Raw genomic sequence first — 115,343 nt, 5'->3', positions numbered from 1 at the left:
GGATCTCATCGATCAAGCCTGATACGTGTACAAAGTGTTCTTCGTTTGAACCATCTTCTTTGATGAATCCGAATCCTTTCGATTCATTGAAGAATTTTACTGTTCCTTTACTCATGATAATAATTAATTGAAAATAATAAAGTGTGAAGGTACGCTTAAATAAATGGATACTACCGAATTCTTTGATTTATTTTTAAAATTCTCCGGTAATCGTCCTTTTTGAGGCGTAAAATGCATGTTAGGACGGTGAATCTACACCAATTCAGCCGTAGTTGGATCAATTATCCCTGAAATCTGACTGATTTTATGTGCAGGAATTCCGGAATGCTCCGAATGCTTACGGATCATTTCGGCATTTGGTGCAATGTAAACACAGTAAACCTTGTTATCGGTCACAAAGCTTTGGACCCACTGAACAGAAGGCCCGAGATGTTGCAGTGTATTACAGGATGTTTGCGAAACGGCGCGCATTTCCTCCGCTGAGAGGCTACCGACATTGGGTATATCACGCTCAATTAAAAACTTTGGCATTGCTGGTATTTTTTTGTTCTTTAAAGAGGCTATCGTACTTATAATATAACCGGTATGACCGGTGTAACGGAAGCAAAGAAAGATAATAAAAATTGTCGAATTTTATTTCACTTTCGTTGCCTCCAGGGACGCAATATTTTTTCGCATAACCTCAAGAAAATCTCCTGAATCCGGCAACGCGGCACACGGACTGATTACAATACTGCGCACGCCTATGGAATTAAGGAATTCGACGTTTTCCGCCAGTGGTGTCCCTTCCCAAATCATAATATCAAATGGACCCTCTTCCTCAGCCAGGTGGGCAAAATCATGTTTCATTTCATCTGTAAGTGATTCATCAGGCTCCCAGTGCACACTCGGACCGCCCAGGTTATAGGCATTCGTAAAATACTGATATACGGGGTGGGAAAATACTACCTTAAGTTCAGTATCTGCAGCAGTTTTAAATTCCTGATGCAGCTGGTTTAGGTCATTGCGCAACGATTCGAAATTTGATTCAATCTCCGCAGCATGTTCAGGGGCAATCCTTATCAGCGCATCCCTGATCGAAGCCGCCTGTGCTGTTGCAAGTTCCATATCCATCCAGGTTGTGAAGGCAGTTTTGCTATGGGCATGTTCACCTTCCTCCCCGTGGCTGTGAACAACAGATTCATCCGTGGTAATAAATTTATCGACAATTGATTCTGATGTATTCACAAGGGTCGATGTGGACAATGACACCGATATTAACCATTGCTCATAGGAGGCGCCATTGATGAAGATCAAATCCGCCGATTGCATTTGATTAACCGTATCGGGAATTATTTCCCAATACGCCGGATCGGAGGTATTGGTAAAAGGAAAGCGCACTTCCACGTTGGAGGGGGCAACCCTGCTTGTGAAATAATACAGCGGATAGTTCGACGTGTAAACAGTGAATGATGCAGGTTCTGCATCTGTGGTTTCCGCATCCTTCTTCGACTCACAGGAAAAAACGCAAAGTGCCGACAGGATTAGTGCGAAGCTGATTTTACCTAAGTTATTCATATCCATTTTTCAATAATCTCATTACTAAAAGTACTCACGAACAGGGTAATTATCCAGGCGGTACCAATACTCAGGGTTAAAACGATGACGATTTCCAGGCCAAGAACCTGTTGTATCCATCGACCCGAGCCGCCCATCTTGCGGATAGTGTTAAGTTCATTTTTCCGAAGTCTGACAGAAAGTATGAACACCAGTGTTGCAATGCATAGTGTTGCGATGCCAATGAAGACCCCGGCTTTGAAGACCAAATCCCGAATTGTGAAAACCGTAGCCACCAGTTCATTCACGACATCTGCAGGTACAATCATTTGAATATTGTCGGTCCGTGACTCATATCGCCCGCGCAACTGAATGCGTTCCCTGTCATTGCGTGGCTCAACAATGATAGCATGTATCGGGTAATTAGCCTCCTGGCCATGGAAATGGAATGATGTCCTGTTTTCTTCTGTGATCTCGGTGTAGGAAAGAACCGCCGGACCGGCGATGATCAGGCTATCGGTTTTCAGGAGCATTTGATTTTCTGAATTTTCGACATTCTCATGCCCGTGTGCCAGTCCTTCAATAACCCAGGTTGTCTTGATGTCGGTAAATACCGCTTCGTCATCGGGTGAATTTACCGGGTTAAGAACCCCTGCGACCTTCATTTTTAACGGAAAACTCCCGGCTACGTCGAAAGCGCCAGCCGGACTTGAAATGACTGCGTCGCCAACACCTGCCTGAAGTGCCTCGGCGGCCTTCGCCCCCAGGATACATTCGCCCAGCATAACGAAGTTCCGGCCTTCACTGAAGGTCATGTTTCGAAACGTCACATATTCTGGAGAAGTACCCACAATCGGTTGTTCACCAGCCCTGAATTTCAGATGCATCGGATAAACCTTGCCATCAACCTCAAACCGTAAACTGTCAAATTCACGGTATTGCATGGGGCGGTATGCCGCCTCCTTGAAATACAGGGCACTTAGTGTCAGCTCCGTCTGACTTCCCAAAGTGCCCACCAAAAGGGGAGTGGATTCAGCACGTCCGGTCAACCGGCCAGCGCCCTCATTTACAAGTTTGTTTAACCCTAGTGGTATGAAAAGTATTAGCCCGATCGATAACACAAGTACAAGGGTTTTGTACTTATGAAACCGGATGTATCGCCACGCTATGTATACTACAGTTTTGATAGGCTGTAATCATTTATGTTTACAATGCGACTGAATTTTGACAGGATCTCATGATCATGAGTGACCATGACCAGGGGTTTCTTATTTTGAATGCTGTAGTTCAGGAGTGTATTCAATACAATGTCCCTGTTTGCAGGGTCGAGATTGCCTGTTGGTTCATCGCAAAGCAATACGTCTGGCTGGGTGACCAGTGCCCGGCAGGCAGCAACACGTTGCCGTTCTCCCTGTGATAATTGACCCGGAAGCCGTTGTTTTTTCGTGCTCAGACCCACACTGTCTGCGAGTTCCCCGGCCAACTTCCGCGAAGTTTCCGATAGCCGAAGTACCGGGTTCACCATGAATGGGAGCAGGATATTGTCAAGTACAGAAAGATATTCAAGTAATTCGAACTCCTGGAAGACCAGTCCGATTCTGACTATCCTGAAGTCCTGTCGGTCCTCCTTGCCATAACGTGTAAGATCGATGTTATCGATTTCTATGGAGCCTTCTGCCGGCTCCAGAATACCGGCAATCAAATGCAGCAGCGTTGTTTTCCCTGTGCCGCTGGAACCGATAACAGCCACCTGCTCGTGATCGTAAACCGTTAAGTCGGGTATCTTCAGTTCAAAATACTGGTCAGGATACCGAAATAATATGTTCTGGCATTTGATCATGACGCCGACGCAGGTACAATCGACCTGTCTTCAGATTTTAATTCAATATTTGAAATCTTCCATTGATTTTCCACCTGGTGCATTTGAATGGTTCCCAGGTATTTATTTCTTCTGAAGTGAATGTGCTGAAGATGTTTTACACGGGCGATGACCACCCACTCCGCATCGTATTCATAGGAATTAATCGATCTCTGATGGATATTTTCTATGCTTAGAACTTCAACATTACGGATCCGGACCTCAGCACCCAGACGAACTCCTGCGTTCAATCGTCGTCTGCTGTCCAGGTATACCTCGTCGATCAGCTCTTCATCCACACTGGCCGACAGTTGTTCGAATAACTGATCTTCATCTGAAATATTAAATGACTCATACGTATTACTGAGGATGCCTTGCAGGATCTGGCGGGCACTACCTGAATCGGTTAACCCGCTATCGCTAATAGGATTTTGCATACGTAAATTTAGAAAAGGAAGGCATACCAGTGCCATAGCAATAAGTATGACTGAGGTAAGCGGTGTACGCTGGGCCATATTCATTTTCTCATGGATCCGTCTTTTGCGCGGCCAGAAATACAGGGCTGCAATGATTAATAAGATACTTACGAAAGGCACCGGTATTTTTCCCATGGCGATCAATTCACGGAGGTCTTCCGAATATGAATCCCGAATAAATAATATGAAAAGTCCGCTTGCTGCTGCCGTCAGCAATATCCCGGATATTCCTGAACCCTGCTTTACGTTGCCGGATGCGGTGAACAGTGTAACAGTCAAGATGAACACAGCGGTACTGTAAAGCCAGTATGCAATCCCGTGGCCGATCGCATAGGACTGGTTTAATTCAGTAAAGTATCCTGTAGCCCAGCCTCCCCCGATACCGATCAGCAATACCATCAATGTCCAGATTAGCGGGCGTATGGTAGTTTTATACAGTACCAGCGTGATAAGTATAAACACGATTCCCATAATGGCGGGAATCACAATGATGGGAAGATTTACAAAAAGTCCCCAAACCAGTCCGGCAATGGATGAACTGCTGAAGAGCAACAGGGTCCGCTCAGCCGATCGATCCGACAGGTTCACCATCAATCCTAATAGAATGGGTAAAATGAGACTGTAAAGTATCATCTTGGGGAGCAATGCAGGTGCAATAAGGAACAGGCTTGATTCGTAGATGAGCCATCCCACAGATCCTATGCCTACAGCATAGACCAGCCAGCGTTCTTTATCAAGAAGAAAGTATCTGAATAAATGCAGGCCTTCCCGAATGAGTAGATATGCAAGAATCAGACCTGCGAAAATTCCAACCCATCTGAAAAGAACCGTTAGCATCATCTCACTTTCTGTGAGCCCAAGGGATGATCCTAAAACGGGCATTGATGCGCCCATGATCATTCCGATGGAAACGATGGCAAACCAGTGTGTGATTACAGATGGCAGAGCCCGGTTGTGCAGGTAGTGTATGGAGCAAAGTGCCGCAAGGATCAATGGAATTAACAAACCCATATAGCCCGGTATAATCAGGAGTTGATCTGTGGCCAGAAAATTTCCAACAGCAATTGCAGTTGATAACAGGAACAAATTCAGCCAGTTGAAGCTCCGGGCCTTCATCATGAAAAGAATCAGCAAGAGAAAATACAATCCGCCTGTTGAAAGAAGTATGTTCAGTCCATCCCTGATCGCGGGGCCTGCAATGTTGAAAAATGACGGTGGTTCAGGCACAAGATAAAAGGCGTTTACCGGGCTCAGGGAGGTCTCATAAACCCTTCCATTTATCATGCTTATTTTTAAAATGATGCTGATCTGGCTTCCCTGGAGCCCTTCAATGCCTATCTTTTTGCCATGAAGGGATTCAGTGCAGCGGATGGTCCATCGTTCCCATTTAATGAAGGCGTCACCGCCAATTTTTCTGTCGGTTATCAGTTGGCATAATTCAGGAAGGATCGCTTCTGCTTTCAGAACCTTACCCTGAACCACGGGCAGTACGTAGTAGACTTCATAAACACCCGGTGAGATTTCCGTTATTTCAAGACGGGCCGGATATACAATGTCTGCCGATGCCGTTTTTGGTATCAGAAATAAAATTATGCTGAATAAGCAGCTGAAAACCAGATGTTTATTCATCATCTTTCATCACTTCTTTGGCAGTTCCTTCATAGACGATGTCATATTGTCTGATCAGTTCAGTGAAAAACTGTTCCCTGGCCGCTTCCTTCTCTTCATATTCAATTTCACGCATTATTTCATTACGCACAAGATCGATAGGAGCGGGTGCTTCCGCTGTTACCTCCTGTACTTTCACCAGATGCAGCCCGTAAGCAGAAGCAATGGGGCCTGTCCATTCGCCGGGATTAATGGTAAACACTTCTTCGGCGAAATTCTCACCAAATATTTTCAACAGATCATTTGCTGCATAATCCTTGTATTCGGAATTGAGCATGGTAGGATCACCAAGCTCGTGGATATCTTGAATTTCCTCCTGACTTATGCGGGTGAGGACTTCATTTACATGACTTTCTAGCGCCGGGTGTTTATCCGGACTGAAATAAAGCTGTGCGAAACTAATTCGAGCCGGAAGCACAAACTGGTCCTTTCGCAAGGCATAATAGGCCTGTATGCTCTCTTCAGTTATTTTATCGCCTGAACCTTGTGTTTCTGCGAGCATATTCATCTGAACAATCAATGCTTGCCGAACCATCGCGTTGTTATAGTCAAGATTCCGGTTGATGGCTTCCTGGTACAGAATTTCATCCTGCACATACCCGTTTAGTGCACCGCGCAGTTCTTCCCGGGTAGGGGGACGTTGCCAGGTTTTTTGCCACATAACCAGCAAGTGAGCGACGTCGTCATCTGCAATTAAAACCTGCTTATCCTTTGATGAAGGAAGTTTGGGTCCAACAGTCACAATGAGAACGATGGCCAGTAGCGCACCAAAAGCAAGGATGTGGAAGATCGGCGAAGAAAAAAGTTGTTTCATGCAGACCTTAAATTACAAAAGTTGATTACCAATGCAATTTAATTCAAGCTCAAACATGAGGTGGTTTACCTGGGATCATACCAGATAGGTGAGGACCATGCCCGTTCCTGTTGTACCAATGGGACATCTTCGGGAAATTCTGTAAGTCCGTACTTTACAATATCATATAATTGCCAGGTGGGGGACGGGATTTCCAGTACCCTGACGTAGTAGAATGCCGGGACAGAAGGGTCAAAATCAGGATCTTCCCATATCGTTTTTAGTTCGGCAGCACCAATTTCATTCGTATAGGTGGCATCTTCAATCCGAACGGTATTACCAACAGGGGGTATGTTTCCGCCGGCATCTGTTTGGCGATCCCCGGACCATGCGACATTGTAGATCTTTTCATAGGATTTTCCATCTTTAACCCAACCTTTGATCACCTGGATCCGGTCAAGATTCGCCCATTCAGGGTCTTTCATGGCATGGATGAGAAATTTAGGGGCAATCTGACTGGCCTGAAGATCACCGCCCATCGGCAAACCATTATCGTACGCATAACGGATATAATTATCCCGATTCATATCACTTTCTGTAAATTGATACCCGGCAAAAACCCGCAGTTTAATCCGCGTACCAGTAGTGCCGTAGGCTTCCTTGCTTGCCAGGCCATCCCAGATCGATTCACGTGTATTGGATTCCGCCCAGACAGCGGTATGACCGCCGGCCAGATAGCCATAGCCGTATCGCGTTGCTCCATTCAATTCCTTTACATTTTCCATCAATCGTTTTGGGGATTTTTCTGAGCTGACGTGCTTACCCCACCAGTTATCATCATCCACGCTGGGAATGCCCGTATGCGTATCGGTAGCTCCAACAAAACCGAATTTATAAGGATTAATACCCAGTTCCTTCTCCAACTGCAAGCCGTCAATCAATGCCTTTCGGGCATATTGATATTTGCGTTGTTCCGGAGTTTCCAAAATATCCAGGGTAAGATTTCCATTATCCCATCCGGCGATACCAAAATTCGCAAATTCGTCCGTAGGTGACAGCATCGGATGGGTTTCACCTGTTCCCTTGATCTGGGTAATTTCATACATTGGCTCCCATTTCTGCCTTTTTTGCGCGTATTCAGCAGTTATAGGATTGCCCGAGGCATCAAGTGTATTGAACATTAAACCTCCGGAAATATTCCCGTTATGTGGAATCGCAAAAACCCGGCCACCGGTCTTTTCCTCGTAGGAAGAAAGAAATTCCCAGAGTTTTTCAGGATCCTCACTTTGCAGGGCGGAGAATGGAAGTATTTGATTCACTTTTTCCTTATCGTCCCTGAAGAAGATATTCCGGTGTAAGTTGTTTCCGGTGGGGACAGATGTCCACTCGTAACCAATGATGGTTGTGAATTTTCCGGGTTGATTGTATCTGTCGATCAGGGATGTAAAGTTCTGCCATGCCGACCTGAGAATTGGAATGGCGGTTTCGGGATTGGTAACAGGTTCCGGAAGTTTATTATTGGCCAGTGCATACGGAATTTCAACTGCCAGCTGTTTCGCTTCCTCCTCGCCGCCCTGAAGCAGGTTGAACCATCTTTTTGCCGTGGAATCAGCCATAAGAATATCATTGCCGGCTGCTATCTCATCGAATACTCCGAACCCCTCTGCATGATCGGTGATTACAAGAAAATCATAGGGTCTTCTGATTTGAAAGTCCTGCCCAGTACTTGTTTTCATCGGTTCCCCCATCGCCATGCGCAATGCTTGTTCAGCAGTAATCCGGGTACCGCCACCAAATGCGTCACCTGATAAAGTGGTATGGTAGTGCGTATCCCCGAAATAAACGTCTTTATCGGGATTGTTCACGACCTCAGGCAAAGGAGAGGTTGCCGTGTTTTGTTCTGTATTGTTTTGTTTGGTTGAAGTTTCGCAGCTTGTGAAGACTATAATGGCCAGCAGACCAGGCAAAAATTTGAAAGTCATGGATTTAAAGTTTAGCTAAATCTAACCGTTCAGATCGGTTATTGAAAATCAGAGTAATCCTGTACCCTTTCTAATTTGCCTGTTTTTATAATTTCAAACAAAAGGATCAGTTATTGATCTTTTTTTCGAGTTTGCCTTTTAACAACAGGTTGTATTCCTCGCAGGTGAGCAGGCCATGTTCGTCACTGTACGGACATTCCCTGTAGTTCTGACCAAAAGATGTTTTGGTAATGATCACGCCACGTCCCTGACATACCGGGCAGATCACCATGCCTGTTGGTCCGCAATCGATATCATAGTCGGCGGCCAGTATGGCTTCGGTCGCTTTGGCTTCTTGCTGCCGCATGAGGCGTACAGCGGCATTTGATTTATTCAGAAGATCGGTGGCTTCTTCGAAATACCTTCCCTGGGTTCCCTTAAGCTGGATATACTTGTTCAGCCAATCTATGCTTTGCTCATATTTTTCCAGATAGAACGAATTCTTTCCGAAATAAAAAGTCATCTCGGTAGGTACCACCTGCGCATTTTTAAGTACATCCTTAAATATCACATTGGCGCCTTCGAAATCCCCGGCATCCATTTTTTCAACGCCGTTTTCAATCAGCCTGTCCAGAGCGGTCTGATACTGGGCCTGGCGCTGGGCAATATCTTCCCGGATTTTTTCCTGTTCCGTTTGGGCGGAAAGAGTGAAGGAGGTCAGCAGAACACCGATAAACAAAATCAACCTATACATAATCTTCTTTATTCAAATCCAGCCATTCCATGGTTGCATTGCAGAAAATATCTTCAACCACACCCTGATCTAAATTCATATCTTCAATAAACTTGCCAATTTCCAGATCCCCCAGGGGAAACGGATAATCAGTACCTAATGTGATGCGTTTTGAACCTTGCAGGTCAAGCACATACTGGAGCATTTTCGGATCATGTGTGATACAATCTACCCAGAATTTGCCCAAATAGCTGCTGGGTGGAACGTTGTTGTCGATTGCCACCAGGTCAGGCCGGCAATTGAATCCATGCTCGACCCTTCCGAGGGTTGATAAAAACGAACCGCCGGCATGCGCAAAGTTAACACGGAGATCCGGCAATCGTTCAAGGGTCCCGGAGAAGATCAGGGAGCAAATAGCCCGTGATGTTTCAGCAGGCATTCCCACAAGCCAGGGCAGCCAGTATTTTGTCATATGCTGCATGCCCATCATTTCCCAGGGATGGACCAGTACGGCCATATTCAGCTGCTCGCAGGCTTCAAAAAACCTGAAGAAGCGCGGTTCACTGAGATTTTCATTATTGATGTTGGACCCGATTTGTACGCCGGGCAATCCCAGTTCCTTGCACCGCTGGAGCTCCTGTATGGCTAAATCCGTGTCCTGCATGGGTACAGTGCCCAGTCCAATGTAATTCCTGGGATAATCGCTGCACAATTGTGCGATATCATCGTTCAGGAACCGGGATAAATCAAGGCAATCATCCGGTTTGGCCCAATAGGAGAACATAACCGGAATGGTGCATACCACCTGTACCTGGGTGTTAAATGCGGCATATTCCTGAATTCTGACTTCAGCATCCCAGCAGTTCTCCTCGATTTCACGAAAGAACTGATTTCCCTTCATCATTTTGGCAAAGCCATCCCTGTGGTGCTGAAGATAGATGAAATCTCCATACCCGAATTTCTCGGTCCAGTTGGGCATCTCTTTCGGGATGATATGGGTGTGCATGTCAATCTTTAGCATGGAATGAAGGGTATTGCCTGAAACAAAAGTATCAAATGCGGAAGAATATTACCTAACCCTGTTTCTTTTTTGGATTCTCCGGGACAGGATCATACCCGTGAGTACCCCAGGGATGACAACGGGCAATCCGCTTCAAGCCCAGCCAGGTACCCTTTACCGGTCCCCATTCGTTGATGGCCTCAATGGTATAGTTCGAACAAGAAGGGGAGTGCCGGCAGTTGGAGCCCAAAAGCGGACTTATCGCATACTGGTATATGCGGATGGGGAAGATTAATATGGACTTTAGTATAGTCAGTAGTCAGTAGTCAGTAGTCAGTGGTCAGTAGTGACGGTTGATAGTTTGAGAGTATGTAGTTGTCGGTTTATTTTCGGTTTTTTTATATAACTCAATTTTGCATTTAAGCGTTCCCAGTCATGTTATGATTTCATAGTAAGTGATACACCAAAAACTATTAACCCGCTACTATTCACTACTATTCACTACACTACTGACTACTGACTACTGACTACTGACTACTGACTACTGACTATGTACTACATAAGTGCTAATCAATAGAGTATTCTGTTCCGTCTTTTCCATCCTTCAGTGTGATGCCGATTCTCTTCAGATCATCCCGGATCTGATCAGCCAGGGCATAATTTTTCTGGCGCTTGGCATCAGTGCGCAGATTGATCAGCACATCCAGGGTTCCGTCAAGCAGGTGACTGTTGCTTTCCTGTTCCGACTTCAGCCCGAGAACATCTGTGATGATACCGGTGTAATGGGTGATGAGCCGTTCGAACGTCGGCTTACTCAATGCGCCCGTTTTTTTGTTTCCCGTCTTCAGGTTATTAATAACGGAAGTCAGATCAAACAAAGAAGCCAGCGCTTTGGCCGTATTAAAGTCATCACTAAGGTTTTTGAAAATCGCATCGATCTGTGCGTTTACCTCGGTATCAAAGGCAGTGTCGACTGCACCCGGTGTATATTCAAGCTGACGGGCCGTTTTAAATCCTTCCATGAGTCTCTTATACCCTCTCTCAGCAGCGCCCAATGCCTCATTGCTGAAATCCAGGGTACTTGAGTAATGGGACTGCAGCATGAAAAAGCGGACGACCATCGGCGGATAGCCACGATCCAGGAGTGGGTGATTACCGGTAAACAATTCATGTGGCAGAAATGAGTTGCCAAGTGACTTGCTCATTTTCTGACCTTCCACCGTAAGCATATTGGTGTGGAGCCAGTATTTGGCCGGGTCATGACCCTTGCATCCAACGGATTGAGCGATTTCGCATTCATGGTGAGGAAATACGAGATCCATTCCGCCTCCGTGAATATCGAAAGTCTCGCCAAGATATTTGGTGCTCATCACTGAACATTCCAGGTGCCATCCCGGGAAGCCATCACCCCAGGGAGACGGCCAGCGCATAATATGAGCAGGGGAGGCATTTTTCCAAATCGCGAAGTCTATCTTGTTACGCTTTTCATCCTGACTGTCCAGCATACGTCCGCTGTCCATGAGTTCCTCGATTTTACGATTGGAGAGTTTGCCGTAATCGTGCGACTCATTGTATTTGGTAACATCGAAATAAACCGAGCCATTTACTTCATAGGCAAGTCCCTTTTCAAGAAGGGTTTTTACCCATTCGATCTGTTCAATGATATGCCCGGTAGCAGTAGGTTCTATGTCGGGGGGGAGCAGGTTGAACTCTTCCAAAACGGAATGAAACCCGTTGGTATATTGCTGCACCACCTGCATGGGCTCGAGCTCTTCAAGGCGGGCTTTCTTCGCGATCTTGTCTTCCCCCTCGTCTGCATCGTTCTCCAGGTGCCCGACATCCGTAATGTTCCGTACGTACCGAACTTTATATCCGAGGTAACGGAAATAGCGGTTGATGACATCAAAACTTAAAAACGTGCGGACGTTCCCCAGGTGTACATCGTTGTATACTGTCGGTCCGCAAACATACATTCCCACATGGCCTTCATGCTGCGGCTCGAATTTTTCTTTGGTTCGGGTTAGGGTGTTGTACAGTTCTATGGGAAATTCCTCGCGTAACGACATGCTTTTTCAATTTCAAAACACGAAGTTAAAATATATCGATGAATAATGAATAGTGAAAGAAGATTCCTCTTCCAACTATTCATTATTCCGATGCCTGATTATTGCCTGCTCAGCTCCATTCCCATGAAGGGATACCACTGTTCTCCGTTAGGGGAGTAGGTGCCGGTTTCCTTCCAGGTGGTATCTGTCAATTCAATTGTATATCGAACGGTTCCACCATTTGGGACATCAAATTGCCAGTAAAACCCCGAATCGGTGAATGTTACATCCGCGGCAGTAAAACGACCATCACTCGTCCACGCATGAATTTGCGTTTTACTGCTGGAAGGATCCTGAAACAGGATTCCTACGGCTTCAAATCCTACTTGCCCTGAATTTTTATCGGTCCCTGTTCCATGGAACATGAGGAGTTTTCCATCCAGCAGTACTGTCACCTCTTCGGTCTGTTTAAATTCCACACGGTCGCCCTGTGGCATTTGCTGGTAGCCTTCACCCACCCAGGTGCTCTCGGTTTTTAAAAGGTCCTCCATAGTTTTCTGTGCATGGATATGATGAAATCCGAAAACAAGAGGAATGATAAAGATTGCTAGATTTTTCATAATAAACTGGTTTATATTATAAACTTAATGGTTAAAAAAAAGACTATGGTTTCAGGTATTTCTCCAGGTCTTTCACGTATTGTCTGAAAGCCTGAATACCTGCTTTGGTAATACGGCATGTGGTAACCGGCTTCTTGCCACGGAAGGATTTATCCACCTGGATGTACCCGGCGGTTGACAGCTTGTCCAGCTGTACACTCAAATTTCCGGCTGTGGCGTTGGTTTGTTCCTTCAGGTACACAAATTCAGCTGATTCCACATTCATGAGAATGGACATTACTGCCAGTCGAAGCTGGGAGTGCAACAGGGGATCCAGATCATTAAACGCGGTCATGATTCCTTTTTGAATTTTAGGAGATAGCCCGGGATGAGATAACCAACTGCGATGGCGAGGGCGGAAACCAACAGGCTGTTTTGCGGCGATACATATAACGCCAGTGCAGCGAAGATCCATAGCGAGCTTCCCCCATAGATAACGGGCTTATAACGGGTGATACAACCGGTAATGAATGTAGCCATACCCGCAAGTATAAGGATTAAAGCAGGAATATAGACGGCGAATTTTCCCGAAAATATGATCACGATGATCGAAAAGGCGAAACCCACCCAGGTCCACATGATCAGGCGGTCGGTAAAATTGACGACCCTTGCACGTGATTCCTGTCTTCTTCCGTACCACATACTGATCAGCCATCCCGGAATACTGATCAGCCAGATAATGTAGGGGTGTGGATAATCAGTATACATTGCAATAAGATAATGGCCGAGGTTACCCAGTACGGCGATCCAGCCCCAAAGAATGAAGTAAAACCCACCGCTGCGCATATTGCCGCGGGTCTGACTGATCATCCGTTGTATGATCGCCAAGCTTTCCTCCGATGATTGAATGGTGTCTGATGTTTTCATTGTATAAAGTAGTTTATATTATAAACCAAAGTAAGATATTAATTTTCAGAATTCCAAATGTGCCCTCAAAAATGTATTTTTGAGGTATACAACGAACACATGTTTACAGGAATAATTGAAGCAACCGGAACAGTAAAAGCCATAGAGACATCAGGCTCCAACCGGCATTTCGATATCGAAAGTCCGATTTCATCTGAACTTAAAGTGGACCAGAGTGTCTCTCATAACGGTGTCTGCCTTACCGTAACGGCGGTAGGGGAGAATAATCACCGTGTAACTGCGGTGGAAGAGACACTTCGAAAGTCATCCCTGGGTCATTTAAAGCCCGGAGCAGCTGTTAACCTCGAGCGATGCATGAAAAGCGACGGACGATTCGACGGCCATATTGTTCAGGGACATGTGGACTCAGTGGGCGAGGTAACTCGGCGGGAGGAGCGTGACGGAAGCTGGCTGTTTACTTTCCGTTTCCCGGCTGAATTCAGCAAGTTCATGGTGGAGAAAGGATCTGTAACCATCAATGGCATTAGCCTTACCTGTTTTAATGTCGGCAGAACGGAATTCACCGTTACCATCATTCCTTATACCTATGAACATACGACAATGAAAAATCTGAATCCCGGAGATCTGGTAAACCTGGAGTTTGATGTCGTAGGCAAGTATGTGCAGCGAATACTTACCCTAAGCGGTCGACTTTAACCATTTGTTGTTTGCCAGCATTGCAAGACGGTAACACAAACTTCCTGCTACGATTCCGATGGCACCCCCTGCAATAACATCAGCTGGATAGTGAACACCCAGATAAATGCGGCTGTAGGCGATGAGCGCCGCCATCACAAAGAGATAGCCTGAGTATCGTACCGAATTTCTTAACAGCAAGTACAGATATGTGGCAACAGCAAACGCGTTGGCAGCATGGGAAGATGCAAAACCGAATTTACCACCCCTGTATCCGTTTACAATATGCACAAGTCCCTCCTCAAAGGATGGATCCCGTGATGGTCTGAAACGCTCAAAGAAAGGTTTCATCAGTCCGGATGTAACCTGATCCGCCAGGGTGATGGCCAGAGCCAATCCTGTAAGCCAGAGGACAGTCCTCCATCCGAAATTTTTGATGAGCAACCACATGAAAAGCAGGTATACCGGCAACCAGGTAAGTGTCTGCGAGATATAATACATCACCGGGTCAAGCCAGGCAGTATGCAGACCATTCAGTATAAAAAATAGATCCTTATCCAGTTCTGCGAGTTGTTCCATTACTCAGACAGCCAGTTGATATCTTTTTTAAGCAACTGGAGCGTCTTATGCTCCCTGCTTCCACTTTCCGGTACAGCATTGTATTCCCAACCGGCAAGTGGAGGAAGACTCATCAGGATCGATTCTGTACGCCCGTTGGTCTCCAGTCCGAATTTTGTTCCCCGATCCCACACCAGGTTGAACTCAACATACCGTCCTCTGCGTAGCCGTTGCCAGTTGACCTCTTTCTCACCGTATTCAATTTCATGGTTCTTCTTCATGAAATGCGCATAGAGTGGTGCAAAGAGATCCCCAAGTGCAATGGTGAAATCGTGGATATGCGTTTTATTGCCATCCAGGCGATCAAAAAATATCCCGCCGATTCCTCGTGTTTCTTCACGATGCTTCAGGTAGAAATAATCATCAGCCCACTTTTTGAATTTTGGATAATAGCCCGAATCATAACGGTCACAAACGTCTTTCAGTGACTGATGGAAGTACCTGGCATCTTCCCGGTTTACATAATGCGGGGTCAGGTCAATTCCACCACCAAACCACCAGTGGCCCGACGTCATTTCAAAATAGCGCACATTCATGTGGATAATCGGTACCATTGGATTTTTGGGATGAAGTACAATGGAAACCCCGGTAGCAAAGAAGTCGGCCTTCGGTAAATCCATAGACCGTAAAATGTTATCCGGTGTTTCCCCGTAAACCTCTGAAAAGTTCACACCTCCTTTTTCAATGATCCTTCCGTTGCGTATCACGCGTGAAATGCCGCCACCACCGCCAGGGCGTTCCCAGGTATCGGTTTCAAAAGAACCCTGACCATCAGCACTTTCCAGTCCGCCAATAATTCTTTTCTGCAGGTCGCGATAGCTTTCGGCAATATTTTCTTTGGTGAGCATCTGGCAAAACTAGTCAAATCCGATCGAATACCCGAGTATAAAGAAGTCGTTAAATTCTAATTCCCAAGGAGGGCAAAAAGCATCAAATTCAGTAACTTCGCAAACGATTGAAACAGAAAAAGACTATGTCGACAACGAAAGCAGCGGTACCGGGAAAAGCATCAACCACCAAAAAAAACAGTTTCCCTGCTGATATACCTGAAGACATATTGCTGAAGGCTTATCAGCTGATGTGCACGGCAAGGCGGATGTCTGATCTTTATGATGAGCATCGCGACATTTGCAGCAAATATGTGCACAGCACATCACGCGGGCATGAAGCGATCCAGCTGGCCATCGGTTTGCAGCTGACAGGCAGGGATTATGCCTCCCTGTACTATCGTGATGAATCAATATTGCTGGGAATCGGTATGCAGCCCTACGAACTCATGCTTCAGCTCCTGGCACGCAAGGATGACCCGTTCTCGGGTGGGCGGACCTATTATGCGCATCCTTCCCTTGACAGGGACGGTTTCCCCAAAATTCCGCATCAGAGCAGTGCTACAGGTATGCAGGGCATCCCGGCCACAGGTATGGCACAGGGCCTCCAGTACCTGGAAGACATGGAACTGATAGAGAAAGAGAAGGGCCTGGTATTCTGTTCCTTTGGGGATGGCTCTATCACCGAGGGAGAAGTAAGTGAAGCCTTCCAGATGGCCGTCCTGAAAAACATGCCCATCCTCTATGTGGTGCAGGACAATGATTGGGGGATTTCTGCTACGGGAAAAGAGATGCGTGCAATGAATGCCTATGAATTTGCAGCAGGGTTTAAGGGTATGAAGCGTTATCAGGTAGACGGCGCTGATTTCATGGCGTCCTACCGTACGATCAAAGAGGCGATGAATTATGTGCGCGACCGAAAGGGTCCGGCAATTGTTCATGCCACCTGTCCTTTGCTGGGGCATCATACTTCCGGGGTTCGTAAGGAATGGTATCGGGGGGATGACGACCTTAAGGCCCATGAAGCCCAGGATCCGATTCCAGTTTATGAGAAAGCATTGCGCCAGATGGGGGTCAGCACAGCCCGTCTCAAGAAATTGCGGGAGGCTGCCGAGAAGGTGGTGGAATCCGATTATCAATATGCTGTAGATGCCCCCGAGCCGGATCCGTCTGAATTTGATACACATATCTTCGCGCCTACCCCTATTGTAGAAGAGAAAGGCAACCGGCACCCTGAGGGTGGGGAGAAGGTGGTGATGGTTGATGCCGCCCTGCATGCAGTCGATGAAATATTAAAAAAGCATCCTGAAGCCTTGTTATATGGCCAGGACGTAGGAGGAACGTTGGGCGGTGTATTCCGTGAGGCGGCCACACTGGCCCAGAAATATGGAGACACACGCGTGTTCAACACACCTATTCAGGAAGCATATATCGTAGGTTCCACGGCGGGAATGTCTGCGGTAGGCACCAAGCCGATCGTCGAGATTCAGTTCGCCGATTACATCTGGCCGGGCATTAACCAATTGGTGGAGGAACTTTCGAAAAGCTGCTATCTGTCGATGGGTAAATTTCCTGTTCAATCCCTCATCCGTGTACCAACCGGTGCCTATGGCGGGGGCGGACCGTACCACAGCGGCAGCGTGGAATCCGCGTTACTGGCCATCCGCGGCATTAAGGTCGTTTATCCGTCGAATGCCGCCGATATGAAGGGATTATTCAAAGCAGCCTTTTACGATCCGAATCCGGTAGTAATGCTGGAGCACAAGGGCCTGTACTGGTCAAAGGTTCCCGGAACGGCGGAAGCAAAAACGATAGAACCTGATTCAGATTACGTTATTCCGCTCGGAAAGGGCAGAATGCATCTTGAAGCAGCTGAAGGTTCACAGAGCCGCGTACTGGTCGTGACGTATGGTATGGGCGTGTACTGGGCCACTGCAGCAGCGAAGAACTTTGAGGGCAGAATATCTGTTTTGGACCTTCGTACGCTCCATCCGGTTGATTGGGATCTGATTGCCGAAAAAGTAAGTACCCATAATCGTGTCCTGGTGCTTACCGAAGAACAGAAAATGAATTCTTTTGCTGAATCACTGGCAGGCCAGATCGGACAGGAATGTTTTGAACATCTGGATGCACCTGTTCGTGTAATGGGTTCAGCAAGCCTGCCTGCCGTGCCGTTGAATGTTCACCTGGAAAGTCAGATGTTACCCAATGCTGAAAAAGTTGCGTCTGAGCTGGAATGGCTGCTTTCGTATTGATCAGAACGGGTATCCAATACCAATATTGAATATGACCGTTTCAGATGCTGAGCGGGTGAAGGGGGCGTCGTAAAAGCCCCTCGATAAAATAAACCTTTTACCGGGCGCACGGGCGGGATCAAATACCTTGATACCTGCATCCAGCCGCAGGACGAGAAAGGAGAAATCAAAACGAAGGCCCACCCCGGAACCCACAGCGATCTGACGGTAGAACCGGTTCAGCTTAAAAACCGCATCGTCCCGTGTATCTTTGAAGTTCCAGATATTTCCGAAGTCAAAGAAGAAGGCATAGTCGATGAATCCGATCAGGTTCTTACGGAATTCTACACTGCCTTCCATCAGAATCGTTCCCGGCTGCTCAAAACTGTAATCCACTTCCGGTGTAATGAGCCCTTCGCTATTGGTGATGGTTGAATCAATTCTTACAAATGACCCCGGGCCGAGTCGTCTTGGCCTCCAGGCCCTGATGCCGTTGCTGCCTCCTGCGAAGAAGTATTTTTCATAGGGGAGGATGTCATTATTCTGACCGTAACTTTTGGCAAAGCCAATATTGAACCGGAAGGCAATGGTCGTATTTTTATTGAGCGGTTTATTATTCCTGTAATCAAAATTCGCCTTGATCCATTGATAAAATTCCAGGTTTTCACGTTCCAGGAAATTCGTATTTACAAAATTCAATGTCGTTCCGCCGCTTTCCACGAATAGCCGGTAGAAAGATGAATTCACATAATTGAGTCCGTAGCTGTTCTTATTCCAGGTAGCACTCAGGATCATCGAAGAAACGAAAGAAGGATTAAACGTATTGATCAGGTTATTTCCTTCCGTACGCAATGAATCCAGCAGTTCCTCAAAGGAATCGGTGAGTGTTGAGCGAATGATACTCGCATCGGTCAGGGTGAACTGGTAGAATGTGTTTTTTTCACTTTGCCAGGTATAAACTGCTGCGAAATTCGTATTCTTTCGAATATATTCAGGACGATCAGTATAACTGTAACCTACGGTTAACCTGGTTTTCGGGTTCACTTTACCCATGCGTTCCTTGACTTCGGCGCTCACGGGCATAATGAATTGCGGGAATGTAAGGCTGGCATTGATCCCTCCTTCAACGCTGGTATATACATCCTGTACCTGGGTTGCCGGAAGCACTCCTTCGTATCCGATCCGCCCCGAGATTTCAAAAATTTCCAGTCCGCCAAAGACATTACGTTTCTTCAGGGACAAATTAACAAATGGCCCGGGAAAGCCCTGTGTCACGTTCATTCCGATCTCGGAAGTAAGCTGATACAGCTTCAACGGACTCGTATAAATATTGGCCACCAGCTTACCGCCAGTGGAATCGTAGTTGATATTGATAAACCGGAATATATCGAGGTTTGCCAATTGGCGTTGTGTCCTGAACGTGTTGGAACGGTTGTAGAGTTCATTTTGGGCGATGAATATCCGTCGGTTCAGGACCTTTGTGTTATATCGGTTCTTGACGAAAATATAATTGATATTCTTGTATTCCTCGGGGGTTGTGGTATTCATTGGAATTACCCCCTGATTTCTATTGGTGATAAAATTTACGGAGTCAACCCGGAACTGCCGGTGACGGTCACGGTTCAGGGGTTTGTTGATCTTTGTGCGAATGGCGACATGCTGCGGTTCCCCATAGGCAGTGTCGACCTCAAATTCAACATACTGGCGGGAAAAGGAGAAATAGCCATTGTTTTTCATCATTTCATCGATGCGCTGACGCTCATCGGTGAGCTTAGACTGGTTATAATTCTCTCCCTTCACCAGCAGGCTTTCTTCATTATTAGCACGCATCAAAGATGTGATTACCGGATCATCGGTCTCCAGCATCAGTGTGTCAATGATATAAGCCGGCCCCTGATTCACCTGGAATTTTACACGTACTTTTCGTCCGCTTACGCGTAAAGCCGTATCTACACGGGCCTGAAAATATCCTTTCGACTGCAGGTATTGCTCAATCCTGTCGGCAGTAGCAGCGGTTTTTGATGTGTCGAAAACGGCGAGCGGTTCACCCCACCGCATGAGCGTATTGCCTTCCTGAATGTTCAGGTCAATCTTGTCGGTTTTCCTTCTCTTTCGGCGTTCGTATTTGTCAACCTTTTTCTTCTTACCCTCAGCCCGGGCTATTTTGCGATTATATTTTTCCTGAATTTCCTCCTTTTTTGCCTCATACTTTGCGATATCATAGCGGTTCAGACCGTAATAATAAAGTCCTACATAGGGTGCAAATGGAATCAGAGGTACCTTTCGGTTGGTCTTTTGGACATAGAGCTGGGAAATGTCTTCGGTATCAATATCCTTGGTGGTTTTGGAAACCTGTTGCTTGACCAATAATTTTTCTCCTTCTTTGAGATGGCGTGTACCCAGACATCCTGTCGTCAGGAGCAGGAGGGTAAAAAATGCTAGATGTCTGAATTTCCTCAAAAGATGACGAATGGTAAAACTCTCAAAGGCCCACACGAAGTTCATTAAATCACTCCAATTAAAAAAATACAGGCAATTGGAGCAAACTTTTCTTGTAGAAGGTGAAAAAAGTGTCCTGGAAGTGATTGATTCCGACTTTGAAATAACCGAGATCATTGCTACTTCAAAATTCAGAAGCCTTCATGGTCATCTCCTGGAGAGCCTTTCTGTACTGGAATCTGAGGATCTTTCAGCGATCGGAACCCTTAAGAGCAATGACGCCGCAATTGCCCTGGTTCGAATGAAACCTGAGCAACCGTTTGCGGTGACCTCCGGCCTTACCTTACTTTCGGATGGCATCAATGATCCGGGAAACTTCGGAACCATCCTCAGGGTGGCCGACTGGTATGGAATTAATCGGATTTGTGCTTCGCCTGATACCTGTGAGCTGTACAATCCGAAGGTGATCAGCTCCTCGAAAGGTTCCTTTACCCGGGTGGAGGTATCTTACGCGGAACTTGATACTGTCATCGCAACCGCTGGCTTGCCTGTATATGCGGCCGATATGTCGGGCCGGAATGTCCATTCTTTCAAATTCCCTGAAGACTGTTTACTGGTGATGGGCAATGAGTCGCACGGTATTTCCGCATCGCTGGAAGCATTGATTACCGAACGACTGACCATTCCTTCCTTTGGGGGTGCTGAATCACTGAATGTAGGTGTTGCCACAGCCATTATGCTGGACAATTACCGAAGACTGCACCACTAGTCGACCAATTCTCTCAGATCCACCGGCACAACCCTGGAAACACCCTGCTCAATCATGGTGATTCCATAGATCACGTCGGTACTGGACATGGTGCGTTTGTTATGGGTTACGATGATGAACTGACTGTCCTTTGAAAACGTCTTGATAATGTTATTGAACTTATCAATATTGGCATCATCAAGAGGGGCATCCACCTCGTCGAAAATACAGAAGGGCGCGGGCTTCAGCAGATAGATCGAAAACAGGAGGGAGGTTGCCGTGAGCGTTTTTTCTCCACCGGATAATTGGTTGATGGTCAGCGGCCTTTTGCCTTTTGGTTTCGCCATGATCTCGATTTTTGATTCAAGCGGATTATCCGGATCGGATAGTTTCAGATCACAGTCATCTTCCTCGGTAAAGAGGCTCCTGAATACTTTGACGAAATTTTCCTTGATCTTTTCATACGCATCCAGAAACGTCTCCTTAGCCACGGCATCAATTTCATCGATGGTGAGAAGGAGGGATTCCTTGGCCTTGATAAGGTCATCCCGTTGTACAGTAATGAAATCATTTCGCTCCTTGATCTCCTGGTATGCCTCCATGGCCATGGGGTTGATGGGCCCCATTCGATCCAGACGGTCCTTAATACGTTGAACAGTGTTGGCGAGGTTTTCTACGGCGGAAGGATCCGGTTGTTCGTCCGGAATATCTTCCATCAGCGAATGCATTTCGATGTTGAACTCAACCGAAAGTCTCTCCTTCACCGCCGAGAGCTCCAGCTTCGTATCGTTGAGTTTGTTTTGTAATTCAATCAGGAGTGTATCAAGCTGTTCCCGGCTTCGCTGAATCTCCCTTTCTTCCTTATCGATCCGGTCGATGAGTCCGCGTGCCGCATAGTAATCCTTTTCTGCTTCATTTACGCCGGTCTCAATCGCTTCCTTTTCTTCGTACATCGCGATCAGCTCATCATCGGTGGCTTCCGACCGGTCGATCAGCTGACGGATTTCTTCCTCCGTTTGCTTAAGTTCTGAAACGTTCTTATCGATGCGTGCGCGTGTCGACTCGAATGTCTCTTCCTTGTATTCCATTTCCTGGATAAGGCTCTTCAGCCGGTTTTCCTGCTGATGGAAATAAATATTTTGTTCATTGAATGCGGCGGATCGCTCATTTAGCCGCTGGTCTTCTTCCGAGAACTCAGCTTCCATCCCGGCAAGTTTTTCTTCAATCTTGACTAACTCCCTGCTGGTTTCATCTGCTTTGGGACGATGATCATCAAGTTCCTCCCGGATCTCTTCAATTTTCGCCTGGATATCTTCTTTTCTCAGATCTGCGGCCGAAAGCATTTGAGCAAACTGCTCTCTTTTGGTATTGATGGAGATATATTCCTCATTGATATGACGAATTTCTTCCTGCATCTCTTCGAGCTCCGACTGGTGGGTATCCCCCCGAAGTTTTTCCAGCTCCTTCTGATTTTGAGACAAGCTTTGCTGAACACTGCTTAGCTTTTTATTCAGGGATTTGATTTCCTTATCAAGCTTCTCAAGGTTTTTCGCTCTTCCGATTCGCTTTCCTTCAAACAGCCCTACTGAGCCACCGGAAATACTGAATCGTCTGCGGGTGACCTTACCGTTCTTTGTGATAAATATGCTGTCATCAGCCGGGATTGAGGTATGATCCCCCTCATATATGTACACGCGGTCCAGAATGTAGGACATCAGCGCCCGGTACTTGTCATCATATTCGATGATTTCGGTGGCAGGAAATGCGCTGTCATAGAGTTGGGTGTCACTCGGTTTGAATCCGTCAAAAGAATCAAGAATAAAAAAGTGTGCCTTCCCTTTTGCCGCATCGCTCAGGATATTGATAGCCTCGTAGGCGTCTGCTTCCTTCTCTACGATGTAGTAATTGAGATATGGTTCCAGGTAATTCTCGATGGTAACCCGGTATTCATCATCACAGGTTAGGATATCCGACAGGAGTGGTGCATTTTTTTTCCATCCGGCCTTTTTCTTGAGAAACTTTATTGCCTCGGGGAATCCTTCCAGGTTTTCAACCAATGATTTGGTGAGGTTATACTCGTTCTGACGGGCATCCAGTGTACGGTTGGTTTGTGCCAGCTCCTCCCGGATCATTTCGATGGTCTTCTGCGTATTCTGGATGCGGCTTTGCAATGCGGATTCCTGGTTCTTTATTTTCTCAAACCGCTGTCGTTTTACCGCCAATTCCTCGGCCAGTGCCTGCGCTTTCTTTTCAAATTCCAGCAGGCTGGCATTTTGCTCACTGGTATTGGAAGCTGTTCGCTCCAATTCCTGCTTTAGCGAACTCAGTTGTAATTCTTTTAGCTCCACGGATTTGCGCAGCTGATATACTTCTTCCTGTGCGTTCTTCTGAACCCGGCGCAATGTTTCCGTCTCTTCCTGCAGCAGGCGTGTTTTCTTTTTCTGTGTTTCGTATTCCGCCTGGAGCTCTTCTTTTTTGACTGTTAGTTCCTGCATCCTGTCTTCGGCCGCCACACGTTCCTGGCGCAGGCTTTCAATGCTGAAGGATGCGCGCTCACTGCTCTTCTTATCCTGCTCTATCTGTTCCTTGAGGTTATCTGACTTGTCATTCAGATACCGCAGGCGTTCATTTTTGATCTTCTTCTCGCTCTCATACTGACGGGTCTTGTGCACATGGTCATTCAGCGCTTTTTGCCGGCTGGCCAGTGTCTTTTCCATGTGAATCAGATCTGTCTTCGCTTTTTCCAGCAGGGCTTCCTTTTCCTTGATCTGCTTGTTGAGGCCGATCTTTTTATCGTTCTCAACTTCGATCTGTTTCTGGAGACCTTTGTACTGCTCAGAAAAACGGCCGATCCGCAGACGTGCCAGTGCCAGGCTGGATGCCTTGTACTCTTCCTTTAACTCATAGTACTTTTCTGTCTGCTTTGCCTGCCTTTCGAGCGATTTCATATTCTTTTCGATCTCGAAAAGCAGGTCTTCAACGCGTTCAAGATCTGCATCGGTATCTTCAAGCTTGCGGAGTGTCTCCTTCTTGCGCTTTTTGAATTTAGAAATGCCCGCTGCCTCCTCGAACAATTCACGGCGGCTGTTGTCCTTATCGTTCAGGAGATCATCCACCATCTTTAATTCTATAATGGCGTAGCTGTTGGAAGCAATACCCGTATCCATGAACAGGCTGGTGATGTCCTTCAGCCGGCAAGTGATGCCATTGAGCAGGTATTCACTGTCTCCGGAGCGATAATATCGTCTGGTGACTGTTAGCTGCGAGTATTCAGTAGGGAGGAGGTTCTTGGTATTATTAAAGGTTAGGCTCACTTCTGCCATTTGCGAAGCCTTTCTTTTCTTGGTTCCGTTAAAGATCACATTCTCCATCTTGTCGGAACGAAGAGTTTTGCTGCTCTGCTCACCCAGCACCCAACGGATGGAATCGACGATATTCGATTTTCCGCACCCGTTAGGTCCTACAATACCTGTAATACCTTTGTCGAAATTGATCGTGACCTTATCACCGAAACTCTTGAATCCCTTGATCTCCAGCTTTGAAAGCTCCATACGCGCGTGAAGTGTTTATTAGAATTTGCCCCACTTTTGGCAAGGAAACAAATTTATTACTTTCTCTTAATAATGCACCGTGGCTGGCGTTAAAATGATCGGTCAGCCGGCAGATTACATCAAGTTTTTTTACTCACCTGATTTAATCTTAAGTGGATAAATCCATTACGGCAGAAATAAACGGAATCCACACCCAGCCGAAAGCCACAATAGCGATGATGAGGGCAATTATTGATGGAACGGACCGGAAACGTGTTCTAATGCTTCTGCGAAGCAATACCAGCATCCAGACGGGAGCCATCATCAACATCATTACAGTTAGCGGGCTGAATACAAAATAAGTGTCGTGCAGTTGTATGTCTGTATCACCGTGAAGGCGGAAACCCAGGTAAACCAGCAGGGTCAGAAATGCCAGAAGCAGCATATTATCACGGAAGCCGTTGTCCTTAATCATTTCTGTTAATTTTACGTCCGAGTATCAGCAGATCGATCACATGAGAAAAAATAACCAGCGGCACCACTGTTGCCGGGAGCAACACGTAGGGAAAGAGTGTAACCGCTTTATTTGGCTGCTCGAAAGCGAATTGCTGAAAGGGAACCTCCGTTGAAAGCACACCATTCACCAGAATGAACAATACCAGTCCCAGGCAAACAACGTTCCAAAGAAACAGCCCAAGATCACTGATTCGGTCGCGGAAATAAAGCAGGGCTACAAACGGCGCAGATATACCTGCAATAATGTCGAAATTCCGGCCAGCAAAAGTCATCAGCTGAGGCACCATTTCATAAGAATACAAATAGAAGAGGACAATCTCTACCGGGAGTCTGACGGAATGTACCCAGGTGCTTCGTACAATATTATGCTGGGATTCGATCCTTCTGAGGCGCTTACCGGTGCTTCCATATATAATCAGAATGAATGGGGGCAACAGGATGGCAAGGAGAGGAGGAGGCATTCTTTTGAGATCACCGTAAAAACCGAGGATCGCCAGAACACATTGCAGTACCGACCATACCAGGATCAAAAGTATCGTAGTTCGAAGGCCGGGATTGGCCCGATAGAAGAGTCCAACCGTTGTCAAACAAATTAAAATAAAAAACAGGTCTAGCCACAGGGGAGTCATACTTCCTGAATTTATCATTTTTAATCCTATATTTGAAAAGGATGGACCGCGAAATAATCATTTACATCATATTTCTGGTGATCGCCCTGCTGGGACGGCTGATGGGTGGTAAAAAAGGACAGAAAAAACCTGCCGCATCCGGCGGACAGCCATCACGACGACCTCAACAGCCTGTGAAATCCTTTGAAGAGCTCCTGCAGGAGTTTACCAGTGGAAGGGAACCATCACCGGAGCCTACCTTTGATGATGAATGGGAGGAAGATGAATTAGTTGACGAGCGCGAAGTAAGGAGGGCCGGCAGGCCCCTTCAGCGTGAAACTGAAAATCCCTTTACTTTCGAGCGTCAGGACAAACTTCGAAGCCTGGATGAAATGGTCAATATCGAAGGAGTAAAAACAAAGTCAACCGTTACCCTTCAGGAAGAGGAAGAAGAGGAGGCTGCCATGGATGAACCAGGCATCAGGGAGATGCTGAAGAACCCGGAAGATGCCCGCAAAGCCATCATCCTTGCCGAAATTCTTCAGCGGAAATATCACTAATAGGGGTTTTTTCTTACATATCTAAATCAGGCCCTTTCGGATTTCCCTTAGAAAATAGTTTGAATAAATTAAATTTAAAACCATATTTACGATATGTTCGGTAGTCTGTAAACTATCGAATCAATATCATTTTTTTAACTATTTTTTGAATAGGCAGATTTTTTATGTCAGTATCCAGCATATTAAAATTATCCATTTTGCTGCTGTTCATAGCGACAGTACCTGCGCTCAGCCAGTCCAAACAGGAAAAGGAAAAATTTTCAAGCAAGTGTTTTGGCGGAAAGATTGAAGCGACCATACGGCACGCATCTCCCGGTCAGAATAACGGGGAAATTGTACTTGATTTACCGCCGGGTGCAGGAAAAGTTCAGATTGTGTGGATTACCGTAGACAAACCCGTAAAGGGAAACAGGGAATTCAAGGGTCTGAAAGCAGGATATTACAGTGTTCATATTACTGATGAAAAAAGATGCCAATCCATCATCGATAATATTCAAATAAAGGAAATTGAATAGTATGAAAGGATATTTTTTACGCTATCCGCAAGTATTGCGATTATTTATAGCCCTATCATTTCTGCTCGCACCGTTGTATTCGGTGCAGGCGCAATGTCCTGTAAATGATATTACGGTAAACCTGACGGATGTTACCTGTAATGGCTTTGATGATGGAACACTTGAAATTGTTCTTAACAATCCGAACGGATACACCGGGCTGTACAATTATATTATAGTCGGAATTCCATTGAGCGGTGATGCAGTGATTCAGAACCAGGTTGCTAATACGCCCAGTATCACATTCACCAATTTGCCGGCGGCCGACTATTCAATTTTTATAACCTTTCCATCTGATCCGAGCTGTACGGGTTTCAGTAATTCCGGCCCTTTTCAAATATTTCAGCCAACCCCGCTTGTAGCAGGACTGGACAACGTAACTCCCGCATGTTCACCCGGAACAGGAGCCATCGACATTTCAGTTTCAGGCGGAAATGGCAATTATTCATACGCGTGGTCTGGCCCTACAAATCCCGGGAATGTTCAGGATCCTGTTAACCTTGATGCTGGGGATTACAGTGTGACAATAACAGATGATAAAGGTTGTACTATTGATATCATCGATATTTTTGTGCCAATTATTACTGCTGCTGATGCCGGTCCGGATCAGGTGGTTTGTGATAATAGTGCTGTCCTGGCAGGTAATGTATACCGGAATCCAGGTGAAATAGGCAGCTGGAGTGTGGTATCAGGAACGGGAACATTTGCAGATCCCAATGATCCGAATTCAGCCGTTAGCGGCTTATCGGAAGGCGATAATATTTTTGAATGGTTCATCACCGACGATGGTGGAATTTGCCCCGGAACAACGGATCAGGTGACCATTACCTGGAATAACCTTCAACTGGTATCTCCCGGAGACATTTTACTGAATTGTAATGCAGTAGCGGATGGTGCCGGAACATTTACGGTAACCGGCGGAAATGGTCCGTTCAATTTTACTGTCGATCAGAATACTGCAGGCGCAACGATTACGCCGAATGCGGCATCACTGGATTTTTCAGCGGCAGGTCCGGGTGTAATAGAAATTAGCGTAACCGATGCGGACGGCTGTGCGCAGTCCCAGCTAATCAATATCACCGAGCCCCCGGCGATTGTTATAGATACTTTTTCCTCAACCGATGCAACCTGTAATGCCGGAAATGACGGTACAATTACCGTTGCAGCTTCAGGGGGGACCGGTGCAATTGTCTATACCCTGCAGCCCGGTGGAATCTCCAATGGCACCGGGGTATTTACTGGTCTTGCCGCAGGGGATTACACGGTAGATGTATCAGATGCCAATGCCTGTGGTCCGTTCGCCACTCCTACGATCACCATCACTGAACCAACAGCCATCACGATTGATAATGTGGCTTCAACGAATGTTACCTGCAACAGCGGAGCAGATGGCTCCATAACTGTGGTGGCTTCCGGGGGTACAGCTCCGTTAAGCTATACATTGCAGCCATTAAATATTACCAATGCTACGGGTATATTTCCAGGTCTTGCCGCTGGCGTATACACAGTAGAAGTGGATGATGCAACGGCCTGCGGACCGGTTACGACAGCTGCAATCAACATTACTGAGCCTGCATTGCCGGTTATTGATAATATTACAGCAACCGACGTTACCTGTGCTACTTCAACGGACGGTACAATCAGCGTTGCCGTTAGCGGTGGAGTAACACCCTATACATTCACATTGAATCCGGGTGCTGTTTCAAACAATACCGGGGTTTTCAATAACCTTGCTCCAGGAACCTATAACATCGATATTACGGAGGCAAATGGTTGTGGTCCGATCAATACTGGTGACATCATAATTTCTGCGCCTCCTGCAATTGTAATTGACAATACCAGCTTTACAGACCCTCTTTGTAACGCCGCTGCTGATGGAAACATTACGGTTGCCGCATCGGGCGGTACGGGTACAATTACCTACACGATACAACCTGCCGGGGTTTCGAATACGACGGGTGTATTCGATAACCTCGTGGCAGGTGATTACACAGTTGAGATAACGGATGATAACGGATGCGGACCTGAGGTAACAGGGACCATAACACTTACTGATCCGGCAGCTATTGTCATTGATAATGTAGTCACAGTGGATGCTACCTGTGGCGGCGGAAATGACGGAAGCATAGCTGTTACAGCTTCAGGTGGTACTGGCGCACTTACCTATACCCTCCAGCCCGGTGCAATTTCGAATGCGACGGGAATATTTGCAGGTCTTGTTTCAGGTACCTACACGGTTGAAATTACGGATGCTAATGCTTGCGGTCCGGTAACAACGGCAGATTTGATCATTGGAGAACCTTCCATTAACCTTCCTGTAACGAATCCTACGATTTGTGATCCTGCACTTTCAGATGTGATAATCACTGTTAGCGGAACTACAGCAGGCCTGACCTATGAATTACAGACCCAGTCAGGAGCTTCTCTTACGCCTCCGGTTACCGCTGTGAGTACAGGTGGAGACCTTGATCTTGTTATCCTTCAGGCAAACGCCCCCGCAGTAACTACCACCTACCGTGTTGTAGCCCAGATAGTAGGGTGTGGTGAGATAATCAACGCAAATGAACCGGTGGTAACGGTTAGTCCACAGCCGGACATTTCACTTGCAGTATCCGATGCTGCATCCTGTAACCCTTCTTCCGATCCGGTTACGATCACCATTTCAGGTTCGGAAAACGGCGTCACGTACGAACTTCAGGATCTGGGAGGAAACCCGCTCACTCCACCGGTAACAGTGGCCGGAAACGGAGGGAATGTAGATCTTATTATTCCTTCTGCACAGGCACCAGCTGTTAATACAACATATCAAATTGCTGCTTTGAATGGAGCAGGGTGTTCGGCAATTCTTACCGATCAGCCCACCGTTAGTGTTTCAGATGCACCAACCGCAATATTCCAGGGTGATATAACAGCTTGTGAAGGTTCACCGGCCGACCTTGGTGTTGACCTAACTGGAGTTGGGCCATGGGATCTCACTTACAGCGATGGTGTAGCTGAGACAACAGTTAATGTTGCTGCATCTCCGTTTATTTTCCAGGTGAATCCAGGGACAACTACTACCTACGATCTTGTCCGCGTTACTGACCTGGGTACAGGATGTACAACCGATCCACTCGGAAGCAGCGCTACTGTAACGGTGCAGCCGATCGTTGGAGACCAGGTGAGTTTTGGCTCTGGAGACTGGATTGGATATGTATATGAAGACGGTCCGACAGGTCCTCCATATCCCGGCCGTGTAGACTTTGATCCCGCGAAATACAAGGGATTCATTAATCAGCCTGAAAATTTTGACTTAAATCTGGGGAATAATCTTACACCCCTTAGCGGACCTGATTTATGCGGGGTGTATGATGATAATTTCAGCATTCGTTTTAAGCTGAGAAAGAATTTTGCGCCAGGAACGTACCAGATCACAGTAGGAGGGGACGATGGTTTCAGACTGTCCCTCGACGGCGGTGCTACTTTTATTATTGATGAATTTATTCTACAAACCTATACTACCCGAACGATCAATATCTGTTTGGATGGATCGACTGATCTTGTGTTAGAATATTTCGAGAATGATGGCGAGGCAAGGGTTTCTTTTAATGCATCTCTGATTTCACCTGCGAATGACGTATCTGTAACTATCGCTGCAGACCAGCTGCCCGCGTGTATTGGTACACCCACTACATTTACTGCAACACCGGTAGATGCAGGAACCAACCCAACTTATCAGTGGCAGGTGAATGGCGTAAGTGTTCCGGGTGCGACTTCACCTAACTTTACGACAACACTGCTGAATGACGGTGATATCGTAAGAGCCATCGTGACGGCAGATCCGACGATTACCTGTGTGATCAACAATCCGGCCACTTCAAACGAGATTACTTATAATTCAACCAATGCATTAACCGCGGATGTTACGATAAGTGCCGATCAGAACCCTGTTTGTATCGGAACAGATGTCACTTTCACGGCGGTAACAACGAATGCAGGGGCACTTCCAACATATCAGTGGCAGGTTAACGGAGTAGATGTGCCAGGTGAAACATCAGAAACCTTCACAACATCGTCTTTGAATGACGGTGATCTGGTGCGTGTTACGATCGGTACAGATCCTGCACTTACCTGTGTGACCAATATTACAGCTCAGTCGAATGAGATAGCCATTAATATTGTGAGTGATCTCACAGCAACAGCAAGCATAATAAGCTCAGCGAACCCCGCATGTATAGGTGAAGATGTTATCTTCCAGTCAACTGTTACGGATGCAGGTGCGAACCCTACGTATCAATGGCAGGTAAATGGTGTTGATGTTGCAGGTGCAATAGCTCCCACGTTTACTTCAAACTCACTCAATGACGGAGATATCGTGCGCCTGGTTGTTTCGGCAGACCCATTAGCTACCTGTGTGAATAACAGTCCCGTAACATCAAATGAGATAACCCAGCAGGTTCAGGCTGGTACACCAATGACTGTCAATGTAACGGCAGATAATACCAGTATCTGTGCCGGCGAAGATGTCACCTTCGATGCTGCGGTTACTGATGGAGGAGCGAATCCTACCTATCAATGGCAATTAAATGGTCTGGATATTTCTGCTGCCACCAGTTCTACATATGTAGCAACCGGCTTGCTGAACGGAGACCAGATTACGGTAGTAGTGACTGCCGATCCTTCTGCAGGTTGCGTTCCCAACAGTCCGTTTACCTCAGCCCCTGTAACCATTCTGGTACAGGATGCGGTTACTCCTGTAGCAGATATTACTGTTGATCAGAACCCTGTGTGTATTGGTGATCTGGCAACATTTACTGTTAACATTTCAGACGCTGGTGCTTCTCCTGCTATTCAATGGCAGGTGAATGGTACTGATGCAGCGGGTGAGACAGGTACAACATTCACTTCCGCCGGTTTGAATGACGGTGATGTGATCAGAGCGGTTGTAACAGCAGATCCTGCGTTAACATGTGCAACTGTTACAACAGTAATCAGTAATGAAATTACCCTTTCTACGGTTTCAGATCTTACTGCTTCGGTATCGATCGATGCTGATCAGGATCCTGTTTGTGTCGGCGATGCTGTAACATTCACTGCTACAGCGCAGAATGCCGGTGCTAATCCAACATTCCAGTGGCAGGTGAATGGTGCTGATGTGGCAGGTGAGACGAATATCACATTCACTTCATCCACACTGGCCGACGGGGATAATGTTACAGTTGTTCTTACAGCAGATCCTGCAGCAACATGTGTGAATAATCCTGTGATTACTTCGTCACCGTATACCATCAATGTTGTTAATTCGCTAAATCCTTCTGTTTCGGTTGTCGCTAACAATACAACCATCTGCTCAGGTAACCCTGTTCAGTTTACCGCTTCGGTAACAGAAGCTGGATTGAACCCGACTTACCAATGGCAGATTAACGGAGCTCCGGTTGCAGGTGCCAATTCAGATGTCTTTACTACGAATACATTGGCGGATGGAGACCAGGTGAATGTTATAGTGAATCCTGATCCTGCAGCATCCTGTGCGCCTGCAGGTCCGGTTTCTTCGAATGTTGTAAATATTTCTGTTCGTCCGCCAACCGACCCGGCTTGTACCGGTGGAGCAGGTTGTGGAGCATTCATAGTACAGGTGACACCTGTAAGGCCTCCGTGTAATCTTCCTGATGAAGGATCCCTGAGTTTCCTCATAACGGGAGGATCTGGAAGCTATACTGTGGTGTTGTCTGGAAGCAACGGATTTAACCAGGGTGAAATTGGAGCATCCGGTATTCCGGTCCTTTTCGAAGATCTTTCGGCAGATGATTACCAGTATACCATTACAGATACCAATGGCAATACCTGTACACTGCCATTCACACTTGAGAATGAGACAATTCTCGAGGCAGCTGTAATTGACGTTGTTGACAGTGAATGTTTTAATGAACCAGACGGACAGGCAACAATAGAGATTCTTAGCGGTGGAAATGCACCATACGAATATTCACTGGATGGAGTCCTCTGGAATCAGGCGCTTACTTCGGTATTTACCGTTACCAATTTATCAGCGGCGGATTCACCAATTGGTATTCTGATCCGTGATGATGCCTCGGATGTTTGTCCGGAAGAGGTATTTGTAACCATCAATAATTTGTACCCGGAAATTGTAACGCCAGTGGCGTCAACACCGGTAACTTCTTGTGACGGCAATGAAGGCACTATTACAGTTACCTTCCCGCCGATGGGTGGTAATTCGCCTAATAACCTTTGGCAGATCTCCGTCGTGCCTGGAAATGGTCCGGCAGGAGACTTTAAGCCATTCACTGCCGAGGAGTTAGTGACTGATCTTACCGCTGGAGCTTATTCGGTGTTCATTCAGGATGAGGGCGGATGTATCAAGCGTATACCTGTCACTGTAGGTTCGCCTAACCAGGTGGATCTTGTGGCCAATGTAATCCAGGCAGATTGTTCAAATGACGGCCGAAGCGGAGGTTTACAGATTCAGGTAAATAATACGATTGATGTACCAGGTCCTTACCGACTAACCATTGAGGCCCTGGATGGAGCACAGGCGGGCCAGGTAATTTACGAGGATCTGACCTACAATGGCGGTTATATTGAATTTGATACGCTGATCTCCGCCGCATATTTGGTGGTTGTGATTCCAACAAATCCAAATTTCTGCCCGGTTGAACTGGAAAGAACGATCAGCGGAGGACCGCAGCCTGTATTCTTTGATTTTGCGCTGACCTGTTCAGGCGGTACGAATTTGAAACAGCTGTTGCTCACCGATATTCAGGGTGATCCGAATACCGCCTATACGTTACGTGTATTTGATAATCTGTCATCGCAGCTGGTAGAGGAAATTACCTTTAATCTGAATATTGGAAACCAATATTTGATCGAGAATTATTTCTTCCTGACAACCAACAAGGAATATAAATTGAGACTTGTTCAAAGTCCGGCAATATGTGCGGGTCAGGAAATCCGCTATGATCATCCCGAGAACCTGCTGATCCCGGCACCATTGATGGCGCAGATCGGAGTAACGACAAAATCGCTTCCCGACAGGGCAACAGGTACCATGCAGATAATCAATTTTATAGGTGGGTATCAGCCGGTTGATAATGACTTCCCTTACCTGATTGCCATAGAGCTTGATTCAGCGGCAGTGCCGGGACAATCGTTCTCTACTGATTTTGATACTGTACGTCTCAATAGCAATCTTGATTTTGAGAAGCTTTATGAGGATATACCTGCCGGGCGTTATCGCGTATTTGTTGCGGATCAGCAGGGCTGTTCCATTGAATTGGTGGCCCGGGTGCCGTTGGATACAGACATCTTTATTCCGAATATTTTTACGCCGAACGGAGATGGTGATAACCAGACATTCTTCATCCGAAATAAGCCGGATAATGATGTGAAGCTGATTATTACGAACCGTTGGGGTAAACGTGTTTTCAGTTCAGACAATTACCAGAATAACTGGGACGGTGGTGATCTGCCGGATGGTGTTTATTTCTACCATATCATGGTAGATGGAGAAGAGTATAAGGGTTGGGTTGAGATTTTACGGAATATAGCCCCTTAAATTTTCGATCCCGGGCTTAAAGGCTCATCAAAAATTCCATCGTATCCACATTATCAGCATAATCCCATAATTCGGGCAGCTGTGCTTTACCAAAAGGCACAGCTCCCGTAATTAAACGGGTCTTTTCAGCCTCTACGATACACTGGATCTTATCACGCTGCTGACCCAGCATTTCTTCGAGTTCCCGGGGTGTTGCATAGGTTTCAAAGAACAGAACCCCAACCGGTGAGACCAGCTGTGAGGTCGACTGCAACAGCAGAAAGCCGTTATCCAGATGCGGTTCGCCGTTTACCAGCAATACAGACTTATTGAAGTCGTAGTTGTTATTGTATTTATGCTGGTGAATTACATTGGCATATTGCTGAATCCCTTCAAAGAAGGGTGTAAAATCAAATTTTTCGGGGACATAAAGCTTTGATACATTTCTGCAACCCAGTCCGAAATATGTAAATATATCCGACCCCAGTCGCTTAAAGTCTTCAGCATCTTCCGATCCTGTGAGAACGGCAACAGACGTTCTGTTTTTCCGGATTATGTTAGGATATTTCCCGAAGTAATATTCAAAGTACCTGGCTGAATTATCACTCCCAGTGGCAATGATCGCGTCCACATCGTTCAGTCTTTCCTGAAGGATAATCCTTTCACCAATTTTCGGACTTACTTCGGATATCTGGCCGATCATGAACTGCATGAGCACATTGTCCTTTGAACTCATTTTAACGACTGCATAATTACCACTCGCAAGAACGCATAACAAGTCGTGAAAGCCGACCAGCGGAATATTGCCAGCCAGGATGAGCCCGATCCTGGATGGTTTGCTTACGGTATCATATCCGGAGAGCCACTGGGTGAGAGAAGGTTCATTCAACATGGAGGTAATGCCTGTAAAAGCAAATTCCACATTCTCCCTGGTAAACCATGGGTTTTCATTGGAGGCCCTCAGGGCAAGGGTATCCATTTCTTCTTCTGATAAATCTTTCAGTTTATGCTGAAGATTCGATATTGCCTGAATGAATTCCTTCTGAAAAATGTTAATTCCCATAGAAAGCGTAACCAATGGATGGTTTATTTTGTTTGAGACCACGAAGATACTTTCTATTTTTGTAACAGTTAAATTTAGATAAGACTTAAGTAGCTGACATATGGCAATAATGATAACAGATGAATGCATCAATTGTGGTGCATGCGAACCGGAATGTCCGAATACCGCCATTTATGAAGGTGGCATGGAATGGACATGGGGTGGTGGAACAGACCTGGACAATGTTGAAATGGAAGACGGAACACTGGTGGCGGCTGATGCGCCTCAGGACCCCGTATCAGATGAATTCTACTACATTGTTCCAAGTAAGTGTACAGAATGCATAGGCTTCCACGAAGAGCCGCAGTGTGCCGCGGTTTGTCCGGTGGATTGCTGTATTCCTGATCCTGATTATGAGGAGACGGAAGAAGAGTTACTGGCAAAAAAGGAGTGGATGCACCTCTAACGCATTTTAGAGCGCTTCACCAGGTACGAATAAAGGACGTCATTGAAATCATTGTGAATATCCATCGGGATAAAATCAATTTTCAACTGTCCGCATTTTAATTTCAATTCTTTATAGAAACGGTCTATCTGTTCACGATAGGCCGTTTTTACATCTGCCGGGTTCAGTTTCATTTTCTCACCCGATTCAAGATCAATAAATTCATAGGGCCGGTCATCAAAGGCAAATTCAAATTCTGTTTTCTTATCGGTGATATGAAATAACAGTACTTCATGCTGGTTGTGCTTGAGATGCTGCAGGCCCTTGAAAATTTCATTTGTATCCTGGCTGTCGAACATGTCACTGAAAAGTATAATCAGGGATCTTCTGGGGTTCATTTCAGCGATTTCATGCAGAATGGTGGCTACAGAAGTTTTTGATTCAACCTTTTCATCATCCGCCAGCTGCTGAAGCTGTATAAACAGCTTATTAAGATGTGTCGAGGTAGAACGAATTTGCGAAGTATATTCTATTTTATCGGAAAATGTAGCCAGACCTACAGCATCGCGCTGTCGCTGGAGCATGAATGCAAGCGCCGCGGCACTCAACAGACTGTACATTAGCTTACCGCGCGTTTCGCTGGGATAATACATGGAGGATGAAACATCAATGACAAGCTGGCATCGCAGGTTCGTTTCTTCTTCATATCGCTTGGTATAAAGCCGTTCGGTCTTGGCATATACTTTCCAGTCGATATGTCGCGTACTTTCTCCGGTATTATACAGCTTATGTTCTGCAAACTCCACGGAAAAGCCGTGATAGGGTGATTTATGCAGGCCGGTAATGAATCCATCGACGAGCTGACGCGCGAGGAAGTCTATATTCCCAAGTTCTTTGATCCTGTCGAGTGGAAGTTTCATGTACGGATGTTACGCGAATGTTATTAAATTGATCTACCCTGAATATTACTGAAATTTATGGATAAATCGCAAAATGCTGTTTGCATCGAATACTTTTATTATACTATATTAGGACTTGATTTGTTCAAAAAATACGATAGTATAAACTAAATAACCTGGATTGTGGAAGAGAACAATACGAATGAAAGAGAAGAAATATTTTCGGAAAGGGTGCGTGCCGGTAAACGGACTTATTTCTTTGATGTTAAGGCGACACGTTCTAATGACTATTATTTAACTATTACCGAAAGCAAGCGCAGATACAAGGATGATGGCTTTACGTATGAGAAGCATAAAATTTTCCTGTACAAGGAAGATTTCAACAAGTTCGTAGAGGCACTGCATAATACTGTAAATCATGTGAAGGATGAACTGTTGCCGGAGGTGGACTTTTCACAGTATGATCGCCTGAGTGATGAGGACGGTGATTATGAGAGCAATAATTCCAATGGCAGCGGGCTCGATAGTGAGCTCAAATGGGATTGATTATACTCATTGTTAACAGAGGTGCCTCGGAGAGATTCGGGGCTTTTTTTTATTAAGAAGATGTGATGAGGAGAAAGCCAATTCTATACCTGGCTGTACTGGTGCTGGCATTGCTTTTCCTGGGCTGGCTCTTTACGGATATATTTATTTATATCCTTATTTCAGTAGTCCTGGCAGCGATATTGCGCCCCCTTACCAACCTAATAACGCGAATTCATGTCTTCAAGCAGCGTATCCCGCGATTTCTGGCGGTGATCATGTCCTTCGCGGCACTTATACTTTTCATTTCAGCATTTGTTGTGCTGTTTATACCCCTGATCTCCGAACAAATCCAGGTGATTGGAAGAATTAATTACGAAGAGCTTTATGAGCGCGCCACGGTTCCCCTGCAGGACCTTGAGGATTTCATGATTGTTAATAACCTCACCGGGGACGAACCTGGTTTTCTGGTGGATGTGCTGAGACAGAAACTTATCAGCTTTATCTCTACGATACGCATCAGCAACATTCTGAATGAGTTACTTTCATTCACGGGTAATTTCTTTGTGGGTGTCCTTGCAGTTTCATTTATCACATTTTTCTTCCTTTATGAGATGGGATATTTGCGTAAACAGCTGATCTCCCTGATCCCCAATAAATATTTTGAAGTGACGATCGCGGCCTTTAACAAGATTGAGAGGTTGCTGTCCAATTACCTCGTCGGACTGCTGATTCAAATGTTTTCTGTTTTTAGCATCGCAGCCATCGGTCTGTCCATCCTCGGGATTAAATATGCACTTACCATCGCGTTGTTTGCGGCCGTGGCAAACCTGATTCCTTATCTGGGTCCGATTTTGGGGGCTACTTTTGGAATCATTGTGGGGGTTTCCACCGGGGCCAATATTGTTACCCAACAGGATTTTCTTTTGCTGGTGATTAAGATCGCCTCGGTCTTTGCAATCGTTCAGCTAATTGATAATATCGTATTGCAGCCGCTCATTTTCTCAAAAAGTGTGAAAGCGCATCCTTTGGAAATTTTTATAATTATATTTGCAGGCGCTTCGCTGGCCGGGATCCCGGGAATGATTGTTGCAATACCCGTTTACACGGTTTTGCGAGTGTCGTTGGGTGAATTATACACCGGCTACCGAAGTTATAAGGTATTTCGAACACAAAGCTTGCAACCATGGCACTCAAATGCGGGATCGTTGGACTTCCGAACGTAGGAAAATCCACACTTTTTAATGCGATTTCTAATAATAAAGCTGAAGCGGCAAATTTTCCGTTTTGTACAATTGAACCGAATGTAGGAGTTATAACGGTTCCGGATGAACGTCTTAATATTCTGAAGGACCTTGTTAGTCCACAGCGGGTAATGCCCACCACCATTGAATTTGTGGATATTGCCGGCCTGGTAAAGGGTGCCAGCAAGGGGGAGGGTCTTGGTAATCAATTCCTTGCCAATATCAGGGAAGTGGATGCGATAGCGCATGTGGTACGTTGTTTCAACGATGATAATATTGTGCATGTTGATGGCAAGGTAGATCCGATTACCGATAAAGAGGTAATAGATACCGAGCTTCAGTTGAAGGATCTGGAATCTGTTGACAAGAAGATTCAGCGTCTCGAAAAGGTTGCAAAGAGTGGTGATGCGGCAGCGAAAAAAGACCTCGCCGTACTCCAAAAATTCAAGGCTCATCTGGAATCCGGGAAAAATGCCCGGTCACTGGTGGTTACCGAAGAGGAGAAAAAGTCCATATATGACATACACCTTCTAACAGTGAAGCCTGTAATTTATGTGGCGAATGTGGAAGAAGGTGCTTTGCCGGAAGGCAATGAGCACAGTGATCGCCTGCGGGAAGCGGTAAAGGATGAGGAAGCAGAGGTGATTGTGATATCAGCATCCATTGAGGCACAAATTGCTGAACTGGAAGATCCTGACGAGCGGAGTTTGTTTTTAGAAGAGTATGGGTTGAAAGAATCCGGACTGAATAAGCTGATCAAGGCGGCATATCATATATTGAACCTTATCACATATTTTACCGCCGGCGAGAAGGAAGTTCGTGCCTGGACCATCAAGAGAGGATGGAAGGCCCCTCAGGCAGCTGGAGTGATCCATACCGATTTTGAAAAGGGCTTCATCCGTGCAGAGGTTATCAAATTGGATGACTACGAAAAATACAGGACTGAAAATGCCTGTAAAGAGGCGGGGAAGATGGCAGTGGAAGGAAAAGATTATATCGTTAAAGACGGGGATATCATGCATTTTCGCTTTAACGTTTAAAATTGAAACATTTTATTACATGAATTTTTACATTTAAGCTTTTAATACTATTTTTAGAAGCTATAATAGCATTTTTTAATCGCTTGGAAGATCCAACGATTTTTGAATAGACCATGAAATTCGTAAGGCATTGAGGCTATACTCTACTATATCCTGTGCCCTGATTTTTTAAAAAAACGAAGACAAATTGAGAGTCAGGATCATTTTTCTACTTAAGAACAGAGGAAGTCATATTCCCTTTCATCATCAATATTTGCTAGCTCAGATGATTAAGGGAGTCCTTATGAAGGGCAGCGACGAGAAGTATATAAACTATTCGTTTTATAATTTTTCGGGGTTGAAGGGACAGACGAAGATCAGCCGTAAGGGGCTGCATTATTATTCATCACGCGTTACGTTGGTGCTTTCTTCACCCAGCAAGGACTTTATCGATTACTTTCTGGCGAACCTTTTCGATTTTCCCAAAGTGGAGCTTGGTGCCCTGGCACTTCAGCCGGAATTTGTTGAATTGGAGGAAGCTGTTGAAATGGGCGAATATGGAAAGTTTATTTGTATTTCCCCGCTTGTTCTCATGAACTCAAGTTTCAACGACAGTACCGCAAAACGCTTTATTCCGCCGGAAACGGATTCGTTTTCCGACCTGCTGTACGAATCCACGATTCAGCGTATGGCCAGTACAGGAGACTTTACCGACGAGCAGATCGCCAGCTTCTATAAATTTCAGCTGATCCCCGATAAAAATTATATCGCCCGGTTAACGGCTCAGCAAAAGAAGTATGCGCGGATTTATCCGGTCTTTGATCAGGATGTGAAATATGAAGTGAGGGGCTATACCTTTCCGTTCACATTATACGCGGCTCCCGAAGTATTGGATTTCGTCTTTAACTGCGGGTTGGGTCAATTCACCCACAAAGGTTTCGGGATGCTGGATGTAGCTAATTCTGATCCCAACAGCCGTGTGCTGAAATACGAATTTAACGCAACCGTTCATTAAGTGTAATGTGGCGATAGCCAACAAGCTGGTCGCCACGCATTTCTAACGGTGTGTAGTACACGAGGATTTCATATTCATTTTCAGTTTCAAAATGATTGCCTTCCAGGTAATTCATCGGGAGTGTGTCATTTTTGATGATATACTGATAATCATACCAGCCTTGTTTTAATATTTGCCTGCCTGTATATATGCCGCGCGACCTGTCGTACTGCATTTTATTCTCAGGGATATAATGATAGTTGTTCATCCTGCCAACCACATAGACGTCTCCCGGCAACGGATCACTTTCCAGGGTAAATACGGTTTCCACATAATCAGATTCTACCACTCCATTGCCTGTATCCATATTTGAGACAATGAAATTGCCATTCAGATCATTGAGCAGCGAATAAACTTCGAATATACGGGGCTTGTCCTTTCCTAAAACAACCTGGGTCGGTCGCTTTGAAAGATCTGTATAAGCAACATTTTGCCCTGGAGATCTCAGGGACCGCATGTCAAAAAAGCGAAATTCATTACCACCGGTGAAGTAATCCTTCTCGGCGAAAAACCGATATTCCAGCATCTTGTCAATTTCTCTAAAAAAAGTAGGCTTGGTGACACGGATAACATTATCCCAGCGCTGATTCTGTCGCAGTACAATCGTTATTTGCTCCATCGGATTTTGGATTGGGAAATCCTGATAGTTGATGGCAAAGTCAAGCTGTTGATTCATCCGGCTCAATGATGTTATATTATTAAGACCGGTGCTCAAAAGGACATTCACCCGGTTCTCAAACACCATGAAACGCTTTGTAAGGATGATATCCTTTGGGTTATTCTCCCGGTAGGCGACAAGGAGATAATTTCCCGGAATTTTTACACGTGGAACCTGAAACCTGTAATGAATGTATGCGAGCTTGGTGTCGATCGAAAATTCATAGGAGTTAACATTGAATTCATTGTAATCAAATAAATAATCAAGCGCCCTGAGTCCGGAAGGTTTCCAGTCGCTGTTGCAATGAATGATCCGCACCATATAGTCTTCCGGCGAGTCAACCAGGTCGTCAAATTCAAGAACCAGGTTCTGTGTGCCCAAAGGGCTTGCAGGAGGCTGTAACATATCCTGGGGCCGGCCCGTAAACGGATATAACATGACAGTTCTTATTTCTGCCTCGTAGGACCAGTCTTCATACCTGAGCGTTTTGTCGTTCTGGAAAAAGGAAACAAGGCCCAATAGAAGGGTAATCGCAGATGCAATGGGATATGTCATAGTCGTTTTGTGGCAAAATTTTTGCCATGTTTCAATAAATACGAATTTATGAAAATATTTTTACCTGGCTTCCAACCAAACTTCCAGGTTCCGGGTCACTAAGAACAGATACATGGAATCTGAAAAAGCGCTAATCAGAGGTTGTCAACAGGGAGACCGCTTATCCCAGCGTGAGCTCTATGATAGATTTGCCGGGCAAATGCTGGCGATCAGTAAGCGCTATTCCAAATCTGAACTGGAGGCAGAGGACATTCTTCAGGAATCATTTATTAAGATATTCAGAAACATCTCAAATTTCAGGGAGGAATCGAGTCTTTATTTCTGGATTAAACGCATCGTCGTTAATACTGCACTGAACAGCCAGCGAAGCAAGTTATACTCTTTCCCTATGTCGGACGTCTATGAACTGCCTTTGCATGTAGGGGAGAAATTCACATTGGCCGATTTCCATTTTGAGGAGTTGCTCCAAATGGTGAGGGAGCTGCCCGATGGTTGTCAGACCATTTTCAACCTGTTCGCCATTGAAGGCTACACGCACAGGGATATCGCCGGGATGCTGGGCATCAGCGAAGGAACCTCAAAGTCGCAGTATGCAAGGGCCAGAAGCCTGTTACAAGAAAAAATATTGAAAGAAAAAGGAGTAACCTATGGAAGCTCAGAATAATAATAATTTTGAAAGAGCCTGGCAACAGGCTATGAAAGGTGCAGAGGTTGAGCCCCGGCCCGAAATTTGGGAAGAGATTGAGGCAAGACTCGATGCAAGTGGCCGGAATGGTAAACGGATGTGGCTCTTGCCAATCGCTATCGCAGCTTCTGTGCTCTTTGCCATGACCACTGCAGGCGTATACTATTCAGCCTTCAGGGATGAGTTGCCATCCTCATCAATAACTGCCAAATTAGGATCACCAGCGGAGAATAGTGTAGAGAAGCAAGCATCCGATATTACCGCAAATTCAATGGAAGGAGGATCAATTGATGCCTCTGAAGCCTATGCCAATTCATATGATTTATTGTCAGGTATTCAACCTGATGCTGCAGGAGATTTACAGGATCAGCCAGAAACAACCGACGTTTTAAAAGACGTGGCACCAGGTGAATGGTTCGTTTTTGAAGCACCGTTGCTGGCAGGTCTGTACCCGTTTAATACTTTATCTATTGATCGGCCTGCTGAGGCTGTATTTCATCGGATTCCGGTACTGCCCGGGCCTAAAGATTTGAAAAGCGATCAACTTTGGGCCGGATTGAATCTGTCGGGCGGGTCGGTTACTTCAACTGCGGGTTCGGTATCATCGCTGCAGGTGGCCGATTTTGAAAATAATTCCGGAAGTATAATGGTGGGTCGTACCGAAACGAATACGACAGGGACATTAATGAACGTCGGACTTGGATTAGGTAAGAGAATCAGCCGCCGATGGGTAATCCAGGGAGGGCTGAATTACAGTCAGCGAACCGCAGGTGGTACTTCCAACCTGGTTTCAGGACCGGAGAACCAGCAATCTGTAGCGCTCGATGTACGACAATATCAGGGAAATGCCCAGCTGAGTGTTACTCAGCCATATGATGTTGAGCATAGGATAGGGTATGTTTCGATACCCGTTCAGGTAGGCTATGTTCTACTCGACAAAAAAGTGGATGTTACCCTCCTGGGAGGAATGTCTAATGATATTCTCATGCAACACCGGGTTTCAGATTCAGAAGGAAACCTTGGATCAACCAACCTTGATGAGGATTCCAATTTTAAGAAATATGCAGTTAGTGCCCTGGTTAGCGCTGAAGTAAGTTATCCTCTCGGAAGGCATTATACGGTGAGTGCCTACCCACAAATTCGCCAGTACCTGTCGGCCGTTCAGAAGGATGTAAACGACAGTCCGCCGGTATCTCTCGAAATGGGATTTCGCCTCAGCTACGTATTTTAGGAGGTTTGTTCCAGCTCATCGATTTTTCCTGCCACGTCTTCCCATTGGTCCTGGAGCGAATTAACCTTTGATTTCAACTTTTCATAGGTTACGGTTGCTTTAGACAACGCATCCGGATCAGCGTAAACTTCAGGCTTTGCCATATGCGTCTCACTCATTTCGATTTCAGACTCAATTTCGGCAATTTCATCTTCAATACCCGACAGCTTTTCCTGCAGTTTTTTCAGTTCCTTCTGATCCTCCGGCTCCCTGTGGCGTTCTTTTTTTACGGGCTCCTTTTTTACGACATTTTCTGCCGGTTCCGTCTGTTCCGACATTTTAATTTCATTGCGCCAGTATAGATATTCCTGATAGGTACCCGGGTATTCCTTAATTTCCTCGTCCTCGATGTACCAGATCTTATTGGCTACCTCAGAAATAAAATGACGGTTGTGACTTACCACGACAAAGGTTCCCTGGTACTGCTGAAGAGCCTGGATCAGGATATTCTCACTAATGAAATCCAGGTGGTTGGTAGGTTCATCCAGCAGTAAAAAATTAGCTTCAGAAATCAGCGTTTTTGCCAGTGCCACACGTGATTTCTCACCTCCGGAGAGCACTTTGATCTTTTTGAAAACATCGTCATCACTGAAAAGGAAACAGCCCAGTATCTGACGCAGTTCCAACTCTGTTTTATCACTCCCGGCCTGTTTCAATTCCTCAAGGATCTCATTATTCACATGAAGCGCTTCGAGCTGGTGCTGGGCATAGAAACCCTCAATAACATTGTAACCTTCCTCACGCTCTCCTTCAATCATTTCCGTACCGGATATGATGCGCAGCAGGGTAGACTTACCTTTTCCGTTCGCTCCGATAAGCGCAATTTTATCTCCACGTTCAATAATCGCCGACGTATTTTTAAGAATAGACAGGTCTCCGTATGCCTTGGATATATTATGCAGCCGCATGACATATCTGCCCGACTTTTGCTTGAACTTGAACTTGAAATTTACCGCCGCAGTATCATCGATCACATCTTCCACACGATCCATTCGTTCCAGTGCCTTCACGCGTGATTGAACCTGACGTGCCTTGGTGGATTTTGCGCGGAATCGCTCAATAAATCGTTCGGTCTGTTTGATCTTCTGCTGCTGATTTTCAAAAGCATTTTTCTGAATTTCAGACCGCAATTCCTTTTCAGACATGTAGAAATCATAATTGCCCTCATAGCTGATCAACTGCTCCTGGGAAACTTCCACAATTCTGCTTACCGTATTGTTGAGAAACTGGCGGTCGTGGGAAACAATGATCACAGCGCCTTCGTAATTGCGGATATAATTCTCAACCCATTCAATAGATGGCAGATCCAGGTGGTTGGTGGGCTCATCGAGCATTAAAAGAGAAGGTTTTTCCAGCAGGAGTTTAGCCAGCATGACACGCATTCTCCAGCCCCCGGAGAATTGCTTCAGCGGACGGTGCAGATCTTCGGTTCTGAAACCGATCCCTTCAAGTATCTCCTCTGCCTTGGCTTGCATTGAATATCCTTCGAGGCGTTCAAACTTTTCCTGAAGCTTTGTGAGCTTGTCAATCAACTCGTCAGAATATTCGGTCTCCAGTTTCTTTAATATCTTTTCTATCCGGCGCTGCGTATCGACTGCTTCTCCAAAAGCGGTCATGGCAACCGTAAGAATACTATCGTCGGTGAGATAGGAGAGAAGATCCTGGTTCAGAAAACCTACGGTACATTCATTACTCTTTGAAATTTCTCCTTCATCCGCCTGATAATCGCCATTGATCAATTTAAGCAGGGTTGATTTTCCCTTCCCGTTCAGACCAATCAGTCCGATCTTGTCCTTGGGCTTAATGTGCAGGGCGGCGTTCTGATACAATGCCCTTCCGCCGATGAAGTAGCTCAGATTATTTATTGCAAGCATGCTGCAAAGGTAGCAATCCATTAGAAATGACCTTACACAGCATGGCAGATCAGTGAAAAAAACTTAGATTCGTACAAATGAAATTTAAAATGAAAAGATATTATATATTCCTTCTCTCAGTCCTTATTGTAGCTTGTAAACCTGAAACCGAAGAAGTGGATGCGCCCGCGCCGCCGTTACCGGAAGAAGCGCTTGCTGCCTTGAATCTTCCTGATGGTTTTGAAATACATACCTACGCCAACGTTGAAAACGCGCGTTCGCTTGCGCTGAGTCCGTCGGGAACAGTTTATGTGGGCAACCGTAGTGGAGACAAAGTATATGCAGTTCAGGATACTGACGGAGATTTTGTAGGTGACATTACTTATGTGATAGACAGCGGGCTTGTACTTCCTAACGGTGTCGCATTCAGGGATGGGGATCTGTATGTAGCAGAGGTGAACAGAATTCTGAAATATTCAGACATTGAAAGTAACCTGGCATCCCCTCCGGATCCGGAAGTGATTTATGATGAATTCCCGACTGAAAAGCATCATGGCTGGAAATACATTGCCTTCGACAACGATGGCAAGCTCTACGTTCCGGTAGGAGCACCCTGTAATATCTGTAATCCGGATGATGAGATCTTTGCATCCATCACACGTATGAATCCTGATGGTACAGGCCTTGAAGTCTTTGCGCATGGCGTTCGAAATTCAGTAGGTTTCGACTGGAACCCTGAAACGGGAGATCTCTGGTTCACCGATAATGGCCGCGATAACCTGGGAGACAGTATTCCCCCTTGTGAAATGAACCGGGTTACAGAAGCAGGCCAGCATTTCGGTTATCCGTTCTGTCATGGCGGATATCTTTCCGATCCTGAATTCGGAGAATTAGGAAATTGCGATGACTTTGTCGCTCCACAGGTTCGTTTTGAGGCACATACCGCACCACTGGGTATGAAATTTTACCGCGGAAATATGTTTCCGGCTGATTTCAAGGGTGATATTATCGTTGCGCAACATGGGTCATGGAACCGCTCCAAGAAGATCGGCTACAGACTGATGCGCGTTTCTGTTGAAAATGGTGAAGCTACAGGCCACAGTGTTTTTATTGACGGATGGCTCAACGACGACACGCAGGAATCCTGGGGCAGACCAGTTGATGTTCTTGAAATGCCGGATGGGTCCCTGCTGGTATCCGATGATCAGGCCGGAAAGATTTACCGGATCACTTACAACGGCTAATCGTTTTTCTGCGGAATATAAAGTCCGTCGAATGAAGAACTCCAGGACTTTCCTTTGTCCAGGGAGGTTTCAATCAGTTGACGGACATTCCCATTTTCCAGCAGAGTGAATGTCATCCTGTTGGTGATCTCCACGCCGCTGGCATTGATCATCTGACCGGTAAATTCAAGTACCCCTTCTGATTTTCCGGTCTCGTAATAGTTGGTTATATCGCCGCCACTGCCAACCCAGTGCTGGTGCCACCGTTTTTCCAGCGGATCATAGAAATTGATGCTTTGCCCGGTATAATCCCGCGGAAAAGTAGTATAGTTTTCGTGGATGGCGCACCCGCCGTTGGCGCGGGTAATCTGGTTTTCCCCAACCTTGGCCCCATTCAGGTGAACATCCCAGGATCCGATCCAGAAATCGAACTGACGAGCTTCAGGTTGACTCAGGCACGGATAGGTATTAAGTTCTACTTTTTCAAGTAACTGTTGCCAGTCCGGGTGAGAATGCAGTGTTGTGAACAAAGGGTCCTGGGTGAGCCGGATATAATTCCTCATGCCGGCAGCAGCTCCTTCATTCAGGGCTTTCATGGCTTCCCGATTATTTTGCTGGTGAAGATAATTTTGAGCTATCTGGAAGGCTGTCGCAGAGACTGGAAAATTATGGGCTGCAGCCTTCTTGTAATACATTTCTGCGTTGCTCCATTGCTGAAGTCCGGAATATGCCCGGCCTAATCTGAACATTGCCATAGAATCCCCCGGGTGGTTTTCCAGATAGGACAAATATAATTTTTCTGCCTTTTCAAATTCATTGTTCCGGAGATATTGGTCGGCTTCAGGAGTTTGATTAAATGCTGCTGTAGTTATCAGGCAAAATATCAGAGTCAGTAATGTTTTCATGGCTGTACACGTTTAGCCACAATTAACATAATTAAGTATTGATCAAAGTCTGAAATTATAAAAATATACTATTTACTGAATGCCACATTCGACCTGCTTCGGAATTGCATGGGAGATTCACCTGTCACCTTCTTGAAATGTTTGTAGAATGACGACTTGTTGTTGAAGCCCGCGGCATATCCGATTTCGGTCGTTGACATATGCGAAGCCTCAAGACTTCGCAATAAACGCCGTGCTTCCTGAACCCGGTATCCGTTGATAAGATCGGCAAAGTTCTTACCGCCGCTGTTAATCAATTCCGAAATCTGGTGTATTGAGAATCCGGTCGCTTCACTCAATGACTGTAATCGTAATTCATTATCCAGGTATAGTTTTTCTTCTTCAATGCGCTCAATAAGGATATTGCGCATTTTAAGCTGAAGGTCATCCCGGATATCTTCCTTCTCCTTTCCGAAGAGAACCAGGTATGCACTTCCGTACATGAATATGGCCCCTGTGAGCGATACAAAATAATCCCGAAGTGGGGTAAGAATATTCGTCCATACCAGGATATAATAGGTGAGGTGTGCCAGGGTAAAACCGAGGAAGAGCCATGAGATCCTTCGGCTAATGTTGGTGCTAGCATTCAAAGTTGCGGCTGTTGCATAGGTAAGCAGGAATACACACTGAATTATGGCCTGAAGCTGAAATGTCCAGGAAGGAAATGACAATAACAGCGTAAGGAGATAAAAGGACATGAATAAAGGAAATATCAATAAATGACGCCAAAGGACGATGGTCCTGATTTGCCGGTACATGAGCGGCGCAATGAGATAGGGAAGTCCCATCATAATTCCCATCCAGCGAGGCATGTTCTGGATGTTGCCAGACCAGAATATGACGTAGTAAAAAAGCAGGAAGGAAAAAAATAATATCGAAAGGGAAAAATATCTGAATTTCGGCTTTTGCTTATAGATCAGTCCGGAGAGTAATAATCCTTGTCCTGCAATAACAAGAAATAAAACTGTCCAGAAGTTCCAGCCGGCATCCATATCTTGGTTTACGGAAAATCCTTCAGGAGGATTTGAATTTTTGTCGGCCAGTTAAGAGTTCAAAGAATAGTTTAAAATCTGAAGCAAGACTGAATAGGGGATATCTGAAGGTAGCGGGCTTATTCTTTTCAAAAAAGAAATGTCCAACCCAGGCAAACCCGTAACCGACGACTGGAATTGCCAGCAGCAACCAGCCGTTACCATAATAGATTGCCATAATCAGTAATACAAATACCAGCAACGTGCCTGTAAAGTGAAGGATGCGCGATGTTGTATGCGTATGTTCTGTAAGGTAATAGGGGTAGAACTCCCGGAAAGAATTGAATCGGTCTTCCATGCAGAATTTAGTGATCAAGAAATTGTATTGGGATGGCTACCATGGTCCGATCCCACATGAGACGCATTTCCGCTTTCTCGTTGTTTTGCTCGAACGCAATTGTAAATGGTTCCCATACGACATTCTCAAGGGCTTGAACCGGAACATTGAATCGAAGCACATCGGAGGCTTCATTATAATTATAACTTCCCCATTGCCCCAGTTCACTGTTCAGAATAATGGTCCATTCCTTTTCACCTGGTATGCTGAATAAAGAATAAGTTCCGGCTTTGAGCCTGTTTCCATTGATTTCAATGTCTTCTGTAACAGTAAGCTCTGTTGCCTCGTTCGCTCCGGTTCTCCAGACTTCTCCGTATGGAACCAGCTCCCCAAATACGGCGCGGTCACGTTTATGAGGCTGACTGTAAGTCACTTTAAGATACGTGTCTTCATATTTTACCGTAACGATGGCGGTAGGGCTGGGGCGGGGCGCTACGGCTTCCTGGCCCAATACCTGTAGGGTTAAAAAAGACAGAATGACAACTAAAGGCACGATTCTCATAGAGCTTTCTATTTTTATTTGTGGCTAAATATACGCAACTTTCCACACAAATATTATACCTGAAAATCCACCTGTATTCATGAATAAACCCGACTTCGATGATATCTATATGGAGCTTGCTGTGAATCTCGCCAAGCGGTCTCATTGCATCAAACGTCATGTTGGGGCTGTCCTCACAAAAGACACGCGTATTATTTCAATCGGGTATAACGGACCTCCCGCAGGCACTCATAACTGTGATGATGAATGGCCGGAAGCCGGATGTCCGCGTGACAGTAAGGGTGGGTGTTCACTGGCGATCCATGCAGAACAAAATGCCCTCCTGTACGCGGTGAAAAATAAGACGGAAGTTCAGGGAGCAACCTTGTATGTGACACTGGCGCCGTGCCTGGCGTGTGCAAGAATCATTTTCACGATGGGTGTGACCAAGGTGGTATACCTGAACTCATATGCCGAGTATAAGGGAATTGGCAGTGATGAGGGCGTTGACTTTCTGGAAAAATTCGGTGTGGAAACGATTCGTTATGCTGGCAACCTGGATAATGTTACCCATATGATCTGATCATATGATGTTTACCTCAGGCTGCAGCTCGATACCAAACCGTTCCCGAACTGATGCCTGAATTTCAAATGCCAGCTTTTCAATGTCGGCCCCTTTCCCTGACCCGTAATTTACAAGTACAAGTGCCTGGTTTTTATGGACGCCAATGCCATCACGAACAAGCCCTTTCCAGCCACATTTCTCAATTAACCAGGCCGCAGGAACTTTGACCTGATGATCATCTGTCTTGTATCCGGGCAATTCATTAAATTCTTCCTTCAGCCGGTTGAACATTTCAGCCGAAATGGTGGGGTTTTTGAAGAAACTGCCTGAGTTTCCGATTTCTGCCGGATCGGGCAGTTTACTTTTCCGGATTTCAATAACAGCGTTACTAACATCCCGTATGGTTGGGTTAGTGATGCCCTTTTGATGCAGTGTGTCGCCGATGGCACCGTAGGATATGTTCAGTGTATGCGGAAACTTGCGTAACCTGAATGCCACATCGCATATGATATATTTCCCCTTTGCTTCTTTTTTGAAAATACTTTCGCGATATCCAAAATCGCATTCCTCCTTGAAAAAAGTGCGAATTTCACCTGTGGTTAGATCCACAGCCCGAAGGTGATCAAATACCTGTTCAATTTCCACCCCATATGCCCCGATATTTTGCATGGGCGCCGCACCAACCGTTCCCGGTATCAGGGATAAGTTCTCGATGCCACCAAGGTTATTATCGATCGCGTACATGACAAATTCGTGCCAGTTCTCGCCGGCACCGGCGCGTACAATTACATCTTCATCGCTTTCATGAAGCACCTCCTTTCCTGAGATATCCATTTTCAGAACAAGTCCTTCAATATCTCTCGTAAGCAGTATATTGCTTCCGCCACCAAGGATGAAAAGCGGATCCGGATGTAATTGTTTTATCACATCCTGTACATCTTCGATGGAATTGCATCGCACAAATTCCTGTGCAACCGATGGTAGCCCGAACGTATTGAAGCCCTGAAGCGGGAAGTTTTTCTGGATTTGCATTCAGCCGGTAAATTAAAAAATGAATGAAGGCTAAATTTCGGATAAAAATGGAATACTTAATAAAAAAGGGCTGCTAAAAAAGCAGCCCTTTGGATCATTACCTTAATTCAGGTTTCTCTTTCGCCCCATATCTGAGGTACTGGCGGCTATCGTAGAACCATATTCCTCCTGTAGTTCACGGGCTTTGTCGGCGCCCCCGGCGAGTTCATTGAGTGCCTTCTGCCATTTAATGCCATCAGGCGATCTGCGCCATTCCAGGTCAGAAATATCGCTTTCCCAGACAACCATCATATCCCATTCCCCGGTCATCATATTGACTGCCATCATGGGTGTGCGGGTTCCGGATTGCACGGAGGCCTTCATGAAATAGTCCCGGACTATTTCCATGGCCCTTCCCATTTTACCCGGATGGAATTTCATGTAGGTGATCTGGATTAATTTTGAGTCCGGAAATTTTTCCGGCTGCATGTCCTGTGAAAACAGGGGAGATAAACAAAAGCACATCAGTGCCGCAAGCATTACTAGTTTTCTCATAGTTGTATTAGGTTGATTATTGGTTTGGTAGCCAGAATATAGTAATTTTTGGACACAAAGCATGATTTTTTATTTATAATTGATTGATATCCAGTAAAAAATGAAACGTTATTTAATATTCTTGTTTAGTCTCGTAAGTCTGTCGGTGAACGGACAGGTTTTTAAATCATCAGAGCCACTGGCGCATACCTTTTCCATAGTCGCGCGTGATTCAGAAACCGGCGAAATGGCGGTTGGAGTTCAAAGTCACTGGTTTTCGGTGGGTACGGCGGTCTCCTGGGCTAAAGCAGGGGTTGGAGCTATTGCTACCCAGTCATTTACCAACATCAGTTTCGGTCCGAGGGGTCTCGAATTACTCGAGGAGGGAAAAACGGCGCAGCAAACGCTCGATATTCTGCTGTCAGATGATGACGGGCGGGACTTCCGTCAGGTGGCGATTGTGGATGCCAACGGAAACGTCGCTGTACATACCGGGGTAAAATGTATATCGGAAGCGGGCATGCGTACCGGGGAGGGCTATTCGGTTCAGGCGAATATGATGCTTACAGACGAAGTATGGGATGCCATGGCTGAAGATTTTGAGAAATCGAAGGGAATGCCGCTGGCTGAGCGCGTTGTTTCGGCGCTGAAGGCTGCCCAGAAGGCGGGAGGTGATATCCGCGGAAAGCAATCTGCGGCATTGCTGGTGGTAAGTGGGGATAAAAACGTAAAGCCATGGGAGGATCCTCAGATTGATCTCCGCGTGGATGATGCTGAGGAACCACTTGTAGAACTCGATCGCCTGTTGCGGGTATACAGGGCCTATGAACATATGTCGGCAGGAGATTTGGCCCTTGAAGTAAACGACATGGACAAAGCACTGAGCGAATACGGGGCCGCCCAGAAAATGTTTCCGGATAACCTGGAAATGAAATACTGGACTGCCGTTGCACTTGCCAACAATGGTGATCTGGAGAAGGCACTGCCAATGTTCAGGGAAGTATTCAAAGGAGACAAAAACTGGAAGGAACTCACCAGGCGCCTGCCGGCATCCGGCCTTTTACAGGTAGGGGAAGATCAACTCAAAGCGATTCTGAAACAATAATTGAAGTAACATTATTGCGTCAGCTGATTCGAATATTTACCGACCAAAAGAGCAATAATTATAGTTAGATAAAGCTGTCCGGTTACTGCGGCAAGCATAGCCAGTGATTTGGCATAGGGCTGGACAGGTAAAACATCACCGTATCCAAGGGTTGTTATTGTTACGAAACTGAAATAAATGAATTCATTATTTCGCACTTCACTTATATTGTTGAAGCTGAAGGAAGTGGGATCAAAACGAAACATCAGTCCGACCATGGCGGCAAACAATACCCCCAGAAGAAGATAGCCATTAATGGCCTCGAAGATCACTGATTCCGTGATGCTTTTAGCGCGGGCGATCCTGTTAATTAACAGTCCGACAATCGCCGAGAAGAAGAAAATATTAACAATCTGCATCGTTACAACGAATTCATTGTAATCAAATAGCTGGGAGAGGATTTGAAGGCCCATGCTTATCCAGACGAGGATAAAGAATTTCTTATTCAGGGTGGAAATGGACATCGCCGAGGTAAAATAAATCAGGATGAACATCAGCGCATTTAGTCCGGTAATTAGTTTCACCGGCATAAACCCGGAAACAAATGCCAGAATGAATATTTCAGCCATTAAAAGTATACTCCAGATCTTCTTGGGTGTTGCCATATATTGGTTCGGGTTCAATGAAGATTTATTTTACAAAAATTTATCAAATTTTCACCTCTCAGATAATCATTCGGAAATCAACCGACGGATTTTATCAATCATAACGGGTTCGTCCCACGCCTGTTCACCTTCCTGCTTCAGAAGAATCTGACCGTCCGGGCTGATAAGGTAGGTGGTCGGCAAATAAAGCAGTTCATATGTTTCTATAGCCGAAGGCATCAGAAAGCTGGAAATCCCAAGTTCGCGGTTATTGATGAAGGATTCGACCTTTTTTCCATCCTCGTTGGAAATAAATATGAGCTTTAATCCCTCACCGGCTAAGTTTTTCTCAAGCTCGAGGAGGGCTGGTATTTCACGGATGCATGGTTTACACCAGGTAGCCCAGAAATTGATCAGATAAAATGTGTTTTCGTCACCCGGCAATTGTGCGGACCAGGCATCCAGGGTTTGTAATTCAAGTTTGTCAAGGAAATCAGATCTCAGCCCGGTATTACAAGCGAATACCATAGCGGCCATTATGATGAATGAACTTGTTCTCATTTATAGGATAAATTTAATTACCATTGCGGTAGCCAGCCAAAGGTAGCACCCCCAGGCTAAATATTTCAGCAATGCTTCTGTTTTACCGCGATCGGCCGCCTGGGCGTGGTTACAAACCCGAATTAAACTGCTAATGAGATATCCCGGTCCAAATGCCCAAAATGCCATCCAAAAGAACCCCAATGACGTGAGTGATGCCTCGGCCCAATTATTTAAAAAGGTTTCACGCATAACGGATTATATGTATTTTTAAACAAATAGAAAAAAGGATGCCTAATAATGTCATAACATGTTACTCTTGCTTCGGGTTAAATAGAAAAACTAGCTAAATGAAATCCTGTTTTACCGTAATTATACTAACTGCATTTTTTTTAAGCCTGCAGGCGCAGGATGAAAAGCGATACAGCTCGGGAAAAATATCTTTTGAACTGCAGCAGGTTGAAGGCCTGAGCGGAGTTCCCTGGGGCGTTGTCTGGCTGGAAGATGGCGCTATGCTGGTTACTGAACGTTCCGGTAAACTGTATCGAATCAAGGGAGGCGACCGAAATGAAGTCGAAGGATTACCTGAAGTCTATGTACGCGGACAGGGCGGTCTGATGGACCTGGAATTGCACCCTGATTATGAGAATAATGGTTGGGTTTACATTACATATTCCGGTGAACAGGACGGCGATGGAGGAAATACAGTGCTGATCCGTGTAAAAATCGATGGAAACCGTATTACAGAACTACAGGAATTATTTCGATCCACGCCCAACAGCACAAGGCGGCAGCATTTTGGGGGGCGGATAGAATTTGATGATAAGGGGTATTTATTTTTATCCCTTGGCGAACGAGGTGATTCAAAGAACGCCCAGGATCTTTCGGTAACTTCCGGAAGTATTGTAAGGTTATTTGATGACGGAAAAATCCCGGAGGACAATCCATTCGTGGGTGAAACATCGGCAAGACCGGAAATCTGGTCATGGGGCCACCGGAATCCGCAGGGTTTAGCCTGGCATAAATCACTTGGAGTTATGCTTGAAACTGAACATGGTCCGATGGGTGGGGATGAACTGAATCTTATAAAAAAAGGAGCTAACTACGGCTGGCCGGAGATTACATATGGGAAAAATTATGACGGCACGATTATAACTGAAGAAACGAAAAGGGAAGGCATGGAGCAACCCCTTACGTACTGGGTACCGTCCATAGCACCAAGCTCATTGATTATCGTGGAGAGTGACCGTTATCCGGAGTGGAAGGGGCATGCATTGGTTGGTTCACTCAAATTTGGTTACCTTGAGCGCGTGGTACTCGATGGGCTCAAGGTTGTTTCGAAGGAAAAGATGCTTGAGGGTATTGGCCGGATCAGGGAGGTGAAAGAAGGGCCGGATGGTTATATTTACATACTTGTAGAGGGAAAAGGAATATTCAGAATTATACCAGAAAAATCATGAGAGTTTTTGCAGTTCTTATCTTGTCGGTAGTCCTTCTTTCGTTCACCTGGCAGGACCAGAAAAAGGTGAAAAGCATGGAGCGGGGAAAGGAAATTTACAACCAGCTGTGTATCGCCTGTCATCAGGCCAACGGAGAAGGAATCCCTGGAGCGTTTCCGCCGCTTGCGAAATCGGATTATCTTCTCGAGGACATCACCAGAGGTATTCATGCGGTTAAATTTGGTCTGCAGGGCGAAATCGTGGTAAATGGTAAAACGTATAATTCGATTATGACCTCACAGCAGCTGACGGACCCCGAAGTGGCCGACGTATTGAATTATGTTCTGAATTCCTGGGGCAACAGCCATGATTATATTTCTCCTGAACAGGTAAAGGCCGTGGATCAGTAATCGGTATGATCAGGAGTCTTCCCATTTTTCTTTTTGTATTATTTTCAGCCGCGCTGTACGGGCAGTCGCGCATTCAGATCCTTGACAATCGTACCAATCTTCCAATTGCAGGAGCGACGATTCAATGTGATAATGGCTTTTCATCAATAGCCGATGAAGAAGGATATATGCAAATTGCCAGTGGTGTATGCGTAATTCGTCATGTCGGTTATGAACCTCTTGAAATTTCTGATATTCAATCAGCTTCATCCAGGCTGTATCTGACTCCACGGCTTGAAGTTTTACCCACAGTTGTGATTCAGGGCTACCAGGAACCTGTGTCGTTAAAGGAAGTGGCCGGCGGGTATTCGTTCCTTCCAGGCAAGGAGATATCAACATTTTCCGCTGTAACTCCCGTTACCGCATTGAACAGCCTGGCAGGAGTACGAATGGAACAACGGTCACCGGCAAGCTACCGCATCAATATTCGTGGCAGTACATTGCGGTCACCGTTTGGCGTGAGGAATGTAAAGGTATACTGGAACAATATTCCTTTGACGGAACCGACAGGGAATACGCCGCTCAACATGCTCGCACTTGAGCAGTTGGGAAATGTGCAGATCATTCGCGGGCCTGCCGGCAGCAGTTACGGAGCCGGAATCGGAGGTGTTATTTTAATGGAAAATGAAGCAGGTTCTGAACCGGGGTTAGCGGCAGAGGCAGCCCTCACTGTTGGAAGCTATCAGATGAGAAGGCTTCAGGCCGGGGTGTCATTCGTAAGTAAAGAACACTCCATTCAGCTGCAAGCCTCTAAACTTACTTCCGAAGGTTATCGTGACCATTCCCGCTCTGAAAGAGGAAATATTGTGCTAAGCGGAACGGTACATATATCAGACCGTCAGAAGTTGGGGTACCACCTGCTTGCGGCAGATCTTTTCTATCAATTGCCGGGAGGGCTAACTGAAGAACAGGCTGAAGAAGATCCTACGATGGCACGAACGGCTGCAGTGTCCCAAAACAGTCTGATTGATCAGCAATATTTGCTGGCAGGGGTGGACCATTCAATTTCCTGGGATAAAGGGTCCAATCAAACACAGGTATTCTTTTCAAGCTCTTCAAAACGAAATCCATTCATTACCAATTATGAGTTTGAGAACCTGGGAGGAGGGGGAATCCGAACCCGTTTTAACCAGGATGCCGGACCAGTGCGATTTACGATCGGTGGAGAATGGCAGTGGGGTACAGCAACCGCGGATAATTTTGGCAATGCACAGGGATTTCCCGATACACTGAGATACGCCGATGAGAACCGACAATTTACAGGTTTTGAATATCTTCAGGTTTCTTATGCCCGGGATAACTGGCACTTTAGCCTGGCCGGGAGTATAAACCATCTTTCGTATAATTTTAACCGCCTCAGAGACGCCGGGCTTGACAGCAGCTATACGCTGGAAAGGCCCTTTGATGTCATTTTTTCTCCGCGTGTGTCAGTAGTTCGAAAGTTGGGGGATTTTTCGATCCATGGGTCGTACGGACAAGGTTTTTCACCTCCCGGACTGGATGAGGTCCGTACCAGTGATGCCAGCATCAATACCGATCTGAAATCCGAGATTGCTCACAATTTTGAAATTGGGTTCCGTGGTAATTTCTTTAATGAACGACTGGCAATAGACCTGAATGCTTTTTACATGCGTCAGCGTAATACGATTGTTAGTCAGATCGATGCAAATGGGACCAGTACCTTTACAAATGCCGGTAAAACCGGGCATGCCGGACTTGAAGTTTTGAGTGGCCTGCGCCTGATTGAAAATAATAGCGCGCTGTTAAACTATCTCTATCTTAAAACTGCTGTCACCTGGTACCGGTTTACTTTCCTGGAATATGTTCGTGTGGCCAATGGTGAAAACACCGATTTCAGCGATAATAGTCTTACCGGAACTCCTGATTTGTCATTGAACGTTTGGCTTACAGCCCGGATATTCAGAAATCTCCAGGCAGATTTGAATTATCAGCATGTTTCCGTAATTCCTTTGAATGATGCCAATACGGTGTTTTCTAAAAAAGTCGACCTTCTCCAGCTAAATCTTCAGTGGACAATGAAATTGAATAACAAGTTGTCACTGGCCATTTTTGGCGGGGTTGACAATCTGCTGAACCGATCCTATTCGCTCGGGAATGATCTTAATGCTTTTGGAAGCCGGTACTTTAACCCTGCGGCAGAACGAAACTACTTTGGTGGGATACGAATATTATTTAATCAACCCGGAAGGGTTCGAAGCGAAAATCAATAAGCCCCCACATTTGATTATCATAGAACTGTGTAGGGTACTCTGTTTGAAATGCTTCTTTCAGTCCAAACCGAACAATTTCCACGTTCCCGATGGTTTGGGGGAAAATCGTTCCAACGGCAGGAGGCTCATAATCATACCAATTAATCGTATTGATGGTGAGCATGTAGGATTTTCCGGCGGTTAGATCAACCGGCTCATCAATAAATACTTCCTGGTAAATGTTTTCAAAATACTGTATTTCCCAGAATTGAATGATTTCTTTCGAAAAGGCATCCCACAGGGTGATCTTATAGGTGGCTGTTTTAGGTAATACGCCGGTGATGGATTGAAACTGACCATCGACCCGGGGTATAAATTCATAGCCCATTTCAAATCTGCCCAATTCGTTTTGTACGGTATCACGGATAGCCAGGGGGCGTGCAACCTCAACAATAGGATATTCACCAGTGAGTTCGGGTAATTCTATTCCGTCATTGCATGATGCAAAAAAACCAGCAGCAACCAGGGCTATCACCCCACAAACCCACTTCAAATTCTTCATTCCTTTCTGCTTCTTCCTAAAAATTTAAATGCATCAACCATCATATAGGTTCCTGTGATGCCGGTAACCCCGCCGGTAATAAGCAATACCTGTCCGAGACTGTCATTTTCCCTTCCCAGCATCAATCCTCCTGCAATGGTCACCGTGTATCCAATTGTCGCAATGAGGATGCCTTTCTGAAATTTTGTCCGGGATTTTTCCAGATTCAGGTTGATATTATCCACTTCTGCCTGTAAGTGTATGATCTCTTGTTTGAGCGAGTCCAGTCGATCCTGGGTTTGAGACATTACTGGCCCAGCCACAAATAATAATATGATCGTTGTAAGCACAAGCTGTATTTTCATATCACCAAATTAAATCATTCCGTGATGTTTGAAAATATTTGAGACACTAATTTATTGTTGATTGAATAACCGAAAGACAATTCACCGGGTGCTACTCAAGCCATGACTTAAAATTGGGCACCCGTGAGCGGCTGACGATCAGGTGATCACCCGTTCCGGTTTTTGTAAAGATTTGAAGACGATTACCGTTGATTTGACGGATCTCGCGAATGGCCTGCAATTGTACAATTGCCGACCGGTTCACTCTGAAAAACATATCGGGATCCAGCAGATCCTCCAGTTGTTCCAGCGTATGATCGATCAGGAATTTTTTACCTTCAAGATCTGTAAGATAGCAAAGCTTGTCATCGGCAAAGAAATGGTCAATTTCCGGGGTTTCCCTGAAATACATACGCTGCCCTGCTTTCACCAGGAAACGTTCTTTGAACTTGCGCTTGGATAGGATAGTTTGAATTAGTTCACGGGAAATAAAAGGGGTCTGACTTTTCTGGACATTAAAAAATTTGTCCAGTGCCTTTTTAAGGTCTTCCGTTGAAATAGGCTTCAACAGATAATCAATGCTATTCAGACGAAACGCGTCAATCGCGTACTCATCGTAAGCTGTTGTGAATATTACCGGGTTATTGAACTGAATTTGATTGAATATCTCGAAGCTTTTACCATCGGCAAGCTGGATATCCAACAGGATCAGGTCGATGGATTCGTGATTTTTCTGAAGAAACCGGACGGCTTCCTTAATGGTATCCAGGGGTCCGTGAATTTCAATAGACGGATCATACGTGTTGACCATTTCCTGCAGGCGTTCTGCAGCCAGTTCCTCATCTTCAACGATTAGAATTTTCATCTTCAACGTCCAAAATAGGTATTTTTACAACGAATTTCCCATCAGATTGAACGATTACCGCATTTTCTCCACATAAAAACTCATAGCGCTGTCGAATATTTCTGAGTCCGGTATTGGTTGACTCCTCAGGGACCGGTTTCAACTGAACGTTATTTTCCACTACATAATATTCTCCATTTCGAAACAATCTGATTTGGAGCGGGTCTGCTTTCGAGACAATATTATGTTTGATTGCGTTTTCAATGAGCATCTGCAGCGTTGCCGGAGCGATATAGTTTTGCCCGACGGTGTTCTCAATCTCATTTTGAATTTGCAGATTTTCACCGAAACGAATTTTTAGAAGAAATATATAGGCATCAAGGAACTCCAGTTCGGATTTGAGTGGAACCACCTTGCTGGTTTGGTTATTGAGCAGGTAGCGATATACCTTGCTTAATTGTTGAATAAACTTTGAAGCAGTGTCAGGATCTTTGTGTACCAGTGTATTGAGTACATTGAAACTATTGAATAGAAAATGTGGATTTACCTGATTACGCAAAGCTTCAAAGCGGGCTTCAGCCGTTTCTTTGAGCAAACCTTCTTTTTCAAGCTGGTTGACACGACTCTGATTCATGAAATAAACAATCGCATTAACACAGTGCAGAAACAGGTTAACCCTGAATGCGAAACCAAGTGATAATTTTAATGTAAGAAAGGCATCTTCTGATAGCTGGTGAGTGATCTGAAGTATTCCGGTGACGGCAAACCCAATCATCAAAACCCAAAAAAGGCTGATCAGATAGAACTTAAGTAATGGATGAACACGGATCGACTGAAGTATTGACAGTCGTTTTTCGATGAGCCGGTTTCCTTCCCATATCAGATATACCATGCCGAGGATTATTCCGAAGAATAACAGCGGACTCGGTCGAAACCCGAATAATTTATCCCCTTCCGTAAACAGTATATTCAGGTAGGAATATACAGCCAGTAGCAGGATAAAAAGATATCTGTATGGATTTGTGAACATAATTGAAATTAAAAATAGGGAAAAGCGCGGATTGACCGCGCTTTTCCCATATTTTCATTTTGATTAAAGTGCAGTGTCGATAGGCAGTAATATGCCATCAATCACATGTATCACACCATTAGTTGACAATACGTCTGTTGATGTAACAGTTGGATCAGCAACATCTGGATCTTTATCAGTAAGTGTCACTGTAGCTCCCACGTTGATCGTGAAATCTCCACCTTGCAGAGTAGAAGGCATTAATCCATCAGAAAGATCTGAAGAGAATACTCTTCCCTGCAATACATGGTATGTAAGTACGGCCGACAATGTACCGTCGCCCAGAAGGGGATCGATGTCTTCCGGACCATCTACACCCAGTGCAGTATACAACGCCTGGAATGCGTCATTGGTAGGAGCAAATACAGTAAAAGGTCCGTTAGGCGATGCTACAGCATCAACTAAACCTGCTTCAGTAAGGGCTGCGGCAAGATCTGAAAAACCAGCTGCTACGGCTACACCTACGATGTCGGCACTTGCAGGTACCAGGGTTCTGTTGATCACATGTACCACACCATTGTCCTGATCGATATCTGTAGCAACCACTTGTGAATTTCCGTTGATGAAAACTCCGTTGGCGTTGTTAGTCAGGTAAAAATCACCGCCAAGTGAAGAAACTGTGGTAGCGAATCCTCCAGCAGTGCTGGGTAGGTCAGCTGCCTTCACTTCTGAACCTAATACGTGATAGGTAAGAATCGGAGTAAGATCATCTGCAGTCAATCCCTCGAGGGAAGTAATGTTGGCAGCAGCGAACGCGTCATTATCGGGCGCGAAAACTGTCAGTTCTGCTTCCGGATCAATCAAAGTTTCAAGTAGTCCGGCAGTTACAACAGCTTCAGTAAGAATTGAGAAGTTTTTGTTGAAATACGCAGGTTCAACAACTGTATTTACAATGCTCAATTCAAGTTCAGGAACCAGAACTGCATCCACGATGTGGATAATACCGTTGCTGGCATCTACATCTGCTGTAGTTACGTTTGCACCGTTTACGGTTACACCACCGCCGGCTACACCGAAGGTAAGGATATCATTTGCCGACAGAGCTGTTGTCGCCGTAAGTCCGTTGGTAATGTCACCTGAAGCAACACGTGCACCTGAAAGAACATGGTTCAAAAGGATTCGACGAACAACTGCGTCAGGAATATCATCTGCGCTTGTTTGTCCAACAACCCCCAACAAGCTTGCAAACGCTGCATTAGTGGGAGCAAATACTGTAAAGTCACCATCGTTGCTTAATAATTGAACGAGGTCTGGGTTTCTTTCAAGAAGGTCAACCAGGATACTTAGATCTGCGTTGCCCTGTGCGATTTCAACGATGCTGTCGTCATTGACATTCATTCCGCCGTCATCATCGTCGCCGCATGCGCTAAGTACAACAATCATTGTACCCATCAGCATCATAGACAAAAGTGATTTAAATTTTTTCATGACTCTGTAATGTTTTAGTTTTTAAAAATTGATTCAGTGCTTTGGATGTTATAACTTCTATTTTGGCAGATGTTCCCGGCTTAAAGGAGTGAGTTGCATATATTCCGGAGTGAATGGGATAAATAGGGGTGTGAACATGTATTTCATGTATATGCACTTTTACCTGTGGAGCAGAATGTTTAGATTGGGATAAAAAAAGAGACTCTATGAAATATTCGAATATACTGTTGTCCGGTCTGATGCTTTTATCTGTTAGCCTTTATGGTCAGACCAAGCCTGAAGAGACTGAAGTCTGGGAGCCGGAACCTCCGGTTGTCAATACCATGGGTGAAATTCCCTCTGATGCGATTGTTTTATTTTCTGAAGAAAAGGGGCTTAGCGCATGGGAATCGACAAAAGGGGGCGAACCTGGATGGATAGTAGAAGGAGATCACTTTACAGTAAAGCCCGGTACAGGTATGATCCGTACCAGGGATAGTTTTGGCAGTATTCAATTGCATATCGAGTGGCGTGCACCGGAAAAAGTGGTTGGGGAAGGCCAGGGCAGGGGAAATAGTGGTGTTTTTCTAATGGGCAGATATGAGGTTCAGGTACTTGATTCCTATAATAACAGAACCTATTCCAACGGACAGGCTGGCAGTGTTTACAAGCAACATATCCCGCTCGCAAACGCAACACGACCACCAGGTGAGTGGCAGGTCTACGATATTGTATTCATCGCACCATCTTTCAATTCCGATGGATCCCTGGATACACCCGCCCGTGTAACGGTGTTTCATAACGGTGTTTTGCTACAGCATGATGTGGAGCTGAAGGGGCCTACAGAGTACATTGGCCAGCCGGTATATAAGCCTCATCCGGATGCATTGCCCCTGGAATTACAGGATCACTCGAATCCTGTAAGTTTCAGAAATATCTGGATCAGAAAACTATAATGAAAAGGGCGTCCTGTCAGGCGCCCTTTAATATTTTATCAATCTCATCCAGTTCATCACTGGTAAATGAAGTGTTCTTCAGTGATTCAAGATTCTGGTCAAGCTGACCAACAGAACTTGCGCCAATCAGTACGGATGTCACAACCGGATCCCTGAGAAGCCATGCAATCGCCATCTGTGACAATTCCTGTCCGCGATTTTTCGCAATCTCATTCAGTGCCCGTATGACCGGGACCATTTTCCCGACTTCATCCTTTTCCAGGTAGGTCATACTTTTACCTGCCCGGGAATCTGCAGGAATTCCGTCGATATATTTGGAAGTGAGCATGCCCTGCGCCAGGGGTGAAAATGCAATAAGCCCGGTGCCGTTTGACCGAAGTGTTTCAAGCAGGCCGTCTTCAACCCATCGATCGAACATGGAATACCTCGCCTGGTGAATCAGGCATGGTGTGCCCAGTTTATTGAGAATATCAAATGCCTTTTGAGCTTCATCAGCCGGATAATTCGAAATGCCGATATATAACGCCTTGCCCTGACGAACAATTTGGTCCAGTGCGCCCATTGTTTCTTCCAGCGGAGTGTCGGGGTCAGGTCTGTGATGGTAGAAAAGGTCGACATAGTCGAGCCCCATACGCTTCAGACTTTGATCCAGGCTTGCAATCAGATATTTGCGCGAACCCAGGTTTCCGTACGGACCAGGCCACATATCAAAACCAGCTTTGCTTGAAATAAACAGCTCGTCGCGATATCCTTTAAAATCATGGCGTAGAATGGTCCCGAAATTCTCTTCCGCCGACCCGAATGGGGGTCCGTAATTATTGGCCAGGTCGAAATGCGTAATACCCCGGTCAAATGCCCGGCGGATGATCATACGTCCTTTGTGCAGGTCATCAATAAATCCGAAGTTATGCCACAGTCCAAGCGAAATATTGGGAAGCAGAATGCCGCTATTTCCACATCGCCTGAATGACTCCTGGTCATACCGGTTGGAAGCAGGCAGATAGGGGGTAATGCCTGATTTGTCGTTTATATGTAACTCCATCTTTTCAATAGTTTGAAAGGTATTGCCTCACTTTTTCACTTACCTGCTTGCCGGTAAAGCCAAATTTCTCGTCGAGGACTCCCGCTGGGGCAGAATATCCGAAGTGATCCAGACCAACTGCTTTGCCTTTTGGTCCGACAAGTGTCAGTAAATTATCCGGCAATCCCGCTGTAAGTCCGAATACAGGCACATTATCAGGAATCACTTCCTTTTGATATGCCTGGGGCTGTGTTCTGAACAGACCTTCAGAAATCGCACTCACGATCTGTACTTTCAACCCATCTGCTTCACGTAAAATTTCTGCGGCATCTACCAGGGTCGAAACCTCAGAACCATTGGCAACCAGAATGATGTCTGGATTTTCATCCCGTGTAACAATATACGCTCCTTTTTTTGCACCCTGTGCGGCCTCATAGCGACTCATGGAGCCATCGACAGGAAGGTCCTTAATATTCTGACGGGAGAAGATCAGGGCGGTAGGGGAGTCTGTATTGGCAAGTGCCATTTCCCATGCCACCGTCGTCTCCACTGCATCCGCTGGACGAAGAGCAAGCAGACTCATTTTATGGGAATGGTTTTTTAACTTTTCAAGCAGCCTGATCTGCGCTTCCTGTTCTACCGGCTGGTGTGTCGGTCCATCTTCCCCGACGCGGAAAGCATCGTGGGTCCAGACGTATTTCACCGGTAACTGCATCAAAGCAGCCAGACGGATGGCAGGTTTCATGAAATCAGAAAATACGAAGAATGTAGCCACCACCGGTATTACACCGCCATGCAATGCCAGTCCGTTCGCGATTGCTGCCATTGTTAACTCGGCAACACCGGCCTGCAGGAAAGCACCCTGGAAATTCCCTTTCGTGAATGAAGTTGTCTTCTTGAGAAAACCGTCGGTCTTATCTGAGTTTGACAAGTCTGCCGACGAGACGATCATATTTCCAACCTTTTCTGCAAACATGGAAAGTACCGTGCTGGATGCGTTCCTTGTGGCAATATTCGGTTTTTGTTCAACCTGGCTGAAATCAAGAACGGGAGCATCACCGCTCAGATACTGGTCAAGCAGACCGGCTTTTTCGGGGTTTGCCGATGCCCAGCCGTTGTATTCCTCATTTTTACGTTTGACATAGGCGCGTTTTTCATCAAGAACGCTGGCATAGTATTCAGCTACATCGTCGAATATTCTGAATGGATCTTCCGGATCACCTCCCAGGTTGGATACAGTTTTCGCAAAGGATGCCCCTGCACCGGTTAATGGCTGTCCGTGCGTATGGTAATTTGCTTCCATACTGCCGCCTTCTTCATCGACTGCGCCTTTACCCATAATGGTCTTTCCGATGATCAGGAATGGTTTTTCTTTTTCATCACCGGCGGCTTTCAGCGCACTTCTGATCTGTGCATGATCATGCCCGTCAATCGTCATTACGCGCCAGCCCCATGCTTCATACTTTGCGGCCGTATCTTCATTTGTTACATCCTCTGTGGCTGATGACAGCTGTAGATCATTTGAATCAAAGAACATAACCAGGTTGGATAACCCCAGGTATCCCGCGATCCGGCCTGCACCCTGGCTGATCTCTTCCTGAATACCACCATCGGATATGTAGGCATATGTCTTGTGCGCCATCCAGTCGCCGAAGCGGGCAACCAGAAAACGTTCTGCAATGGCAGCACCCACAGCCATTGCATGGCCCTGACCCAGTGGTCCTGAAGTATTTTCAATGCCGCGTTCAACATCCACTTCCGGGTGTCCGGGGGTCGGGCTGCCCCATTGCCGGAAGTTTTTCATATCGTCGATGGAATACTTTCCCTGAAATGAAAGAACTGCGTACAACATGGCCGACATATGGCCCGGATCAAGAAAGAAGCGGTCGCGGTAGGGCCACCGCGGATTATCCGGATCAAAGTTCATGAATTCTGAATACAGGATCTGTACAAAATCTGCTCCTCCCATGGGGCCTCCGGGATGACCGGAATTTGCCTTTTCGACCATGGCAGCCGAAAGAATTCGGATGTTATCTGCAGCTCTTAGTTGAATGTCGTTTTGCATGTTTGTTTGCTCTGTCTGGGGATTTAATTATTTCGTTGGTGAAATTACGATTCCTGCTGATGTATCCCAAGGGAGCTGAAATATTTGTAACGATAAATGCGATTACCTGTGGGTTGTATTTGCACTAATTTCGGCTTGTGTGTAACTTGAGCCCATAATCAAATACTATTGTATGTTTACTTCCGAAGATCAGCAACAGATAGACCAACTTGGAATTTCTCATTCAGATATTGAAAAGCAATTGGTGCAGTTCAGGAATGGTTTTCCACCGTTGCCCATTGTAAAGAATGTTTCGGAAGGAGATGGAATTCACAAAATTCAGGAATCCGACCGGGAGGAGTTGATCGGGCTTTATGAAACTGCCTGTGAAAATCTTCAGGTCCAAAAATTCGTACCTGCGTCAGGAGCCGCCTCAAGGATGTTCAAAGCATTGTATGAATTCGTGGCGGATGATAATGCCAGCCTCGGCACCCATAAGGATGTGAAAGCATTTTTCGAAGGTATCAACAAATTTGCGTTCTATTCAGACTTGAGGAAAGTGCTTCAGGAAAATGGCAAAGATCTGGATGCGCTGATTGCAGGCGGTGAATACAAAACAGTTTTAAATTATCTTTTGGATGAGCAGGGCCTTAATTACGGCTTTCTGCCAAAAGGTCTTATAAAATTCCACCAGTACGATTCATATTCAAGAACAGCTGCCGAGGAGCATTTGGTGGAAGCTGCCCAATATGCTGTTTCAAAGGGGCGTCAGGTATACCTTCATTTTACGGTTTCACCCCAACATACAGAATTGTTCAGGGCCCATTTGAACGAAGTTAAAGGGGCATACGAAAATGAATTTAATGTTACCTACCATATTGAATACAGTATTCAGGACCCTGCCACCAATACTATCGCCGTAGGGTTTGATAATGAGCCATTCAGGGATGAGAATGGCAGACTCCTCTTCCGGCCTGCGGGGCATGGGGCGCTGCTATCGAATCTTAATAAACTGGATAGCGATATCGTACTTGTAAAGAATATAGACAATGTGGTGCCCGACAGGCTCAAGGCCGATACCATTACCTATAAGAAACTTTTAGGAGGATTACTCATTCGTTATCAGCGCAAGATTTACAGCTTCATGGAGGCACTGGAGAGTCAGCCCGATCCTGCTGATGATTTTGTGAATGAAGTAGTTAAATTTTTACGTGAAGAAGTCTTTTATCAGGTTGCACCCACGTTTAACAATTTGACCAATAAGGAAAAGCGACAGGTGCTCATCCATATCTTGAACAGGCCTATACGTATTTGCGGGATGGTGGTGAATACGGGAGCTACAGGCGGAGGTCCTTTCTGGGTTCGAAATGAAGACGGAAGTTCATCACTTCAAATTGTGGAGACAGCGCAGATGAACCTGGATGATCCGAAGGTTAAAACACTACTGGAAGACGCGAATTATTTCAATCCGGTAGACGTGGTCTGCGGACTCAGGGATTATAAGGGACAGCCTTTTAATTTAATGAAATACAGGGATGATAATACGGGTATCATCACCGAAAAATCCCAGGGTGGCAAAAGTCTTAAGGCGCTTGAACTGCCCGGCTTATGGAATGGTTCCATGGCCGACTGGTTAACTGTTTTTATGGAAGTACCTGCGGTTACTTTTAATCCCGTTAAGAGCGTGAACGACCTGATGTCTGATGAACATCAGTAAAAGGATCATTTATTTTTAATTTCTCCGTCCCACTCGGAAATGCCTTTTGCCAGGTTATACAAAGGACCTTTAAAGCCCAGTTCCTCCAGGATCCTGCATGCTTTAGCCGAACGTGCACCGCTTCGGCAATAGATCAGGTACGTCTTACTTTTATCCATGGTTTTTGCCTTATCCTCAAATGATTCATTATTGAAGTCAACGAAAATGCTGGCGCCGGGGATATATCCTTCCTGGATCTCCTGTGGTGTTCGAACATCAATGATCACCGCACCGGGTTCTTTCATGATTCTTTTGAATTCATGATTTAAAATATTCTGATACATAGCTTTTTTTGTTTCTATATTACTAGATAAATACCTTTATTTCAAAGCGTTATTATACTTAATCTTACCTGCCTCATTGTGAGGTGTTTTCGTCATAAAATTCTGCCAGTTCTTTTATGAAAATATTCTTTGGATCTTTAAATATTTTACTTCCTATGGTGATTGCCTCATTATGATGCAGGCTGTGCTCACGGGTTAGAATATCCTCTATCAGGTCCTGGTGGGTGTCTTCCAGGTTAAGGTGTGCCAGGGCATTATTTAAAAGATACAGGTCCTGATCATCACCGAGGATGGTCGTAAGTAAGGATATTTCCCTGTTCAGATCCTGAATAAATACCGGGGGTTCGGGGAATAAAAGACACTGATACTGTAAATCCTTACTGCGCTTTCGCCATTCATGGAAATGTTCTGACTCTCCGGTGGTTTTGGTAGCTGAAAAAGCCGCACGTGCAGCACCATAGGTTTTTGAAATACCCTGCAACAAATCCGACGGATCATCTACATAAAATGGTTCATAAGACCTTTGAAATTCCAGTAATCGCGATTCGGTTTTGCTGAGACGCTTAATAGCGGCCCCGGAAAGTATTTCCTTCCTGTTGTTCAGATATTCAACAACGGGCATGAATACAGCCGGGGATAAAAGTGATCCATACTTTTCCCTTACTTTTTGAAGAGCATCCATGGCGGAAGAACTGTCGCGCAGGGCGGAAATCTCTTTCCCGATAGAGGATAGTTGTTGATTGTATTTTTTAGTATTTGGGTGAGAGCCAGCTGCTTTGAGCCATCCTCTTATTTTTTTTAGTGATTTTCGCGTTTCATGAACTACCGGGTGTACAACATTTTCATGACTCGTTTTAAGTAATTGGAGTGAATTGGTAAGTTCGGAAAGTATAAGTTGATCGAAAAAACTGTAGGCCGACTCCATATATTCAGTTTACAAAAAGCCTGACAGTTACCTGCCAGGCTGTTCCCATTGATTGATTTGTTTGCTTCATTCCACCATTACCTTACGGCTGATGTGTTGTACTCCTGTTTTATGAGGCATATAAATAGTAAGTATACCCTTGTCCAGTGAAGCATGAATCCTGTCCTGGTCAATGGCATCGGCAATTTCAAATGATCGCTCACTTAATCTTCCCGGTACTTCCTGATGAATAAGTTCATCCTGTTGAGTTCTTTTTCTTTCAGCTTTTACCTTAATGATATCATTTTTCAACTCAATGGTGATGTCTTCCTTCGAAAATCCCGGCATGGTAAGTTCAATCTTATACTCGTCTTCGGCTTCAATGATATTGGCCATTGGTTTGGTTAACCATCTGTCATCGAAGGCACTCCTCCCCATAAAATGCCCGTAGTCAATAAAATGTCCATAACTATCCCCGATCCGGTGAAACGGGTTATTTCGAATATGCAGCGGTAACATGATAACCTCCTTTTATTTATGAAAATATACAAAGGAACTCAGTCGGATTCGTTGACCTGCATCAAGGATTGCAATGATGCTGGTCATAAGTGTTTACATACTTTACGCTGAACTTAGTGGAAAGAATAAATTATGGAATATTATCACGCCAGGGAATTTGCCGGGTTATCCTATGAGGAGGTATTGGCGCTTGTTCCCGAAGCACTGAAGAAGGAAGGGTTCGGAGTGCTAACTGAAATTGATGTGGCCCGTGTTATGAAGGAAAAGCTTGACAAAGACCTGCGGCCCTACAAAATATTGGGCGCCTGCAATCCCAACTTTGCCTATCAGGCCTTATCGTTGGAGAATAAGATCGGAACGATGTTGCCCTGCAATGTGGTTGTGCAGGAGCTTGAGAATGGTAACACTGAAGTTGCAGTAGTTGATCCGATGGGCTCAATGCAGGCGGTGGAAAATGAAGGCCTTGCAGAAGTGGCGGCAGAAGTTCAGGAGCGGTTAAAGCGCGTATTGGATCACATTTAATTATTTCAGTGAATAATCCCTCAGGATGGTAGAGGTGAGGTACGATGTTTCAGCGCCATCGTTTTTATCTATTTCAATCTGTAAATTATCAAATTGGTATTCGCCAAGACCCTTGCAGAACCACCGGAATTGTTCTATGCGCTCATTCTGATAGTAATAGATGCTTAACGTACGCAAACACCTTCGGTTGCCGAAGCGTGTTTCCATAGAAGGCAGGCCGCCTAAAATATAGTGCTCATAGGGTATTATTCCATCCCGGGAAGAAACCATGAATTGTGCATCCTGTGGTTCATTGATGTATTCGAGGCTGAGGTATTTATATGAACCTGCGGTGTAGATCCATCCATCTTCTGCCGGGTAGAGGTAATCCCGTCCGAGATCTACACTGTCCGGCACCAATTCAAGTTTATCAATGTAGTAACAACAGGTATCCACGCGCCAGTAAACTTCGGTTTCAGCAAAAAGATCCCCTGAAGAATTATAAAAGTATTTGTCAAATTCCCAATAGTTGTCGACCTCCAGCGGAAGGAACTCTGAAAGATCAGTTTCCACGACATCTGCAGAATTGTCATCATCTGAACAAGATAAACAACAGCATATGACAACAAGGAATAGAAAGGTGCCTCTATAGTAACGCATGAATTCCAGGTTCAATACCCGGTAAAAAGTAAAAATGATGCATTCTCTGCAAAAAAATATCTATAAAGTACAATTGTACCAGTTGAATTAGATAAAATTTAAGGTGAAATCCAAATTCATTAAAGCTTATTCATGCCCTTCCATACCAGAAATGCCGGGTACCTGACCGGGCATATCCTCGGTCCATGTACGCACCGGTGCTGATTTTTTGTCCGGAAATACCTGGTCAAGGGTTGTCGCATCATAGAGCCGTCCGTTCATCATTACCTTCTCGATACCCCGTGTATTCCGGATATTTTCCAGCGGATTTTTGGAAAGGATTAAAAGGTCAGCCTGTTTCCCTGGTTCAATGGAACCCACCTCCTGATGCAACCCAATCGATTCAGCGCCCATTATGGTTGCTACTTTGAGTGCTTCATGTGCAGACATTCCGCCGGACTGTATAGACCATAGCTCCCAGTGGTAGCCAAGACCCTGGAGCTGCCCGTGGCTCCCTACTCCCGCACGTCCTCCGGCCTTCACGATCGAATTTACTTCAGCAGCCAGTGGTTTAAATACATGCTCTTCATCCATGAACCATCCGCCAGGTCCGGGACCAGTGCCTGCTCCGCGTCTCCTTGTCTTACTGTCGATTTCAGAATGAGGAGTAAAATAATTCAATTGTTGGTCGTCATGTGGATTTTCACGGGTATAGTAATAGTTTTCCGCCCATGGTCCGCCATAGGCTACCAGAAGTGTTGGGGTGTACGCCGTATTGGAAAAAGCGATTAATTCAATCGCATCATCATACAATGGAAAAATGGGGAAGGAGTGTTCATGTCCGGGGTATCCATCAATGATTTGCGTGAGATTTTGCTTGAAATTCAGGGAGCCTTCTGTGGTTGGCATGATCTCCTGTTCCCGGCAAGCCATGATAATCCATTGACGCTGCTGCCTGTTTCCGGCCACGTACATCTTGATGGTTTTGGTATCATAATAGGACGAATACCTGGAAACAAGTTTTCGGGCGTGATCCAGGTTCTCAATTTGCTCCTGCCAGAACATACCCGGCCCGGTGGAGTAAATCCTCGGCCCAAGCATTTTTCCCGCCTTTACCCTGTCTTCATACGTTAGAATATCTGTAGTGGAAGTCTGAGGATCGCGAACAGTTGTTACACCAAACGCCAGGTTTGCCCAGAATTGCCAGGCTTCCGGTTTGTGTATATCCCAGGCCGGTCTGACGTGAGCATGGGTATCCACAAACCCCGGAATGATCGTTTTTCCTGTTACATTCATTCGTTCAGTGTCCCCTGAAACCTCAAAACTTCCGGAGGGACCGACATTTTTAATGCGGTTATTTTCAACCAGCAGCCACCCATTTTCGATGATCTCATCACCATTCATGGTGATAATCCTCGCGCCTGTTAACAGTAATTTGCCAGCGGGCAAATCCCGTTTCGCCGTTACCCGGATACGGAATTCCTCCGGTGAATATTGAAGGGTGTCCTTGTTTAACTTTTTGTTCTCTTCCTCAAAATTTGTGGCTACCGTTTCACGCATCGATTTCAACTGCATTGCAGAATCGAGGTCATAGATAATGTGCGCATTGCCGATTGACCAGTGCACCTTTGTCATATCCTTTGAGAAAGCCAGAAACTGTCCGCCGATATCGGAGAGCTTTTGAACAGGAAAGGACGCTTTATCCCCCTTGGAAACATTGATGGTTTGCGTTTCGCCTCCCACCATCGGGATAGTGAGCAGATACATATCGTTGTAGACCTGAGCGACGGCTCTTGATTCATCATGGCCAATGATGATGCGGGAGGCCTCGAGTGGGCTTTGGGAGCCGGGTGGGGTTGTGCCAACAACCTTCACATGTTTCTTTTCATCTGAACCATCCCATCGTATGGACAGGAGTGTACCATCATTGTTATTCAGATAAATTCTGTCGGGGTTACGGGAAAAATGTGGAAACTCACGCCGATAGGTGTAATCTATCAGTGTGGCGGTCCCGCCGTCTGCACTGATCCAGATGAGTTCCCGTCCGGTTCCGGGCGCACGCTGGTTGAGGGATTTCTGAAAATTCACAGCCGGTCCGCGAAGTGCAACAATCCGCTTGCCGTCAGGCGACCAGGCCGGAGTTTCGTAGATGGCATTTTCACGGGTCAACTGTACAGGTTGACCAGCCTTTTTACCGCTAATGAGAGTTTTATAAATATGGCCAACCCCATCATTCCAGGTAGTATATGCAATCCAGGTGCCGTCGGGCGACCATACGGGCTGTGCCTGGATAAACTCCTGGTTCGTAAGCCTGCGTGGAATTTTTTCGTTCAGATCCATGACATACAGACGATCCAGGGAAGTGAAAGCCAGTTTCGACCCATCTGGTGATGGAATTGCATCCCTTATTTGCTTTACGATGAATTCACTGCTGTCGGGAATCGGGTATTCAAATTGCAACTCCGGTCCGAGCTCAATGGTTGTATTGATGCTGAAGGGGATTTCTACGGCTTGTCCGCCGGAAACCGGGATTCGCCAGATTTTACCTCCATAGGAGGCAACTAATTCCTTCGAATCAGGGGTGAATGACATTCCCGGTAAGGCATCCCGGGTTCCCCGCGATTCCTGATCATCTCGCTGAACAGGATAGGCGAGCCAACGCTCCACACCGGATTCGAGATCCCGGATGATGAGGCCTGTCTGAGCTTCATAGCGGGTTCCGTATACAAGCCACTTACCGTCCGGTGAAGGTGTGGGACGAATTCCCGACCCTTCCCGGAACGACATCACTTCGTTTTTACCTGTTTGACGATCATATCTTCCGATCTGAAATTGCGGAAAAATGGCATTGTATTGCCAGTCGCCCTCACGTTGGGCATACCAAATAAAGCGGTCTGAATTGCCAAAGGCTGCACCGGTCATTTTTATATTTCCGGGTTCTGACATTAATTCCACGCCTGTTCCGCCATCCACATGATACATCCATAATTTTAGAGTGCCGCTTCTGAATCCTGCTTTGGAGGCAAGGATATATTGGCCGTCGGGTGACCATTCCGGACTTTGATAACGGTTCGTATTACCATTAGTAACCGCCTTATCCTCGCGCGTTTCGAGATCAATGATCCAGATATTTTCGCCGCCGCTTTTATCGGAGGTAAAAACTACCTTCTTGCCGTCGGGGGAAAAGCGTGGCTGACTGTCGAATTGCATTCCTGAGGTGAGTTGCTCAGCAGATCCTCCGGAAAATGGCAACAGATACAGATCCCCAAGGAAGTCGAAAACCACCTGAGTTCCATCGGGGTGAATATCCAGACTTAGCCAGCTTCCCTGGTTTGTGCTTATCGAAAATTCCCGGCCAGGTTCAAGCGGCAGGTCTTCGTTTGATTTCTGGATTGAGTCTGATTTTTCCTGTGAATAGGATATTGATGCACACAGAAAGGTAAGTACGAGTAGTAGTGGTTTCTTCATGGATGTTCAGATGCGTTTCCCTGAAAATAACCAATGACATACGTATTTTTTCGAAAAATGTGATGGACGGAAAAAATAAGGCAGACTTCATAGAGTTTCGAAGTTTTGCCCTGAATGCAGCCCGAATATATTTAAACTCCCTGTGAAACCTAAGTGGTTAAATGCTGCCGGGGTTTTGCCAGCTTTTTATGAATATCATACCCATATTGTTTTTTTCTTTGTCGCCGATTCCCGAAATTTTAGTAAACACAGGAATCGGCTGACCTCGTAAAATCTTGAAATAATTCAACGCCGCAAATTAGGAATTATAATACGATGACAAATTATATAAAAGAAATACACACATCTGAAGGAACACGAAAAATTGCAGACCTGGGTTCGGTCACAGGTATTGACCGGCTTCCGTTCTCTATTCGTATTTTGCTTGAAAATGTAATGCGGAATATCGACGGACTTGGAATTACAGAGGATCATTACACTATTCTGTCAGGTTGGGATTCGCAGGGAACCGACAGTGACATTCCCTATAAACCCGCCCGGGTGTTGATGCAGGACTTTACAGGAGTTCCGGCAATTGTTGATATCGCTTCCATAAGGTCTGAAGTAATCCGAAAAGGTAAAGATGGTTCGAAAATCAATCCACTTATTCCTGTGGATCTGGTTGTGGATCATTCGGTCCAGGTGGATTTTTTCGGAACAGAAGATGCCTATGAAAAGAACGTGGCTAAAGAATATGAGCGTAACCACGAACGCTATTCTTTACTGAAATGGGGGCAGAATTCCTTTGATAATTTTGGTGTGGTACCACCGGGCATGGGTATCTGTCATCAGGTAAACCTGGAATATCTAGCACAGGGGGTGGTGGATCGGGATGGTTGGTTGTTTCCTGATACGCTGGTTGGTACAGACTCACATACGCCCATGGTGAACGGTATTGGTGTACTGGGTTGGGGAGTAGGAGGTATCGAAGCAGAAGCAGCAATGCTGGGTCAACCGATTTATTTTACTTGTCCGCAGGTTATCGGACTTGAATTAACAGGACGTCTGGGTGAAGGCATAACGGCGACCGACATGGTGCTGGCCATTACAGAATTACTTCGAAAATACGGAGTGGTTGGTAAATTCGTCGAGGTTTTTGGGGACGGCCTTGATCACCTGACAGTTCCGGACAGGGCTACAATTTCAAACATGTCTCCGGAATTTGGATGTACGGCCACCTATTTTCCGATTGATGATCAGACTATCGACTACATGCGGCGTACAAACCGGCCGGATGAAGTGATCGAGCGAGTGATCTCCTATACCCGGAAAAACCATCTCTGGAGAACCGGAAATGAAGAAATTGAGTATAGTGACGTGATCTCCATGGATTTGTCAAGCCTTGAGCCAACGGTTTCGGGACCTAAAAGACCTCAGGATAAGATACTGGTTCGAAACCTGAAGGAGAAATTCTACGAGCTTATCAACAAAGAGTACGACCATCGGAAAAAGGCCGCGGAGAGTGCTCCGGAATCCAACTGGCTTGGCGAAGGAGGATCACTTACTGAATTCGTACATGCAGAAAATCAAATCCAAAAAGTACGGTCGGCACGTGTGAAATATAATGGAGAAGAATTTGTTCTGCACGACGGTTCAATTGTCATTGCAGCGATCACCAGTTGTACCAATACCTCAAACCCGAGTGTAATGGTGGGTGCCGGACTGGTGGCGCGGAAAGCCAGGGAAAAGGGACTGAATGTGAAGCCTTGGGTAAAGACCTCCCTGGCGCCCGGTTCTAAGGTCGTTACACGATATCTTGAACGGTCGGGACTGGATAAGGCACTTGAAGAGATGCGGTTCAATACGGTAGGCTACGGATGTACATCCTGTATTGGCAATAGCGGGCCGCTTCCCGAACCCATCGCAAAGGCAGTTACCGAACATGAACTGAATGTTTCTTCTGTACTATCGGGGAACCGGAATTTTGAAGCTCGTGTGCATCCCCAGGTCCGCATGAATTTTCTTGCCTCACCGATGCTGGTGGTGGTTTATGCCATTGCAGGACGTGTTAACATCGATCTGATGACCGAACCCATAGGATATGATATGGACGACGTCCCGGTCTTTATGAAGGATATCTGGCCAACCATGAAGGAGATTCAGGAAGTGATGAAAACTTCAATATCCCGTGAAGATTTCGCGCAAACCTACAGTGTAATCTTTGACGGTGAAGCACAATGGCAGGATCTGCCGGCGCCTTCCGGACTGGACTATCGTTGGAGCGATGATTCAACCTACATCAAGGAAGCCCCATTTTTTAAAAATATTTCAGAATTCCCGTCTAAGTCTTCAGATATTATTGACGCACGGGTACTGCTTAAATTGGCTGATTCCATCACAACAGATCATATTTCACCTGCAGGAGCCTTTTCTCCCAATTCGCCCGCCGGTCAATATTTACTGGAACAGGGCGTAGAATACCGGGATTTCAACTCGTATGGATCCCGCCGTGGAAATCATGAGGTAATGATGCGCGGAACTTTTGCGAATGTCCGCATCAAAAATGAGCTTGGCACCAAAGAGGGAGGATTTACAACATACCTTCCGGGAGATGTGGAAATGAGTGTCTTTGATGCTTCCATGAAGTATCAGTCAGATGGCACAGATTTGATCGTGATTGCCGGTAAGGAATATGGAAGTGGATCTTCCCGTGACTGGGCGGCAAAGGGTACGACATTACTTGGAATTCGGGCGGTAATAGCCGAGAGCTATGAACGTATTCACCGAAGTAACCTGGTAGGTATGGGCGTTTTGCCACTCCAGTTTCTGGAAGGTGAGAGTGCTTCGGTTCTTGGCTTAACAGGAAGGGAAATTTATTCCATACGCGGTATAGAAGAAGGACTGGAGCCGGGGAAAGTACTTAGTGTAGTAGCAACTGGCGACGGGAATGAAAAAACATTTGATATTGTCTGCCGGCTCGACTCCAGAATTGAGATTGAGTATTATAAGAATGGAGGTATTCTCCACTATGTATTAAGGAATTTTCTGGCCGGAAACGTATGATGCAGTTTGAGGAGATATTGCGACTGCCGGAAAAGTCCGAACCATTGAAAAAGTGGCCGGTGGAAATTTGTGCACTTTGGTATGACCGCCAGGGTGAATGGGAAAAAGCGCATGAACTCGTTCAGGATGCGGATTCCGGTAACGGGGCTTGGGTTCATGCCTACCTGCATCGCAAGGAAGGTGACCTATGGAATGCCGACTACTGGTACCACCGGGCCGGACGGCGGCGACCCGACACGTCGATCACGGAGGAGTGGTTCGATATATTGAAAAATATCGCCGGCTGAACGGGCCGGGCTTATTCGTCTAGATGTATATCCGGATCAACCACCGAGAGGCCCTTTGGTGAAAGCATGGGTTTGGGGATATTGGTACGGATACAATCTGCGAGTTGATCGATCAGGATTTGTTTGTTGGTTTTTACACGGGTGATCAGTCCGATTTCCCGTGCAAAGGGTTTATCTGCAATCGGGCGAAGGTTCTCTTCCTGTTCTTCTGACAGGCTCAGCGTGGTAAGTTCCGGCAATATGGTATAGCCTCCCTTTGTGTCAACGATCCGGATTAGTGCATCTATCGAATTGCTTCTGTATACGAATGACTTGTTCTTGCGTATTTCCGACAGGTTGCAGAAATTATTGATCTGATCCCTGAAGCAGTTTCCTTCATTCAGCAACCATAGTTTCTGGTAATCGACACTGGAGAGCCGGATGATTCCATCCTGCGTTTTATCGGACGTGTAAAACATGAACTTCTCATAGAACAATGGGATGGTTGCAATATTGCTTACTTGCAGCGGCGTGGAAATAATCCCGGCATCCAGATCTCCATGCCGTACTCCGTGTACCACCTGATTTGTAATTTGCTCATGGATGTCCAGTGATATGCCGGGATGGTCCAGCTGGAGAGAATCTGCAAACAACGGAACGAGAAAGGGAGCAAGGGTGGGGATGATCCCTATTTTTAGTTTCCCGGAGACCTTTTCAGTGAATCCTGCAGCAAACGCGTGTAATTCTTCCATCTGACCAATAATCTCCCGCGCCCTTAGAAGAAACTGATAACCCTCTGTAGTTGGCTTAATTGGAGAGTGTGAGCGATCAAAAAGTGAAAGTTCGAGGTCCCGTTCCAGTTTGCTGATTTGCAGGCTTAAGGCCGGTTGGGTAATCTCCAGCTTGGAGGCCGCCAGCTTGAAACTCCCGTATCGCTGCAATGCGATAGCATACTGCAATTGAGTGAAGGTCATAATTGAATCTTATTACGGTATAAAATTAATTAAAATTACTTATTGGAGCCTCTAATGGTTTCAGGAATTAGTTAAAAACTATTACTTATTTTCCGTTTGTGTAAGGTTGGTACGAGGGCATTTTATTTTTGTATATTTTAGTTGTTCATTAATGACATTTCAATGAAATTTTTCAACCACATGAAATCATCTGTTTTTGGGTTTTTGGGTATTGTTTTGATTGCGGGATGTGAAACAAAGGCACCAAAGGAAACCCCCTATACCATACGGGAAGACGCCGAGACTGCTGTTCAGCGCGCCCGGGATATTGAGGCAGCTACACCGGTCGAGTTGTACGACGGACTAAACATCAGCCTGTGGGCTTCGGATTCACTTGCACCCGATCCGATAGCGATGTCGATCGACGATGAGGGAAACGTTTATCTGACGAGAACCAACCGACAAAAGAATTCCGAATTTGATATTCGCGGGCATCAGGACTGGATGACAGCATCGATTGCCCTTCAAAGTGTTGCAGACCGCCGGGAATTTTTGCATCAGACATTTGCCCCGGAAAAAAGCAATGAAAATGAGTGGTTGCCAGATTTAAATAATGACGGATCCCATGACTGGAAAGACCTGGCAGTGGAGGAAGAAGAAGTGTGGAAGTTGAGTGATGAAGACGGAGATGGTGTGGCTGAGGTGTCAAAGCGCATTCTGAGTGATTTTCATGATGAAATCACCGATGTTGCTGGTGCACTGCTCGTGCGTGATAAAGATGTTTTTGTTGGAGTTGGTCCCAATATGTGGCGATTGGAAGATACCAATGATGACGAAGTGCTGGATTCAAAAACCCCGATATCCGATGGGTTTGCAGTACATATCGGTTTCGGCGGCCATGGCATGTCAGGTGCTGTGGAAGGTCCGGACGGACGGATATATTACGGTATCGGGGATATTGGTGCTGACATCACCACAGTAGATGGGCGCCATCTTCCGCACCCGAATGAAGGGGTTATCGTGCGATCGGAACCGGATGGAAGCAATTTTGAGGTTTTTGCAAAAGGGTTACGCAATACACATGAATTTGTCTTTGATGCCTACGGAAATATAATCAGTTCAGACAATGATGGGGATCATCCCGGAGAGAGTGAACGACTGGTTCATATTGTAGAGGGCTCAGATGCAGGCTGGCGGTCTAACTGGCAATATGGAAAGTATACCGATCCAAAGAATAATGAATATAAGGTCTGGATGAATGAGCGCCTGTTTCAACCCAGGTGGGAAGGGCAGGCAGCCTACATCATTCCGCCTATTCAGAATTATCATAACGGACCTACGGGGATGATTTTCAACCCGGGAACGGCGCTTGGTAAATCCTGGAAAGATCATTTTTTCCTGGTTGAATTTGTCGGGAATCCCAGCCGGTCGGCCATCTGGGCATTCACGTTAAAGCCCGAAGGTGCCAGCTTTAAGCTGGAGCAGGAAAAGAAGGTCATCTCGGGGATACTGCCTACCGGAATTAAATTCGGGCCTGAAGGTGCGCTGTACGCGGCTGACTGGATTAATGGCTGGAATACAAAAAATTACGGACGGGTATGGAAAATTGACGTGGATGAGTCTGCTAATGATTTAGCCGATGAAAGGGCCGAGACGCTTCGCCTGATGCAGTTGGACTATGAAGATGTTGACGATAATGAATTATCAGATCTCCTGGGTTATGCAGATATGCGCATCAGGCAAAAAGCTCAATTTGAGCTGGTCAGAAGACAGGATTCCAATGCCCTGGAAGAAGCAATTGAGCAAAAAACCGAACAACTGAAGCGGATTCATGGTATTTGGGGCCTTGGTCAGCTGGGCAGGCAGGATGTGAAATATGCCGCGCCTTTGATGGAATACCTGAATGATTCAGACCCTGAAATAATCGCACAAGCGGCCAAGGTATTGGGTGACGTTCGCTACACAGAAGCGGGGCCCGTGCTAACGGGTCTGCTGAAACATGAAAATCCAAGGGTTCGCTTTTACGCGGCTGAAGGGATCGGCCGCATCGGCAACAAAGAAGCCATTCCTGAATTGATTTCCATGCTTCACAGTAATGATGACAAAGATATTTACCTGCGACATGCCGGAGTACTTGCATTAAGCAGGATCGGGGAGGTGGCGCCCGTCGTTGCCCTGAAGGATAGTGACAGCCGTGCGCTTCGCATTGCTGCAGTGCTTGTGCTCAGACGTCTGGCGGATGAGCAGGTGGCATTGTTCCTGGATGACCCGGATGAATATCTTGTAACAGAAGCAGCCCGGGCCATCAATGATGATCTTTCGATTGAGGCGGCACTTCCTGCACTGGCTTCGATTCTTGCAGAAACCCGTTTTACTTCCGAGCCATTATTGAGGCGCAGTATTAACGCTGCGTTACGCGTGGGAGGTGAAAAAGAATTGAATATGCTAATCAGTTTTGCCAGAAGAAGCGATGTTGACCCGGTGATCCGGGCGGAGGCACTTGCCACACTCGGAACCTGGTCGTCACCCTCTGTACTAGATCGTGTAGATGGCCGTTTCAGGGGAGTTATCGAGCGCGATCCGGCGATCATTCAGGCAAAAATTATTCCGGTTGCCGATGAATTTCTTGATGCTGCTGACACGCGGGTTCAGATCGCGGCAATCGATATGCTGCGCGGGTTGAACATTACTGATTTCAATGAACAGCTGGCAATACTGATGAAATCGGGCGCATCACCTGAGGTACGCGCGGCCTCGCTTGAAAGCCTGCATGAACTGAATTATTCGGATATGGAATCACTGATACGCTTAGGCATGAATGATGCCGACAGCAGGGTGCGAACTGCGGCGCTAGGATTGCTAGATGAGATGGATGTTTCTGCAGAAGCACTTCCTTCCATTGTAAGGCCGGTTTTTCAGAAAGGTTCACTGGAAGAACAGCAGCAATTACTGAAGGTGTTAGGTAAAATGCCCTCTGAAAAGAGTTTACCAATTCTGGAAACCATTACAGATCAACTTGTTGCTGGTAAACTTGACCCGAGTTTAACTCTTGATGTGTTCGAAGCAGTTGAGACATCGGAAGATCCTGCATTAATGGCCAAAGTTGAGGGATTGAAATCAACGGATAAGACTTCGGTTGAAGCTTTTCAGGCGGCCTTATATGGCGGAGATGCCGGATTGGGAAGACAGATATTCTTTTATAATGCCACAGCCCAATGTACCCGATGTCATGTAATTCGGGGTGAAGGTTCAGATGTTGGGCCTAAACTCGGTGGAATTGCTTCTAAGCTGACCAGGGAACAGCTGCTTGAGGCACTCATTGAACCCAGCGCACGTCTTGCGCCCGGATTTGGTTCAGTATCGCTCACGCTGAAAGATGGACAGAAGGTTTCCGGTATTCTGATGGAGGAGAATGATACGGAGTTAATACTCAAGACAAATGAGGCTGAACCGCTTCATATTGCCTCTGAAAGAATCAGTGAACGAACTAATCTTCCATCAAGTATGCCTCCAATGGGACTGTTATTATCCCAAAGGGAAATCCGGGATCTCCTGGAATTTCTTAGCCGGCTGGAATAGGAACCAGTCATATTCATGTATAACAAGATCTTATGAGTATATAATTTTAATAAAATTAAATTATCGCATTTTCATATCATCGGGATTTTCAGAACATTGTGATTCTGAGGATGTTTTAACTACAAGAATCAGAGTATGAACTTATTTGAGGCGATTAAGCAAACATCGATAGAAGCTGTTAAACAGGCGGTAACTACCGATCCATCAAGTGTTAATCAGGTGGATGCCAGGGGGTTCAGTCCGTTAATTTTAGCAACATATCTGGGACAACCCGAGATAACTTCCTATCTTATCGATAATGGAGCGGCCGTGAACGCGCAGGATGCATCCGGCAATACCGCATTGATGGGTGTATGTTTCAAGGGGAATGTTGAGCTTGGACAACTGCTGATTGAAAAGGGGGCCGATGTGAATCTTAAGAATGGAAACGGCGCATCGGCATTGTTTTTCGCTGTTAATTTTGGCCAGATAGAAATGGTTAGGTTATTGCTTGATCATAATGCAGATCGGTCTGTCCGGGATGCGAGCGGCATATCGGTTGTGGGACTCGCTGAAAAGCAAGGCAATCAGGAAATAATCAAGTTACTTCAATAAAGAAGATTATTATGTATATGGTTAGTATTCAGGGCACTAATGCCAGCTTGCTGGCAATTCCGCAGAACCGGATTCGTGCGTTTGAATCTGCCGTGAATGCTATCCTGGGTACTGATGCGCTGTTCATTTTCTCGGGATACAGGTCGGATATTATTTATCAGGGATCTGAAGACCATAACCTAAAGATCATTGCCCTCTGGCAGTTGTACGCTAACGTAACGGACGGTTCTTCTTTTCGCAGATCCTTTTTTCAAACCACGACCAAGAAGGACACGCTCGAAGCTTTTTTTGTGCGTCTGATCTATCTGAGTGCGAACAAGCAATGGTTTAATCCCTATGTTGAGAGCCTTCGCAGAACAATTTCAGGAAGGTCAGGACATCGCCTGGCAAAGGCATTAATCAAATGTCAGAAATACATCAAGAACGAAGGCATCCATAAAATTTTCGATCTGGAGGATACAACTCCGAAGTACGCTGACCCGGTACCTCACATTCCTGGCGCTCTTACGAGAAATTACCTGGAAGAATATCCTGTTAATTAGTTCATTCGAATTTAACTGTTCTTATTCATCCCTTCGAACCCGGGTTCAGGGTTATTTTTATCGTATAGCTGATTCATGTCATTGGAACTTCATTCAATGAGGTATAACTTAGGCTTGTCACGGTTAAAGTGTGAAAACCTACCATTAATCCTTTATAAATATGAAATTCATAGCCTCATTATTTCTGTCAACGATGTTTCTGATCACTGTTTGTTATTCACAGATACATCCGTCAAAAGAATCGTTATCCGGTCTGTATCCGGGTAAAACCTATTCACCCTATGCCCAGCGGGGTTATCCCACCCAGGTGTTTTGGGGTGATTCTCACTTGCACACTGCATTATCACCGGATGCCGGTCTATTTGGCAACGTGCTTGGCCTTGAGGAGGCATACCGTTTCAGCAGGGGGGAAGAGGTGATTTCCTCGACCGGACTTCCGGTCCGGTTAGGTAGGCCACTGGATTGGGTAGTTATTGCAGATCATTCCGACATGATGGGTTTTGCGACAGATTTATCGAGGGGTGCTCCAAATATTTTGAGCGACGCAAAAGGTAAGGAGTGGTATGAAGGATTTCAGAAGGGCGGTGAAGAGGCTGCCTCTGCGGCCCTGGATTTGATTACGACGTTTGCACAGGGAAAGATTTCCCAGAAGCTGCTGGCCGATTATTCACCAGGTTCGGCCACTTATTCTTCCGTTTGGGAAGATTGTATTGAAATGGCAGAAAAATACAATGATCCGGGAAAGTTCACGACTCTTATTGGCTTTGAGTGGACTTCTCTGAATAAAGGAAATAATATGCACCGGAATGTTATTCTGAGGGATAATGGCAACCGGGCATCTCAGATCGTCCCGATGGTGACGCAGGCACCCTTTGGAAGTACGGATGTTCTTGAATTGTACAAGTGGCTGGAGAACTATGAAAGCAAAACGGGAGGATCGGCACTTGCTATCGCTCATAACGGAAATTTGTCCAACGGTACAATGTTCCCGTTTGACGCTCAGTTTACAGGAAGGAAACTCGATAAGATGTATGTCGAGAGCAGGCATAAGTGGGAACCACTTTATGAGGTAACTCAGATTAAAGGTGATGGGGAAGCACATCCATTTTTGTCTCCCGAAGATGCCTTTGCGGATTATGAGACATGGGATGCCGGAAACCTTGATTTAAGTGAAGCCAAGACAAATGATATGCTGAAACATGAATATGCCCGTGAGGCATTAAAAATGGGCTTACAACTTGAGTCGAAATTCGGTACCAATCCTTATAAATTTGGCATGGTGGGATCAACCGACTCCCATACATCCTTGTCGGCTATCGAGGAGGATAATTTTTTCGGCAAGGCGGCCAATGCCGAACCTTCAACGAAACGGATGATTCACCCGTTTGCCAAAACGGATAAAGGAGCATATGAAGGGTATGAGCTTACCGCCTCTGGCCGTGCTGCAGTTTGGGCCTCCGAAAATACCCGGGAAGCTATTTGGGATGCGATGGAGCGGAAGGAAGTGTATGCTACCACAGGAACCCGAATGATCGTAAGATTTTTTGGGGGATGGGATTATACAAATGATGATATCAACAGCAGGCAACCGGCGACACGGGGATATGAAAAAGGTGTTCCAATGGGAGGAGACCTCCCTGCATTTTCAGGTTCGAAATCACCAACATTCATGGTCTATGCGTTGAGGGATCCGCTCGGAGCCAACCTGGATCGTATTCAAATCATAAAGGGTTGGATGGATAAAGAAGGCAATACACATGAAAAAGTGTATAATGTTGCCTGGTCCGGAGACCGCAAACTGAATAAGAACGGCGAACTACCTCCTGTTGGTAATACTGTTGATTTAAAATCTGCGAACTGGACTAATACCATAGGTGCTTCAGAATTGGGAACCGTATGGACTGATCCGGATTTCGACCCTGATATGGAAGCATTTTATTATGTGCGGGTTTTGGAAATACCAACCCCCAGATGGGTCGTTTATGATGCATTCCGGTTTGGCATCGACATTCCGGAAGGTGCCAAAACAATCCAGCAGGAAAGGGCTTATACAAGTCCGATTTGGTACAACCCCGAATGAAAGTGCTGAAAAGAAAAAAGGCGAACTGAGATTCGCCTTTTTTTATATATGTAGAATTTTAACGCACCATCATGATCAGTTGGGCGATTTTTCTGTGTCGCAGATCCCTGGTTTGAATTCCACTTGATGCAGCCATCATGCCCATATAATCCGAAGGGTCTACCGGAGATTCAATGTCATTCACCAATTGAGCAAGATCCTCAAACATACTCACAGTTATGTGGGTAGCATAGGTTTCAGATCCGGAAGGAAGGATTACGCGAACGAGTCCCCAATTCATTTTTTCACCTGCATCCACCGCCTGCTGGTGCCAGACTTTGTAGATACTTTCTTCCATTTTCTCATAATTTTCATCCAGTTCTTTCATGAAGTCAAGCGTTGCGTAGATGCCCACTTTCATTTCCGGACCGTTAATGGTAGCTGAGATTTCCTTCATATATAATTGTGTTGCAATGTCTCGGCTTGCCACGGTTTTGTTCATCATGGCATCAAGATCTTTGTCGGAAATATTGTGGGCTTTTTTTGCGTATGCCCGTATCTGACTTTCACTCATTGGTGTCATCATTTTTTCAAGGCTTGAATACAGTGTAACAGTCAGGTATTGTGCTCCCTGATCCGAACCATTCGGGGTTAGGGACCATAAATCCCAGCCGTCAATAGTCCCGTCCGCAACCCGTTGCTGATGAATTTTTGACCAGAATGTCTCTATTTCCATATAATCCCCCCCATTTGTGTCTTCAACCTTCATGAATTCAAAAACGAGATAAGGTAAGTCCTGGGCAAACATGCTGGATGCCATGAAGATGACCAGGCATAAGGTGAATAACTTTTTCATGATTGTTAATAGTTTGATTGGTATTATAAGATAATTAAATCTCTGGATTATCAGAAGATTATTTGTGATTAATAATTTCAACAAATCAATCACACTCACTTCATGAAATGCTGATTGTGAAAATCAAATCCGTTTGCTGTTTGTTCTTAAATAATTCAGGCTATGCTGATGTTATTTAGCTATTGATGTCGGGTGATCCCGGTAATTCTGGCGGATGAAATCAATTACATAATTGCGGTATGGGCTTTCCTCTTCATAAGACATGTTTTTCCACAGCGCAGCATGGGTCAGTGTATTTGCATAGATTACCTGGATGTTGCGAAAATCTGTCTGTTGAATCCTCTCTTCAAAGAGGCGTGTATAGTTCTGCACAGTTATATCGCTTATAAGCAGCATAGGTATTGAGAGGTTATCCAGGTATGTAACAGGCGAGGCACTGATCAGATCTTGTTTGTTTGGTCCGAATACGGCCTGAACATGAAGTTCTGCAAGTTCAGGTCTGTCACTGTTTAACAATGCGTTGTAGTAGTCCACCAGGTCGAAAGCCCCGGAAATTGGGATCACACCCCTGAACAGGTCTGATGGTAATCCTGCGGCCTTTAAATAATCCGGATCCATGGTAATGAGCGCTGCAAGATGTGCGCCGGAAGAAAAGCCGCCGATGAATATATTGCTCTTGTCGATACCGTAGGTTCTTGCATGATCATACAGCCACTTCACGGCAGCTGCGAGGTCCTGCATATGTGCGGGATGCTGTATGCCCGAATTCAGGGAGGGGTCGCGCCATGTGGCCGGACTGAGCCTGTGGCCGATGGAGGCCACGGCAATTCCTTCTTCCGCAATTTTACGGGCCAGGTCCATTTCCACATTTCGGTCGACATAGGACCAGGCGCCGCCTCCGATCCAGATAAGAAGCGGGGCAGGAGATTTCACATTTTGCGGAATTACAAGGTTTAACCGGCGAAGGCTGTCTTCAGCCGGTAGCCCGTTAATGTAGGGGAGGTCGTTAAACTCCCTGCTTTGCGCAAGAAGAAAACAGGGCAGGCTGCAAAAGAATAAGACTAATGTTCGTATGATCATGATGGAAGGGTTTCCTTTTTTTACGTAATAGTTAAACATTTGATGTGATCGGGAAGAATTTATTCAGAAAGAAGGGGCATTACGAATTAATACTGATAAAATTTTCTATTTTCTACTCATGAAAAACAGTGTGTTGGTGATACTTTTTTTGTTCGGAATGATCGCCTGCAGCGATCGGGAAACGGAATCTTCGGTTGAAACGGTTACGGAGGTGGGCCTGGATTGGAAGAAATGGAAGATGAAAAGGGAAGGGAACTATCCTTTTCGGGAAGAAATGTATATGGAGGTCTTATACAGTGATTCGCTTCGAACGCTTTCGAAAACACAGATCCTTGATTTGTTGGGAAAGCCCGACAGGACGAATGGAGAGTATATTTATTATGTTATCGATGAATCAAATCTCGGATTCTGGACCCTCAACAGTAAATCGCTGGTTTTTAAATTTACAACGGCGGATTCTGTTGAGTGGATCAAGCTGCATGAATAGACGGGGCAATGACGAAACTGAAGAAGGATTTTGGTCTGTCCGCATAGGTGACTATTTTACCCCTAAGCAAGGGGGTTTGGGGAGTATGATTAAAAATCCGGAGAGGTTTTGGCTGTAAGAACTAAAAATTATCTCTTTTTATATTTTTAATGAATCTTAAGTCCCACATTTATTTTTACGCACCCATCACTAACATTTAATTTATTAATAATGACAGAGATTCAGGTAATCGCCCATTTGAATATTAAGCCAGGAAAAATTGATGAGTTTAAAACGCTGGCCCATTCCTGTATTGAAATGGTGAAACAAAAGGATAAGGGAACATTACAATACGATTGGTATTTTAATGAAAACAACACCGTATGCATAGTTCATGAGCGTTATATTAATGCAGAAGCGGGCCTCCAGCATATTGCCAATCTGGGAGAACTGGTGGTTGCGTTATTTGAATTGTGTGATATGTCTTTTGATATATTCGGAAGTCCTACCCAGGAACTTAAAAATGCGCTGGAAGGAATGAATATCACATATTATGAATTTGCCGCAGGTATTAATTAAAACGGTGTACCCGGAACCATCCATAATCCTATGAAAAAACATTTTATTCTTCTCCTTCTGATAATTTTCTCAGTTGCTCTTTCCCAGGCCCAGGAGATCGTATTTCCGGCTGTTCAGGGATATGGCGGAGTGAACCCGGTCCCTTTTGAGGCCGAAAAACCGGATCCCGCGGCGCAGTACAAATTTGTGATTGAGCTGGGGCACAGGTATTCCGACAAGACCCAGGTAGCCGATATGCTGGATTACGCTGCCCGGATGTATAATCTCCACATTTACGCAGGAGTACCCAGAGAAAATATTCAACTGGCCATCGTGGTTTATTCCAGTTCTACTGCAATTGCGATGGCTGACGCAACCTACAGTCAACGGTTTGATCAGACAAATCCGAACGCCGCCCTGCTTGAGGAGCTTATAAGAAACGGCATTCAGGTTATCGTCTGCGGTCAGTCCATGATGAAGCAAAACCTGCTTCCCGGCGACATATATCCGGGTATCAAAATGGCCGTATCCAGATTTACGGCCACTACCGATCTGATGGGTAAAGGTTATAAGTTGTTCGTATTGTAACTTTGGGAAGGTTGAAAATTATATAGTCAATGTTATAAGTACGATTGAGTAAAATGGAGAAGTTATTGCATATTTATAAATTGAAGAGCTCCTGGAAGCTGTCGACGGTAATCTGTTTGAGCTTTTGCCCGGCATCAACACAAGTATGGGAGAGTACTTGCCTCGATTTTTTACCTGCTTAATGTAGTACAGTTTATGCAACCATTTTCATTTAACAGCCCCCGTTTTTACAGGTCGCTGTACGAGAGTTACATTCGGGTGATTCTGCGTAGCATGAAGAGGAAGAAAGCGACTACAGCCATGAATGTGTTTGGAATGGCCCTGACTTTTTTAATCTGCATGGCTATTTTTTCTTATGTGTCCCATGAAATGTCTTTCGATAAGTACCATAAAAATGTGGATAGGATTTACCGTGTCACTTATCGGTTTCAAAATGCCAATGGTTATGACATCCAGTGGGCCCGGATGAACCAGACCTGGGTAAATGAATTGCCTAACAGCTTTCCACAGATTGATAAATTAGTTCGTTTTCAGTCTTTCAGAACCAGGGACATTCAGATCGGCAGTAATAATTTCAGAGAAAACTATGCGTATGCCGTGGATAAGGAGGTTTTCGATCTGTTCGATTTTGAGATCGTTAAAGGCAGCCTGGCAGAATCGTTAACACCATATACCGTAGTGCTAACCACCACTTCTGCACAAAAATATTTTGGAAGTGAAGATCCAATTGGTGAGACCATGGAGATTTCCAATGATTTGGGCATCAAAGAAACCTACAAAGTTAGTGCAGTCATAAAGGACCCTCCATCAAATACGCATTTACCCATCACACTACTCACCAGCATTAACAGTGAGAACGAACGGACAGGCTGGGCATATGTTTACATGCTTCTGAAAGATAAAGCCGATATTCAATCCATTCAGGAGAAAATGCCGGATTTCATTGCTGACCATGAAAATTTGGCTGATGAAGATAAATTGACTGTAAATTTTCAACCGCTTACTTCCATTCATCTTCATTCCAACTTGAGCAGGGAGATTGTCGCCAATGGAAATATAAAGTACGTCGTCATCTTCATTTTTGTCGGTTTGTTTTTGCTGATTATTGGAACCGTCAATTTCATAAACCTCAACACCATACAGTCACTTGAACGTATCAAGGAATTCGGACTAAGACAAAGCTTCGGGGCTCCAAAAGGAGAAATGAAAGTTCAGATGGTATTGGAGGCGTTGATTATTGCTCTTTTCAGTGCTGCCATCGCTCTCGTAGTTTTTACAACAGGCCTGAAATATTTTGAGCAATTTGTTGGGCACAGCCTTGTGTTTTCCTATTTGGAAATGGTTTTAGGCCTGATTGCACTGACGGGTCTTATTTCCCTCGTTTCTGCATTAATTACAGGCTTGTCAATGATGCGTATAGATTTTGGGCAGATCGGCAACTGGTTTAAACCATCCGCCAGTTACAAGAGTGTACAAAAGTATATCTTGTTAGGGCTGCAGTTTTCGGCAATGCTTTTATTAATTACCAGCATGGTAATTATACAACGGCAGTTCACGTATATGACACAGAAAAATCTCGGCTATGAAAGTGATCAGATCCTGGTTCTCAGGAATAATAACCGAGAGGTGATGCGTAAATATAAAAGCTTTAAAAATGAATTGAAGAGGATATCCGGGGTGCTCGATCTTACGGCCGTTATGGAGGTGCCTTCTGTGCCGGTAAAAGATCAGGGGCCTGTCACGGTTTTGGGTGATGAGCAAAACACTATCTCTGCCGATATGCAGGTAATGGATCTGAATGCCCCTGAGTTATTAGGAATTGAGTTTATAGCCGGCAGTCAGTTGCCGCAATATTTGCAGCAGTCGACAGATCAGCCGGATTCTGTTTTGTGGGAAAACTTTGCAACCAAGCAACGGGCTTATCTCATTAATGAATCGGCCTGTAAAAAGTTGGGATGGAGTCCTGAGGAGGCTATCGGTCAGCAAATCAACTGGTCCATTGGAGATTTTAGCCTGCAGCATGGACCTGTAACGGGTGTGATTAGAGACTTTCACCAGGAAAGTCTGAATGAGCAAATCAGACCCGTAGTCATCACTTATGAACCGCTCTGGGTTCGCCATATGCTGGTTAAAATAAATTCAGATGATCATTTCGGGTTGTATAGCTCGATTGAAGACTTATGGAAAAATACCTTCCCCGACCAGCCCCTGGAAATCAGCAATCTTGATTACGAGTTGGAGCAACAGTACCTTCAGGAAAAGAAACAGTTAAAACTGATATCATCCTTCACTTTTTTGGCCATACTGATTGCATTTATCGGTCTTTACGGAATGATGGCCTATACCATCAAACTTAGGCTTAAAGAACTGGCGATAAGAAGAGTGCTCGGCTCCAACTGGTTAAATTCGTTACGGTTATTAAGCCGTGAGTATATGATACTTGCGCTGGTATCGATGATCATCGTTTTTCCGTTGGCATATTGGCTTATGAACGGGTGGCTGGCTAACTATGCCTATCATATTTCAATCAATGGTACAGGTTTTTTACTCTCGGGAGGATTGCTATTTATGCTGATATCTTTGACGCTCACGTATCAGATAACAGTCACCACCAATAAGAATCCTTCAACTGTGCTGAGAGGGGAGTGATAGTTGTCTATTGCGATGTTGTAGTATTGTAACTAACTTATCTGTTCAACAAGATTCCTGCAGCAAAGAGAAATATGGAAAACAGACTTCAGAAAATAAGTATCGTCACCGAGGTGGTAGGTGCCGTAGCGATTGTCATCTCACTGATTTTTGTCGGTATTCAGTTTACAGAAAACACCAAGGCGACAAAGTCGGCAACAGCTGCGAGTACGGTCGCTACCATTTCTTCATGGTATACTGAAATGGGGAATAATCAGCAATCAAGCAGTCTGTTCTATAATTTCATGGCAAATCCTGATTCATTAACTTCTGAAGAAAGATTTCAGGTAATCATCAGTTTGCATGGCCTGTTTCTGACATTTCAAAACAGTTTCTATTTAAGTCAGCAAGGAACACTCGATTCACACATAGAAGAATCAATTACAAAGGCTGCCGTAGGCGTAAAGGACCAGCCCGGGTTTAGGCTTTTCTGGAAATTGCGCAGAGAATTGTTCTTCCCTGAATTTCAGAAACATATCGATGACATTGTTAATACAGAGATTGATATATCTGAGGGATTGTACAAGGCGGTCGAAGGTGAAAAATCAACTGATTAAGAATTAATATAAAGTGGAAGGAAATGAAAGATGAAAAGACTGGTCCTGAGCGGCTTAATGCTTTAAGTGATGGCGTAATAGCAATTGCGTTGACACTTCTGGTCCTGGGAATAGATATCCCTGATGATCATGACTTTAATCAGGATGGCTTGTTGGCGTTCTTAATAAAACTGGAACCTGCCTTAATTGCGTATGTCACCAGCTTTCTGATCGTCGCTATTTACTGGATCATCCATCATCGTATTTTCAATGTGGTGAGTTTTGTTAATCGGACAATTATAGTTTTAAATATCATTTTTCTGTTTTCAATTTCCCTGATACCCTTTATTTCCAAATTGAAATCATTGTACCGATATGATTTTTTTGTTGTGGGAATATTTGCAATGGCACATATCATAACGGGTATTACCCTCTTTTTCATATGGAATTATTTAACAGCGAATAACGAATATCTCAAGTTTCCCGTGGACAGGAACATGAAGAGAAACATTGCTTATAAAATTCTGGTAATTCCGATAATTAGCGCAATTGCAATCCCGGTTGCAGCTTTTAACATTCATTTAGGTACCTATATATTTATTTTTATTCCTGTTATTTATGGTATAATTTTTCGGAACAAGAACCAAAGTTAACAGGCACCTGGATTAAGCATCAAAGAGAAGGCTCCGGCAGACAGGCTTCTCGCCCTGGTGAGTATAAATCATTTTCAGACAACCGTATCCTGCTTCGCCCACTGAGGCCAAAGCGAAGGTGGGTATCCTTAAACAAGTTCAGGGTAAACTTCTCGCCCAGGTGGAAATTAATAACGTTCCACTCAAAACTCCTGTATCCTGTTGCTGCATCCTCAAACTAAAAAAGCCACGACTATGTCGCGGCTTTTTTCCCGCCTTCGCTTTGATTCTAAGAAGTGGGCTGCGCCCACCATAGCCCGCCAAAAAGAGCATAAAAATGCCCGCCATAGCAGTATAAAGCTATGGCGGGCGAAGGTGGGCCCACCTGGGCTCGAACCAGGGACCACCTGATTATGAGTCAGGTGCTCTAACCAACTGAGCTATAGGCCCGGAGCAGCTAATGGGTAATAGGGAATAGGGAATAGACCCAAACGCTATTTCCACACTGCCGTGCGGTGATGAGAGCTATGCTCATCTTCACCTTTCACTTGTTAAGTGACTGCAATGTTACATATTTGTATAGTATTTTCAAACAAAACAAAAAGTGGATAATAACAAGCCGACACATATTATTTTCGACCTGGGTGGAGTACTGATCAACCTGGATATGCCCCGGACTTTTAAAGCATTTCAGGAATTGGCGCCACAGTCAGAAGTTAACTGGAAGGAAATGCTGCACCATCCTATACCGCTGCGCTATGAACAGGGCTTTATATCCGACGCTGAATTTCGTGACGGACTGAGGGAGATTCTTAAAGCAAATGTGAGCGATGAACAGATCGACTGGGCCTGGAACCAGATGATTCTTGATTTTCCGGAAGACAGGTTCCCTTTGCTGGAGGAGCTGGCAGAAAAGTATGTAGTTCTCCTTTTGAGTAATACCAATGATATCCACCTGCGCTATGTGCATTCGAAAGTTCAGGAGATGGGTTACGAGGAACTGGATCAGTTCTTTACAAAAGCACATTATTCCCACCGCATGGGACTGCGAAAGCCAGATCAGGCCATTTATCAGGCCGTACTGGCTGAACATGATATCCGGGGTGCCCAGGCATTGTTTATCGATGATAATCCCTTCAATATCCGTGCAGCCGGTGAAATGGGTATCCAGACGCATCATCTCACGGATATCAATACACTTCCCGATTTCATCAGCTCCAGGTTGCTCTAAATCAACGATAAAATCCAGCAGGAAACAAAGCCCGTCAGCCCCAGCACCAATGTAAGCACGCTGAAATACTGGTAACTCTCGCGTACCGACAGGTCTGAAAATTTCGAAACAACCCAGAAGTAGGAATCATTGGCATGGGAGATCGCCATTGCTCCCGACCCGATTGCACTAATCAGCAACGCCGTTTCCCAACCGGATAACCCGCCAGTAAGCGGAAATAAAATTGAGCTGGTAATTACAATTGCCGCAGTACTCGAACCCTGGGCAGTTTTAATGATCAGCGCGCCTGTAAATCCTATCAGCAACAAATGAGCGAATGTTCCGCCGGAGGTGATAAATGTCTCGGACAACGAGGTTGATAATGAACTTTCTTTCAGGACTTGTCCGAAAGCACCCCCCATACCGGTGATCAAAACAATCGGCAGCGCGTCTGCAGTACCTTTCTTCCAAAGCGTAAACTTCCTTTTTTCAACACCGATCTGAAACCATGCGATCATGGTTCCGATGAAAAGGGCAGTGACCGGATGTACTACAATACTCATCCACAGCGGTAATTCACCCTCATGCAGGGCGGAAGCAACGGATCCCAGCGAAATTAAAATCATGGCGGCAAGTACCGGAAGGAGTAATGCGGCATGAGGAACAAGATTTTCAGGATGTCCAATGGTTTGCTGACGATGATTTCTCGATAACCAGGTTGTGCCCATAATCAGTACCAACAGGATCGGGATACTTACCAGCAAGCCGCTTCCGAGAACCAGACCCAGCTCACCGCCCATTCCTAAATTTCCGGCCGCTGCCACAGGTCCCGGTGTAGGCGGGATCAAGGTATGGGCCGTATAGAGTCCGCCTGCCAGTGCCATGGCCGTATAGCGTCGTTTTATCCCGTTCTGATCCGCCATGCCATTCGCAACCCTTGAAAGAATGATAAACCCGGAATCACAGAAGACCGGTATCCCAACCACAAGGCCAAGAACCGAAAGGGAAGTCAGTGGTCTATCCCTTCCAAAAATGCGTAATACATAGGAGATGATCGTGTCCATGGCTCCCGAATGCTCCATCAATGTGCCAAGAACCGCGCCCAGGATAATTACAATACCTACTCCTAAAACCACGTTTCTGAATCCTGAGTACAGGGCATTCATGATGGTTGGGATATCAAAACCCAGTACAAACCCTGTAATAATCGCCGCCAGTCCGAGGGCAATCGCCGGATGCAGCCGGAACACCGATATCGATAAAATAATCCCGGCAACAACACCGGCAAGAAGAAGGAGTATTTCAATAATCGGGCTCATTCGGCAGGGCTAATAGAATTCAAAATAATCAAATCAGCCCATGGAACAATGCTCAGCGCGTTTTATTCCGGACAGATGCGGCGTCTGGCCTCCGCTGCAACGGATAACCCTGTGGCCTTTGTGAGCTCTTTACAGGCCTCATCCAGACGACCAAGATTGTAGAGAGTAATACCTTTATGATAATGCGCAAGAGGATAGTCCTTCTGATACATCAGTGCCACCTCATAGTCGTTCAGGGCATTCCCATATTCCTCAAGCTGATACAATACATTGCCCCGGTTGAGGTAGGCTGAAGCCATATTAGGCCGCAGTTCTATGGCCCTTGAAAAATCGGCAAAGGCTTCCTCGTAAAACCTGAGCCGCATCAGGACTATCCCCCGGTTCAGCCATGTAGTGGGTTCGTCGGGGTCAAGCTCAATAGCTTCATTAAAGTCTTTTAGTGCGGCTTCATTGGCGCCGGTCAGCAGCCGGGCCCTTCCACGGCTTCGGTAAGCATGGGGAGAATTCGGATTGTCAGCGATAGCTTCCGAATAGAATTCAATGGCTTTGCGGGAGTCGCCTTCCTCGTCGATCATCATAGCCAGCGTATTTTTTGCAATCGTATGGCCGGGATCGATGATAAGAACGTTGCGCAATTCCTGTTCCGCTTTTGTGCGCATGCCCATGGCAAGGTAGGTAACAGCACGGTTAGTCAGGTAGTCTGAGTTTTCCGGTTGAACAAACAATGCAGAATCAAAATAGGAGATGGCTTTATCAAGCTGACCGGTTCCGCGGTAGGTGAGGCCAAGGTAATTATCAAGGAAACTCCGGTCATTGGTTTGTGTGGTGAAAATACCCTCGACCCCTTCCTCGTTGGCCTTTTGCCGGTAATAAACCCTGTTGGTGACACCCCCCGGCAGCTTTTTAAGGCGGAGGAATCCATCCCTGGCCTGCTCATAATGCCCCTGCCTGTAGTTTAGCTCACTGTAGGAAAACAGGGCTTCCCGATTTTCGGGGAACCAGTTTAAGTACAGGATATAATCCTGTATAGCGCCCTCATTGTCATTCAGTGCTGCCCTGCAATCCGCGCGGTACAGGTATCCTTCTTCAAGCCTCGGATAAATTCGGATGGCATCATTGAAATATTTCAACGCTTCGCTGTAATCACGCTGCGCCCAGTGGATTAATCCCTCATCAAACTTTTGTTCCGCCAAAAGCAGTTTTTGTGCGGAAACATCTAAAGTGCACAGAAGAAAAAGAACAATAATGAATAAACGCGCCATATGGTGTACAACAAAATCGTGTTTTTGATAGTTGCATCCCCTGAGGGGGGAGATTACCGGAAATTACAAACAAAAACCGGTTTTTGTTGATTAATGAAATGATGGAAACATTGTTTCACGTATTGTTTGCACGTATAATTGAGGTGTTGATATATGAAAGGAATTAAGCGCATCTACATCATTCAGCTGGTATTGTTTCTTACAACCTTCGTTACAGTCACTCTTTCCGGGGAATACTGGATGCGCGGTAAACTCCCGGGATTCACCGAATTTACCTGGAAGGATTTTCAGGAAGGTTTACTTTTTACCCTGCCATTCCTTGGGTTTCTTACAGTTCATGAATTCGGGCACTACTTCACTGCACGTAAGCATAACGTAGATACAACCCTGCCTTACTATATTCCACTGCCCCCATTTTTCCTTGTCGGAACGCTCGGAGCAATTATCCGGATCAGGGAAAAGATTCAGTCGAAAAAGAAATATTTTGATATTGGTATTGCAGGACCGCTGGCCGGATTTGTGATTGCTGTTCTTTCACTCGCATACGGCTTCACACATTTACCTGATCAATCCTATCTGTATGAAATCCATCCGGAATATGCGGAATCAGGCATTCAGGAGGGCGCGGCGATGGCAGACTCCGATTCGGTGATCAATCTGGCTATAGGAAAGAATCTACTGTATCTGGCCATGGAGAAAACTTTGCCAGGAACGGATGACTTCATTCCCCCGGCCAATGAAATTATACATTATCCGTTTCTATTTGCAGGATTCCTCGCCTTGTTCTTTACAGCATTAAATTTACTGCCCATAGGACAGCTCGATGGCGGTCATGTGCTGTACGGACTAATAGGGTGGAAGCCTCATTCGTATGTGGCGAGGATTATTTTCTCGGCATTTCTGTTTTATGCCGGACTTGGATTATTCACTCCGAATGATACGCAGGAAGAGCTCCTCTGGGCGCCGCTGTATGTGGGATTTCTCTATTATGTGTTACGGAGTTTCAAGAAACCTCCGCAGACTACTTTGATGTACGCCCTGATTATGTTTACCGCGCAGTTTCTCATTCCTATGATCTATCCTGAGCTTGTGGGCTACAGCGGTTGGCTGCTGTTTGCATTCATGATCAGTCGCCTGATTGGCATCGAACATCCCCGAGCGACGGATGAAGAACCGCTGAACAGGACTCGTCAGATATTGGGTTGGATTGCCTTGCTCATTTTTGTGATATCCTTCAGCCCTGCACCGTTCATAATTGGCTGAATTATTTTCTGAAGATCTTCAGGGATTGATACTGGCCATTGGAAAGCCTTACCTGCAGAATATACAATCCAGACCGGAAAGTGCTGAGATCCACCAGCACAGGATCACCGAGACCCGGTGTGACATTTCCTGATTTCATCGATTTTCCTGTGATATCCATCACGGTCCATGAGTGCACGTTGCCCCTCAAATAGAAGTTCCCATCAGTGCTGGGATTCGGCCATAGCTGTAATTCTTCCGAGATCAATGGGTCATTACCAACAATTACATCGTCCACCTTTCCAAAGACGGGTCGGAGCATGAGACTTCCCGGTACAAGTGAATTTTCTTCCCACTGGATGTCCAGGTTAAAGAACATTTTTGTGCCCGAGAAGGTGTTTAAATCCAATCCTAAACCCAGTTCACCGTTCGTATTCTGGCGATACCCTACATAATAAGTGCCCTGTACCTTTACAGAACGGTTCAGTTCATACCGAACAAAGTTGTTCAGTCCGCCTTCACGCCGAATGGTTGTTTGTTGACGGTACAAAACATCGCCAGGTACACCTTCATCATCATTCCAGATAATCAGGTCAACCGATTTTCCGGCGGGTTCACTTCCGATAAAGGGGAAGTACATATCAACTGCGGTGATTCTCCCGCTGTCCGGGAGCAATTCAAATTGAACCGCCAGTCTGTCGGCCGCAAAATTAAGCCCTGCTGCTGCCTCCGCTGTACCATCGTCGTACGCATAGAGGTCGGTAAGGAAATAAGTGGACCTGAGCGTATCATTGATCCGGAAATCTATGGGCGCATATTTCGAAGGATCATAATCTCCGGCATCACTGATCGGACGGTTGTCTTCAGCATCGAGGATGATCTCAATGGAAACTCTGGCAGAATCACCGCCATCTATTCCACCAAAGTCAGCCAATGGTTCCCGTATGACAACCTGTTCCGTCTCCCCGATACCGATCGGACTTTCCAGTGGTTCAACAAATTCACTGTCGGAAAACTGAAAAGTATTTCCCAATGTATCTGTCACATCAATTTGATAATTGAAGAAGTATTTATAGGCTTTATTCTGATTGAATACGCCTGTAACAAGGTTTCGGATCCAGAAATAGGGCTCAATATTTTGACTGGCCAAATAGTGATCGTAGGGCACTACGAAATAATTTGACACGAAAGAAGACAACGGTTCATTAATGGCCCGATCGGGATACGACCTATCCGTGGGGTTTCTGTTACGGTTGATGTAAATGTAATCAAGGTTCCAGATATCAAACATTCCTGTCAGGTTTCCAACACTCTGAAACCTGAAACGGAATCCGGAATGAAGGAATTGAGAGGAGCTGATTGGAATAATTTCCTGATGCCAATCACCATCCATAATAGTTTCCCCGGCGACCGGCCATACGGTGATCCAGTTTCCCTGGTTATTGAGGAACTCCAGACGCAGGGAATCGTCACCGTCATTCGGCATGTTCCCTAGTCCGCCCGCCTGATAAAAGAAACTCATGTAAATGTCATCGGCAAATGAATAGCCGCTCAGATTAATTGTAGTAGAGGAGAGGCTGTCAACCAATCCGCTGACAGAACCGCTGCCATAGGGTTGGCCATTGGCATCCAGTCCGTCGAAACTAGCCACATTGAGGCTGGGAGGGGTGAAGGTGAGTCCGTCATTCAACAAGACATTCTCACTGTTTTGCCACTTTAACGGATCCAGTGTGCGTGAGGCAGAGAAATCTTCCCAAAACGGAAGTATCAATGGCTGATTATCTGTTTTAGCCGATATCCCGGATTTGCTTTCTTTGTTTTCGGCCTTTTGATATTGCGCTTGCTGAATCGGAATTAGCTTTATCTGAGCCCGCAATGTCATCATTGGGAGGGTGAGCAGGACGATAAAAGCTATGATTCTTTTCATCAATTATTCAGCATCGCTTGTGGTTCATTTCTAACGGTATCGGCCGGATTTCCCAGCCAAAGGTCAATAGGATCCCCCATTTTGATCTCAGTTCCGGCCTTGGGTGATTGACGGATGATCACGGCCCTTGTCCGTGCGGTGTCAACCTCAAGGGAGACTTGTCCCACCTGAAGGCTGGAGCCCAGAATAATAAATGTGGCATCTTCATAATTCTGTCCGATCAGATCGGGAGTAGGGATGTTGGAACGGGCAAACCCGTTACCCACCACCAGGTCTATCACACTGCCCTTGGGGAGTCTGTCCCCGGCTTTGATGATCTTTCCATCATGGTACATTTCCAGAACCAGGTTGAGGAACGGACTTGGCTTATAGTCAATATTTCCCCTGCGTAATTCATTGCTCTTCAGGACGGCCTCTGCATTTCGCAGTGAGGACTGGTTTACCAGATCCGGCACCGGTACTGAAGGCGGGTTCACACGATTTACAGAAATGAATATTTTTCGTCCTTCCTTAACCTTGGAGCCAGCTTTCGGGTACTGTTTCAAAATGGTCAGAGGAGGGAAATCATCTGAATATGCCGAATCATTGACTTCATAACGAAGGTTCCGTTGTACAACATACTGTTCAACATTATCCATATGAATGCCTTCCAGGTCAGGTACCGTCACGGTCTCGCCGTGGTTGGTTTTATTTGGTAAATAGACAAAGAAGAAAATAAGCAGTGCACCCAGGAGCAGCAAACTCATGATGCCCAGGTTGATCAGTAATGCTTTTATATTATTTGAAAAAATATTCATGATTTGAGAAATAACGCTCTAAATTATGTAATTCTTGCCTTCGTAAAAAATAAACCGTCTGTCACCTTGACTTCACGATCCGTTTCCGTTGTTCGTGCCGTTCCATAGCCAGTTCGATAAGCTGACTGATCAGATCCTGAAATGAAATTCCTCTTTCCTTCCACATCATCGGGAACATACTCGAATTTGTAAATCCGGGAATCGTATTAATTTCATTGATCAGGATGGTTCCGTCCTTTTTCAGGAAAAGGTCTACCCGGGCAAAATCTTCACAATGGAGGGTTTTATATGTTTTAATGGAATGCTGCCGGATCTTTTCAGCGATATCTTCAGGTATGTCTGCCGGAACCACAATTTTCGCAGCTTCCGGATCGAGGTATTTTGCTTCATAGGTATAAAATTCATAATCTGAACTTACCACAACCTCGCCTGGAAGTGAGGCCTTCACGTCCCGGTTCCCCATAACCGCACATTCGAGCTCCCTGCCTTCCACAAACTCTTCGAAAAGCAGCGTATGATCAAATTTAAAGACCTCATCCACTATTGCTTCAAAACCCTTTTTTTCCTTGACCTTAAATACACCAACAGATGAACCCAGGTTGGCGGCCTTGATCATGAATGGTAAACCAAGGTTTTTTTCAATATGATCGAATCGGATTGATGACCGGTCTTCAAAAGAATAGGTAAGGAATTTACTTACCGGAATTCCGGATGCTTCGAGAAGTCTTTTTGTATAAAGCTTGCTCATGCTCATTGCGGAACCAAGAACACCTGTACCAACAAATGTTATCTCGAACGAAGTCAGGAGACCCTGAATGCTTCCGTCCTCACCATCTGTTCCATGCAGAACCGGGAAAACCACATCAATCGGTAGGATTTCATTATTCAGGCGCATAAAACCCTTGCGGGAACCTGACATATTCAGACGCAGCGGTTCCCCGCTCGAAATATCAGCGTTTACTTCCTTCTTCAGATACCATCCGCCTGTACGGGATATGCCGATAAGGGATACTTCAAAACGCGACCGGTCTATAAATTCAAAAATATTTCTGGCTGAGTTGATCGAGATCTCATGTTCAACTGATTTTCCGCCAAAAAGTACGGCTACGTGCAGTTTGCTCATATAAGTAAAAAATAAAATTAACCCTCAAGATAATGCACTTTTCATTAATATATCGCATGAATCAGCCTTTTTGCAAAGGAAAAAGTTTCCCCTTTTACCTGAATAACATAGACCCCCTGTTTTTGCTCTTGCATATCGAATTCATAGGTCTGATTCAGAACCCCGGAAAACTCATATTCACTAACCACGCGACCGCTTAAATCCATCACACGCATGAACACATTTTCTTTTGAAGGCAGATTGAAGGTGAGCTTAAAGCGTCCATTGACTGAAGGGTTGGGAAAAAGAGTCCCGTTTTCAGAAACGACCGGATTGCTCACGAAGAATTCTATGTTATCGACAAATATTGCCCCGGCATTTCCGTTCACTCCCAGAAAGGCGATGTTAAGGTCTTCCTGCCCCAGGTAAGGTGTCAGGTTGATGGTGATTTTCTCCCAATCCTGTGGTAATGCGGGAACTTCCTGTCCGTTGAAATCATTATTGCCGAGCTCCGAACCGGTTCTTGAAAAGAGAACGATGTCATAGCTAATTCCGCAGTCATCAGATAAAAGTACGCTGAAGGAATCGGAGGTGCTATTTACCCGTTTATACGCCAGGTCAAAGGTTATAAAGGCATTATCGGCATCACGTAACGAAAATTTCGGACCGATCAGGTAATCGAAATCCCCGGGATTATTATTATTCTGATTAAAAAGAGCCATGGCAGGGCCGCTTCCGGTAGAGACCAACTCCCATCCTGTAGTTGGTGGCTGGGTTAGTGGAAGCCAGGCAGCAGGATCCTCAGGGTCATAATTGTCAAAACTTTCGCGGACTGGCAATTCAACAGTTTTGTCGCTTACAATGAAACTCCGGCTTAATTCACCGCTTTCACCCAGTCCGACCCCCGAATTATTAATATTACGCACCTGTGCAAAAAGAGAATGGTACCCTCGCGCAAGCTCCGGCATGTCGGTCGTTATCTGTATTTCTTCACCCGAAGCCAGATTGCCGTTGAATACATAAACACCCTGGGGCTGGTTATCGATACGAAGATCAAGCTCAAAGTAATTGATGGTTTCTGTAGTGGTGTTCACCACTCCAAAGGTAAGCGGAACAGTGCGATCAGCGCAATAGGAAGGGCCCGGTGAAAGCAAACGGACTGATGATCCGATGTCCAGACGAACATTATCGATATAGAGGTTATTTCCATATCCGTTAATTCCAACAAATGCAAGTCGCACCTTTGTGCCGAGGTAGGGAGTCAGGTTTACCACATCGGTACGCCAGTCATTTGGTCCGCTGGGCGTGAAAGGTGAAGTCCTTGAACTGGCAGTTCGCAATGTTGATCCCACCTTATAATAGACCGTGTCGCTGGCGAAAATCGGAGAAGCGCAATCGCTGGTGGCGGTGATCATCAGGCCTTCGAAGTTAGCATCTACACTGGGGTATCCGCTATAGGCAACATCGAATATAAGTGAAGCCTGGGAGGCATCGGTAAGATCAATTACCGGTGAAATGAAAAGGTCCAGTTCACCATAATTTTCGTAATCAAAAAGGTTCAGGTAAAGACTCTGGTTCATTGCGTTTCCGTTGTCGGCTTGCTGGAGCTCCCAGGTACTCAGGCCGTCCGGATTTTGTATGATCCAATCATTTGGTAATGTGCTGAAATTCAAATCAATAGAGATTGATGCTTCATCAGATACCTGAATATATTTTGACTTGCTGTCGTTCAAAGGGTTCCCATCAGATCCGCCGTTTACACCTGTGATGGAAAAGGATATTTCACCCTCGCCAGTAAACTCAACGACCGGCATCTCAACGGTTGTTATCTCGCCTGGAGCTAAGGTGACATTCACATTTTTTGTGTCGATTACAGTTCCATTTTTTGCAATATCAACAACAAAAGAATTCACTGTATTCGTGCCATAATTTCGCACTTCGATCATCGGGATAAGGGGACCGGGACATACGAAATCAGACGGACTACCAATGGACCGAACCCCCATATCGTTGGCGACGATAACAGGGGGAACAGCTCCCAGTGAAGACTGAAGGCTCAGTCGGCGCGGACTATTGTCGAGCACAATACGCATCCTGTCTTTTTGGTCCTGAGTGAAAAGGTTGAGGCAGGCATCATTTGAATAATCCATATAATTCTGGAACATATCGGGCAGGTCACCCGGTCCTGTATTGCAGCTATTTGGTCCCGGGAAGGTACATGGTTCGCCGATATTTGAATTTGGGTTGCCCTGACGGGGGGTGTCCTCGCAAAAATCATCGTCGCTGCAATCCCCATCGCCCCAAATGTGTCGAAGCCCCAGGTAGTGGGCGACCTCATGGGTGGTGGTTCGTCCCAGGTTATACTGGTTAATAAGATTGGCCGGCGGGTATTTTTCTTTGGACCCGAAAGCTCTGTAGTCAATAATTACTCCATCCGTGAATGGGTATTCGCTGCCGTTATCGAGCCCGGCAAGGCTGGAAACAGGAAACTGGGCATAACCCAGGTAGTTATCATTCAGATCGGTAACCCAGATATTCAGATAATCTTCTGCCGGCCAGTAACTTAGATTTTTCAGGGCATAGTTGTCGGCGAGCTGCCAGATATTCCGGTCTCCCTGCTTGCGAACAATGCCATTCGTGGGAAGACCTTCGGGGTCCCGGGCGGCGAGTACGAAATTCACTTCGATATCTGCCGCTACCGGTTCAAACACAGACGGGGTATTGACGCGGTCTTCATTCAGGCGTCTGAAATCTTCATTAAGTACCTCAATCTGGGAGAGTATTTGTTCTTCAGCCAAATTGGTCCCATTGCCAATCAGCTCGCCTTCATTGATGATATGAACGACTACCGGGATGGTGATAACCTGTTGAGCTGATTGAGGCTGGTTTTCATTGGCTTCCCTTGATCTTAACTGCCTGAGTTTTTCCCGCATCCACGATTCAAATTGCGCTGGATCCTCGTAGCCGTAGTTTTGATTTTTCTGCAATTCCTGGAAAGACTTGATGGCACACTTTTCCTGGGCGAAAGATGTTGTAGTGCTTATAAATAGCAAAAAGCCTGTTATTAACAGGCTGATTGATAAATTATATGTATTTCGCCGGGATTTTGCCACTGTCAGAGCATATTATCGGGAAGTTTCGCATGCGGGTCTCCCGGTTTGGTGATATTGATGGCTTCCACCGAAATTACTTCAGGTACTGCCTTCTTGATGGCCTCTTCCACACCTGCCTTTAGGGTCATGGTAGACATGGGGCAATTACCGCAGGCGCCCAGCAATTCCAGACGAACGACCATATCATCAGTCAGTTCTAAAATCTGAACATTGCCCCCGTCGGTTTCCAGGTAGGGGCGGATGTTGTCAAGTGCCTGATCAATTCGTTTAACTAACTCGTCTTTTTTCATTTTGCTCAAAGTGGCCATTATTGAACTTCAACTGGTTTGGTTTTATCCTGTGTGGCATTCCTTATAGCAACCTGCTGGGCCAATGACTCGGCAAGGTTTCTGAATGCTTCACTGGAAACTGTATTTTTCAGTGCGATCGGATAACCGGAATCACCGCTTTCACGTACTTCCTGTTCTATCGGCAGCTGACCTAGGAGAGGAACATCGTATTGCTTTGATAAGTTCTCCCCGCCGGATTCGCCAAAAATATAATATTTTTTATCGGGCAACTCAGGCGGAGTAAAGTACGCCATATTTTCAACAATCCCCAGTACAGGAACATTGATCTGAGGCTGCCTGAACATTTGAAGTCCTTTTCTGGCATCCGCAAGCGCCACCTTCTGCGGAGTAGTTACAATGATTGCACCTGTCACAGGAACGGTTTGCACCATGGTCAGGTGGATATCACTGGTTCCGGGAGGCAGATCAATTAAAAGATAGTCGAGGGGGCCCCAAAGCGTATCACTTATGAATTGTTTAAGTGCCGAGCTGGCCATAGGTCCGCGCCACACGACCGCATTGTCGGCAGGCGTGAGGAATCCAATGGAAATGAGCTTAACACCATATTGCTCTAGTGGCATAATCATATTCTTCCCGTTAACGGGCTGAACCCCGGGTTGTTCATGTTCGCAATTGAACATGACTGGCACGCTCGGACCATAGATATCCGCGTCGATAAGCCCTACTGAGGCACCCTGTTGCGCAAGAGAAACTGCCAGATTAGCGGCAACAGTTGATTTTCCTACGCCTCCTTTTCCGGATGCTATAGCGATGATATTTTTAACGTCCGGCAACAAAGGTCCTTTGTCCCGGGTTGTAGTCACATTTGAGGTCATCAGGATCTCCGCCCGGATTTCAGGCGACAAATGCTCATTGATGGCACGTTCACAGTCCTTCCGGATCACTTCTTTCAGGGGGCATGCCGGGGTGGTTAGTACCACAGTGAACTTTACCGCATCACTAAATACCTCGATGTCCTTCACCATATTCAGCGTCACCAGATCCTTTTTTAAATCAGGATCAATTACAGTGGAAAGGGCCTTTTTAACATCTTCAATTCCGTACTTCATATTTCCAGTCTGTCCGTTCTTTGTTGAAGCATCAAAAATACGTCATTTATTCCCTTTACAGCAATGCATGAAGGATTCTTTTACCTTATTTCTTCTTATGGAAGATCAATGTTAGTGAGGCAGGATTATCACCGGCTGTCACCACTTTCTGAGTCATTTTATTTTTTTCAATGGTAATGGTGCCGTCCATCAGTTTATTTCCATTCATGTCCAGGTCGGCATAGATCAGCGAATTTCCTTTGAAACTTCCTTCCGCACGTATAGCACTTTTACCATCGTAAAAGAACATGTGAATTTTGTCTGTGATTTGGTCATATGCCATTAATTCAGATTGCGTAAGCTCAAAACTGCCGGTAGCATTTTTGGAATAGACTATGCAATAAAGACCATTGGTTTCTGTAACCTCGTTGCATGTGATCATTGTCTCGGGTGGTGAAGGCATGTCAACACTCGATGAGAAGTCGGCAGGAGAAAACAGCCATGTTCCGGAAAGCATTTTTAATTTTTCAAGTTGTGAATCCTGGGCGATGACAAAAGAAGAGCTGAAAACAAGCAGGAGTTGAAGGATAATTGGTTTTTTCATGTTGAAAAGGCTTAGATATTCTGAATATACCATATTATTCGAAAAATTAAATCGGATCGAACGACACCATATATTTTAGTAGATTTACAGTATGATTTCAAAGGCCACTATACAGGAAGTGCAGGATCGAATGGATATCGTTGATATCGTTTCTGATTTTGTTACGCTGAAGCGAAAGGGTAGTGGTAAATATTTATGGGCCAACTGTCCGTTCCATGATGAAAAGACACCGTCATTTTCAGTAACACCCGACAGAGGGATTTACAAGTGTTTTGGATGCGGTAAATCAGGTGACTCGATCAATTTCATGATGGAACATGATGGGTTGAGTTATGTGGAGGCAATCCGCTACCTGGCCGGTAAATATGGAATTGAAATTCAGGAGACCACGATGTCTGATAAGGATCAGGAACTTCAGAATGAAAAGGAAAGCCTCTACATTGTTCTTGATTACGCAGCCGATTTTTTTAGAAGAAATCTCAGTGATACTGATGAAGGTCGAAGCATTGCAGGAAGCTATTTCCGTGAGCGGGGCATCAATTCACAATCGATAGAAAAGTTTCAGCTTGGTTACAGTCTTGAGAAGTGGACTGCCTTATTCGAGGATGCCACAGCCAGGGCCTACAAGGAGGAATTGCTTGAAAAGGCAGGCCTTATCGTAAGAAAGTCTGAAGACAAGGTTTATGACCGCTTCAGGGGACGGGTTATTTTTCCTATTCATAACGTTTCAGGCAGGGTGATCGCTTTTGGTGCCAGGACACTGCGAAAAGACGATAAGCCGAAATACCTGAATTCACCCGAGAGTGATGTCTATCACAAGAGCAAGGTTCTTTATGGTATTTTTCAGGCAAAGAACCACATCCGTCAGCAGGATAAGTGCTACCTGGTTGAAGGATATACCGATGTTATCTCGATGCATGAAGCAGATCTGCCCAACGTGGTGGCTTCTTCAGGTACAGCCCTCACCACAGATCAGATCAAACTGATCAGCCGGTTTACCAAGAATATCACCGTTCTCTATGATGGGGATCCGGCGGGGATAAAGGCTTCGCTGCGAGGGATTGACATGATCCTGGAATCGGGAATGAATGTGCGTACGGTGGTCTTTCCGGAAGGCCATGACCCCGACAGTTACTCGCGTGAGTTAGGGACTTCGGGTTTTCAGAAATATCTGGCAGAGCATGAGCAGGATTTCATTTCTTTCAAGGCGGCATTGTATGCCAGTGAGGCGGCTCGTGATCCGATAAAACGGGCAGAATCGATCAAGGAGATTCTTTACAGTATCTCGAAGATACCGGATGGACTGAAGCGGGCGGTGTATGTAAAAGATACTTCCCGGATGCTTGAGATGGAGGAATCAGTGCTTTGGTCTGAACTCAACAAGCTCATGATAAAGGAGCAACGGAGTCAGCGTAAGCCCGATATGCCAGAGCCACCACTGCCCGATTATTCACAGGAACCTGTAACGGAGGAGCAGCCGGCAGCTCATGAAGAACTTATAGCGCTGCACGAACGTGAATTTATACGGTTGCTCATCAAATTTGGATCCCATCCCGACGATGAGGAGCAGCCCATGCATGAAGTAGCCCGACAGGAACTGGAGGATGTTGAATTCATTACCCCCATATATCGCGAAATCTTCACCATGTACACCAAACGGGTTCAGGCGGGTGAAGCCGTGGATGCAGATTATTTTATTCGAAATGGCTCGGAAGAAGTAAAAAAGATCGTGGTGGATCTGATCTCCGATCGTCATGAAGTGAGCAGCCTGTGGTTTGAACGGTTTAAAATTTACGTTCCTTCTGAGGAGGATCTGGTAGGAAGGATGTTTTTTACAAATATGGCCCGCCTGAAACGCAGTATCATTCAGAAGCTGATTGATGAACATAAGGAGAAGTTGAAAAATGCTACTGATCCGGATGAAATTGATGAATTATTGCACATCCAGCAGGAACTTAAAAGAACCGAGAAACAGCTTGCAGACGTGCTGGGGATCGTGATTCCCAAATAAACATTGAAAAGATATGAACGACATCAGGTATTTCATTGTTAACCCTGATGAGTTTTTAAAGCGGTAAAAATGCGGTAAATTCGCCGCAGCTGGAATCTTATGGAGGAAAAAATAAAACTAAATACAATACCTGAGGCTATTGAGGACATACGTAATGGCAAGATCATTATCGTAGTCGATGATGAAGACCGTGAAAATGAGGGTGACTTCATCTGTGCCGCAGAAAGTATTACACCTGAAATTGTAAATTTTATGGCCACTCATGGCCGTGGATTGATTTGCGTTCCGCTGGTAGAAGACCGATGTGTAGAGCTTGAACTGGAATTGATGGTGGGTCGAAATACAGCGGCCTATGAAACCCCATTTACTGTTTCGGTTGATTTGCTGGGGGATGGTTGCACCACAGGTATTTCTGCTCACGACCGTTCTAAAACCATTAAAGCCCTAACCAATCCGGAAACAAGACCGGAAGATCTTGGTAAGCCCGGACATATCTTTCCCTTGAAAGCCAAACGTGGGGGAGTTTTACGCCGCGCAGGGCACACTGAGGCTGCCATTGACTTTGCCAGGTTGGCAGGATTTCAGCCCGCTGGCGTGCTGGTAGAGATTATGAATGAGGATGGTTCGATGGCAAGGCTGCCCGATTTACGTTTAGTGGCTGACCGGTTTGATTTGAAGCTGGTGTCTATTCAGGATCTTATTCAATACCGTATCGAAAAAGAGTCCCTTATCGAAAAGCAGGTTGAGGACGTGGATATGCCTACCGACTGGGGCCATTTTAAGCTAACTTCCTATACACAAACGAATACCGGAGATAATCATATCGCCCTGGTAAAGGGCACATGGGAGAAAGATGAACCAGTACTTGTAAGGGTTCATTCAAGTTGCGTGACCGGTGATATTTTTGGGTCTTGCAGGTGTGATTGCGGCGGTCAGTTGCATGCGGCCATGAAAATGGTTGAAAAAGCTGGTAAAGGTGTAGTTCTTTACATGAACCAGGAAGGTAGGGGTATTGGTCTTGTGAATAAGCTGAAGGCCTATAAACTCCAGGAAGAGGGTCTTGATACAGTTGAGGCTAACCTGAAACTGGGCTTTGATATGGATCAGCGGGACTATGGGGTAGGTGCACAGATTTTGCGCGATCTGGGCGTGAATAAAATCCGCCTTATCTCCAATAACCCTAAAAAGAGAGTTGGCCTTATCGGTTACGGACTTGAAATTATTGATAATGTGCCGGTAGAGATCAAACCAAACAAATTCAATGAGCGTTATCTGACTACGAAGAGAGACAAGATGGGTCATCAGATCTTGCGCGATGCAAAGTAGAATAGTAACGTTGATTTTCTGCGGGTTCCTGGTAACTGCGTTTACGGCGCACGGACAGTCATATTCAACTGACGTATGGCACCGTGGCAACCTTTTCCTGTTTGAGGGGGATACCCTGAGTGGTGAAATAAAGTACAATATGGAAAACCAGTCGGTCCAGTTCACCAGGGATGGATCGACAGTCCAGGCGTTCAGCCCCCGGAAAATCCTGGCCTTTGAAATCTATGACAAGATAATCCAGTCCTACAGGATATTCTATATACTTCCTTATAAAAGTCAGGGAACCTACGAGGCACCTTTTATTTTTGAATTGTCCTATGAAGGTCCGTATGTCTCCCTGCTGCGAACTGAAAAGCTGGAGCTGGTTGTGCGAAGCCTGCCCTACATGTATTCAACCTATACAAATGAGGAGATGGTGTATACTTATTATTTCCTTGACAGGTCTGGTAGGATCAACGAGTTCAATGGTAAAAAGAGCGATTTGAACCGTATTTTCAGAGATCATGCCGCTGAAATCAGAAGATTTGTGAAGGATGAGCGTCTAAAGCTTGATCGTCTGGATCATTTGATTAAGATTTGTTCCCATTATAATTCACTCGTAACTAAATGAAGAAGCCGCTTATACTCGTTTCAAATGATGATGGAATCACATCCAAAGGAATACGGCTGTTGGTAAGTATCATGAGTGAACTTGGCGAAGTGGTGGTTGTGGCTCCCGACGGACCGCAATCCGGGATGGGGCACGCTATCACGATTGGCAATACTCTCCGGCTGGAGGAAAATGATATCTTTCCGGGCGTAGCAGCTTATGAATGTTCCGGGACGCCCGCAGACTGTGTGAAGATAGCCAAGCACTTTGTCCTGAAGGACCGCAAACCGGATCTGGTGGTGAGCGGGATAAATCACGGCAGTAATACATCCATCAGTGTGCTTTACAGCGGAACCATGTCAGCTGCTATTGAAGGTGCCATAGAAGGGATGCCGGCGATTGGATTTTCATTGTGCGATTATGCATCTGATGCTGACTTCAGTCATGTGGCTGATTACGTACGCACCATCACGAAAAAAGTCCTTAAGGACGGTCTGAATGAGGGAGTTGCCCTTAATGTGAATTTTCCACCTAAAAGGAATGAATCCATCAGGGGAATAAAAATTTGCCGGCAGGCCCGAGCACGTTGGCAGGAAGAATTCGATTTAAGGTACGATCCCAACGGCCGCAGATATTTCTGGCTGGCGGGCAATTTCGTCAATCATGATAAGGGTGAGGACAATGATGAATGGGCGATTGCCAATAACTACGTTTCGGTGGTGCCATGTCAGTTCGACCTGACAGCACACCACACGGTAGTATCGCTTAATTCAAACTGGGACGATATTCTTTGATCAGAGCAGCGACAAAAACCCTGTAACCTGCTGATATAAAGCATGTGATTCGGTTACATGCCCCTCTATGGCCTTTTTAAGATAGGGTGGAATTTCCTCGCCAGTGCCCAGGCGCTTGACAACATCATTAATCATGGTGGTTAATTCGTCATCGCCCATTTCTTTGGCTCCCTTCAAAATATCATTTGCCTGTGCCATCACTTCTGTATCAACTGCAACGGTGGTTGTGATTCCTGCAGGACTACCAGCCATTTGATTGGAAGTATTGGATGCGATACAGGCATTATAGGCATCCACAAGTTCTTCCATTTCTTTCCGCTTGTATGTGCCGTCTTCCAGTCCCAAAGTGATCGCATTACATCCGTCCAGGAACTTCGTCATGGTTTTTTTGAATAACATGGTGGGAACTTCGATACCCGTCCCGTCCATCTTATACAGGTAGGTGCCGGCAAAAGCGAAGTTCTTATCGATGCGAAACCTGTAAAGACTCAGGTATCCATCTTTCTCCAGCATCATGATCCGATATTTATCCCCTTGCTTGATGGTTCTGTATTTCTGACCGTCCTTAATGATGCTTTGGAACTCATAGGCTTTCAGACGCTTTTTATCTGATCCGTCATCAAAAATTATTTCCTCATATAATTCCTCAGGGAATAAAATTTCAATAGTCCCTGAAAGTGTATCACCCTGAACGGTAACAAGTTGATCCTGGGCGTATAGCGTATACGACCCAAGCAAAATAAACAGTATTATCAGTCCTCTCATGTTTGCAAAATTACAATTAATCCGATCTTTTCCCATCCCTTTTTAGGCGACCGGCTTTTTTTAGCGCATCATTCAAAATCCATTCGATCTGACCGTTGGTGCTTCTGAATTCATCCGCTGCCCATTTCTCCAATGCATTAAGCAAATTTGGGTCCAAACGTAAGGCAAATGCTTTTTTCTTAGACATAATCTGATTCGTTCTTCATCATTCTCTCCATCGCGTTCTTGATGCCCTCGGGATTTCGTGTCCCCAGGAGGAGGGTCTGTCCACTTTTCAGATGTAGTTTCAGTCCCCTTGTCCCGGAAATAGTAAGGGCTTTACCGTGTTTAAACGAATACCGCACACCCCAACCACCATAGTGACGGATGGGATATTTAACGACTTCATAGCTGTTGATATCTGTGCGCGATATCGATTTTTCCTTGTTGACCAGGGGAGGCATTCTGTAAATGATACGGCCTTCCTCGATGCGCACATCCAGGTACAAGCTATAAAGTAGCCATGTCAGGAAGAATAGGACAACCATGGCAATTCCAGATGATATAATCATTTCCATGGTGTCCCTTTCCTTATTCTCGGTAAGAAAAATGAAGGCCATACCTCCCAGGGTCAGCGCAACGAAGCCTGTCATAATATACATGAATACGGTCTGTCGCATGTACTGAACTTCGTGGTAAATGCGGGACTTCATTTCTAATGATTTAAGGTTCCGGTGTTAACAACAGGGCTCACATCCTTGTCGGCACATAGAACTACCATGAGATTGCTCACCATAGCTGCCTTTCGCTCGTCATCCATATCTATCACATTTCTTTTCGAAAGGTCTTCAAGCGCCATCTCCACCATGCTTACCGCACCTTCCACAATTTTATGGCGGGCCGCTACAATGGCTGTTGCCTGCTGACGTCGCAGCATTGCACCAGCAATTTCAGAGGCGTATGCAAGGTAGCCGATACGTGCTTCGATTACATTAATTCCTGCAATTTCCAGACGGTTACTTAAATTCAGCTCCAGTGCATGGTTTACCTCATCGAGGCCACTTCTGAGAGTGATTTCCGCTTCATCATCTTCAAAATTGTCATAGGGATACAATCCGGCAAGTTTACGTACTGCCGCATCGCTCTGAATTCGAACAAAGTTCTCATAATCATCTACCTCGAAAGCAGCCTTGAATGTATCGCTTACCCTCCATACCAGGATAACTCCAATGAGGATTGGATTACCAACTTTATCATTCACCTTGACACGCTCACTGTCGAAGTTGCGGGCTCTCAGTGAAATGGCCTGCTTTGTGAAGAATGGGTTCACCCAATAGAAACCATTCTTTTTTACTGTGCCCTTGTAATCTCCGAAAAGAACCAGAACACGGGAACTGTTTGGATTCACATAGAAGAATCCGGGTAGCATGATCAGAAAGGCAAGTAAGCTCGCCAGTCCGATTAAATTCCTCATTCCAATAAACAGAAAGAGGGTAACTGCCAGCAGCAGAAAGGTTACAAATAACATGATGTAACCGGACAGGGGATTATTTTCTTTTTCCATTTGTGTGATATTAAATTGATATCATAAATATATTATATTAATGTAATTTACGCAATCTTTTTGAAAAGGTTGCCATCGTGCTGCGCATTCAGCGCCAAAGGCGTCTTTTTCCTGCCGAGGTTCCTTCACAGGGCACAGGTAAGAAGTCTGAACTTCAAATGGAGTGAGAAATAAAAGTCTTATAAAATCATTCCGACCGGAATTACGGATTGCCTTGTCAGTTATGCTTTGAAACTAACCTGATTATCACACTGTCGCGTGCGGATCGCTCAGTCGTTCGCAAATTCCTTTTAGTGACTTTATTTTGCGTACGTGCTCATGGTAGATCAGTTTCCATAAAGCTTCTACAATCAGAGATGAAAATAGCACCACCCCGGCAATGGCAGAAATTTCAATGAAACCCACAGGGGGCATATAAAGTACAGCGTACAGTAACATTAAAAAGCCTGCAAATAAAGGTATGCCATATCTGTAGACATTGCGATAGAGGAGGAGGATGTCCAGATTATTCTTAAGAAGCTGCAGTAACCCTCCGGCTTCGGTGTGTTTCCTGGTGATCAGGGCCAATTTCAGTTGGAAATGAACCCAGAGTAAAATATTGAATCCGATCATCGATGCCAGTATGATCCACTTATATTTAAAAGCAAACATGAAGGATATGCCAATGATTAAAATACTTATAGCGACTGATATGAAGTAATCATATATCAATTTTTTATGTAGGTGAGCAATGGATTTCCTGAGAGAATTGCCCATGAAGGATTCCATTTGGCTAAAGTTATAATGAGTACTGTCCTCAGCCGATTTTTTCCATATTTCCGTGTATTGAATCTCGTCCATGTCCCTAGATCTTTTCAATGATTTCCTTTAGCTTTTTTCGTATTCTGGTGAGTCTTGCTCCTACATTGGAAACGGAAATTCCAACAATCTCAGCGATTTCGTCATAGCTGTAATCCTCCATCTGCAGAATGAGCAATGCCCGTTCTTCCGGCCTGAGCATCTGAATGGCTATTTGAACCAACTCAGCTTCGTCTGAAGATGTCTTATCCATTACAACGGTTTCCGGCAGAGGATCGTAAGACCTCAATTTTTCTTTGCGCTGGTAATTCAAGGCTGTAAACAATGCCACTTTATACATCCAGGTGCTCAGTTTTGATTTATTCTGGAAGCTGTCGATGCTTTGCCAGAGGGTTGTGAGAATCTCCTGAAACAGATCATCCCGTTCAGAAGGGGATGTGTACGCATTACAGATCTTATGGAGAATCCCCTGATTCTCGGTGATCATTTTAATAAATGCATGTTCCTTTGTGTTCAACCTGAATTATTAGTAACCCGACATTAAAAATCCTTACAATAGTTGACGAAAAATGTTTTTTGAAAAAAAAATCTTGAGCTAGTGTAACAAAAAGGCAGCAAAATCAGTCTAATACATAAACAACCAAGGTCAT

Annotated in this window: 104 protein-coding genes and 1 tRNA gene (2 of these 105 running past the window's edge); 41 read left to right on the top strand and 64 right to left on the bottom strand. The window is 45.5% G+C overall.

What is annotated here, in order from left to right:
* From LDX50_RS14810 to LDX50_RS14740, 15 genes are all read right to left on the bottom strand, one after another.
* On the bottom strand, window positions 1-115 hold the 5' portion of the coding sequence (locus tag LDX50_RS14810) for a cold-shock protein (RefSeq protein ID WP_225698080.1). It extends 77 nt beyond the left edge of the window; the window shows 115 of its 192 coding nt (coding positions 1-115); it begins with the start codon at window positions 113-115; the stop codon falls past the left edge of the window.
* A 137-nt stretch (window positions 116-252) separates the two neighbouring features.
* Window positions 253-531: a DUF4242 domain-containing protein gene (locus tag LDX50_RS14805; RefSeq protein WP_225698079.1), complete on the bottom strand. Its 279-nt coding sequence runs from the start codon at window positions 529-531 to the stop codon at window positions 253-255.
* A gap of 102 nt (window positions 532-633) precedes the next feature.
* Window positions 634-1,557: a metal ABC transporter substrate-binding protein gene (locus LDX50_RS14800; RefSeq protein ID WP_225698078.1), complete on the bottom strand. Its 924-nt coding sequence runs from the start codon at window positions 1,555-1,557 to the stop codon at window positions 634-636.
* Window positions 1,554-2,657, bottom strand: a complete 1,104-nt coding sequence (locus LDX50_RS14795; RefSeq protein ID WP_225698077.1) for an ABC transporter permease — start codon at window positions 2,655-2,657, stop codon at window positions 1,554-1,556. Before LDX50_RS14795 ends, LDX50_RS14800 begins: the two co-directional genes overlap by 4 nt.
* 53 nt (window positions 2,658-2,710) lie before the next feature.
* A complete protein-coding gene (locus tag LDX50_RS14790; RefSeq protein WP_225698076.1) occupies window positions 2,711-3,376 on the bottom strand; it encodes an ABC transporter ATP-binding protein in 666 nt (221 codons plus the stop codon).
* Window positions 3,373-5,502 carry a hypothetical protein gene (locus LDX50_RS14785; protein ID WP_225698075.1) on the bottom strand — a complete coding sequence of 710 codons (2,130 nt, stop codon included), beginning with the start codon at window positions 5,500-5,502 and terminating at the stop codon, window positions 3,373-3,375. The genes LDX50_RS14790 and LDX50_RS14785 overlap by 4 nt, the downstream gene beginning before the upstream one ends.
* Window positions 5,492-6,352, bottom strand: coding sequence for a peptidyl-prolyl cis-trans isomerase (locus LDX50_RS14780; RefSeq protein ID WP_225698074.1), 861 nt, complete (start codon window positions 6,350-6,352; stop codon window positions 5,492-5,494). The genes LDX50_RS14785 and LDX50_RS14780 overlap by 11 nt, the downstream gene beginning before the upstream one ends.
* A 65-nt stretch (window positions 6,353-6,417) precedes the next feature.
* Window positions 6,418-8,313 (bottom strand): DUF3604 domain-containing protein, encoded by a 1,896-nt coding sequence (locus tag LDX50_RS14775; RefSeq protein WP_225698073.1) that lies wholly within the window; start codon window positions 8,311-8,313, stop codon window positions 6,418-6,420.
* A gap of 106 nt (window positions 8,314-8,419) precedes the next feature.
* The gene (locus tag LDX50_RS14770; RefSeq protein WP_225698072.1) at window positions 8,420-9,046 is read right to left on the bottom strand and encodes a DnaJ-like cysteine-rich domain-containing protein; all 627 of its coding nucleotides are present in this window, start codon (window positions 9,044-9,046) and stop codon (window positions 8,420-8,422) included.
* Entirely contained in the window at window positions 9,039-10,046 is a 1,008-nt protein-coding gene (locus LDX50_RS14765) for an amidohydrolase family protein (protein ID WP_225698071.1), read from the bottom strand. Before LDX50_RS14765 ends, LDX50_RS14770 begins: the two co-directional genes overlap by 8 nt.
* Before the next feature lie 52 nt (window positions 10,047-10,098).
* The gene (gene yidD / locus LDX50_RS14760) at window positions 10,099-10,317 is read right to left on the bottom strand and encodes a membrane protein insertion efficiency factor YidD (protein WP_420828564.1); all 219 of its coding nucleotides are present in this window, start codon (window positions 10,315-10,317) and stop codon (window positions 10,099-10,101) included.
* Window positions 10,318-10,591: 274 nt separating this feature from the next.
* Complete coding sequence (cysS, locus tag LDX50_RS14755) at window positions 10,592-12,091, bottom strand: cysteine--tRNA ligase (protein WP_225698070.1); 1,500 nt, start codon at window positions 12,089-12,091, stop codon at window positions 10,592-10,594.
* Window positions 12,092-12,189: 98 nt separating this feature from the next.
* On the bottom strand, window positions 12,190-12,690 hold the full coding sequence (locus tag LDX50_RS14750) for a hypothetical protein (protein WP_225698069.1): 501 nt from the start codon (window positions 12,688-12,690) through the stop codon (window positions 12,190-12,192).
* A gap of 43 nt (window positions 12,691-12,733) precedes the next feature.
* Entirely contained in the window at window positions 12,734-13,024 is a 291-nt protein-coding gene (locus LDX50_RS14745) for a winged helix-turn-helix domain-containing protein (protein WP_225698068.1), read from the bottom strand.
* Entirely contained in the window at window positions 13,021-13,596 is a 576-nt protein-coding gene (locus LDX50_RS14740; protein WP_225698067.1) for a hypothetical protein, read from the bottom strand. Before LDX50_RS14740 ends, LDX50_RS14745 begins: the two co-directional genes overlap by 4 nt.
* Window positions 13,597-13,695: 99 nt before the next feature.
* On the opposite strand from LDX50_RS14740, the gene LDX50_RS14735 reads away from it, so the two are divergent.
* Window positions 13,696-14,292, top strand: a complete 597-nt coding sequence (locus LDX50_RS14735; protein ID WP_225698066.1) for a riboflavin synthase — start codon at window positions 13,696-13,698, stop codon at window positions 14,290-14,292.
* Here the strand turns inward: LDX50_RS14735 and LDX50_RS14730 are convergent.
* The gene (locus LDX50_RS14730) at window positions 14,275-14,850 is read right to left on the bottom strand and encodes a phosphatase PAP2 family protein (protein WP_225698065.1); all 576 of its coding nucleotides are present in this window, start codon (window positions 14,848-14,850) and stop codon (window positions 14,275-14,277) included. The two genes, LDX50_RS14735 and LDX50_RS14730, sit on opposite strands and share 18 nt — an antisense overlap.
* A complete protein-coding gene (gene hemF / locus LDX50_RS14725) occupies window positions 14,850-15,737 on the bottom strand; it encodes an oxygen-dependent coproporphyrinogen oxidase (RefSeq protein WP_225698064.1) in 888 nt (295 codons plus the stop codon). Before hemF ends, LDX50_RS14730 begins: the two co-directional genes overlap by 1 nt.
* A 125-nt stretch (window positions 15,738-15,862) precedes the next feature.
* On the opposite strand from hemF, the gene LDX50_RS14720 reads away from it, so the two are divergent.
* Window positions 15,863-17,971: an alpha-ketoacid dehydrogenase subunit alpha/beta gene (locus LDX50_RS14720; protein WP_225698063.1), complete on the top strand. Its 2,109-nt coding sequence runs from the start codon at window positions 15,863-15,865 to the stop codon at window positions 17,969-17,971.
* On the opposite strand, the gene tamL is transcribed toward LDX50_RS14720, so the two are convergent.
* Window positions 17,972-20,410 (bottom strand): translocation and assembly module lipoprotein TamL, encoded by a 2,439-nt coding sequence (gene tamL, locus LDX50_RS14715; protein WP_225698062.1) that lies wholly within the window; start codon window positions 20,408-20,410, stop codon window positions 17,972-17,974. It abuts the gene before it with no gap.
* 10 nt (window positions 20,411-20,420) lie between these two features.
* Between tamL and LDX50_RS14710 the strand changes: the two genes are divergently transcribed.
* A complete protein-coding gene (locus tag LDX50_RS14710; protein WP_225698061.1) occupies window positions 20,421-21,158 on the top strand; it encodes a TrmH family RNA methyltransferase in 738 nt (245 codons plus the stop codon).
* Here the strand turns inward: LDX50_RS14710 and smc are convergent.
* From smc to LDX50_RS14695, 3 genes are all read right to left on the bottom strand, one after another.
* The gene (gene smc, locus LDX50_RS14705; protein ID WP_225698060.1) at window positions 21,155-24,688 is read right to left on the bottom strand and encodes a chromosome segregation protein SMC; all 3,534 of its coding nucleotides are present in this window, start codon (window positions 24,686-24,688) and stop codon (window positions 21,155-21,157) included. The two genes, LDX50_RS14710 and smc, sit on opposite strands and share 4 nt — an antisense overlap.
* 148 nt (window positions 24,689-24,836) lie before the next feature.
* Window positions 24,837-25,142: a hypothetical protein gene (locus tag LDX50_RS14700; protein ID WP_225698059.1), complete on the bottom strand. Its 306-nt coding sequence runs from the start codon at window positions 25,140-25,142 to the stop codon at window positions 24,837-24,839.
* Window positions 25,135-25,770 (bottom strand): hypothetical protein, encoded by a 636-nt coding sequence (locus LDX50_RS14695; RefSeq protein ID WP_225698058.1) that lies wholly within the window; start codon window positions 25,768-25,770, stop codon window positions 25,135-25,137. The genes LDX50_RS14700 and LDX50_RS14695 overlap by 8 nt, the downstream gene beginning before the upstream one ends.
* A gap of 83 nt (window positions 25,771-25,853) precedes the next feature.
* On the opposite strand from LDX50_RS14695, the gene LDX50_RS14690 reads away from it, so the two are divergent.
* From LDX50_RS14690 to LDX50_RS14680, 3 genes are all read left to right on the top strand, one after another.
* Window positions 25,854-26,351 carry a hypothetical protein gene (locus tag LDX50_RS14690; RefSeq protein ID WP_225698057.1) on the top strand — a complete coding sequence of 166 codons (498 nt, stop codon included), beginning with the start codon at window positions 25,854-25,856 and terminating at the stop codon, window positions 26,349-26,351.
* Window positions 26,352-26,548: 197 nt separating this feature from the next.
* Window positions 26,549-26,866: a hypothetical protein gene (locus tag LDX50_RS14685; RefSeq protein ID WP_225698056.1), complete on the top strand. Its 318-nt coding sequence runs from the start codon at window positions 26,549-26,551 to the stop codon at window positions 26,864-26,866.
* Window position 26,867: 1 nt separating this feature from the next.
* Window positions 26,868-34,457 carry a T9SS type B sorting domain-containing protein gene (locus LDX50_RS14680; protein WP_225698055.1) on the top strand — a complete coding sequence of 2,530 codons (7,590 nt, stop codon included), beginning with the start codon at window positions 26,868-26,870 and terminating at the stop codon, window positions 34,455-34,457.
* 16 nt (window positions 34,458-34,473) lie between these two features.
* Here the strand turns inward: LDX50_RS14680 and LDX50_RS14675 are convergent, their stop codons facing one another.
* On the bottom strand, window positions 34,474-35,499 hold the full coding sequence (locus tag LDX50_RS14675) for an acyl-CoA reductase (RefSeq protein ID WP_225698054.1): 1,026 nt from the start codon (window positions 35,497-35,499) through the stop codon (window positions 34,474-34,476).
* Window positions 35,500-35,599: 100 nt separating this feature from the next.
* On the opposite strand from LDX50_RS14675, the gene LDX50_RS14670 reads away from it, so the two are divergent.
* Complete coding sequence (locus tag LDX50_RS14670; RefSeq protein ID WP_225698053.1) at window positions 35,600-35,944, top strand: 4Fe-4S binding protein; 345 nt, start codon at window positions 35,600-35,602, stop codon at window positions 35,942-35,944.
* On the opposite strand, the gene LDX50_RS14665 is transcribed toward LDX50_RS14670, so the two are convergent.
* On the bottom strand, window positions 35,941-36,843 hold the full coding sequence (locus LDX50_RS14665) for a DUF58 domain-containing protein (RefSeq protein ID WP_225698052.1): 903 nt from the start codon (window positions 36,841-36,843) through the stop codon (window positions 35,941-35,943). The genes LDX50_RS14670 and LDX50_RS14665 overlap by 4 nt on opposite strands.
* A gap of 162 nt (window positions 36,844-37,005) precedes the next feature.
* Between LDX50_RS14665 and LDX50_RS14660 the strand changes: the two genes are divergently transcribed.
* The 4 genes from LDX50_RS14660 to cas6 all read left to right on the top strand — a co-directional run bounded on the left by LDX50_RS14660 (window position 37,006) and on the right by cas6 (window position 40,625).
* Window positions 37,006-37,368, top strand: coding sequence for a DUF3276 family protein (locus tag LDX50_RS14660; protein WP_225698051.1), 363 nt, complete (start codon window positions 37,006-37,008; stop codon window positions 37,366-37,368).
* A gap of 65 nt (window positions 37,369-37,433) precedes the next feature.
* Window positions 37,434-38,573: an AI-2E family transporter gene (locus LDX50_RS14655; protein ID WP_225698050.1), complete on the top strand. Its 1,140-nt coding sequence runs from the start codon at window positions 37,434-37,436 to the stop codon at window positions 38,571-38,573.
* The gene (gene ychF / locus LDX50_RS14650; protein ID WP_225698049.1) at window positions 38,534-39,631 is read left to right on the top strand and encodes a redox-regulated ATPase YchF; all 1,098 of its coding nucleotides are present in this window, start codon (window positions 38,534-38,536) and stop codon (window positions 39,629-39,631) included. The genes LDX50_RS14655 and ychF overlap by 40 nt, the downstream gene beginning before the upstream one ends.
* 187 nt (window positions 39,632-39,818) lie before the next feature.
* Complete coding sequence (cas6, locus tag LDX50_RS14645) at window positions 39,819-40,625, top strand: CRISPR-associated endoribonuclease Cas6 (RefSeq protein WP_225698048.1); 807 nt, start codon at window positions 39,819-39,821, stop codon at window positions 40,623-40,625.
* Here cas6 and LDX50_RS14640 read toward each other — a convergent pair.
* The gene (locus LDX50_RS14640) at window positions 40,606-41,877 is read right to left on the bottom strand and encodes a type IX secretion system plug protein (protein WP_225698047.1); all 1,272 of its coding nucleotides are present in this window, start codon (window positions 41,875-41,877) and stop codon (window positions 40,606-40,608) included. The genes cas6 and LDX50_RS14640 overlap by 20 nt on opposite strands.
* A 112-nt stretch (window positions 41,878-41,989) precedes the next feature.
* On the opposite strand from LDX50_RS14640, the gene LDX50_RS14635 reads away from it, so the two are divergent.
* Both LDX50_RS14635 and LDX50_RS14630 read left to right on the top strand, forming a co-directional pair.
* Window positions 41,990-42,541, top strand: a complete 552-nt coding sequence (locus LDX50_RS14635) for an RNA polymerase sigma factor (protein ID WP_225698046.1) — start codon at window positions 41,990-41,992, stop codon at window positions 42,539-42,541.
* A complete protein-coding gene (locus tag LDX50_RS14630) occupies window positions 42,525-43,793 on the top strand; it encodes an outer membrane beta-barrel protein (protein WP_225698045.1) in 1,269 nt (422 codons plus the stop codon). The genes LDX50_RS14635 and LDX50_RS14630 overlap by 17 nt, the downstream gene beginning before the upstream one ends.
* Here the strand turns inward: LDX50_RS14630 and abc-f are convergent.
* Complete coding sequence (gene abc-f / locus LDX50_RS14625; RefSeq protein ID WP_225698044.1) at window positions 43,790-45,706, bottom strand: ribosomal protection-like ABC-F family protein; 1,917 nt, start codon at window positions 45,704-45,706, stop codon at window positions 43,790-43,792. The two genes, LDX50_RS14630 and abc-f, sit on opposite strands and share 4 nt — an antisense overlap.
* 89 nt (window positions 45,707-45,795) lie before the next feature.
* On the opposite strand from abc-f, the gene LDX50_RS14620 reads away from it, so the two are divergent.
* Window positions 45,796-46,929, top strand: coding sequence for a PQQ-dependent sugar dehydrogenase (locus LDX50_RS14620; protein WP_225698043.1), 1,134 nt, complete (start codon window positions 45,796-45,798; stop codon window positions 46,927-46,929).
* On the opposite strand, the gene LDX50_RS14615 is transcribed toward LDX50_RS14620, so the two are convergent.
* From LDX50_RS14615 to LDX50_RS14600, 4 genes are all read right to left on the bottom strand, one after another.
* Complete coding sequence (locus LDX50_RS14615; protein WP_225698042.1) at window positions 46,926-47,813, bottom strand: tetratricopeptide repeat protein; 888 nt, start codon at window positions 47,811-47,813, stop codon at window positions 46,926-46,928. The two genes, LDX50_RS14620 and LDX50_RS14615, sit on opposite strands and share 4 nt — an antisense overlap.
* Window positions 47,814-47,881: 68 nt before the next feature.
* A complete protein-coding gene (locus tag LDX50_RS14610; RefSeq protein WP_225698041.1) occupies window positions 47,882-48,844 on the bottom strand; it encodes an AraC family transcriptional regulator in 963 nt (320 codons plus the stop codon).
* Between the two features lie 22 nt (window positions 48,845-48,866).
* Entirely contained in the window at window positions 48,867-49,181 is a 315-nt protein-coding gene (locus tag LDX50_RS14605; RefSeq protein WP_225698040.1) for an Mpo1-like protein, read from the bottom strand.
* Window positions 49,182-49,188: 7 nt separating this feature from the next.
* The gene (locus LDX50_RS14600; protein WP_225698039.1) at window positions 49,189-49,722 is read right to left on the bottom strand and encodes a DUF2911 domain-containing protein; all 534 of its coding nucleotides are present in this window, start codon (window positions 49,720-49,722) and stop codon (window positions 49,189-49,191) included.
* 79 nt (window positions 49,723-49,801) lie between these two features.
* On the opposite strand from LDX50_RS14600, the gene LDX50_RS14595 reads away from it, so the two are divergent.
* Window positions 49,802-50,284 carry a deoxycytidylate deaminase gene (locus LDX50_RS14595; protein ID WP_225698038.1) on the top strand — a complete coding sequence of 161 codons (483 nt, stop codon included), beginning with the start codon at window positions 49,802-49,804 and terminating at the stop codon, window positions 50,282-50,284.
* On the opposite strand, the gene murB is transcribed toward LDX50_RS14595, so the two are convergent.
* Together murB and LDX50_RS14585 are read right to left on the bottom strand one after the other, a co-directional pair.
* Window positions 50,285-51,298, bottom strand: coding sequence for a UDP-N-acetylmuramate dehydrogenase (gene murB / locus LDX50_RS14590; RefSeq protein ID WP_225698037.1), 1,014 nt, complete (start codon window positions 51,296-51,298; stop codon window positions 50,285-50,287). It abuts the gene before it with no gap.
* Between the two features lie 102 nt (window positions 51,299-51,400).
* Window positions 51,401-51,832 carry a hypothetical protein gene (locus LDX50_RS14585; protein ID WP_225698036.1) on the bottom strand — a complete coding sequence of 144 codons (432 nt, stop codon included), beginning with the start codon at window positions 51,830-51,832 and terminating at the stop codon, window positions 51,401-51,403.
* A 100-nt stretch (window positions 51,833-51,932) separates the two neighbouring features.
* On the opposite strand from LDX50_RS14585, the gene LDX50_RS14580 reads away from it, so the two are divergent.
* A complete protein-coding gene (locus tag LDX50_RS14580) occupies window positions 51,933-52,916 on the top strand; it encodes a DUF1028 domain-containing protein (protein ID WP_225698035.1) in 984 nt (327 codons plus the stop codon).
* 11 nt (window positions 52,917-52,927) lie between these two features.
* On the opposite strand, the gene LDX50_RS14575 is transcribed toward LDX50_RS14580, so the two are convergent.
* Both LDX50_RS14575 and LDX50_RS14570 read right to left on the bottom strand, forming a co-directional pair.
* The gene (locus LDX50_RS14575) at window positions 52,928-53,560 is read right to left on the bottom strand and encodes a potassium channel family protein (RefSeq protein WP_225698034.1); all 633 of its coding nucleotides are present in this window, start codon (window positions 53,558-53,560) and stop codon (window positions 52,928-52,930) included.
* Window positions 53,561-53,626: 66 nt separating this feature from the next.
* Window positions 53,627-54,100: a TlpA family protein disulfide reductase gene (locus LDX50_RS14570; protein WP_225698033.1), complete on the bottom strand. Its 474-nt coding sequence runs from the start codon at window positions 54,098-54,100 to the stop codon at window positions 53,627-53,629.
* Window positions 54,101-54,429: 329 nt separating this feature from the next.
* Here LDX50_RS14570 and LDX50_RS14565 point away from each other — a divergent pair, with 329 nt between their 5' ends.
* The 3 genes from LDX50_RS14565 to LDX50_RS14555 are packed head-to-tail and all read left to right on the top strand — an operon-like array spanning window position 54,430 to window position 58,198.
* Entirely contained in the window at window positions 54,430-55,539 is a 1,110-nt protein-coding gene (locus LDX50_RS14565; protein WP_225698032.1) for a PQQ-dependent sugar dehydrogenase, read from the top strand.
* Window positions 55,536-55,928, top strand: a complete 393-nt coding sequence (locus LDX50_RS14560; RefSeq protein WP_225698031.1) for a c-type cytochrome — start codon at window positions 55,536-55,538, stop codon at window positions 55,926-55,928. The genes LDX50_RS14565 and LDX50_RS14560 overlap by 4 nt, the downstream gene beginning before the upstream one ends.
* 5 nt (window positions 55,929-55,933) lie before the next feature.
* The gene (locus tag LDX50_RS14555; RefSeq protein ID WP_225698030.1) at window positions 55,934-58,198 is read left to right on the top strand and encodes a TonB-dependent receptor; all 2,265 of its coding nucleotides are present in this window, start codon (window positions 55,934-55,936) and stop codon (window positions 58,196-58,198) included.
* On the opposite strand, the gene LDX50_RS14550 is transcribed toward LDX50_RS14555, so the two are convergent.
* The 5 genes from LDX50_RS14550 to LDX50_RS14530 form a co-directional block, all read right to left on the bottom strand.
* Entirely contained in the window at window positions 58,161-58,739 is a 579-nt protein-coding gene (locus LDX50_RS14550) for a DUF4082 domain-containing protein (RefSeq protein ID WP_225698029.1), read from the bottom strand. The genes LDX50_RS14555 and LDX50_RS14550 overlap by 38 nt on opposite strands.
* Window positions 58,736-59,083, bottom strand: coding sequence for a hypothetical protein (locus LDX50_RS14545; RefSeq protein ID WP_225698028.1), 348 nt, complete (start codon window positions 59,081-59,083; stop codon window positions 58,736-58,738). The genes LDX50_RS14550 and LDX50_RS14545 overlap by 4 nt, the downstream gene beginning before the upstream one ends.
* A 91-nt stretch (window positions 59,084-59,174) precedes the next feature.
* A complete protein-coding gene (locus tag LDX50_RS14540; protein WP_225698027.1) occupies window positions 59,175-59,927 on the bottom strand; it encodes a LytR/AlgR family response regulator transcription factor in 753 nt (250 codons plus the stop codon).
* On the bottom strand, window positions 59,908-60,936 hold the full coding sequence (locus LDX50_RS14535) for a sensor histidine kinase (protein WP_225698026.1): 1,029 nt from the start codon (window positions 60,934-60,936) through the stop codon (window positions 59,908-59,910). Before LDX50_RS14535 ends, LDX50_RS14540 begins: the two co-directional genes overlap by 20 nt.
* A gap of 63 nt (window positions 60,937-60,999) precedes the next feature.
* Window positions 61,000-62,403, bottom strand: a complete 1,404-nt coding sequence (locus tag LDX50_RS14530; protein ID WP_225698025.1) for a fasciclin domain-containing protein — start codon at window positions 62,401-62,403, stop codon at window positions 61,000-61,002.
* 206 nt (window positions 62,404-62,609) lie between these two features.
* Here LDX50_RS14530 and LDX50_RS14525 point away from each other — a divergent pair, with 206 nt between their 5' ends.
* Entirely contained in the window at window positions 62,610-63,338 is a 729-nt protein-coding gene (locus tag LDX50_RS14525) for a 3-keto-disaccharide hydrolase (RefSeq protein WP_225698024.1), read from the top strand.
* Window positions 63,339-63,354: 16 nt separating this feature from the next.
* Here LDX50_RS14525 and LDX50_RS14520 read toward each other — a convergent pair whose 3' ends face one another.
* Window positions 63,355-64,380: an aldo/keto reductase gene (locus tag LDX50_RS14520; protein ID WP_225698023.1), complete on the bottom strand. Its 1,026-nt coding sequence runs from the start codon at window positions 64,378-64,380 to the stop codon at window positions 63,355-63,357.
* A 4-nt stretch (window positions 64,381-64,384) separates the two neighbouring features.
* Window positions 64,385-66,424, bottom strand: coding sequence for a transketolase family protein (locus LDX50_RS14515; protein ID WP_225698022.1), 2,040 nt, complete (start codon window positions 66,422-66,424; stop codon window positions 64,385-64,387).
* Between the two features lie 172 nt (window positions 66,425-66,596).
* Here LDX50_RS14515 and LDX50_RS14510 point away from each other — a divergent pair, with 172 nt between their 5' ends.
* Window positions 66,597-68,120, top strand: a complete 1,524-nt coding sequence (locus tag LDX50_RS14510) for a DUF4301 family protein (RefSeq protein ID WP_225698021.1) — start codon at window positions 66,597-66,599, stop codon at window positions 68,118-68,120.
* A 5-nt stretch (window positions 68,121-68,125) separates the two neighbouring features.
* Here the strand turns inward: LDX50_RS14510 and LDX50_RS14505 are convergent, their stop codons facing one another.
* The 3 genes from LDX50_RS14505 to LDX50_RS14495 form a co-directional block, all read right to left on the bottom strand.
* Window positions 68,126-68,443, bottom strand: a complete 318-nt coding sequence (locus tag LDX50_RS14505; RefSeq protein WP_225698020.1) for a rhodanese-like domain-containing protein — start codon at window positions 68,441-68,443, stop codon at window positions 68,126-68,128.
* 73 nt (window positions 68,444-68,516) lie between these two features.
* Entirely contained in the window at window positions 68,517-69,368 is an 852-nt protein-coding gene (locus tag LDX50_RS14500) for a CHAD domain-containing protein (protein WP_225698019.1), read from the bottom strand.
* Between the two features lie 66 nt (window positions 69,369-69,434).
* Window positions 69,435-69,866 carry an Hsp20/alpha crystallin family protein gene (locus LDX50_RS14495; RefSeq protein ID WP_225698018.1) on the bottom strand — a complete coding sequence of 144 codons (432 nt, stop codon included), beginning with the start codon at window positions 69,864-69,866 and terminating at the stop codon, window positions 69,435-69,437.
* Between the two features lie 132 nt (window positions 69,867-69,998).
* Between LDX50_RS14495 and LDX50_RS14490 the strand changes: the two genes are divergently transcribed.
* Entirely contained in the window at window positions 69,999-70,388 is a 390-nt protein-coding gene (locus LDX50_RS14490; RefSeq protein ID WP_225698017.1) for a DUF302 domain-containing protein, read from the top strand.
* Here the strand turns inward: LDX50_RS14490 and LDX50_RS14485 are convergent, their stop codons facing one another.
* Both LDX50_RS14485 and LDX50_RS14480 read right to left on the bottom strand, forming a co-directional pair.
* A complete protein-coding gene (locus LDX50_RS14485) occupies window positions 70,389-71,027 on the bottom strand; it encodes a hypothetical protein (RefSeq protein ID WP_225698016.1) in 639 nt (212 codons plus the stop codon).
* A gap of 126 nt (window positions 71,028-71,153) precedes the next feature.
* A complete protein-coding gene (locus tag LDX50_RS14480) occupies window positions 71,154-74,474 on the bottom strand; it encodes an amidohydrolase family protein (protein ID WP_225698015.1) in 3,321 nt (1,106 codons plus the stop codon).
* 315 nt (window positions 74,475-74,789) lie between these two features.
* Between LDX50_RS14480 and acnA the strand changes: the two genes are divergently transcribed.
* Window positions 74,790-77,516, top strand: coding sequence for an aconitate hydratase AcnA (acnA, locus tag LDX50_RS14475; RefSeq protein ID WP_225698014.1), 2,727 nt, complete (start codon window positions 74,790-74,792; stop codon window positions 77,514-77,516).
* Window positions 77,513-77,803: a hypothetical protein gene (locus LDX50_RS14470; protein ID WP_338030001.1), complete on the top strand. Its 291-nt coding sequence runs from the start codon at window positions 77,513-77,515 to the stop codon at window positions 77,801-77,803. The genes acnA and LDX50_RS14470 overlap by 4 nt, the downstream gene beginning before the upstream one ends.
* 11 nt (window positions 77,804-77,814) lie before the next feature.
* On the opposite strand, the gene LDX50_RS14465 is transcribed toward LDX50_RS14470, so the two are convergent.
* A complete protein-coding gene (locus tag LDX50_RS14465) occupies window positions 77,815-78,756 on the bottom strand; it encodes a hydrogen peroxide-inducible genes activator (protein ID WP_225698013.1) in 942 nt (313 codons plus the stop codon).
* Window positions 78,757-78,936: 180 nt separating this feature from the next.
* Here LDX50_RS14465 and LDX50_RS14460 point away from each other — a divergent pair, with 180 nt between their 5' ends.
* From LDX50_RS14460 to LDX50_RS14445, 4 genes are all read left to right on the top strand, one after another.
* Entirely contained in the window at window positions 78,937-82,314 is a 3,378-nt protein-coding gene (locus tag LDX50_RS14460; RefSeq protein WP_225698012.1) for a HEAT repeat domain-containing protein, read from the top strand.
* Between the two features lie 135 nt (window positions 82,315-82,449).
* A complete protein-coding gene (locus tag LDX50_RS14455) occupies window positions 82,450-82,908 on the top strand; it encodes an ankyrin repeat domain-containing protein (RefSeq protein WP_225698011.1) in 459 nt (152 codons plus the stop codon).
* 17 nt (window positions 82,909-82,925) lie between these two features.
* The gene (locus LDX50_RS14450; RefSeq protein ID WP_225698010.1) at window positions 82,926-83,450 is read left to right on the top strand and encodes a hypothetical protein; all 525 of its coding nucleotides are present in this window, start codon (window positions 82,926-82,928) and stop codon (window positions 83,448-83,450) included.
* Window positions 83,451-83,610: 160 nt separating this feature from the next.
* The gene (locus LDX50_RS14445) at window positions 83,611-85,530 is read left to right on the top strand and encodes a DUF3604 domain-containing protein (protein WP_225698009.1); all 1,920 of its coding nucleotides are present in this window, start codon (window positions 83,611-83,613) and stop codon (window positions 85,528-85,530) included.
* Between the two features lie 58 nt (window positions 85,531-85,588).
* On the opposite strand, the gene LDX50_RS14440 is transcribed toward LDX50_RS14445, so the two are convergent.
* Entirely contained in the window at window positions 85,589-86,365 is a 777-nt protein-coding gene (locus LDX50_RS14440; protein WP_225698008.1) for a hypothetical protein, read from the bottom strand.
* 171 nt (window positions 86,366-86,536) lie between these two features.
* Entirely contained in the window at window positions 86,537-87,445 is a 909-nt protein-coding gene (locus tag LDX50_RS14435; protein WP_225698007.1) for an alpha/beta hydrolase, read from the bottom strand.
* Window positions 87,446-87,563: 118 nt separating this feature from the next.
* Here LDX50_RS14435 and LDX50_RS14430 point away from each other — a divergent pair, with 118 nt between their 5' ends.
* The 6 genes from LDX50_RS14430 to LDX50_RS14405 all read left to right on the top strand — a co-directional run bounded on the left by LDX50_RS14430 (window position 87,564) and on the right by LDX50_RS14405 (window position 92,934).
* Window positions 87,564-87,932, top strand: coding sequence for a hypothetical protein (locus tag LDX50_RS14430; RefSeq protein ID WP_225698006.1), 369 nt, complete (start codon window positions 87,564-87,566; stop codon window positions 87,930-87,932).
* Between the two features lie 210 nt (window positions 87,933-88,142).
* Window positions 88,143-88,490, top strand: coding sequence for a putative quinol monooxygenase (locus tag LDX50_RS14425; RefSeq protein ID WP_225698005.1), 348 nt, complete (start codon window positions 88,143-88,145; stop codon window positions 88,488-88,490).
* Window positions 88,491-88,520: 30 nt separating this feature from the next.
* Window positions 88,521-89,057, top strand: a complete 537-nt coding sequence (locus tag LDX50_RS14420; RefSeq protein ID WP_225698004.1) for a DsrE family protein — start codon at window positions 88,521-88,523, stop codon at window positions 89,055-89,057.
* Window positions 89,058-89,330: 273 nt separating this feature from the next.
* A complete protein-coding gene (locus LDX50_RS14415) occupies window positions 89,331-91,706 on the top strand; it encodes an ABC transporter permease (RefSeq protein ID WP_225698003.1) in 2,376 nt (791 codons plus the stop codon).
* Window positions 91,707-91,780: 74 nt separating this feature from the next.
* A complete protein-coding gene (locus LDX50_RS14410; protein ID WP_225698002.1) occupies window positions 91,781-92,302 on the top strand; it encodes a hypothetical protein in 522 nt (173 codons plus the stop codon).
* Window positions 92,303-92,325: 23 nt separating this feature from the next.
* Complete coding sequence (locus LDX50_RS14405) at window positions 92,326-92,934, top strand: TMEM175 family protein (protein ID WP_225698001.1); 609 nt, start codon at window positions 92,326-92,328, stop codon at window positions 92,932-92,934.
* 355 nt (window positions 92,935-93,289) lie between these two features.
* On the opposite strand, the gene LDX50_RS14400 is transcribed toward LDX50_RS14405, so the two are convergent.
* Window positions 93,290-93,363, bottom strand: a tRNA-Ile gene (locus LDX50_RS14400).
* Window positions 93,364-93,517: 154 nt separating this feature from the next.
* Here LDX50_RS14400 and LDX50_RS14395 point away from each other — a divergent pair.
* A complete protein-coding gene (locus tag LDX50_RS14395; RefSeq protein ID WP_225698000.1) occupies window positions 93,518-94,144 on the top strand; it encodes an HAD family hydrolase in 627 nt (208 codons plus the stop codon).
* Here LDX50_RS14395 and LDX50_RS14390 read toward each other — a convergent pair.
* Together LDX50_RS14390 and LDX50_RS14385 are read right to left on the bottom strand one after the other, a co-directional pair.
* Entirely contained in the window at window positions 94,141-95,442 is a 1,302-nt protein-coding gene (locus LDX50_RS14390; RefSeq protein ID WP_225697999.1) for a GntP family permease, read from the bottom strand. The two genes, LDX50_RS14395 and LDX50_RS14390, sit on opposite strands and share 4 nt — an antisense overlap.
* Window positions 95,443-95,504: 62 nt before the next feature.
* Window positions 95,505-96,635: a tetratricopeptide repeat protein gene (locus LDX50_RS14385; RefSeq protein ID WP_225697998.1), complete on the bottom strand. Its 1,131-nt coding sequence runs from the start codon at window positions 96,633-96,635 to the stop codon at window positions 95,505-95,507.
* Between the two features lie 222 nt (window positions 96,636-96,857).
* On the opposite strand from LDX50_RS14385, the gene LDX50_RS14380 reads away from it, so the two are divergent.
* Window positions 96,858-97,967 (top strand): site-2 protease family protein, encoded by a 1,110-nt coding sequence (locus tag LDX50_RS14380; RefSeq protein WP_225697997.1) that lies wholly within the window; start codon window positions 96,858-96,860, stop codon window positions 97,965-97,967.
* A 1-nt stretch (window position 97,968) separates the two neighbouring features.
* Here the strand turns inward: LDX50_RS14380 and LDX50_RS14375 are convergent, their stop codons facing one another.
* The 7 genes from LDX50_RS14375 to LDX50_RS14345 form a co-directional block, all read right to left on the bottom strand.
* Window positions 97,969-99,873 (bottom strand): T9SS type A sorting domain-containing protein, encoded by a 1,905-nt coding sequence (locus tag LDX50_RS14375; RefSeq protein ID WP_225697996.1) that lies wholly within the window; start codon window positions 99,871-99,873, stop codon window positions 97,969-97,971.
* Window positions 99,873-100,670, bottom strand: coding sequence for a PASTA domain-containing protein (locus LDX50_RS14370; protein ID WP_225697995.1), 798 nt, complete (start codon window positions 100,668-100,670; stop codon window positions 99,873-99,875). The genes LDX50_RS14375 and LDX50_RS14370 overlap by 1 nt, the downstream gene beginning before the upstream one ends.
* Window positions 100,671-100,731: 61 nt before the next feature.
* Window positions 100,732-101,793: a D-alanine--D-alanine ligase family protein gene (locus tag LDX50_RS14365; RefSeq protein WP_225697994.1), complete on the bottom strand. Its 1,062-nt coding sequence runs from the start codon at window positions 101,791-101,793 to the stop codon at window positions 100,732-100,734.
* 44 nt (window positions 101,794-101,837) lie between these two features.
* Window positions 101,838-104,825 (bottom strand): T9SS-dependent choice-of-anchor J family protein, encoded by a 2,988-nt coding sequence (locus LDX50_RS14360; RefSeq protein ID WP_225697993.1) that lies wholly within the window; start codon window positions 104,823-104,825, stop codon window positions 101,838-101,840.
* 62 nt (window positions 104,826-104,887) lie between these two features.
* Window positions 104,888-105,175, bottom strand: coding sequence for a NifU family protein (locus LDX50_RS14355; protein WP_225697992.1), 288 nt, complete (start codon window positions 105,173-105,175; stop codon window positions 104,888-104,890).
* Window positions 105,176-105,192: 17 nt separating this feature from the next.
* Entirely contained in the window at window positions 105,193-106,284 is a 1,092-nt protein-coding gene (locus LDX50_RS14350; protein ID WP_225697991.1) for an Mrp/NBP35 family ATP-binding protein, read from the bottom strand.
* A gap of 85 nt (window positions 106,285-106,369) precedes the next feature.
* Window positions 106,370-106,867, bottom strand: coding sequence for a hypothetical protein (locus LDX50_RS14345; protein ID WP_225697990.1), 498 nt, complete (start codon window positions 106,865-106,867; stop codon window positions 106,370-106,372).
* A gap of 91 nt (window positions 106,868-106,958) precedes the next feature.
* Between LDX50_RS14345 and dnaG the strand changes: the two genes are divergently transcribed.
* The 4 genes from dnaG (at window position 106,959) to surE (ending at window position 111,587) form a co-directional block, all read left to right on the top strand.
* Window positions 106,959-108,878: a DNA primase gene (dnaG, locus tag LDX50_RS14340; RefSeq protein ID WP_225697989.1), complete on the top strand. Its 1,920-nt coding sequence runs from the start codon at window positions 106,959-106,961 to the stop codon at window positions 108,876-108,878.
* Window positions 108,879-108,977: 99 nt separating this feature from the next.
* Window positions 108,978-110,204, top strand: coding sequence for a bifunctional 3,4-dihydroxy-2-butanone-4-phosphate synthase/GTP cyclohydrolase II (locus LDX50_RS14335; protein WP_225697988.1), 1,227 nt, complete (start codon window positions 108,978-108,980; stop codon window positions 110,202-110,204).
* Entirely contained in the window at window positions 110,194-110,814 is a 621-nt protein-coding gene (locus LDX50_RS14330) for a hypothetical protein (RefSeq protein ID WP_225697987.1), read from the top strand. The genes LDX50_RS14335 and LDX50_RS14330 overlap by 11 nt, the downstream gene beginning before the upstream one ends.
* On the top strand, window positions 110,811-111,587 hold the full coding sequence (gene surE, locus LDX50_RS14325; protein ID WP_225697986.1) for a 5'/3'-nucleotidase SurE: 777 nt from the start codon (window positions 110,811-110,813) through the stop codon (window positions 111,585-111,587). The genes LDX50_RS14330 and surE overlap by 4 nt, the downstream gene beginning before the upstream one ends.
* Here surE and LDX50_RS14320 read toward each other — a convergent pair whose 3' ends face one another.
* The 6 genes from LDX50_RS14320 to LDX50_RS14295 all read right to left on the bottom strand — a co-directional run bounded on the left by LDX50_RS14320 (window position 111,588) and on the right by LDX50_RS14295 (window position 115,210).
* Complete coding sequence (locus LDX50_RS14320; protein ID WP_225697985.1) at window positions 111,588-112,352, bottom strand: hypothetical protein; 765 nt, start codon at window positions 112,350-112,352, stop codon at window positions 111,588-111,590.
* Window positions 112,353-112,368: 16 nt separating this feature from the next.
* The gene (locus LDX50_RS14315) at window positions 112,369-112,539 is read right to left on the bottom strand and encodes a type II toxin-antitoxin system antitoxin (protein WP_225697984.1); all 171 of its coding nucleotides are present in this window, start codon (window positions 112,537-112,539) and stop codon (window positions 112,369-112,371) included.
* Window positions 112,532-113,044, bottom strand: a complete 513-nt coding sequence (locus LDX50_RS14310) for a hypothetical protein (protein ID WP_225697983.1) — start codon at window positions 113,042-113,044, stop codon at window positions 112,532-112,534. The genes LDX50_RS14315 and LDX50_RS14310 overlap by 8 nt, the downstream gene beginning before the upstream one ends.
* Before the next feature lie 2 nt (window positions 113,045-113,046).
* Window positions 113,047-113,895, bottom strand: a complete 849-nt coding sequence (locus tag LDX50_RS14305) for an SPFH domain-containing protein (RefSeq protein WP_225697982.1) — start codon at window positions 113,893-113,895, stop codon at window positions 113,047-113,049.
* A 246-nt stretch (window positions 113,896-114,141) separates the two neighbouring features.
* Window positions 114,142-114,546 (bottom strand): hypothetical protein, encoded by a 405-nt coding sequence (locus tag LDX50_RS14300; protein WP_225697981.1) that lies wholly within the window; start codon window positions 114,544-114,546, stop codon window positions 114,142-114,144.
* A gap of 193 nt (window positions 114,547-114,739) precedes the next feature.
* On the bottom strand, window positions 114,740-115,210 hold the full coding sequence (locus tag LDX50_RS14295; protein ID WP_255647358.1) for an RNA polymerase sigma factor: 471 nt from the start codon (window positions 115,208-115,210) through the stop codon (window positions 114,740-114,742).
* A gap of 131 nt (window positions 115,211-115,341) precedes the next feature.
* Here LDX50_RS14295 and LDX50_RS14290 point away from each other — a divergent pair, with 131 nt between their 5' ends.
* Window positions 115,342-115,343, top strand: partial view of a hypothetical protein gene (locus LDX50_RS14290; RefSeq protein WP_225697979.1) — a 2-nt sliver only. 226 nt of this gene lie beyond the right edge of the window; just 2 of its 228 coding nucleotides fall inside the window; its start codon straddles the right edge of the window (only 2 of its three bases are visible, at window positions 115,342-115,343); its stop codon lies beyond the right edge, outside the window.

This window comes from Fulvivirga sedimenti (assembly GCF_020328055.1).
The sequence above is the reverse complement of the archived record's forward strand: the minus strand, read 5'-3'. Positions and strand labels throughout refer to the sequence as shown.

Excerpts from the sequence above, each read along its gene's own strand:
- LDX50_RS14785 (WP_225698075.1), bottom strand. The coding sequence starts at position 5,502 with ATGATGAATAAACATCTGGTTTTCAGCTGCTTATTCAGCATAATTTTA.
- LDX50_RS14460 (WP_225698012.1), top strand. The coding sequence starts at position 78,937 with ATGAAATCATCTGTTTTTGGGTTTTTGGGTATTGTTTTGATTGCGGGA.
- LDX50_RS14545 (WP_225698028.1), bottom strand. The coding sequence starts at position 59,083 with ATGAAAATACAGCTTGTGCTTACAACGATCATATTATTATTTGTGGCT.
- LDX50_RS14560 (WP_225698031.1), top strand. The coding sequence starts at position 55,536 with ATGAGAGTTTTTGCAGTTCTTATCTTGTCGGTAGTCCTTCTTTCGTTC.
- LDX50_RS14315 (WP_225697984.1), bottom strand. The coding sequence starts at position 112,539 with ATGTCTAAGAAAAAAGCATTTGCCTTACGTTTGGACCCAAATTTGCTT.
- LDX50_RS14300 (WP_225697981.1), bottom strand. The coding sequence starts at position 114,546 with ATGTTTGCTTTTAAATATAAGTGGATCATACTGGCATCGATGATCGGA.
- LDX50_RS14595 (WP_225698038.1), top strand. The coding sequence starts at position 49,802 with ATGAATAAACCCGACTTCGATGATATCTATATGGAGCTTGCTGTGAAT.
- LDX50_RS14520 (WP_225698023.1), bottom strand. The coding sequence starts at position 64,380 with ATGGAGTTACATATAAACGACAAATCAGGCATTACCCCCTATCTGCCT.
- murB (WP_225698037.1), bottom strand. The coding sequence starts at position 51,298 with ATGCAAATCCAGAAAAACTTCCCGCTTCAGGGCTTCAATACGTTCGGG.
- LDX50_RS14550 (WP_225698029.1), bottom strand. The coding sequence starts at position 58,739 with ATGAAGAATTTGAAGTGGGTTTGTGGGGTGATAGCCCTGGTTGCTGCT.
- LDX50_RS14565 (WP_225698032.1), top strand. The coding sequence starts at position 54,430 with ATGAAATCCTGTTTTACCGTAATTATACTAACTGCATTTTTTTTAAGC.
- LDX50_RS14620 (WP_225698043.1), top strand. The coding sequence starts at position 45,796 with ATGAAAAGATATTATATATTCCTTCTCTCAGTCCTTATTGTAGCTTGT.
- LDX50_RS14655 (WP_225698050.1), top strand. The coding sequence starts at position 37,434 with ATGAGGAGAAAGCCAATTCTATACCTGGCTGTACTGGTGCTGGCATTG.
- cysS (WP_225698070.1), bottom strand. The coding sequence starts at position 12,091 with ATGTCGTTACGCGAGGAATTTCCCATAGAACTGTACAACACCCTAACC.
- surE (WP_225697986.1), top strand. The coding sequence starts at position 110,811 with ATGAAGAAGCCGCTTATACTCGTTTCAAATGATGATGGAATCACATCC.
- LDX50_RS14425 (WP_225698005.1), top strand. The coding sequence starts at position 88,143 with ATGACAGAGATTCAGGTAATCGCCCATTTGAATATTAAGCCAGGAAAA.
- LDX50_RS14575 (WP_225698034.1), bottom strand. The coding sequence starts at position 53,560 with ATGGCAACACCCAAGAAGATCTGGAGTATACTTTTAATGGCTGAAATA.
- LDX50_RS14665 (WP_225698052.1), bottom strand. The coding sequence starts at position 36,843 with ATGAAACTTCCACTCGACAGGATCAAAGAACTTGGGAATATAGACTTC.
- LDX50_RS14585 (WP_225698036.1), bottom strand. The coding sequence starts at position 51,832 with ATGAGAAAACTAGTAATGCTTGCGGCACTGATGTGCTTTTGTTTATCT.
- LDX50_RS14485 (WP_225698016.1), bottom strand. The coding sequence starts at position 71,027 with ATGCGTTACTATAGAGGCACCTTTCTATTCCTTGTTGTCATATGCTGT.
- LDX50_RS14580 (WP_225698035.1), top strand. The coding sequence starts at position 51,933 with ATGAAACGTTATTTAATATTCTTGTTTAGTCTCGTAAGTCTGTCGGTG.
- LDX50_RS14680 (WP_225698055.1), top strand. The coding sequence starts at position 26,868 with ATGAAAGGATATTTTTTACGCTATCCGCAAGTATTGCGATTATTTATA.
- LDX50_RS14495 (WP_225698018.1), bottom strand. The coding sequence starts at position 69,866 with ATGTTACCGCTGCATATTCGAAATAACCCGTTTCACCGGATCGGGGAT.
- LDX50_RS14445 (WP_225698009.1), top strand. The coding sequence starts at position 83,611 with ATGAAATTCATAGCCTCATTATTTCTGTCAACGATGTTTCTGATCACT.
- LDX50_RS14730 (WP_225698065.1), bottom strand. The coding sequence starts at position 14,850 with ATGGAACAACTCGCAGAACTGGATAAGGATCTATTTTTTATACTGAAT.
- LDX50_RS14420 (WP_225698004.1), top strand. The coding sequence starts at position 88,521 with ATGAAAAAACATTTTATTCTTCTCCTTCTGATAATTTTCTCAGTTGCT.
- LDX50_RS14740 (WP_225698067.1), bottom strand. The coding sequence starts at position 13,596 with ATGAAAACATCAGACACCATTCAATCATCGGAGGAAAGCTTGGCGATC.
- LDX50_RS14775 (WP_225698073.1), bottom strand. The coding sequence starts at position 8,313 with ATGACTTTCAAATTTTTGCCTGGTCTGCTGGCCATTATAGTCTTCACA.
- LDX50_RS14780 (WP_225698074.1), bottom strand. The coding sequence starts at position 6,352 with ATGAAACAACTTTTTTCTTCGCCGATCTTCCACATCCTTGCTTTTGGT.
- LDX50_RS14370 (WP_225697995.1), bottom strand. The coding sequence starts at position 100,670 with ATGAATATTTTTTCAAATAATATAAAAGCATTACTGATCAACCTGGGC.
- LDX50_RS14770 (WP_225698072.1), bottom strand. The coding sequence starts at position 9,046 with ATGTATAGGTTGATTTTGTTTATCGGTGTTCTGCTGACCTCCTTCACT.
- LDX50_RS14465 (WP_225698013.1), bottom strand. The coding sequence starts at position 78,756 with ATGACCTTCACTCAATTGCAGTATGCTATCGCATTGCAGCGATACGGG.
- LDX50_RS14410 (WP_225698002.1), top strand. The coding sequence starts at position 91,781 with ATGGAAAACAGACTTCAGAAAATAAGTATCGTCACCGAGGTGGTAGGT.
- LDX50_RS14500 (WP_225698019.1), bottom strand. The coding sequence starts at position 69,368 with ATGGAGTCGGCCTACAGTTTTTTCGATCAACTTATACTTTCCGAACTT.
- LDX50_RS14750 (WP_225698069.1), bottom strand. The coding sequence starts at position 12,690 with ATGAAAAATCTAGCAATCTTTATCATTCCTCTTGTTTTCGGATTTCAT.
- LDX50_RS14355 (WP_225697992.1), bottom strand. The coding sequence starts at position 105,175 with ATGAAAAAAGACGAGTTAGTTAAACGAATTGATCAGGCACTTGACAAC.
- LDX50_RS14635 (WP_225698046.1), top strand. The coding sequence starts at position 41,990 with ATGGAATCTGAAAAAGCGCTAATCAGAGGTTGTCAACAGGGAGACCGC.
- hemF (WP_225698064.1), bottom strand. The coding sequence starts at position 15,737 with ATGCTCACCAAAGAAAATATTGCCGAAAGCTATCGCGACCTGCAGAAA.
- LDX50_RS14380 (WP_225697997.1), top strand. The coding sequence starts at position 96,858 with ATGAAAGGAATTAAGCGCATCTACATCATTCAGCTGGTATTGTTTCTT.
- abc-f (WP_225698044.1), bottom strand. The coding sequence starts at position 45,706 with ATGCTTGCAATAAATAATCTGAGCTACTTCATCGGCGGAAGGGCATTG.
- LDX50_RS14450 (WP_225698010.1), top strand. The coding sequence starts at position 82,926 with ATGGTTAGTATTCAGGGCACTAATGCCAGCTTGCTGGCAATTCCGCAG.
- LDX50_RS14670 (WP_225698053.1), top strand. The coding sequence starts at position 35,600 with ATGGCAATAATGATAACAGATGAATGCATCAATTGTGGTGCATGCGAA.
- LDX50_RS14745 (WP_225698068.1), bottom strand. The coding sequence starts at position 13,024 with ATGACCGCGTTTAATGATCTGGATCCCCTGTTGCACTCCCAGCTTCGA.
- LDX50_RS14735 (WP_225698066.1), top strand. The coding sequence starts at position 13,696 with ATGTTTACAGGAATAATTGAAGCAACCGGAACAGTAAAAGCCATAGAG.
- LDX50_RS14600 (WP_225698039.1), bottom strand. The coding sequence starts at position 49,722 with ATGAGAATCGTGCCTTTAGTTGTCATTCTGTCTTTTTTAACCCTACAG.
- LDX50_RS14720 (WP_225698063.1), top strand. The coding sequence starts at position 15,863 with ATGTCGACAACGAAAGCAGCGGTACCGGGAAAAGCATCAACCACCAAA.
- LDX50_RS14310 (WP_225697983.1), bottom strand. The coding sequence starts at position 113,044 with ATGAAGTCCCGCATTTACCACGAAGTTCAGTACATGCGACAGACCGTA.
- LDX50_RS14540 (WP_225698027.1), bottom strand. The coding sequence starts at position 59,927 with ATGAAAATTCTAATCGTTGAAGATGAGGAACTGGCTGCAGAACGCCTG.
- LDX50_RS14640 (WP_225698047.1), bottom strand. The coding sequence starts at position 41,877 with ATGACATATCCCATTGCATCTGCGATTACCCTTCTATTGGGCCTTGTT.
- LDX50_RS14470 (WP_338030001.1), top strand. The coding sequence starts at position 77,513 with ATGATGCAGTTTGAGGAGATATTGCGACTGCCGGAAAAGTCCGAACCA.
- LDX50_RS14330 (WP_225697987.1), top strand. The coding sequence starts at position 110,194 with ATGCAAAGTAGAATAGTAACGTTGATTTTCTGCGGGTTCCTGGTAACT.
- dnaG (WP_225697989.1), top strand. The coding sequence starts at position 106,959 with ATGATTTCAAAGGCCACTATACAGGAAGTGCAGGATCGAATGGATATC.
- LDX50_RS14610 (WP_225698041.1), bottom strand. The coding sequence starts at position 48,844 with ATGGATGCCGGCTGGAACTTCTGGACAGTTTTATTTCTTGTTATTGCA.
- LDX50_RS14455 (WP_225698011.1), top strand. The coding sequence starts at position 82,450 with ATGAACTTATTTGAGGCGATTAAGCAAACATCGATAGAAGCTGTTAAA.
- LDX50_RS14375 (WP_225697996.1), bottom strand. The coding sequence starts at position 99,873 with ATGAAAAGAATCATAGCTTTTATCGTCCTGCTCACCCTCCCAATGATG.
- LDX50_RS14570 (WP_225698033.1), bottom strand. The coding sequence starts at position 54,100 with ATGAGAACAAGTTCATTCATCATAATGGCCGCTATGGTATTCGCTTGT.
- LDX50_RS14320 (WP_225697985.1), bottom strand. The coding sequence starts at position 112,352 with ATGAGAGGACTGATAATACTGTTTATTTTGCTTGGGTCGTATACGCTA.
- LDX50_RS14525 (WP_225698024.1), top strand. The coding sequence starts at position 62,610 with ATGAAATATTCGAATATACTGTTGTCCGGTCTGATGCTTTTATCTGTT.
- LDX50_RS14505 (WP_225698020.1), bottom strand. The coding sequence starts at position 68,443 with ATGTATCAGAATATTTTAAATCATGAATTCAAAAGAATCATGAAAGAA.
- LDX50_RS14510 (WP_225698021.1), top strand. The coding sequence starts at position 66,597 with ATGTTTACTTCCGAAGATCAGCAACAGATAGACCAACTTGGAATTTCT.
- LDX50_RS14555 (WP_225698030.1), top strand. The coding sequence starts at position 55,934 with ATGATCAGGAGTCTTCCCATTTTTCTTTTTGTATTATTTTCAGCCGCG.
- LDX50_RS14365 (WP_225697994.1), bottom strand. The coding sequence starts at position 101,793 with ATGAGCAAACTGCACGTAGCCGTACTTTTTGGCGGAAAATCAGTTGAA.
- LDX50_RS14535 (WP_225698026.1), bottom strand. The coding sequence starts at position 60,936 with ATGTTCACAAATCCATACAGATATCTTTTTATCCTGCTACTGGCTGTA.
- LDX50_RS14515 (WP_225698022.1), bottom strand. The coding sequence starts at position 66,424 with ATGCAAAACGACATTCAACTAAGAGCTGCAGATAACATCCGAATTCTT.
- LDX50_RS14675 (WP_225698054.1), bottom strand. The coding sequence starts at position 35,499 with ATGGGAATTAACATTTTTCAGAAGGAATTCATTCAGGCAATATCGAAT.
- LDX50_RS14405 (WP_225698001.1), top strand. The coding sequence starts at position 92,326 with ATGAAAGATGAAAAGACTGGTCCTGAGCGGCTTAATGCTTTAAGTGAT.
- LDX50_RS14530 (WP_225698025.1), bottom strand. The coding sequence starts at position 62,403 with ATGAAAAAATTTAAATCACTTTTGTCTATGATGCTGATGGGTACAATG.
- LDX50_RS14700 (WP_225698059.1), bottom strand. The coding sequence starts at position 25,142 with ATGATTAAGGACAACGGCTTCCGTGATAATATGCTGCTTCTGGCATTT.
- LDX50_RS14710 (WP_225698061.1), top strand. The coding sequence starts at position 20,421 with ATGGTAAAACTCTCAAAGGCCCACACGAAGTTCATTAAATCACTCCAA.
- ychF (WP_225698049.1), top strand. The coding sequence starts at position 38,534 with ATGGCACTCAAATGCGGGATCGTTGGACTTCCGAACGTAGGAAAATCC.
- LDX50_RS14345 (WP_225697990.1), bottom strand. The coding sequence starts at position 106,867 with ATGAAAAAACCAATTATCCTTCAACTCCTGCTTGTTTTCAGCTCTTCT.
- LDX50_RS14605 (WP_225698040.1), bottom strand. The coding sequence starts at position 49,181 with ATGGAAGACCGATTCAATTCTTTCCGGGAGTTCTACCCCTATTACCTT.
- LDX50_RS14415 (WP_225698003.1), top strand. The coding sequence starts at position 89,331 with ATGAAGAGGAAGAAAGCGACTACAGCCATGAATGTGTTTGGAATGGCC.
- LDX50_RS14440 (WP_225698008.1), bottom strand. The coding sequence starts at position 86,365 with ATGAAAAAGTTATTCACCTTATGCCTGGTCATCTTCATGGCATCCAGC.
- LDX50_RS14350 (WP_225697991.1), bottom strand. The coding sequence starts at position 106,284 with ATGAAGTACGGAATTGAAGATGTTAAAAAGGCCCTTTCCACTGTAATT.
- LDX50_RS14615 (WP_225698042.1), bottom strand. The coding sequence starts at position 47,813 with ATGAAAACATTACTGACTCTGATATTTTGCCTGATAACTACAGCAGCA.
- LDX50_RS14800 (WP_225698078.1), bottom strand. The coding sequence starts at position 1,557 with ATGAATAACTTAGGTAAAATCAGCTTCGCACTAATCCTGTCGGCACTT.
- LDX50_RS14690 (WP_225698057.1), top strand. The coding sequence starts at position 25,854 with ATGGACCGCGAAATAATCATTTACATCATATTTCTGGTGATCGCCCTG.
- LDX50_RS14390 (WP_225697999.1), bottom strand. The coding sequence starts at position 95,442 with ATGAGCCCGATTATTGAAATACTCCTTCTTCTTGCCGGTGTTGTTGCC.
- LDX50_RS14630 (WP_225698045.1), top strand. The coding sequence starts at position 42,525 with ATGGAAGCTCAGAATAATAATAATTTTGAAAGAGCCTGGCAACAGGCT.
- LDX50_RS14805 (WP_225698079.1), bottom strand. The coding sequence starts at position 531 with ATGCCAAAGTTTTTAATTGAGCGTGATATACCCAATGTCGGTAGCCTC.
- LDX50_RS14335 (WP_225697988.1), top strand. The coding sequence starts at position 108,978 with ATGGAGGAAAAAATAAAACTAAATACAATACCTGAGGCTATTGAGGAC.
- LDX50_RS14480 (WP_225698015.1), bottom strand. The coding sequence starts at position 74,474 with ATGAAGAAACCACTACTACTCGTACTTACCTTTCTGTGTGCATCAATA.
- LDX50_RS14765 (WP_225698071.1), bottom strand. The coding sequence starts at position 10,046 with ATGCTAAAGATTGACATGCACACCCATATCATCCCGAAAGAGATGCCC.
- smc (WP_225698060.1), bottom strand. The coding sequence starts at position 24,688 with ATGGAGCTTTCAAAGCTGGAGATCAAGGGATTCAAGAGTTTCGGTGAT.
- acnA (WP_225698014.1), top strand. The coding sequence starts at position 74,790 with ATGACAAATTATATAAAAGAAATACACACATCTGAAGGAACACGAAAA.
- LDX50_RS14430 (WP_225698006.1), top strand. The coding sequence starts at position 87,564 with ATGAAAAACAGTGTGTTGGTGATACTTTTTTTGTTCGGAATGATCGCC.
- LDX50_RS14305 (WP_225697982.1), bottom strand. The coding sequence starts at position 113,895 with ATGGAAAAAGAAAATAATCCCCTGTCCGGTTACATCATGTTATTTGTA.
- LDX50_RS14490 (WP_225698017.1), top strand. The coding sequence starts at position 69,999 with ATGGAATATTATCACGCCAGGGAATTTGCCGGGTTATCCTATGAGGAG.
- LDX50_RS14435 (WP_225698007.1), bottom strand. The coding sequence starts at position 87,445 with ATGATCATACGAACATTAGTCTTATTCTTTTGCAGCCTGCCCTGTTTT.
- LDX50_RS14790 (WP_225698076.1), bottom strand. The coding sequence starts at position 3,376 with ATGATCAAATGCCAGAACATATTATTTCGGTATCCTGACCAGTATTTT.